The sequence below is a fragment of the Halobacillus sp. 12SKB genome (assembly GCF_052941655.1).
On sequence record NZ_JBRFWR010000001.1, the window covers coordinates 190343 to 305685 of the forward strand.

The following is a 115343-nucleotide window of genomic DNA, read 5'->3' on the forward strand; positions in this document are numbered from 1 at the left end:
CATACCGATTCCTTCATTTACAACTTTGTCTCCTTTGTTATAAGGAACAACGCGGAAGATGAACATAAGGATAATTCCTGCGAGTGCAGCTAGAATAAGGTTCTGCCATACCGCTTGGATCACCAGGGTAACTACGATTGCTACGAGAGTCCAGAAATGATTAAGGTTAAATTTAGACGATTGTACTTTCTCGACATCAACCCCGTCTCCTTCTGTATTCACATCCGGCAAATCACGTTTTTTCCGATACGTAATAAAAATGGCAATCAAAAGACCGACAATCATACCCGAACCTGGAATGATCAAAGATTGAGCGATCGAACCAATGCCAAGATCAATTCCACTGCTGCTCATGGATGATTGGATCGTTTCATGGAAGATGTATCCAAAACCGATCGGCAGCATAACATAAGGAGCTTTCAAACCAAATGTCAACGCTGCAGCAACAGCCCGTCGATCCAATTTCATTTCATCAAATAACTTTAGTAATGGTGGTATTAAAATAGGAATAAAAGCAATGTGTACAGGGATCACATTTTGGGACAAGCTCGCTACAAATGCGATAACAAGTACCATCATCGTACGTTTATCCTTCAAAACTCGAAGCAGATAACCAATCAGAAGTGAAGTGATCCCAGAATAGCTGATCGCTACCGCAAATGCTCCCAACAATATATAACTAAGCGCCACGCTTGCCTGTTCGCCCATACCGCCGACAAGCAGTTCCAATGAACTCACTAATGTCTCCCCGTTCATGAGTCCTGCGGTCAAACCTGCGGCAAGAATAGCGATAATGACATTCACTCGTAATAAGCTTAAGATTGTCATTACCAGGACAGAGACAACAACTGCCCATGCCATAAAACATTCTCCTCTCATTCTTTTCATGCATTAACGATTTATCATGATAAAGCACGAACGTAAAAAAATCAACCCTCAAAAAAATTGAGAGTCAATTTTGACAATCCTCTTATTCCATGTTCTTTTCAAGATCTTCCAACATGGAAATGAGTCGATCAATATCTTCAACAGACGTTTCTTCCGGGTCTAACTTTTCAATACGTCCCATAAATTCCGCCAGGCGCACCTTCAGATCTTCAATCCGTTCTTGTTGTGACATTCCTCTGCACCTCTTTTCTTCACACTTTCACGTTTTAGCCACGTCTATCATAGTACATGTCAACCAGCCTGTCCACATAGAAGAAATCCATCCCCCACTAATGCTATAATGCTTGATAGAACATATAGGAGGACGAATCCATGTCATTAAATGAGTTTAATGCTTACCTGGAAGAAAACCCCATAATAAGACTTTTATTAATTGCAGCGATCCTTTTTGTAGTTGTCCTCATTCTCCGTAAAGTCATTCATACGTTTTTCAAAAAAACGGACTTCATTGAGGAAAGAAAAGAAAACACCCTGGAATCTATGCTCAATTCCATAATCAGTTACACAGCACTCATCGGCTTCATTCTTGTGGTGCTTGATGAATTCACTTCTATCGAAAGATTACTTGCAGGTGCTGGAGTCATCGGTATTATTGTAGGTTTTGGCGCTCAAAGCCTGATCAAAGACTTTTTTGCCGGCCTGTTCCTTTTATATGAAAAGCAGCTTCACAAGGGGGACTTCATTTCAGTCAACAACACCTTCCACGGGACAGTTGAGGACATCGGCCTCCGCTTCTTAAAGGTACGACAGTGGAGTGGGAAGTTACTGACCATCAGCAATGGTCAAATCAACACCATTGAAAACTACAACTTTGAATATATGCGCGTCATCGAAAAAGTGACCACAAGTTTTCATCAAAACCCTAAACAAGCGTTTCAAGTCTTAGAAAAAGCCTGTGAGCGTTTAAATGAGGAATTGCATGAGTACCTGAAGAAAGATTTGACGGATAAGCCTTATGAACCTTTCCAAGTGTATGGCATGTCTTCTTTGAACCATGAACACCGTGGATATGAATATACAGTCGTCGCTGTGGTCAATGACTTAGTCTACTGGACGGCAGCAAAAAAAACGCGCCTGATCCTTGCTGAAGAATTGTTTGATAACAATATCTTCATGGCAGAACAGCGCGTTGAATTGAACTCATCTCGTCCCGAGGACCATCACTTCACTTCAAATGAAAAGCTCACGTGATCCTGGATCGGGATCCATGCCCCGATTCCCTGCCTCGTGACGTTTTTGACGTTCAACGTTTTTTTCGAACCTTTGAGCTGAATGTACACATCACCAAATGTCACTTCCCCTTTTTCATTGACAGCCGGTGCATAAGCATGCAGAATCCCTACTTTGTTCGTGGGTACACCATAGGTATTGTTTTGCTTCGTCCCTTTACCAATAACAGTGTTGAAGGAAAGTGGAAGCTTGGTATTCTTTTGTGCTTCTAGCAGAATAAGCTTCATCATTTGGTCGCTGTGACTGATTCTTGAAGTCAAACCACCCTTGATTTGCTTTTCTTCTTTCTGGACATAGCTCAGCTTTTCTGTCTGCTTACCACCATGGTTGCTGTATTCATTCGTATTGATCTCCTGGTATTCCCAATTGATATTCGTTTCTTTGGATTCGTAAGCAAGCGGCCATCGGCCTAAAAAAATCTCGCCTCTGTAACCAATGGCGAACGGCGATGGTTTCAATGACGTTTCATTCAACATCTCAATCAATTGCGGGTTCGTCACTCGAATATCCGTATCTTCCATCAATTCTTTCGTAATCTCTTCCGCTTCTAACAACTCTTGATCATCTGTCGAATTCGGATACGTGTTGTCTTTAGATATGTTCAGCACATGATTCGGAATCGCACTTTCTTTTTCTGCTTTCTTATTTTCAGCTGATATCGATCCAGCACTGATGAACATGAAGATCCCAATAAATATGATCAGTCCTAACCATTTTCTTTTCACATCATGGGCCACCTTTCTTTTTTTATATTTTGTGAAAAATGGCCCGGACTATACACAAGGAATCACGAAAGCATCTTGTTCATGGCGTGGTTCGCCTTGCCATCGAAAAACTGAATGAAAGGTCCAATCAAGACAATAATAATGACGGTACCGATTCCAATCGGCCCCCCCAGCGCTACCGCAAGGACAAGCGCAAAAACTTCTGTCAACGTTTTTGCTGTTCGCAAACTAAAACCGAATCTTTTCTGCAAAGCAACCATGAATCCATCGATGGGGTTCAAAGAAAACTTCGGCTGTAAGTATAATGAAACGCCAAAGGCAATAATGGCAATTCCACCGACCAGCACCATCAATTGAACCCAGAAAGACACGAGCCTGAACGTATCAAATACAGACAGCATCCAAAAATCAATGAATTGCCCAATGACGAAGATTGTAACCACAGCCAATAAGTCCGGTTTTTCTTTTGCAATAATAGCGTTTGTAAAAATCAGCAGAGCACCGATCATAATGACCCAGCTCCCCACAGTAAAACCGATGGTCTCTGTCAGGCCGACATTCACAGCATCCCAAGCACCAGCTCCGAGATCTGATTTGATCGTTAATGTAATCCCAAGGGAAATGATGATTAGCCCTATCAAATAAAAGAAAGCTTTAACAAAAATATTCCTCATTTCATCTCTCTCCTCTTTCTTGTATGTATCGCCACACAAAGCTGTTGGCATTTCAACATTTATTTCACTATATGGCAGGATTGTGGAAGACTTGATTTCGAGATGTTTGTGTGGATTTAGGCGCTCCGGGAAAAGGTTCGCTTTCCGTGGGCGAGTGATGAGCCTCCTCGAGCTAACGCTCTGCGGGGTCTCATCTACCACGCACTTCCCACAGGACGCAGTCCGAGGAGGCTCACCGCGCTCCCGCGGAAAGCGAGTTATTCCCAGAAGCCCCCATCCACTCAACAAACGTCTCGAAACTGAGTCTTCAAGTATAGGGAGCTTATACGCAATGGAATAAAGCACAAAAAAAGAGCGCTTATCCAAATTTAGGATAAGGCTCTTTCATTTTACTTGCTTAATTGAATGCACTCAAGCGTTTCTTCCACTTCTATACTATTTTGAACCGATTGAACCATAGAACAATTTTTCTGAGAAATATCCAGGTTCTTCAACAACTTATCCTGGTTCAAGTGATACCCTTTTATAACATAGTGAAGATAAATTTTCTCAATACGATTGGCCTCATCAGGATTCCTCTCAACCTCAGCCGTCACTTTAATATCCTCATAGTCCGTCCGTTGTTTATCCAGGATTTTTCGGAAAACCCCGATGCTGCAACCTGCGATAGATGCAACCATAAGCTGATAAGGGCGGAAACCGAACGTCTCATCACCTGAAATGTTCAATTGCCCGTAATCAAATGACGTGCGAACACCGTTTTCTTTTAAGTAAAAGTCCATCATTCATTCACTCCTTTGACAATATGCTGCGCCTTTAGTTTTATAATAACCGTTTTCAGTGAGGAAATAACCTTCTTATGAGAAAGAAAAACTTGTCCCCTGCTATCGCTTTCTTATACGATAAGGAAGTATGAAAAAAAGGGGGCAGTAAACTTATGGTATCCAAACAAACAAGATTCTGGATCTTGATCGGTCTCGTAACCATCTCCGGTTTTTCCCAAGGTATGCTTCTTCCATTGATTGCTGTCATCCTTGAACAGAACGGCATTTCTTCTTCCATCAATGGACTGCATGCGACTGGCCTTTACATAGGGATTTTACTTTCCTCCCCTTTCATGGAAAGACCACTGCAGCGAGTTGGTTACAAACCAATGATTATGGTCGGAGGGGCCCTGGTTATTGTATCTCTTGCCTTATTTCCGTTCTGGCAGGCGCTATGGTTCTGGTTCATTTTAAGAGTCACCGTTGGAATCGGTGACCAAATTCTTCACTTTGGAACACAAACATGGATTACAGCCACAGCTGAAAAACACAACCGTGGCCGAAGTATCGCTTATTACGGCTTATTTTTCAGTGTAGGCTTTACGCTTGGACCGTTAATGACTAACCTGTTGGCTTTCGGTATCTATGTACCTTTCATCATTTCTTCATCCTTAAGTTTAATTGTTTGGTTATTCATGATTTGGGTTAAAAATGAAACACCTGAAAAAGACCATACCACAGCCTATGGAACAAGTTCAATCAAAAGGTTTGCCAAAGCCATCCGACTAGCCTGGGTTGCTTTTTTACCACCTCTGGCCTATGGATTTCTTGAAGCGACCCTGCATGGAATCTTCCCTGTTTATGGGATGAGGATTGGACATGATGTTAACTTAATATCCTTGATTATTCCATGTTTTGCTGCAGCAAGTTTATTTTCTCAAATTCCATTAGGTGCGTTAAGTGATCGGATCGGAAGAAAAAAAGTCATTTTGACTGTTGTAGCAGGGGGAATCATTGCCTTCCTTGCTGCAGCTCTGTTCGAAAGCTCTGTGATCGCTCTTTTCGCCACTTTCGCGCTAGGAGGTTTATTTGTCGGTTCCTTATTCTCATTAGGCATTTCATTCATGACAGACTTGCTCCCGAAAGACCTCCTTCCTGCTGGGAACATTTTATGCGGCATGGCATTTAGTGTCGGGAGTATTCTAGGACCCTTCTTGTCCGGTTTTTTCTTGGACCTTTGGCCGAACCTATCGTTTTTCTACGTCATCGTCACGCTATTGATTATCGTTTTTGCAGCTACTCTTTACAAAAAAGATCCGGGATCACCATCACTCCAGCAGGCTTAATCCTATCCTTGCAGTGGGGTTATTAAACGAAAGATCCCATTTGGAACTCAGTTTAGTGACATTCGTGCGAGTTTTGCAGCTGCGGGTACATGTTCGTTGTGCTCCAACGTCCAGCCTCTTGATCCATATACAGAGCAACAAAGGAGTGGCTATTCTCGAAGTTTGCGTATAAAAAAGCTGCGGACGTTTTGTCCGCAGCTTTTGTTTATTTCGATAGGGCTTGTGTCAGTACATCAAGGTTTTGTTCCATTAAGCTAAAGTAATCTTCATCGTTTTTAACATTATCTTCAGTTAGAACAGACAGATTGTGGAAACGAAGCGCTTCTGCTCCGATTTCATTTTGAATCACTTCTGAAACTTTTGGGGTAATGTTCTGCTCGAAGACGACATACTCAAGATTGTTTGACTCAGCGACTTGAACGATATTTTCAAGGTCTTTCTGAGAAGGCTCATTTGTCGGACTTAGTCCTGATACAGCAATCTGCTCAATGCCATAAGCCTCTTCCCAATAACCATAGGCTGCATGGGAAACAATAATTTTGCTTTTAGCTTTAGCTTCTACACCTTCATGAAACTCATGGTCTAAATCCATCAGTTTAGCTTGTAGTTCTTTGTAGTTTTCTTCATATAGCTCTTTCTGATCTGGATTCATTTCAATCAACTGACTTTTGATTCCTTCTGCCATTTGTGCCGCTCTTACGGGGTCCAACCATACGTGTGGATCCATTTCTCCATGGTCGTGACCTTCATGACTATCTTCTGCATGGGCATGTTCATCTTCTTCATCTGCATGCTCATCTTCACCGTGACTATCTTCTTCATGCGCATGCTCATCTTCTCCATGGCTGTCTTCTTCATGCGCATGCTCATCTTCTCCATGATTATGAACATGTTCTTTCAGGTCAATATCTGCTGCTGCTTCCAGGATTTCAACACCTTCTGGCTGAATAGATTCGGAAATTTTCTTTGCATAGCCTTCTAATCCAGCTCCATTATAAACAAAAAGGTCTGCTTCTGCCATTTTCACCATTTCCTTGGTTGTTGGCTCATAAGTGTGCGCGTCTGAACCCGGAGGCAGAATGGATTGTACGTTTACCGTCTCTCCACCTATTTGTTCAGTAAAAAACTGTAAAGGATAAACCGTTGTATAAACGCTTAGTTCTCCGTTATCATCACTTGCTGTTTCGTTATTCTGCTCGGTTGTCGTCTCTTCATTTCCACAAGCAGTAACCACTAGAATGGTAAGTATAAAAGATAGTAAGATTGCTAGTTTTTTCATTCGTCGACCTCCTCGTCCTTCCAAAAAGATTATATCGTAACCGTTACACTTTGTAAACAGTAACCATTACTTTTTATAACGAATAAAAAAAGATACCCGCGTTCTACACGCAGGTGTCTTTTCAAACTCGTGCACAGATCAATGACATTGCGGACATTTACCATATATTTCGAACTTGTGGTTTTCCACATCATATCCGTTCAAGTTCTCATTTATACTATCCATCGGGCAGAATTCAATCGACTTTGTTTTTCCGCACGTGGTACAAATGAAATGATGATGATGTCCATGCGTATCACAACCTAAACGAAAATGCTTTTCTCCCCCAAGCTCTGTAGCTTCTAAAATATCAACGTCTGTCAGCATATAAAGATTTCGATAGATCGTATCATAACTTACACCAGGAAAATCATTTTGAATTTCCTTTAAAATTTCTTTTGCTGCAATATATTGATCTTGTTTTACAAAGATCTCCAGGATACGCTCCCGTTGCTTCGTTCTCTTATATCCTTTTTCCTTCAGCCTCTGCAAAGCTGTCTCTACGTTCATTATGCTTCACCCTTTATCCATTGTTGAGATCGAACTCGTTTGTAAAGAATCGACATAATTAAAATTAAAATAGCTGTTACTACAATCGTTCCTCCTGGAGGAACACTGAGATGATAGGATGAAATGAGGCCTATCAAGACAGAGGTTTCTCCAAAAGCGATGGATAGACCAATCGTCTGCTTGAAGCTTTTTGCAATACGAATCGCTGAAGCCACTGGTAGGGTCATTAAGGCCGAAACAAGTAAAATTCCAACCACCTGCATAGAGGATGCGATTACTAGTGCGACCATGACGATAAACAACAAATGAATCCACCTTCCATTTACACCAGACACTGACGCATGCTCCTCGTCGAAGGATAGGACGAAAAGTTCCTTATAAAACAAAATAACAATAAGAATAACAATGGAAGTAATCACAAGCACCGTCCACATACTATCACGACTGACGGCTGTTACACTTCCAAATAAATAACTGAATAAATCCGTATTAAATCCGTCTGCAAGAGAAATAAGGATAACACCAACACCGATTCCGCCGGAAAGAATGATAGGAATGGCAAGTTCTTCATAGTGTTTATACACTTTTCGAAGCCGCTCGATCAATATCGCTCCGAACACGGAAAAGGCCATTCCCATATAAATCGGATTCCAGTCATTGACAGAGGTCACTCTCTTTTCAAGCAAAAGACTTGCAGCAATTCCTGTTAGCGTGATGTGGGATAAGGCGTCTGCAATTAAGGACAAGCGCCTAACCACAATGAACACTCCCAATAATGGAGCAACAATCCCGATTAAGATCCCTGTTATAGCGGCGTTTTGTAAAAATTCATACTGAAGAAAGCTATTAATCATTGTGGTTCACCTCATGATGCGTGTGGTTATGGGTCAGCTGCTGAACAGAATGACCATAGAGCTGATTCAGGTCCTCTTCACTGAACTCCTTATATTCCTCTGAAGCTCCATGGAAATGAACCGTTTTATTCATACAAATGACGTGTGAGGCATGGTCTGTAATCGTACCGATATCGTGAGTGACCATCAGGAGGGTAATTCCCTGCTCTTTATTCAGTTTGCCGAGCAAATCGTAGAACTCCGTTACGTGCTTCGCATCTACCCCGACCGTCGGCTCATCAAGGATTAACAAAGAAGGATCACTCACTAAGGCCCTTGCGATAAACACACGCTGCTGCTGTCCTCCGGATAATTCTCCAATGTTGGAATACGCAAATTCCTCCATCTCTACGACTCTCAAAGCTTCTAAGGCTTTCTCTTTATGTTTTTTATTGAAAAACTTAAATGCGCCGATACGGGAGACCAGCCCGGTCTTCACAACTTCGATTACAGTCGCAGGGAAACCAGAATTGAAACTATTCGCTTTCTGTGAAACGAATCCAATTTCCTGCCAATCCTGATAATGCTTTAAGGTTTGACCGAATAAACGAATGGAACCATGATCCGGCTTAACGAGACCCAGCATCAATTTAATCAATGTGGACTTCCCTGAACCATTGGGGCCGACAAGACCGAGGAACTGGCCGGATTGAATGTCCAAGTTTACATCTTTGACGACCCATTCTCTATCATATTTAAAAGATACATTTTCTAACTTTACTATTGTTCGATTTTCCATGGTCAATCCCTCTCGAAATAATAATCATTACGGATTAAATTATAGTTGAAACGTATGTTCAAGTAAAAAAGCCTGCTCGAAACCTATTGACAGATCTTCTAAAATCCGTGTTAATAGAATAGGACAATTCATAACCATTACGATTTAAATACAATTTTCATCATAAAGGAGGATTATACATGAATCAAGACCATTCTTCCACCCATTTTAAATTCGGATACTTTTTACTCATCATCTTTTTCTTTTTGTTTCTCTTCGGAGACACCATTCCTTTTGATACAGCATGGGATGTTCCCTCTGTTTTGCTGGATATGAATACAGTTTTTATTAGCATTGTGCTTGAAGCCATTCCGTTTGTTCTTCTCGGTGTATTCATATCCTCTGTCATTCAAACGTTTTTAAAGGAAGAAACATTAAATCGTTTCATTCCTAAAAACCCTGCTCTTGCCTTGCTTCCTGCTGTTACGATTGGTGCTATATTTCCTGTGTGTGAATGTGCGATTGTACCGATTGTACGTCGACTGATCCAAAAAGGAATGCCTCTACATGTCGGAATCGTTATTCTTGTGTCGGCTCCTGTTTTAAACCCGATTGTTTTCCTTTCTACTTTTTACGCTTTTCAGACGGACTTGACGATGGCTTGGTCAAGAATGGGATTGGCCTTTATTGTTTCCATACTCATCGGTGCTGTGATTTACGCTTATTACGGAAACAGCTGGCAATTAAATAAAAAGATTGCTTCTGTACATAATCATCACCATAACCATCAGGAGCGAAATCGTTTAGCTGAAACATTCCAACATGCGAGTGATGAGTTTTTTGACATGGGAAAGTTTCTCATTCTAGGTGCTCTCTTTGCCAGTATTGTCCAAACCTTCCTTGCAAGAGATTTTCTCATTGAACTTGGTAATGGCATGCTTGCAGGTCCTTTAGTGATGATGACTCTAGCTTATGTACTGTCCCTATGTTCAGAAGCAGACGCTTTTGTCGCTTCCTCTTTCAAAGGACTTTTCTCTACCAGCTCTATTCTTGCTTTTCTCGTTTACGGACCAATGACTGACTTAAAGAATACGATTCTCATGTTCGCTTATTTTAAAAAGAGGTTCGTTCTCGCTTTCATAGGGATTGTAAGTATGACTGTTTACACCATCACGATCTTATTTGATGTCTTCATCTTGTAATGAAAATCTAGATTGGAGGAACGCTTTATGAAACCTGAATCGCACCAATTTCTACGTGCTGTAATCCTCTTTGGATTTGCGCTTTTTATCTTAAAACTATTGTTTAGCGGTGATATACAAAAGTTCATAGCTCCCCGCATGATGCCTTATATCTACTTCACACTCATAGTCATAGGTGTCCTCGGAGCTATCCAGTACTTTAAAACAGGGGATGAAGAAGAGCATGAAAATTGCGGATGCTCCCACGGTCACGATTATCCCAAATCAAAAATGAAATCCCTTTTGATTTACGCCTTATTCATTGCACCTGTTTTGACTGGAATGATGTTTTCCGACCATGTCATGGGCAGTTCTGCTGCTGCGAACAAAGAATTCAAATACGAAATGCGCAGCACGGATTCTGGAATCAGTACCGAAGCTTCACCTGAGGTTGAAGACATTGATCCTATTGAGTCGAACCCAGGAGTCCTTACTCCAAAAAAACGATTTCCAGACATCTATCAAACGATGACTGAATCGGATTTCATCCAATTAACAGAAGACAATTACATCGGAAGCATCTCCTTGATGGAAGACCATATGGCAGAATATACAGGAAAAGAAATAGTCATGAATGGTTTTGTTTTCCGCGAAGACAGCTACCCGGAAGATCGTATTGTAGTTGGACGCTTTGGAATCAGCTGTTGTGTTGCTGATGGAGGTATCTATGGAGTCATGGTGCAAGGAGAAGAACTGAGCACCTACAAAAACGATACATGGGTTGAAGTTAGAGGAGTTCTCAGTATGGTGGAGTATAACGGTTGGGAACTTCCTCTAATCGAACCGAAAGAAATCACCAAAATTGAAACACCTAAAGAACCCTACGTTTATGAAGAATTCGAATTTTCGGGATAAGTGTCAGCCATATCTCTCTTGAGATGTGGTTTTTTTCATACCAGTGTCGCTGGAAACTGTAACAGGTACCTGAGCACATTGCGCGTGGCAGGTTTAAAAATATACGTAAAGATAAAAAACCAGAGCTGTATGAACAGCTCTGGTTTCATCGTTATAGATATCGGTTGTGACGCTTCTCCAAATAATCTTGAAGCGCCGAAAAAATCATAGTAAGCGGCCAATACACAAGGGCTGCTGTGATATACATTGTCATCGAATCGACCGTTCGCCCTGCTGCGATTTGTGCTTTATTCAAGATCTCAGGTACAGAGATCATGGCAGCAAGTGATGTGGCTTTCAGCAAATCGAGAAAGACATTTCCAAGCGGTGGAATGGCGATTCTCGTTGCCTGGGGCATGATGATTCTTCTTATTGTCTGCCAATACGTAAAACCGAGCGCACGGGATGATTCCCATTGACCGTTCGGAACACTGTTCAGAGAAGCTCGATTGATTTCTGCAATATACGCTGCACTGTTTGTTCCGAAACCGATGATCGCCGCTACGGTTGCCGGCATTTTTATTCCTACAACAGGAAGTCCGAAATACAAAACGAATAAATACACGAGGATTGGGGTACCTCGCATAAAAGAAATATAAAATCGGGCCGGCCATCTGAGCCAGAATAAATCCGATCCTCTGGCAAGTGCTAAAAAGAACCCAAGAACGAGCCCGAACAGCATACCACTCAAAGCGACCAGCAGGGTCAGGGGCACACCTTCAAGAATAAAAGGGAGATTCGCCCAGGCCCGCTCTGCGTTAAAAAGCTTTTCGATTTGAATTTCGTTTATTTCGATACCTAACATAAGGATCTCCTTACAGTTCTAGACCTTCGATTTCACGGATATCTGCTTCTGGCTTTTTCGAAGCATCCTTGCCACCGAAGAACTCTTCAGAAAGCTTCGTAAGGGTTCCATCTTCCCGCATCTCTTGTAAAACAGCATCGATTTCCTCTTTCATTTGGGATGCATCATTCGTCATCACGATGGCTGAGTTGGTCGGATGGAATTTCAAGTCCGGATGTAATTGAACTTCAATATTAGGCAGTGCTTTTAATGCAAGGGACTGCAAGTAATAATCATTGATAATGAAATCTGTTCTCCCACTTTCAACATCGCGTAAATAAACATCGTTTGTTACATTCCCGTATGTTTTCGTCTCTGCCCCAAAGTGTTCAGCAATTTGGGAGAACACCGTAGTCGCTCCACCACCATGTTTTTTTCCTTCGAGATCTTCCAATTTCTCAATTCCAGATAAGTCAGACTCACGGACAATCATTGTGGAATAAGAATATTTATATGGTTCACTAAACGTAAACTGTTCCTGCCGAGCTTTCGTTACTTCCATGTCATTGATCACTGCATCAATACGACCACTGTTGATGGCAGAAAGCAGTCCGTCGACTCCATATTCTTCAAATTTCAGTTCAAGCCCGAGGCGGTCCGCCACCTCTCTCATGATTTCCACATCATAACCAGTCATCTCATCAGAGTCTTCTGGATAATAAGAAGCCGGGAAAAGCGTACCGGAAGTACCGACAACAATCTCCCCCTTTTCTTGGATTTCGCTCCATTTACTATCAGAGGCTTCTTCGCTTCCATTGCTATCTGAACTGCTTTCTCCTTCATCACTTGAACCACAAGCAGCGAGGAATCCGGCAAGCATAAGCATAAGTATAAATAAAAGACCTTTGCGCATTCGTTTTTCCACCTTCCATATGTTTTTTGCACCTGTCTAATATAGCAACTTGATACCTGTAATATCAACTGCCTGGATTCTTTTTTACACATTCCATTATTTCTACTTGTATTCTCACCCTTTCGTGATATCATAATAATATATATTAAATTAAAATCATTTTAAATAAATACCTAAATACCCCGTTTTAATTGACTTTCATTCTCAATTAACAAAAGGAGTTGAAAATTGTATGAATCAATCACGAACCTTATCTTCTATGAAGTGGTGGAAATTACCATCGATTTCCACCCTTAAGGAACACGCTGAATTAATCGCTGCCATAAGCAGCGGATTGCTTATCTTACTAGCGTGGTATGGCGAGCACCATTGGGCACCATCGGTCTATATCAGTTTATATTTGACGGCCTTCCTTATAGGTGGTTTCGCTAAAGCAAAAGAAGGTTTAGAAGAAACCGTAAAAGAAAAATCACTCAATGTAGAATTGCTCATGATTCTAGCCGCTATCGGCTCTGCTTCCATTGGATACTGGACAGAAGGAGCCATCCTCATCTTCATCTTCGCTCTAAGCGGAGCTTTGGAAACATATACGATGAACAAAAGCCATAAAGAAATCTCTTCCTTGATGAGTTTGCAACCGGAGGAAGCCTTTCTTATTACAAATTCCGGATATGAATGGGTACCTGTAAAAACGCTCCAGATCGGCGATCAAATATTAATCAAACCGGGGGAGCGTGTCCCTGCAGATGGAAGGATTGTGAAAGGAAGTTCCACATTAAATGAAAGTGCCATTACCGGTGAATCTCTACCAGTTAGCAAAAGTGAAACAGGAGAAGTTTTTGCTGGAACAATGAACGTTGACGGCAGTCTGGTGGTCTCGGTCACCAAACCGTCGAATGAAACGCTTTTTCAAAAAATCATTACCATGGTGCAAAATGCTCAAAGTGAAAAATCCCCTTCACAATTGTTTATTGAAAGGTTCGAAAGTACGTATGTGAAAATCGTATTGGCCGTCGTAGGTCTTATGTTATTCCTCCCCCACTTTCTATTCGGGTGGTCATGGATGGAAACGATTTACCGGGCCATGATTCTACTTGTCGTCGCTTCTCCATGTGCCCTTGTCGCTTCCATCATGCCTGCAACGTTATCGGCTATATCAAAAGGGGCCCGTCATGGGATTTTGTTCAAGGGGGGCGTACACCTTGAACACCTCTCTCACCTAAAAGCGATCGCTTTTGATAAAACGGGGACGCTCACGAAAGGAGAGCCGGAGGTCACTGACTTTCTTCCAATAGAAATGGACATGGAAGCTTCCATTCTTTCTGTCGTTTCTTCCATTGAGAATGAATCCAACCATCCCCTGGCCCAAGCCATCGTAAAGTATGCTCAAAAAAATGACTGCTCCTTTTCTTCGGTCGAAAATGTCAAAGATCATAGTGGTATGGGCGTGAGTGGACAGTATGAAAACGAAGAGTGGAAAGTCGGAAAAGCCGATTTCGTTGGAAAAGAAACAGCAATGGCTTACAAAGATAACTCCGCAGAGCTCCTTGCCTCCGAAGGAAAGACTGTGATTTTTGTGACAAAGAGTGAACAGATCGTCGCCCTCTTCGCCCTGAAAGATACGGTTCGAAAAGAAGCGAAAGAGGCGATTTCAACATTAAGGGCCCATGATATTTACACCATCATGTTGACAGGTGACAATGATCGAACAGCAAAAGCCATTGCTGAAGAAGTGGGAATGGATAACTATATTGCTGAATGTATGCCTGACCAGAAACTCCAGGAAATCAAAACTTTAAAAGAACACTTCTCTCATGTCGCAATGGTCGGTGACGGAATCAATGATGCCCCAGCTCTTGCTGAAGCTGATGTCGGTGTCGCGATGGGAGAAGGTACAGATGTCGCGCTGGAAACGGCTGATGTGGTCTTAATGAAAAATGACCTCCCGAAAATTGGTGAAGCTATTGATGTTTCACGAAAAATGAACAAAATCATCAAACAAAACATTATTTTCTCTATAACCGTAATCATGCTCTTAATTGTAAGCAATTTCCTACAGGTCCTTGACCTTCCTTTAGGTGTCATCGGACATGAAGGGAGTACGATTCTCGTGATATTAAATGGACTCAGACTATTAAAATAAAGAAAATAGGCGGAACCTTGGAAGGTTCCGCCTTTTGATATGTGTGCTATCCCCATGTCTCTTTCGTCCTACGATGATGGCTCATGGCATTGATCTCCCCTCCCAGAATAATGACCACTCCTGAAAGGTATAACCAAATCATAAGCACAATCACTGTACCTAAACTCCCATATGTCGCAGAGAAATTCCCGAGACTACTCACATAAAAAGAAAACAACAGGGAAACTAACTGCCAACCAAATGTCGCAAACACCGCCCCTGGAACGGTATCACGGTATTTTAACCGCTTATTTGGTGCCATGACATACAAAAAAGACAAGACGATGTAAAAGATGATGGATGAAATAACCCACCTCATCCCGTTCCATAACGTCAAAAAGTTCTCAGAAAGTCCGAACACGGAAAACAGTTGGATGCCGATCGTATGACCAAGCACAGGCAGCAGAAAAGCAATCCCGATGACGAAAACCATGGCCACTGTCAGGACAATCGCTATGATGCGCGATACAAAAAACGACCGGTTCTCCCTTACGTTATGAGCACGGTTGAATGCGCGCATAATGGCATTGACCCCATTAGACGCGGCCCAGAGAGTCCCAACTAAACCGATGGATAGTAAACTTCCATTTTCGCTGCTTAGTAAGGACGAAACGTTTTCGGTAATCAAATCGAATGTCTCAGGCGGTGCATAGGTACTGACGAATGCAAGCACTCTTTCCTCGTCAATATGTAAATACCCGAGTAATGTAAGCAGGAATATCATAAAAGGAAACAAAGATAGTAGAAAAAAATACGACAGTTGAGCTGCCATCCCTCCGACATCATCTTCACCGAAGCGAGTAAACAGCTCTTTGCCAAAATTCTTGATGGTCTTCACAATATTCCCTCACCTCTTGTGATCAAGAAGCTTCTTTTGAATCGTCAACAGCTCTCAGCTGCTCTTTCACTTCTTGATTGATTTCCCCTACTTTATTCAGCATACTCTCCGCCTTGTCCAATAATTCCAGAAGATCTTCGACTCCTTTATTCACCTGGGCAGAAAAAGCCTCATAATTCACTCTCACTTTGTGGATCGCTTCTGAAGGCTGCTTCACGAAACTTTGACACTTCGAGCCTGTAGCCCGCGATTTTTCTCCTACATACTGGCGCGTATCTCTGTCCAAAAGAGCAGCGATTCCTCCCACCAAAGCTCCGACAAGTACACCTTTCCAAAGTTTACTCTGTCCCATAAACATCCTCCTCAAAGATTATGATCGTTTTTTATTGTTTCTAAAAGTTTATAACACCCATCATGGACGAGATCATACACATATTCAAAATTACCTGTGAAATACGGGTCAGGCACTTCACTTTCCTTCGAATGAGGAACAAAGTCCAGCAGTTTAGCGACCACTACATCATTTTTCTCTCGAATTCCTTTCAGGTCCTGGATGTTTTTATCATCCATCGCAATTAAGTAATCAAAGTCATCCCAGTCGGATTCCTTCACTTGTCTTGCACTCATGCCCTCATAAGAGATGCTTTTCTCATCAAGGAGGGCACGTGTCCCTTCATGAGGTTCAGCTCCGATATGCCAATGACCGATCCCTGCAGAATCGACGGTTATTTTTTCATCCAATCCTTCTTTTGTCACAAGATCTTTAAAAATAGCTTCTGCCATAGGTGAACGACAAATGTTGCCGAGGCAGACAAATAATACACGAATCATAACTATGTTCCTCCAATGTAGTATTTCTCATCTGTTTATTTTCTATGAAATCGTCGAAAATCCTGCCAAACTAAAACAGTTCACCCAAATATCTTCCCTTTTTATGTCGAAATCAACCTTTATTTTTTAATTTTTGTACGGAAATGACCTTGACATTTGTTTCTAATTTTCGGAATATTTAATATATGGACAAATACTAAATATATGGATAGGGGGAAGATGATGGGTGAAGGTAGTGCACTACACAGTTTTTTAAGTGAATTAAGTGGAATCGTCTGGGGACCGTTCCTCTTGATTTTATTAGTCGGAACAGGGGTTTATTTAACACTTCGTCTCGGGTTTCTTCAATTTAAAACGCTCCCGTACGCTCTAAAACTTGCTTTTAAACCAAGCAAAGAGAAGAAAAAGAATGAAAAGGGGGATATTTCGCATTACCAGGCTCTCACAACAGCTCTTGCGGCAACCATCGGAACAGGAAACATTGCTGGTGTAGCAACGGCTGTTGTCCTAGGGGGGCCAGGCGCCGTTTTCTGGATGTGGGTGACAGCTGTTTTTGGTATGGCGACGAAATATGCCGAAGCTGTACTAGCCGTTAAATACAGAATTGAAGGGAAAAACGGTGAAATGTCCGGCGGACCGATGTATTATTTGTCCCGCGGTTTGAAAACAAAGTGGCTTGGACGCCCTCTTGGTTTCTTATTCGCAATCTTCGGTGCTGTCGCTGCATTCGGAATCGGGAACATGGTACAGTCCAACTCCGTTTCTGATGTAATGGAAGGCACATTCAATGTTTCTCCATGGGTGACGGGTGTTCTGTTGACCCTCTTAGCTGGTTTAGTATTGCTCGGAGGAATTAAAAGTATCGGGAAAGTCACGGCTTTCTTTGTTCCAATCATGGCTATCTTCTATGTCATTGGTGCATTAATCATACTTATCCTCAATTACAATATGGTTATCCCTGCATTTGGCACGATCTTTAATGATGCATTTACAGCGAGCGCTCTTGGTGGCGGTCTACTCGGAACAGTCATTCGTTATGGTGTCGCACGTGGTGTGTTCTCCAATGAAGCAGGTCTCGGCTCTGCGCCGATCGCTGCTGCTGCCGCACGTACGGACTATGCAGGTCGTCAAGCACTCGTTTCGATGACTCAAGTTTTCATTGATACCATTATTGTTTGTACAATGACAGGTCTAACGATCGTCATGGCTGGTCAATATCAAGGCGGCCTGGATGGCGCCGACTTGACTTCTACCTCCTTCCAAATTTTCCTTGGTGATGTAGGAGCATATATTGTAACGATAGGCTTAGTATTCTTTGCCTTCTCTACCATTGTTGGTTGGTCCTACTATGGGGAAAAGTGCTTTGGCTATTTGACGAAACAACGATTCATTGGTGTTTACAAGATTGTATTCGTAGCGTTTGTCCTTGTAGGAGCCGTATCTCAACTTAGCACAGTGTGGGTTTTCGCTGACGTGATGAATGGGTTAATGGCCTTCCCGAACTTGATCGGACTATTACTCCTATCCGGTGTCGTAGCTGCCGAAACGAACAAGTTCCTGAAAGTCGCCAAGAAAGAAAAACAACAAGAACGCGAACAACGACAAGCAGGTTAACCTTTAAAACAACATTCAAAAAGAGCTTACAGCACAAATCCCGCTGTAAGCTCTTTTTTTATGAAAGAAACGCTCCCTTTTCTTGAAGACTCAGTTACGAGATGTTTCCGGGGTTCGTTGCCTGGTTGAGCGTCAGGGGTGACTGGGAAGCAACTCGCTTTCCTGTGGGGGAACGCCGAGCTTCCTCGGACTGCGTCCTGCGGGATCTCGCCTATTTCCTTCTCCCACGGGAGTCTCGCAGCTTCCCAACCACCCCATTCCATGTAAGGGAGAAACGAACCCCTGTACCAAGTTGAATTGTCTCCTACTACCCAACTGTTAGAAGTATAAAGCGCTCTGTATCAGGCTTTCATGTAATCTGGATCGTTTAATATGATCCGCTTCTTTCTATCATACATACTGATTATTGAGGAAGTGGTTTCGAGAATCTTCCATGGCAAGGGGCGGAGGGGAATGGCGAGACTCCTGCGGGAAAAGAGTGCTTGGTGAGACCCCGCAAGGCGTTAGCCTGAGGAGGCTCACCGCGCTCCCGCGGAAAGCGAGTCATTCCCCGCAGCCCCACCCACTCAACAAAAGTCTCGAAATCGAGTCTTCAACAATCCTGCCAGATTCTTTAATAAAGGTGTGGTCACGCTATGGGGGTGATGCAGTCAGGGCCTTCGTTTTTAGCTGAGTTGACGTAGTCGCTGACTTCATAGGCGCGGAGGTCGTCCATTGTCATTTGTTCAACAAAACCTTTGGCATCCGAAGGTGACCATTTCACTGGTTCAATCCACTGATCCTCTTTTCCTTTTGGCAGGATCACAGGCATCCGGTTGTGAATCGGAGCCATGAACTCATTCGCATCCTGAGTGAGAATCGTACAGGTGTAAAGGGACTCTTCTTCCCCTTCCCATTGGTCCCACAAACCGGCAAAAGCAAAAAGTGAACGTTTTCCAGGTTGAATCCTCACAGGTTGTTTTCCTGATTCAGTCTTTTGCCATTCATAAAAGCTATCCGCTACAATTAAGCAGCGTTTTTGGCTCATCAGCCTTTTGTAGCTGGGCTTTTCATGAGCAGTTTCACTTCTTGCGTTTATCATTTTATAGCCGATTTTAGGATCTTTGGACCACGAAGGGACAAGCCCCCACTTCATATAACCTGCCCGTTTTTGTTTTCCATCATGGATGACCGCCAGCACCTTTTGACCTGGTGCGATGTTATATCGTGGTTGATAACCATCGATCGGCCTTTCGATTCCATACTCTTTCAATATTTCCGCTTCTTCAGCTAACAACGTGTACCTTCCGCACATATCATCGCCTCCCAATCGTTTTCTCATGACCACCTCAACCATTGATAAATATAAAAATTCCGGCGTCATTCAAAATCCGAAACGCCGGTCAATTTTGCTTTGATACTGTTTGAATGCCCCTGATTGGTTCATTTTCCTCTTTTCCATCATCATATCAAAGCGAAGCTTTTTCTCTTTCCATTCCTTTTTATAATGAGCGGATAACTTCGGGTCTTTAATCTCAGCTATGAGATCTTCAATTTCTACCATTTCTTTTTTCAGGATCATTTCTTCAGGCAGCATGTTGGCATTCTTTAAAATCCGGTAACTGTTTCTAAGTTCTGGAGGCAGATGAGCGAATTCGTCTTTGGGAAGTGGTTTTCCTTTCCCAGGTAAATTGTCAAAATCACCTTTTTTCATGGATTGTTTAATCTTCTCCTCAACCAAATGTCCATAATCCATCTTTCTGCCTCCTATCTTTTTTTCGTCAAATAGGCTTTCATTGCATCTAATTCACTATTTCCAATTGGTTCGTGGATCATCGTGATATCCCGTTGGTTCTTTGGTTTTTCAAGGTCCTGATAAACTTTTTCTGAAAGGGTGAGTCCAACACGACTGGCTTCTTCAACGGATTGGGAGTAGATGACTTTTTTTAAATTGGAGAAGTACATGGCGGTGAGACACATCGCACAAGGCTCTCCACTCGCATACATCGTACAATCACTTAAATCAATAGTCCCCCGTGCTTGTTGAGCTTTCTTAATGGCTACCATTTCAGCATGAGCACTGACATCGAGGTGGAGATGAAGTTCATTTACACCTTCAGCAATAATTTCTCCGTCACAAACAAGAACAGCTCCGAATGGGTGTCCTCCATCGTTTACATTTTCTAAAGCTAACTGCAAAGCCCTCTCTGAAAAAGGATTCATGATTTCTTCCTCCTCTCATTTTTGTAGACGTTTGTTCAGGGATTGCCTCAAACTACCGGCCAGTGGTTCAACTGCCACAATCCGTCTGATTTCAGTGGCGTTATCTCGATCATGATAGCGCACCTCATTGACATCATTCACTGTCACTTCACCAGGATGAGGCTCAATTAAGGTCATGTAGTCCCCAGGAGTCACGTTCCCCTCCTGTAACACTCTCAAATAGAAACCCGAAAATCCTTTCTCCATGACTCGTGCAGGAAAATCATCAATTCCATGAGTTCGAGCTATAATATAGCATGGCTTTCTGGGCTCAGACACTTGCAGGATGGCTTCTCCTAACTGAAAAATATCCCCGATGCGGATATCACGTTCGTCAATCCCTTCTACCGTCAAGTTTTCACCGAAAGAAGGAAAAGAAAATTCTTGACCGTAATGATTTTCCCAGTGCCTGTAGTGCTGGGCGGGGTAGAGACATACGGCTTTATCGCGGCCGCCATGATTCTTTTTATCTGCTTGTTCATCCCCTTCAAAGTTCAAATAAGTCAAATGGACAGGACCTTTAACGGGGGTTTTCCGGTAGGCACTGTTCAATTCCCCTTTATCCGTTTCATAGGTTTCCGGACGACCGACATTCAAAGATAAGAGTTTATACTTCACTTAAGGTCCCCTCTTTCCATTGCTTGATCCAAGCTGGGAGATAATCATAGCTCCAAGCATCCATCGGATAATCAACAAAAACATCTTCTCCATTTTCATAGAGCGCTTGTATTAACTCATTCATACTGCCGAAATAAAATTGATAGAGAAATTCATAGCTGAACGGTTCTTTTGGCATGTGCTGATCTGCACAAACCTGCGGATCACTATAGTTCAAATAGGTACGACAAGGAATCGGGCGCACTTCATAAGCCATACATAATTGAGTTTCTGGATCCAGCATCGGGCAAGGCAGATTCAACTTTTTATATTCCAGTTTTGTCTCTGGCGCTTCATAATCCATAGCCATGGCTTTCTGTAATTTGTCCTGCTGATCTTCATAATAACTTTCCCAATGGGCATAAATCGCTTTTTTTCGATCTTCAGAAAAGTTCTCAATGGAACGAAACAGCATCTTCGCTTCCATTTTCGTAATGACAATCGGGAAATAGCAGCAAAAAGCACACCCCATAAAACAATTCGGCTTCATGGAGGTATATTCCTCCATACGCTCAATTTCGTGATCGACCTCGGTTAGCAAACGCTGAAAACTACTTAATATCACGGTTTCTGTATCTTGTTCACTATCCAATAATTCATCTACAATCCCGTCAAAAAATGAAGGGTCGATTTCATACGATTGGTTTATTTTTTCACACCGCTTTATGATTTCTTCATGTTTCAAAAAACTCATAGTAAAACTCCTCTGTCTATCGTTAGTCCCATTATACATGGGGGATGACTTATGACACCACTTTCACCCCGACCACGAATTTCCTGTTGTTCAACCCCCAAAAAAATCCTATGATATGAGAAGACATATAAATAGAATCTTTCACCTTTGGAGGTACGTCTACATGTTATCAAATGCAGAAATCGGTATCGATCTTGGTACTGCAAATATACTGATTTATTCAAAATCAAAAGGAATTTTACTTAATGAACCGTCTGTTGTCGCCTACAACACAGAAACGAAAAATGTGGTGGCTGTAGGAAAAGAAGCCAAAGAAATGGTCGGAAAGACACCGAGGAACATCATCCCTGTCCGCCCGTTAAGAGATGGTGTCATCGCTGATTATGATATGACCGCACAAATGTTGAAGGAGCTTTTGAAAAAAGTATCCAAAAAATCCGGCATCTCTATGCGTAAACCGACCGTCGTGATTTGTACGCCTTCAGGCTCAACTTCTGTTGAACGCCGGGCCATTCACAATGCAGTGAAAAGCTATGGGGCCAAAAATGTGCACCTGATTGAAGAACCAATCGCAGCCGCAATCGGTGCTGACCTTCCAGTCGATGAACCCATTGCAAACGTAGTCGTAGATATCGGTGGTGGAACGAGTGAAGTAGCGATCATCTCCTTCGGTGGTGTCGTATCCTGCAAATCCATCCGTACAGGTGGAGACGTCATGGATGAGGAGATCATCCAGCACGTGCGAAAAGCATACAACGTACTAATTGGAGAACGCACAGCCGAGCAAATCAAAATGGAAATCGGCTACGCACTGATTGATCACCCGGAAGTAACGATGGAAGTAAGAGGTCGTGACATGGTCACAGGTCTCCCAAAAACCATTGAACTAAAATCCACGGAAATTCAAGGAGCCCTGAAAGAGTCTCTTGAACAGCTGCTGGAAACGATTCGCGCAACCCTTGAAGACTGCCCACCGGAGCTAAGTGGTGACATCGTAGACCACGGTGTAATCCTTACCGGAGGCGGCTCCTTGCTCAACGGTATGCAGGATTGGCTGTCCAACGAAATTTCCGTACCCGTACACATGGCCCCAAGCCCGCTGGAATCCGTAGCCATCGGAACCGGCCGCAGCCTGAAAATGATTCAGAAACTGCAAAAAGCAAGTAAGTAAGTTAGAAATGCGGAAACGCCTTGGGAGCCCCGACAAGCATAAGACGAGGAGCGCAGTGAGTGGATCCTCCCTCACGGAGGTCATCGACTTATGTCTCGAGGGGCTAGGCGTTGGAGCTGGACAATTTGAAGTGTGGAACCACCCCGGGAGACTCGAAAAGCACAAGACAAGCGGTGCAGTGGAGCGATCTTCCTCCACGGAAGCGATTGTCTTATGTCTCGAGAGTCTGGGTGATGGAACCGTACAATCAGAAGTGTGGAAACGCCTTGGGAGCCCCGACAAGCATAAGACGAGGGGCGCAGTGAGGTGCTCTTCACTCACGGAGGCCATCGACTTATGTCTCGAGAATATACCTTGGTTAAACCTATTCAATAAGAAGACAAAACCTCCGGGGTTCCCGGAGGTTTTGTTATATCATTTCTTACTCTTCCCTCATTAAGAAGATAAATAAAATTAAAATCTCTTTCAAAAGAGAGGATATAGTAGGAACCGTGTCGAAATAACGCATAAAAGTGAAGATTGATTTCAATTTTGAACGAATGTTTCAAAACAACCCACGGAGTGGAAAAAGAAGAAATAGAGGTCTATTTCCCCACTCTTATACTTAAACTAGCAGATCAAATAGTAAGGAGCATATTCTAATGAAACTATCTACTTTACTCAAGTGGTTGACAGGTGGGTGTGAAGCATTCCTGGCAATCCCTATAGCAGGAGGAGCATTCATATTCAGCAATGCCTGGCTGCCACTTTTGTTCATGTTTGTTTTCCACTTGATTACTCTGGTTGTCTCAGCTAAAGACAAGCGCCCCTATGTAGGGAGTGTTCTCGGTATGATCACAAGCGCTATAGGAGCGATTCCTTTTATCGGTTGGGTCATGCACACAGTGACTGCCATCGTTCTTTTGATAAATGCCGGTCGGTCCACAAGCCTGGATAATAAATCCTGATCACCTATTTCACTGAGGGGGAATGGCGATGTTTACAGTCATATGTCTTTTTCGAGTTAAACAAAAAAATTTGGATGAATTCATAGAACTGAGTAGAAAATCCGGTAATCTCTTAAAATCCCATGGCGCTCTCGACCATAATATTTATTTTTCAAATAAGTTGACTGGCAGCCAAGGATCCATGGGACTGTTGAATGTGATAGATGTTGAGGAAGATGAAGAACTCATTCTCGGTCAATCCATTTTCAAAAGTGAAGAGCATTACCATGAAATCATGAAAACAGCAGGGTTTGACGATATCATCCAGTATTTAGACGACCATATTAAAGATGTTGTAGAGGCGACTAGAATTATTACCTCAAGTTTCACAACAGAACGTAGCAAGGAGTTAGAAGCATAATTTCTTCGGAGGTGTTGTAAAAATGAAAATCGTTGTTTTAGGCGCAGGAGCTCTAGGAGCCTATTTTGGAGCACGCTGGCAGGAGGCTGGACACGAGGTCATTAACCTTGTCCGCGAAGGAAGAGCCGAGCAGATTGAAAGGAACGGTTTGAAGCTACATAGCGAAATGGGAGATTACGAAGTTCCAGATCCCGTCATTGCTAGGAGTCCAGAGGAGATTGAAAACCCTGACCTTGTTTTTCTTGCCGTTAAAGGCTACCACCTTCATGGCACATTGGAGTGGCTTAAAGCATTGGTAAATAAAGGGGCAAAAGTTTATCCCGTATTAAATGGCATGGAACACATCAGTATTCTCCAAAAAGAATTAGGAGAAGAAGCTGTTATCGGTGGACTTTCTTACATCATCGCTACCCTTGATGAAGGTGGTCATGTTGTCCATACGAGCCCATTCCATGACCTCGTATTCGGACCGCTCCATACTTCTCAGCAGGCCATCTGTGAAGAACTTGCCCTCGCTTGTAACCAGGCGAATTTGAACGGTACGTTAAGTACGAATATTCTAGAGGACATGTGGAAAAAATACATGTTCATTACCGCATTTTCCGGGATTACAACAGCTGTTAATCAACCCATTGGCGTTGTACGAAGTTATCCTCAAACGTTCCGAATCGCAGAACGAATTCTCACGGAAATGAAGGAACTTGCAAACGCTCACCACATTGACCTGACAGATGAACAAGTGCAGCAGGCATTTGAACGCTTACGCGGATTCGATCATGAAATGACATCATCCATGCATCAAGATCGACGTAAAGGGCTGCCTTTGGAAGTTGAACACCTTCATGGCGGAGCTTTACGCCTGGGCAGCGAAGTGGGATTGAGCATGCCTTATATCGAAACGATCCATGCAATGATCAAACCTTACGAAGAATATCAACAATGACAAAAAAAGGTGTCCCTGAACTCGGGCACCTTTTCTCTATCTATTCTTCATCTGCGTACTCGTCTACTTTCGGCCGCTTCCCTCTTTTCAATTCCCTGATTGATAATCCGAAGTCCATTTGCAAATGAGGATAATCCTTAAAATTCTCCCAGTCGCCTCCCCATTCAAACCCAAGCCCTTTAGCTGCTTCTGCAATTTCAAGCCAATCTGATTTTCCGTTTCCATTTCCATCGTACTCTGTATCCCAAATGATACGGCCATCTTCGTGCTCAAGCGCAAAATCGATAGCAAGACCATAGTTATGATAGGACTCCCCACCCCTCGCATGAGTGACGACTTGCCCATCTGAAGAACGACCTTGTTCATATAGCTTATCCTGCCTCTCCACGGACCGATGACCTTCCGTAATCACGATGTTAATCCCTGCTCTCTTTACCTCTTCGACTAACTGATCTTTGCGCTTTTCTACTGTCGGATGAAGGTTGGTGGGCAACGGGACATCTTTTTTATAAAATACACCTTGAGGAAGTTCCTTTTCTACTTGTGGGACCAACAAGAAAATTAGCAGAGCAACCACGCCAGCAAAAAAGAAAAAGTTCATCAGGTTCTTTAATATGCGCACTTTTGCTTCCCTTCCATTCATTTATTGATTAATTTGAGAATACCACACGAAGCTGATTAGAGAAATAAATTACTTCCTTTTCATAGTTTCCTATAGTATATTGACAGAAACATCCAATTGGGAGGGAACCCTATGAAATCCGTCTACTTATTACTATCAAATACAGGTACGATCACAAACCAAGCCATCAAAGCATTCACCGCAGCTCCCTACAACCACGCCTCTCTCTCCCTGGATAAAAATATGAAACGCCTTTATAGTTTCGGAAGACGTCGACCAACAAACCCTTTCTGGGGCGGATTCGTTCAGGAAGACCTTGTCCAAGGAACATTCAGTTGGTACCCCTATGCAACATGCGCCGTTTACGAATTAAAAATGACAAGAAGAAAATACCAAAAGCTCGAGCGCCTTCTTAAAGCATTCGCTAAAAACTACAAAACTTACTTTTACAATTATTTAGGTCTTTTAGGGGTACCTGCAAACCAGCCTATTCATGTGAAAGCCAGCTATTTTTGCTCCCAATTCGTAGCTGAAGTACTTAAGCGAGCAGGATCCAACCTTTTTCACAAAACAAGCGCCCTTGTCACTCCAGATGATTTCCGGAGCCACCACGAACTTCAACTGATTTATGAGGGTCCTCTTTACGAGTACCCACATCTCTATTCCAAACCCTATTACCATCCAAAGAGATACAGATCTTTCCCATTCCGCAAGTACATGAAGCAGCAGGTAAAGTCGGAGGTGCTCGGTATTCAAGAAGAGAACGGCGAGCTTTACCAGTTCAGGGATGGCTTCATCAAACCTAAGAAAATCCTAATCTCGAAAAAATGGTACAGAATCAGAAAGATCCTGAACCTATAAAAAATCCCCCATCTACAACAATAGCTCCCTATTCTGGAAGACTCAGTTTCGAGACGTTTGTTGAGTGGATGGGGCTGCGGGGAATAGCTCGCTTTCCGCGGGAGCGCGGTGAGCCTCCTCGGACTGCGTCCTGTGGGGTCTCACCCTGCACTTTTTTCCCGCAGGAGTCTCGCCATTCCCCTCCGCCCACTTACCGGAAGAAATTCTCGAAGCTACCTTCCAGCAATAGGAGCTTTTATGGTTGAGAAGCCTATGTCAACGCGGTTTATGCAGGATTCAAAAGAGTTTTAGGCAGGGTCCTATAAGAGGGATTTCGAGAACCTCATTTGGTAAAGGGGCGGAGGGAAACGGTGAGACTCCTGTGGGAAGTGCGTGGTAGATGAGACCCCGCAGAGCGTTAGCTCGAGGAGGCTCATCACTCGCCCACGGAAAGCGAACCTTTTCCCGGAGCCCCTAAATCCACACAAACATCTCGAAATCAAGTCTTCCACAATCCTGCCAGTTAGTTGAAGAATGGTAAGTATAAATAAACCACCCCTTTCCGGAGGAAAAGGGTGGTTATTTATATCGCTTATTCTATTCGAAGGTCCCTTTTATTAAAGGTTCTCCATTTCTGACCATCTCCTTACCTAAAGCGAGGACACGGGAAATCTTGAGTGTTTCTGGGTCCATTATGACGAAGTCGGCATCTTTCCCTTTTTCAAGCTTACCTTTTGTAGGAAGACCCAAAATAGTAGCCGGGTTCAGAGTGATGACCTTCAATGCATCTTCTACGCTCACCTTCTGCTCTAGAACAGACTCTCGAAAAGCTTCATACAAAGAGGCGACCTTTCCTACTTTCAAACCAATCAAGTTGCCTTTATCGTCAAAATCCGGGAGGCTCCCCTGGGCGTCGGAAGTAAAGGTGATTTGTTCAACCGGCACTCCCTGATCTAGCATGCGTTTCAGGGCTTCACTACTTTTTACTTCTCCATCTTCTAAAAATTTCGGGATTGTACTCGTTGTAAAATCAACGAAACCTCCCTTTTTAGCGTATTGGATGCCCGCTTCAAAAAGATCAGAATTACGGTTGATATGTGTCGGGTAAAATTGCGTAATGGGTAAATCAGTCGTCTCAATGACTCTCTCTATAAGTTTTAATTTATCTGGACTATCCCCGACATGCACATTTACAATCCCTTTTTTCCCTGAAAGCATCCCTCCGATCCGCGCTTCGGAAGCGATCTTAGCCATTTCTTCAACGGTAGGCTGAGAAGATCGGTGGTCTGATATGGCGATTTCTCCCGCTCCGATGATCAAGTCAATCAACAGAATGTCGTCCTCTATGTTGCCTGTCAATGTTTTTACAGGGACTTGATAAGAACCAGTATGGCAATAGCAGGTAATCCCCTCCTCCCTCAAAGCGCGTGCTTTCGCTACAAGGTTCGTCATGGTCCGTGTTGTCCCATCCGTGCCAATGACACCGACAAGAGTGGTTACTCCGTTTAAGGTGGCATCCGTCAGAGTCAACTCAGGTGTGCGGGACCGGAAACTTCCTTCCCCGCCGCCACCTGTAATGTGAACATGACCATCGATAAATCCAGGAGCCAGCACCTCCCCCTTGGCTTCTATGACGTTCACCTGATCACCGGACAAGTCTATGTGATCCTGGATATCAGCAATTCTTCCATCAGCAATAAGGACATCTTTTTCTCCCAAAAACTCAGGAGCATATACGGTGGCCTGTTTAATTAGAGTGATCAATTCTTATACCTCCTGTGTTCTCTCATTTAATTGAAATTGACAAGTACAGCGACAACAACAAAGACTGACGCAAGTCCGAAGAGGATCAACTGGAATTTGAAGATGAAACGGAACCAGTTGGACCAGTCCAGCCGTGCTGCACCTAATGTTCCCATAAGCGCCGCTGAAGTAGGTACGATAATGTTTGTCAAACCGTCCCCTAATTGGAAAGCAAGTACAGCTACCTGTCTCGTTACACCTGCGATGTCAGCTAATGGTGCCATCAATGGCATCGTTAGAGCCGCCTGTCCTGACCCTGATACCACAAAGAAGTTGAAGACCGATTGGAATAAAAACATCAGCCATGCAGAGATTACCTCAGGTACACCTTCAAACACTTGGCCTGCTGAATGAAGAACCGTATTCAGCACAGAAGCTGTCGCTGGATCATCTCCTCCTAAAATGATAATGATCCCTTTAGCCATCCCTACGACCAGAGCAGCTGGCAGCAGATCCTTTGCCCCTTGGGCAAACCCTTCTGCGATGTCGTTGACCCTCATACTATTCAATTTAAAAATCACACCAATGATCCCTGCAACCAGACCAATAGTAAAAAACTGACTCGCAATTTCCGGAATATAATAGGCATGTTGAATAACACCCCAGATGATCCAAGCTACCCCTAAGACAACGGTCAATATGACAAGGGCGTGACCAAATTTAAAATTGACTTTCAAATCTTTTTGCTCGAAGTCATCTCTGAAGTATTGATCGGATTTATAGGCCAATGACCGAGTCGGATCCTTTTTCACAGAACTTGCATATCTCCACGTATAGAAAGTACCAATAGCCGTAAAGATCAGCCACATAGTAAATCGGAATGGAGTTCCTGATAGGACCGGCACATCTGATACCCCTTGAGCAATCGCTACTCCAAATGGATTCATCCAGGATGTCGCAAATCCGATTTGTGTGGCTACATAAGTAATCATGATTCCTGTAATGGCATCATATCCAAGCGCAACCACGAGTGGGACAAGAATCATAGCGAATGCGATGGCTTCTTCTCCCATCCCGAAGACAGCGCCCCCCAGTGAAAACAGGAAGAACATAATCGGAATGATGAGCACTTCTTTTCCCTTCGTCCGGTCGATGACGGACAGAATCCCTTCCTCGACGGCCCGGGTTTTCATAATGATTCCAAAGGCTCCACCGATGATTAGTATAAAAGCGACGACACCGACAGCCGAACCCCACTTATCTCCTGAAACTAACCCCTCAAATACATAATTTAACAGACCAGCTCCCCCAAAGGGCTCAAACAAACTTGTCCCCTGCTGAGCACCTTCTTCAGCTACCGAAAAACTATCCGGTATGAGGACAGTTCGCGTTTCTTCTGAACCTGATTTGTCATACGTTACCTCTTTTGTTTCAAATGTCCCCGCAGGTATTAAATAAGTTAATAGAGCTGCGAATAGAACAACGAAAAAGATGATGACATACGTATGAGGCATCTCAAACTTCTTTTTCCGCTTCTTATCCATATGTTTTCCCCCTTTATGATCCTTCCACTAATCTACATGCAAGTTTCATGCCAAAAACATTTTCTGAATATTCCGCCTCAAAAAAGGCTGTTCATCTAAAATAGGTTTTAATTGGGTGTTATAATATAAACCATTAAGAACTAAAAAGAAGGGTGATCGGATGAAAAACCAATTAACCTTGTTAACAGGAACAAAAGAGACGCAAGCGACCCTGCATGAACAATTGGAAGACATTTTAGGAGAATTCATTCATATCGAGAGCTATGCCGTCGATGAATATGTCCCAAAACAAATCAGCGATGATTTAATCATATTTTCCTCTTATTTAATTGAAAAAGAAGCCGCTCCCTTCATCGCCCCCGGATCGCCACGCAAAACGGCTATCCGCACGATTAATTACCAACACATTGAGCGTTTGTTGGAACTCGAAGAAGGAACCACCGTTCTCTGTGTCAATGACACTTTCGAAATGGCAGAAGAAACGATTGATACATTAGAAAAGATGGGTTTAGACCACCTTTCCTTCACCGCTTATTACCCAGGTCAAAAGAAGACGCATGACATCCTTACTGCCATCACTCCGGGCGAGGTAACCCTTGTCCCTCCTTCAGTAGAAAAGATCATTGACATCGGCGTCCGCCTTATCGACATTACAACATTAATTGAAATTCTCGATCACTTCCATTTAAAAGAAGAGCTCGGGGGAATGATTTCGAACCGGTATACAGGAAAGATCATCGAGCTCAGCAAAAAGCTATCGGAAATGAACAAACAAACCGAGCTCTTAAACCAACACCTTCAGCAGGTGGTTGATGGAGTGAATGATGGTGTCATGGCCATTGACTCCGAACAAAAGGTTACCGTATTTAACCCTTTTATTGAAGAATACAGCGGATTATCCCACACGCACGCCATGGGAAAGCCTGTTCATCAATTATTCAAGGATTCTAAGCTTCTCGAATTCATGACCACCCCTCAAGAAGAAGGATTATATTTTTCTTTAAACGGCTACAACCTTATGATCTACCGTGTCCAATGGGAAGAGAGCGACAATGTCATCTTCATTTTCAAAAACACGGATGAAACCATTACGATGGAAAAAGCTGCCCGAAAGCAGTTATTGAAAACGGGCTATATTGCAAAATACTCGTTTAAAGATATCATCGGAAACAGCCCGGCGATTCAAAAAGCGAAAACCATTGGGTATAAACTTGCGAAAACTCCTCTCCCTGTTTTAATACACGGGGAAAGCGGCACCGGAAAAGAACTTTTCGCTCACGCCATCCACCATGAATCCGACCGCCTTTATGAACCTTTTCTTGCGGTGAACTTCAGTGCACTACCAGAAGACTTATTAGAAAGTGAACTGTTCGGGTATGAAGAAGGAGCTTTTACCGGAGCCAAAAAAGGCGGCAAAAAAGGGTTGTTTGAACAAGCGGATGGTGGAACCATTTTCCTTGATGAAATTGGAGATATCAGTTTAAAGCTTCAAGCGCGCTTATTGCGTGTGATTCAGGAGATGGAAATCCGGAAGATCGGAGGAACGAAAACCATCCCGATCAACGTGAGAATCATCGCCGCTACGAACAAAGATTTACTTGAACTGATTGAGCAAGGGAAATTCAGAGAAGACCTTTACCACAGACTTAAAGTGCTGTACGTGTCCGTCCCTCCACTCAGAGAACGAAAAACAGATATCCCTGCACTTGTGGAACAATTTTTACTAGAAAACCACACCCCGAATAAAGCGCTCGGCAGTGGACTAATGGGAGAATTGATGAGCTATGATTGGTTTGGAAACATTCGCGAGTTAAAAAATACAATATCTTATCTCCTTACTGTTTCAGAAGGGGATACCATCTCGATTCATGATCTTCCTGGTGAAGATTTTTTCCAAAGACCAAAGAAGAACACAAAACAGAAATCGACCAGTTTCGTGGATGATCAAATATATAAAGAAGTTTTAAAAATTGTCTTGTCATTGAACGAAGCGCTGATCAATGCAAGCCGCAAAAAAATCTATGAAAAACTCGCTCTGGAACAATCCATTCCTCTATCCGAACAGCAGATTCGCAGAGTATTGACAGAATTAAAGGAACGAGGATTCGTTACCATCAAACGCGGCCGGGCAGGCACACAAATCACAGAATCCGGGGCTAATTACATCCGTCAAAGTTAATGTGTACCGATGAAGAGAATGATATAATGATGTCGAAGCGACAAAATCAGGGAGAGAGACAAGACGATGGAACTACAAAACAGAAAATCTAGTAAAACGATCTACGAATTATTCATGGTCGGTCTTGCAGCCCTATCCGTCGCCACGATTTGGCAGCAAACAGGATATAATAGCGTGATCGTTTGGACAACATGGTCCATCTTCTTCCTTGACTTCCTTTACCGTTTGTATAAAGCCGACAGCAAATGGGGGTTCATAAAAAAACACCCTTTTATCGTCATCGCTGCCATCCCCCTTGATGCGATTTTCCAGTTTGCGAGATTTGCAAGAATTCTTCACCTTTTAAGGTTGAAGTCCATCACAAAGTATTACACGATGCCTTTCATACGTTTTTTAAAAAGGCAGCACCTTTTAACAGTGACTGGCGTTACTTTCGTTCTTGTTTTCCTTTTGATCATTCCCTTACATTTAATGGAGAATGAATTAGACAGCTATGGGGATGCGTGGGTAAGTGCGATCCTTTCCCTTACCTTTTTCGGGAGATCTGGTTTTGAACCAGAAACGATGGGGGGACATATCATCATCGTGATCTTCACCATCCTAGGTGTCATCATTCACGGGCTGGTGATCAGCACGACGTTTGACTACTTAATGCAAACCCCGCTGTTCCAATCCATTAAAAATAAATTCACTGATAAATAAAGCCGCCATCTAATGGACGGCTTTTTTTCATGCCTCTCCCTAGATCAACGTTTAACTCCTTATGGAAAAAGGAATCATAACCGGGACACCCATTTTCTGGAGGTGAAAGAGATGGCTGATCAAAAAAGAAACAAAATATCTGAAAACGACCAAAGCTTTCAAGAAAAACTAAAAAAAGAACAGTTGATTGACGGCATTCCAGATGAAGAAGTAAGAAAAGAAGAACGAGAACAGGATAAAGGAAGAAAATCCAAGCAGGACTCAGTTACCGAGGAAGATTACGACGAGGATCTTCGTCCTTAATAGCGGAAATGAGGTGACACGTTGACACAATTCAAGGCGTATAAAGTCGACCAGACTGATGAAGGTGTACAGGGTTCCGTGCAAAAGCTATCTTTCTCGGACCTCCCTTCCAGTGATGTTTTAATTAAAGTTCATTATTCCAGCATCAACTATAAAGACGGAATGGTTACCCAGCCGGATAACCCCCTCGTCAAAAATTACCCAATCATACCCGGGATTGATTTGGCCGGAGAAGTGGTCCGTTCCTCTGCCGAAAAATTTAAAGAGGGCGATGCTGTGATCGCTACCAGTTATGAAATTGGCGTCAACCATCACGGTGGATTCAGTGAATATGCAAGCATCCCTTGCGAATGGGTCGTCCCTCTTCCCGAAGGGTTGTCGACAGAAGAAGCGATGATTTACGGCACAGCCGGTTTCACCGCGGCTCTTTCCATTCATCGCTTAGAAGAAAACGGGCTGACTTCTGAAGAGGGCCCTGTCCTTGTGACCGGGGCTTCCGGCGGCGTGGGGAGCATAGCGGTGTCTATGCTTGCTAAAAGAGGCTATACCGTTGAAGCAAGTACAGGGAGTCCAGAACATGAAGAATACTTAAAAGACTTAGGCGCTTCTAAAATTCTTTCCCGTGAAGAGGTTTATGACGGAAAGCTACGCGCCATAGCAAGCGGGCGATGGGCTGGAGCCGTCGACCCTGTCGGAGGTGAACAGCTCGCCTCGCTTCTTAGTCAATTAAAATATGGAGGCGCCGCAGCCGTAAGTGGGCTGACCGGGGGTACAAAAGTTCCCACACAGGTTTATCCTTTCATTTTACGGGGTATATCTCTTATTGGAGTTGATTCCGTCAATTGCCCAATGAATGTAAGAAAAAAAGTGTGGCATCGAATGGCTAATGATTTAAAAATTAAAGAAGTGTTCGACCGGATCAAATCTGTTCACACTCTCAAAGAAGTTCCTGAAACACTCGAAGATATTCTACAAGGAAAAACACGCGGTCGGTCGATCGTCAAACTTATGGACTGATGGTAGTTTCCCAAAACGTACACTATTGACATGTATGAATACAGAGTTTATAATGTTTTGATAGTACCTTCTAGAGAAGGTAACTCGGAAAAGAAAAGAGTGATTTGTATGAGACTGGCATTCTGCTACGTTTTGATACAACTTAATCACACTGGATCAGCTTCGGAGCTGTAAGGATGCAATAGAGGTAGGGATTGCGTCGTTTAAGTTGCCAAAAACTACCATGTAGAATTTTGAACCGCGGCACTAACATGGACAAAGTTCCACAAGCCTTGCGATAAAAGCAAGTGGAAAACTTGATATTTTCCGAAAGTATACAAAGCGAGAAGGGCGGCCGCCCTTCTCGCTTTTCCAATTTACATAGGTTTTAAGAGAGGCTTTCATGGTAATATAAGCCTTAGACGCATAAAAGGAGGCTTATGAAATGTCCCGGTACTTAGACCGTATCGAACCCGAAGATGTCCGCTTTCTTATGGACTTATCAGAATTCAAAACCATCGTACTTGATATGCTCGACGATGCTCGTGATTTGGTAAACATACAGATTAACTATGACCTCCTCGATGAGCCCGAAGGAGAGACACTTGTCCGGCCCATGGTCCTTCTCAATGAAATCAGTAACTTCACAGAAGAAGACCGTCATACATTGTTGCAAACGGGGTTTTCCATTGATGGTGAGCCTTTTGATAACGGGGACTATGCCATGGAACAAATCTTCGGTTCAGAATATACCATCCTCGCAGTTACAGAAGATGAAGACGGTGCTTTTTTTACAATTGAAATGCCCTATAGAAACTTTGAAAAACAAAAGAGTCGTATATAATCTTATGTTTTAGATGTATATATAATTAAAGAGCCCATGTTCTGCATGGGCTCTTTCGTCATTGCAAGGAAGCTATTCTTAGGAATGAATGTTTTTCACTCGACCGACTTGACCGTCTTCCAGGCGTACTTTTATTCCATGAGGGTGATTCGGGGACTTAGTGAGGATGTCTTTCACTTTTCCACTGGTCAGTGCCCCTGTTCGTTGGTCTTTCTTCAGGACGATTTCAACTTCTGCCCCTATTTTAATGTCACTTCTTTTTTGTCCATTCATTTTTGGAACCTCCACATTCAGTCTCTTCCGTATTCTATCACAATTCCCTTCGTCGTCACTTATTCAACTAAAGCTCCCTTTTCTTGAAGACTCAGTTTCGAGACGATTATGTGGTTCTAGGGGCTCCGGGAAAAGATTCGCTTTCCATGGGGCGGGCGGTGAGCCTCCTCAGGCTACGCCTTCCGGGGTCTCACCTGTCCCACACGTCCCATAGGAGTCTCACCGTTTCCCTCCGCCCCTTGGCCATGGAAAGGATTCTCGAAACCAACACTAAAAGGTCAGCTCTTATGATTATGGAAGGTGGATTATAGAACTCCTAAACTTATAAGTGAAGTTCCAATTCCCCCCACATAGGCAGGCATAAAGTGCTTTGTATCAAGCATTTACGTTTTCTAAATGTCCATTGAGTAGAGTTTATATGATTCACTTCCCATAACCATACAAGGTGATCTTCCAAGTAGTGGTTTCGAGAATCTACCATGGTAAAGGGGCGGAGGGGAATGGCGAGACTCCTGCGGGAAAAAAGTGCTTGGTGAGACCCCACAGGACGCAGTCCGAGGAGGCTCACCGCGCTCCCGCGGAAAGCGAGCTATTCCCCGCAGCCCCCATACTCTCAACAAAAGTCTCGAAACTGAGTCTTCAAGAAACCTGCCAGTTAGTTTAATAATCCCTTCTCTTTATTAAATTAAACATAAAAAAAGCACTCGCTCTGAGTGCTTTTTTTATGTTTGATTAGCTGCTATAGTCATATTGATTTTGAATTTTACCTTCTTTGGTATGGATAACCGCTGAAGTTCCTTTGTTTTGGGCGATTTCTTTTGCGCGATCAATCGCATCCTGTTTGTTTTCGTACACCTTCGTCGGTTGTTCCGCACCTTCTGCTTTTACTGCCCAACCTTCTTCATGAGAAACTACATGTTCTGCTTGATTTCTACTGTCAGCCACTTTGAATTCCTCCTTGAATAATTATTATATAAGCTATATATCCTGTTACGAAAAGTCGTAAACCTAAGATTCTCCATCCATTGACATTTTTTCCTGAATAGTTCCATCTTTTTTATGAATGATTACTTGTGTTCCTTTGTTTTCAGCAATCTCTTTCGCTCGGTCAATCGCTGCTTGCTTTTGATCAAAAACATCAGACGGTTGTTTCGCATCTTCTGTTTTCACAGCCCATCCATCTTCATGAGCAACGACATGTTGACCTTTTTCCAGGAGCTCAGGGCGGCTCTCTCCCTGCCTTCCTTCTCGGTCCCTTTTCTTCAGGTTTTTATCGCTCATTTGCTTCACACGATTGATTTCTTTTTCACCTGCATTTTCATACCATTCTTTTGCCTGTTCTGTAGCTATAGGAATGGCCTGCCCCTCTTTATACCCTTCGTCAATCATGGCGTTGGCTATATCAATGGCTTTTTTTCTAATTGTTGTTTCCAAGTTTTTGAAAGAGCTTGGGTAATCTTCTGTATCCCACGGCATTTCACACACCCTCCTCATTCATTAATTATCTTTTTTATTCCCTTCTACTAAGCGAAATTAAACCAATCGGGGACCTTGGTCGAATTGAAACAGCATGAAAAATAAGATACGATATTAACGTCGTTAAGTTAGAAAAAATGACATACTTTGATATTTTTCTGCCAAATTTAAACGGTTCGTTCATACATAGCCCATGGACATCCACCCGCTAAAGTGGTTTGGCATCACTACATTATAAGTGCATAGGAGGTATTTTATTGGATATAAGCATTCATCCCCTTGGAGACCAGGCTCTCCTTATTGATTTTGGAGAATCTATAAATGAGGAGACCAATCAACAAGTACGTCAAGCCGCCGCACAACTTGATGAACAAAAGCCCGACTGGATGATTGAATACATTCCGGCTTTTTCTACTCTAACCATTCTATACAACCCCTACTACATCGCTAAACAAATACGTTCACAAGACCTCCTTCCCTATGAATGGGCACGAACGAAGGTTTTAAATCTTATATCTCAATCTTCGTCCTATCGTTCTGAGAAGAGAACTATAGAAATACCTGTGTGTTACGGAGGAGAATGGGGACCAGACCTCTCCTTTGTCGCTTCACACAATAACATGAGCGAAGAGGAAGTCATAGTCACTCATATGAAGGGAAATTACCTTGTGTATATGATAGGGTTTGCGCCTGGTTTTCCTTATATAGGAGGAATGGATAAAAAAATCGCCGCACCTCGTCGTGACGATCCAAGGCTCTCGATCCCCTCAGGCTCTGTTGGCATTGCAGGAGAGCAAACAGGGGTATATCCCATTGAAACGCCAGGGGGATGGCAATTGATTGGCCGAACCCCGCTTAAACTTTTCGAAGCTGACAGAGATCAACCTTCCCTCCTTCAGGCTGGAGACCGCATTCGTTTCACACGTATTGATGAAGCAGAATATAAACAGATTAAGGAGGGGGAACAATGATTTCGGTATTAAAATCAGGATTGATGACAACCATTCAAGATACAGGCCGGTACGGCTATCAAAAAGATGGAGTCATTGTAAGTGGAGCCATGGATCAACAGGCCCACCGAATAGCAAACCTCCTTGTCGGAAATCCTTCCGATGCAGCGACCATGGAAATAACATTGATGGGACCGGTTCTTGAATTTCAAGAAGATGCTTTCATCGCTATCTGTGGAGGAAACCTTACTCCCATGATTGACGGTGAGAGTGTTTCCATGTGGAAACCTTTGTACATTAAAAAAGGAAGCGAGCTCCGCTTTGGACAACCCAAAAAAGGCTTCAGGTGCTATCTATCCATAGCTGGCGGATTTCAGGTACGGAAGGTTATGGGGAGTTCTTCTACATATCTCCGCGCAAACATGGGCGGTTTTAACGGACGAACATTAGAAAAAGGAGACCAACTTCGATTTGGTCTCCCTGATTCTCCTCTTGAACATTCGCAGGAACAACTCAAAACTGTAAAAGAAACTACATCTTTTAACGAAGCTTCCTGGTTCGTCGGTCCTGAATTCACCAATTATACAAAGAGCGACCAGCCGATTCGAGTTATGCCCGGCCGTGAATTTGACTTATTTACAACCCAGAGTAAAGAACAATTTTTCAACGAGCCTTTTCAAATTGATTCGAAGTCAGACCGAATGGGCTATCGTTTAAACGGATCGACCCTGAGTCTTGAGGATAAAAAAGATATCGTTTCAGAAGCCGTTACATTCGGGACCATTCAAGTACCTCCAGACGGAAATCCGATCTTATTATTAGCGGACCACCAGACCACAGGTGGTTATCCAAAAATCGGACAAGTAGCTTCGGTTGATTTACCGAGAATCGCACAAATGCGGCCGGGAGAAAGTATAAGTTTTTCACCTATTACCCATGAAGAAGCTCAACGTATGCTTTTAGAAAAAGAGAAAAACTTGAAACAGCTGCAAAGAGGGATTGAAACGAAACTTCGCTAAGGGGGAGATTCCATGCATATCGTCGACTTGAATTGCGATATGGGAGAAAGTTTTGGCCGCTATACCATCGGCCGCGATGAAGAAATATTGAAATATGTAACATCCGCGAATATCGCATGCGGTTACCACGCCGGGGATCCAACTATAATGAGAAAAACGGTACAGAAGGCGTTAGAGCATAACGTTGGAATCGGTGCCCATCCAGGTCTGCCAGATCTAGCCGGGTTCGGACGACGACCAATGGAGGTTTCTGAAGAGGAAGCATATGACATGGTTGTCTATCAAATAGGAGCCCTCAAAGGGTTTGTGGATACAGAAGGGGGACGTTTACAACACGTCAAGCCCCACGGCGCTCTGTTTAACATGGCTGCGAAAGATCCAAAGTTGTCAACTGCCATTGCCAAGGCTGTTTACGATGTGGATCCAGAACTGGTTCTCTTCGGACTTGCAGGAAGTGAACTTGTGAAAGCGGGTCGCGAACATGGGCTTAAAACAGCTAGTGAAGTATTCTCAGATCGCACCTATCAATCAGATGGATCTCTTACTTCACGAAGAGAACCAAACGCGCTCATCAGTGACCACGAACAAGCGGTCGAACAAGTGATTCGCATGATTAAAGAAAACAAAGTCCGTACCGTGCAGAAGACGGATATCCATATTGATGTTCACACCATTTGTATTCATGGGGATGGGGCAAGCGCTATCGATTTCGCCAACTATATTACAAAAGCATTGAAAGAATCAGAAATCACGCTTCAATCCATCGGTGAATTCATCGAAAAATAAGTAAACAATAGAAATCTCCCATCACAATAAACCTAGCAAAGGAGCTACTCCATGAAAGAACAATCGACAAGAAGTCTCCTGTTAGGAGCCGCGTTCCTGATGGCGACGTCCGCCATCGGTCCTGGTTTTCTAACACAAACGACTCACTTCACTCAGCAACTTGCAGCAAGTTTCGGATTTGTCATCTTAATCTCCATTATTATAGACATCGGCGCCCAGCTAAATATATGGCGAATCATCGCTGTATCTGAGAAACCAGCTCAGGACATCGCCAACAGCCTACTCCCAGGCCTTGGAGTATTTTTATCTGTACTCATCGTTGCCGGTGGATTAGCCTTTAATATTGGAAATATCGCAGGGGCCGGTCTTGGTACCAATGTACTTTTTGGGATCTCTCCTGAGATGGGGGCATTGTTCAGCGGGATTGTAGCTGTCGCCGTCTTTCTCGTCCGAGAAGCGGGTAAAGTCATGGATCGTTTCGCACAAATTGCAGGATTCATCATGATCGCATTGACTATTTTCGTCATGTTCTCCGCCCAACCACCTGTCGGAGAAGCTGTCGCGAAAACATTCGTACCTGATACGATTGATTTTCTCGCCATCATCACACTCGTCGGCGGAACCGTCGGGGGATATATCACCTTCGCCGGCGGCCACCGCCTTTTAGACGCAGGCGTGAAAGGAAAAGAAGCACTCCCACAAGTCACAAAGAGTTCCGTGTCTGCGATTGGAATTGCTTCCGTCATGAGAATCTTCCTTTTCCTTGCTTCCTTAGGTGTTGTAGCCTCAGGTTTCACACTGAACCCTGAAAACCCACCAGCTTCTGTCTTCCAGGCAGCAGCAGGAAATGTCGGATACAAAATCTTCGGTGTCATCATGTGGGCCGCTGCTGTAACGTCTGTAGTCGGAGCCGCCTATACATCCGTTTCATTCATTCGTACATTCAATAAAACGATTAACAAGCACCACAAATGGTTCATTGTCGCGTTTATCGTCATTTCAACGACTGTCTTCGTTTCGGTCGGTGAGCCCGTCAAGGTGTTGATCCTTGTTGGCTCGTTAAATGGTTTGATTCTACCTATTGCGTTGGGTGTCATGTTGATAGCCGCGTATAAACAAAAAATCGTCGGGGATTACAAACACCCGTTATGGTTGACCATCTTCGGAGTCCTTATCGTCATCGCCATGTCCTACATGGGCGGCATGTCACTTATCCAAGGCATTCCAAGACTATTCGGTTAACCCCCAAAGAGCTCAGGCAACCTGAGCTCTTTTTTCATGCACTAAAGCTCCCTATACTTGAAGACTCAGTTTCGAGATGTTTGCGTGTGTTTCGGGGCTCCGGGAAAAGGTTCGTCTTGCTCCATCGTCCAGACACTCGCGTCATAAGCAAAACAGCAAAGGAATGAAAAACACATTCCGTTGCTGTTTTGCTTATGCCAGTCGTGTCTACCAGGTCGATTCCGCATTTGAACACTTTCCATGGGGCGGGCGGTGACCCTCCTCAGGCTACGCCTTCCGGGGTCTCACCTGCCACACGTCCCATAGGAGTCTCACCGTTTCCCTCCGCCCCTTTACTATTAAGTGTCTCGAAACCACTTCTGGATTAAGAAGCTTTCAAGCTTGATGGAAGTGTGGGCGTTAAACTTTTACCCTATGGGTATTTGGATACTGAAAGCTTGTTAGAGGAGACTTTATGCTTATAAAAGCGGGAAAGTGAAAGGCAGTCCCTTTGAGCCAAGGGATTCGTTATACGCATACATCGAAAGGGGTGGTCGGGAAGCTGCGAGACTCCACAGGACGAAGTCCGAGGAGGCTTGCCGTCATCCCCACAGGAAAGCGAGTAGCTTTCCGACCACCCCTGACGCCAAACAAAGCAACGAACCCCGAAAAACATCTCGAAATCAAGTCTTCTACAATCCTGCCATATCCTTTAATTAGGATATGGTGATCTGAAGCACCTTTTTGCTCGAGTTTTTATTGAAGGAAGATTACACTAGAAGAAACTTATACATAAGGAGTGGTTTGATTGAGCAATCTGGAGACTTGGAAGCATGTGGATCAATACTTTATTGACCAGTTAATTCCCGCAGATCCTGTCATGGAGAATGTACTAAAAGCAAACGAAGAAGCAGGACTACCTTCCATTGACGTGTCTGCCACCCAGGGAAAGATGCTTCAGCTTTTTGTGAAAATGAAAGCCGCGAAAAATGTATTGGAAATTGGCACTCTCGGAGGATACAGCACTATCTGGATGGCAAAATCTCTGCCTGAAGATGGTCACGTCACTACACTAGAATTCAACCCGAAGCATGCGGAAGTTGCCTCAAGGAATATGGAAATGGCCGGAGTGCAGGACAAGATAGAAGTGATTGTCGGTCCCGCCCTTGATTCTCTGCCTACTTTAGCAGGACGTGAACCCTTTGATTTTATTTTTATCGATGCAGATAAAAATAATAACCCCCACTATGTCAAAGAAGCTCTTAAGTTATCTAAGTCCGGAACGACGATCTTAGTAGATAATGTCGTTCGGGATGGAAGACTGCTTGACTCAGAAAGCAAAGACAAGAGTATTATAGGTACACGTGAGATGTTTGACTTATTAAACAACCACCCAACCCTTGAATCCACAGCCTTTCAAACGGTGGGAAGCAAAGGGTATGACGGTTTCGTCCTGGCCGTTGTAACATAAAAAACCAAAACTAAGTGTACCTTTTTTTATGATCAGGTGCACTTAGTTTAATTTCATCCACACCGCTGTTCTGTCATCAATATGGAGAGTATGTTTATTCAGGTATTCCGTTAATTCATGAACATAACCTTCCAACCCTACTTCCCGAATTCTCTGGTAAGTTGCTTCAAGGGTAAGTTCAGGATGAAATAAACCATCAGAAATAAGCAGGAGGCTCCGAATCCCTTTTCTATCGATTACTCCTTGATCCAGGTATTCCATCACTTCAGGCATTCCGTTGGCAACCGTATAACCACCTTCCACATTCGCAAGCCGGCGGTTGTACCGAAGCCTATTCATGTGTATATCATAGTAACTTTCAGGTGGAATGTTCTCTCCACCCTTTCTTCCTTCGACACGTTTTTGCTCCGCTCTTTCGCTGATCCCTTTGACAGAGTCAGTTGTGACAACTATAAACTTTCCATCCTCATCCTCTACAAGAATCATAGAATCCCCAAGCTGCACATAATGAATCTGGTCATCCATGACTTTAACAACAGCTACGCATGTAGACCAGCGTTCTTCTCCAAGTTCTGTCTGGACGGCGTACCTTTCCATCTCTTCTTTTAAATGTAGGTTGGCTTCTTCTACGGCTTGCACCAGGCTTTCCCCACTCTTTAACCGCTCCATTTTAGATTTGAAAATTTGCGCGGCAAGATATGCTCCATTATGTCCTGCTTTATCTTCAAAGCAGACGAGGGGAGTTGCCCCATCTAAAACGCCGTAAACACCGGCATGTTCGTTTAGTACCAGCGCATCTTCACATTCCTTTTTTACCGGGCTCTTTTTTTGGATATGTTCCACAACCGTGACGTTCAAGAGATATCCTCCCTTCTCTCCCAATCCTCTTTCAGCATTCCATAAACCACATGATCTGTGTATTCATCATAAAGCCGAGCTGCTTGACGGATGACCCCTTCCTGCTTGAAACCCAACCGTTCCGGTACTGCCCGGCTCTTTTCATTCTCAGATGCAGCTCGAATTTCAATCCGGTTCATACCTAGGGTCTCAAAAGCATAGGCGAACAGAACGCGACAGGAACGTGTCAGCAGTCCCTTCCCTTTGTAATCAGCTCCCATCCAGTAGCCAATGCTTGTAGCTTTGTTTTTCTCATCAATCTCATGAAAATCGACGACACCTGCAATGTTTCCTTGATATAGAATACAAACGGTCAGCCCATTGTTTTCTGCATAACGGCGCAAACTCATCTTTATGTAGTTTCTTGTATCTTCCACTTCTTTTGTAAAATGGATCCACGGCAGCCATGTTTTTATATGATCCCTGGAACGATCTGATAAGCGGTATAGCTCCTCCGCATCACGATGATCGATCATTTTCAGTGATAATTCTTCATCGATTCTTTGTTCAAACAATAGTCTTCTCCCCCTTTTTTTCTGTGGTCATTTGTATTCGACAGAATCCCCTCTTCTTCCTGCAAAAAAAGTACGACAGAACAAGTCTGCCGTACTTTTTGTATATTATGGCTTTAATACCAGCTTTCCTTTTGTCTTTCTAGCCTGCATAACCTCATGTACGTGGGCCGCTTCCTCTAAATCAAACACCCCACCAACGGTCAACTTCAATTCCCCGGACTTTATCATTTTCAATAAGTGATTCAAGCTTTTTTCAAAAAGGACGGGTTTTTTCATGATCTGCGGTAAAAAGAATCCGATCACCGATAAATTGCGATTCATTAGTCCAGAGGGATACATTTGAGCTGGCTCTCCACTGGCCACCCCATAAACAACCACTCTGCCGAATGCTCTCATGCATTTAACGGTCTCGTGGAAAATATCGCCTCCAGCCATTTCCAGAGCCACATCGACGCCCCTTCCATCCGTCGCCTCTAATACTTCTTCACGCCAATTCGGATGCGTGTAATTGATCGCATGATCTGCCCCTAAATCGCGGGCCAGCTTCAACTTTTCTTCCGAGCTTGCTGTAGCAATCACATTTCCTGCACCGAAATGTTTAGCGAGTTGGACGGCGAGGGAACCAACTCCACCAGCCGCTGCATGGACTAGTACGGTTTCCCCTTTTTCCAACCTCCCCATGGTTGTGAGAATATGGTAGGCGGTTAAGCCTTGTAAGGGTAATGCAACAGCCGTTTCATCTGTGACTTCGTTTGGGATGGGAATCAAGGTACTCTCATTCGTCTTCACGTATTCGGCATAGCCCCCTGAACCAATGAGGGTCACGACACGATCTCCCTTAGAGACACGGTTCACCCCTTCGCCAACTTCTTCCACGACACCAGCGACTTCTGCTCCAGGAATAAAAGGAAGTGGTGTAGGTACGACATACGACCCTTCACGCCTTGCTGTGTCCGCATAGTTCACCCCAATAGCATGAACCTTGAGAAGAACTTCCCCTTCGCCAAGTTCTGGACGATCGACATCCACTTTTTCCAATACGGAAGGTCCACCATATTCTTTAAATTGAATTGCTTTCATCGTTTTCCTCCTCATTTCCCAACAAAGTTAGGTTTGCGCTTCTCCTTGAATGCCTGCACACCTTCTTTATGATCTTCCGTTGAAACCATCATGGTCTGCGTGATTCTTTCCTGCTCAAGAATCGTAGCTAAGTCTGAGCGAGCGGCCTGATCCACGATCTTTTTCATCATCCCCATGGCTCTGCCCGGACCTTTGGAAAGAGCAAGAGCATAGTTCATCGCCTCTTCTTCTAAATCAGCGAGCGGAATGACACGATTGACAAGGCCCCATTCGGCAGCTGTCTCAACAGGAATTGGTTCTGCACGGAACAGCAACTCTTTCGTACGATATGGACCCAACAATCTTGATAAAAAGTAATGGCCTCCACCGTCAGCCACAAGGCCGACTTGTGCGAAGCTAAGCACAAATTTGCTTTCTTCCCCTGCCAATATCTGATCACAGGCAAGCGCAAGGTTGAATCCAGCACCTGCCGCGTATCCATGCACCACAGCCACTACTGGCTTGGCTAAATCTTTGATTTTAAGAATCAGTTGATTCAGTTCCCCTACATGATCATACAGGTGTTGCGCATCAGCTGTCCCCATGGATTTCACATCTCCACCCGCTGAAAAAGAGCGTCCAGCCCCTGAAAGAACCACAACTTTCACATCATCATTACGGTCAGCTTCAACTAAGGCCTCCTGTAGACCTATGATCATTTGATCAGAAAAAGCATTCAATGAATCCGGCCTGTTCAGCACACAGGATAGTACCGGGCCCTTCATATCGACAGTTAAGTGATCATTACCTAGTTTCATATTCGTCATCTCCTTTTTTATGATACATAGTGACCTGCAGCAATCAATCGATCGGCAAGCTGACGGTTTCTTTCCACCGACCCTTCCCGTTGGTATTCGTTCAACAGCACAGGAATACGACGTAACGTTTGAACACGTTCCTCCCCTTGTAACAGGGTGGATAAGAGCTGAGTGATCGACCGTTGTACGTTCAATGATGACTGCTCAATTAACGTGTAGGTCATCATTTCTTTTAATGGAAGACTCGGGTCTTTGGCATGTTCCGCTTTTCTTGTCCTTAAGACTGCGGACTCGAGGCGATAAATTTCAATAGCAAGATCGGCAAGCTTCATTAATAGTTCCTGTTCTTCCTGTATGGCTTTTCCATACATCCGATAAGCTGCTCCTGCACAAACAAGGTACAGGTCCTTCATGAGAGCAATGACTTCCTTACGTGGATCCGAATGTTTATATCCACCATTTTTCAGTGAATACTCCGCTTTTTCCATCAGTGATGACGCGTCAAATTCTTCTTTGGCTGCTTTTTGGAAAAAGGCACCTGGGATTAACAGACGATTGATTTCATTAGTTCCTTCAAAGATCCGATTAATTCTTGAGTCACGATACGCTTGTTCAATCGGATATTCTTTGATGAATCCCGCTCCTCCATGCAGCTGCAGCGCTTCATCTACCACTTCGTCCAGCGTTTCTGATCCAGTGACCTTGCAAATAGCAGATTCGAGCTTATGCTCATTCATCGCTTTAGCGGTGGCTAGCCGATCTTCTGAATCATAATGACCATGAAGCGATGCCTCAATATGACCAGCTGTTCGATAAAGCAGAGATTCCGTGCCATAAATTCGCGAGGCCATTGAAGCGAGTTTTTCCTTCGTTGCCGGAAATTCTGCGATGCTTCTTTTAAACTGTCTCCGTTCTTTCACATGGGTAATGGCTAACTGAAAACTGTATTTCGCTGCTCCCAAGGTGGCAAATCCTAAATTAAATCGCCCCAAATTCAGAACGTTGAGAGCGATCAGATGACCTTTACCAATATCCCCGAGCAAGTTCTCAACTGGCACTTCACAATCTTCCATCACTACTGAACAAGTCGAAGAACCTTTAATCCCCATCTTTTGTTCTTCTGGTCCGATTGAAAGTCCAGGGAAATCCCTTTCCACAATAAAAGCGGTAAAATGCTCTCCGTCTACTTTCGCATAGACAATAAACGTATCGGAAAAAGCAGCATTGGTGATATAAATTTTGGTCCCGTTTAATAGATAATGGGTGCCTTTATCATTAAGCACAGCCGTCGTTCTTGCGGATAGAGCATCTGAACCTGCTTCAGGTTCTGTCAGACAATAAGCCCCTATGTAATCTCCTGATGCGAGTTTGGGCAAATACTTTTCTTTTTGCTCCTTTGTACCGAAATAGGTGATCGGCAACGTAGCGATACACGTGTGATTCGAATGGGCAACGCTATAGCCACTCGCATTTCCTAATGCTTCACCGACGATCCCTTTACTGATCTTATCTAAGCCCAGTCCACCGTAGCTTTCAGGAATGCTGTGACCAAGCAGCCCTAAATCTCCGGCATGACGCATTTTTTCAGCTACAAAATCAAAATCCCCACTTTCGATCCGGTGCCGATTCGGGTGAATTTCCCGGGTAATAAATTGTCGAGCCGTGGCAGCCATCATCTTATGCTCATCGGTCCGGTCTTCCGGCGTAAACACTGAGTCCTCTGAAATAGCAGAAATCAAAAACTCTCCACCTCGAATGTTATGCTGAACTGGTTGCATTTTTACCCTCCTTGATTTGTCCGCTTTCACGGTCATATATGAGTATAGAATCAAATAAACCTTCCTCAGCAACAACGTCAATTTCTTGAGGATCAAGCCCGGCGTTGACAAGTAATTTTCCAATCCTGCAGGTTCTTAATAATTCCTTTGCAGCCCCACTCCCTTCGTAAAAACCGAGAGCCGCAACCGCTGCATCGGAGAGTCCCCATTTGCTTTTCTTCTGCATGTAGTAGACTAAACTACCGACACCATAAAAATCTTCGACGGTAAATTCCCCGCTCGATCCTGCACAGACAAGGACGACATCTTCCCCTTTATGGTGTTCTTCCAAATGAGCCGCCATCGCTGGATTGTTGAGGAGTGAAGAAGCATATAGACAAGAGGCCTGCCTTGATTGATGTAAGGCGACCGTTCCGTTTGTCGTCGTCAAAATCAAATGTTTATTCTGGATGATTGACTTCAAGTGAGTTCTTAGTGGTGGTTCAAACCCATCAATCCTTCTCCCTTTATCTTCTCCGGCGATAACGAAAGGATCTTTGAATTGTTCCGCTTTTTTTCGAGCTTCGTCGACACTGAATACAGGGATGACACTGGACGCACCATCTGCGATCGCTGCTGTAATCGTCGATGTGGCAAATAAGACATCAAAGACGACAACCACTTTCCCTTTTAGCTCTTCCGGGCGTATGTCTTCCTTCTTAAAGATAACTTGGACATCCCCCATCCTAGAGACCTGCAGTTTCTTCCGCATGACGGATCAGATGATTGACGAAAACGTGCATCCCTGCGAACCTTGGGTCCTTGGTTTGCCCATTTTTGTACCGATAATAGATCTGCTGTACGATTCCTGCCAGCTTGAAATAGGCGAAGGTCAAATAAAAGTCGATGTCCTCCACATCACGCCCACTCTTTTCAGCGTAGCGGTGAATGAATTCATCTCTTGTATAGAACCCCTCCTGAACAGTGAGAGACGGCTTTCCTAATCCCGTTTTCAGAAGTTCGGGATCATCTTTCTGAATCCAATAGCTCATGGCTGCACCAACATCAGCCATCGGATCACCGACGGTCGTCATTTCCCAATCAAACAAACCTACCATCTGCGAAGGATTATCCTTACTGAACATGGCATTATTCAACTTGTAGTCATAATGAATAATGGCAGCTTCTCTGGATGCAGGAATATGGTCGATCAACCATTTTTTCAAACGCTCCCCGGAAACCACATCATCGGTTCTCGCCCTTTCATAGCGTTTAATCCAACCATTTACTTGTCTTTCCATAAAACCTTCAGGCTTGACCATATCTTTCAAAGAAGTTTCCTGGTAGTCCAGGGAATGAAGTTCTGCCAGCCGGTCGACCATCGTCTCAGACAGTTTCCTCCCTAGATCTTCGGTCGCGTCCACGCCGTCGGGGTAAGTGTAATCAAAAACGAGCCCCTCTCTCCGTTCCATAAGAAAAAAAGGACGGCCAATCAGATTTCCAGATTCATAGAGATAGGGTTTCGGTGCCAAAGGATAGACCGGATGTAAGGATTGAAGAACTCTGAATTCACGTTCCATGTCGTGTGCCTTTGGAGCGACCGGCCCCATGGGAGGACGACGTAAGACAACTTTCCACTCTTCACCCACTGACAGTTCATAGGTCAAGTTGGAATGACCCGCCCCGAACTGCCTGATTTGCATGTCACCCGGAGGAATCTCTAACTTCTCCCTCAAATAACGCTCAAGCTTGTTTACATCGAGCTCCTCCCCTTGGCGGACAGGTCTTGTATCTTCTGCGTAAACCATGAAAAACCTCCTTTACTTTGCTACCATTTGATAGGATGACAAGGATTCTTTCATCTCAGATGTCAATGCAACACTTTGCTGTTGTTCAAAGTCGAATTGCACAATGACCGACAAGCCCTTGGCCACCAGTTCACCCGATTCTTTCTCATACATGTCCTGCTCTAAATGAAAGCTTGAACGTCCAATTTTCACGACATGGCTGCGAATCATCAGCGTCTGATTAAAATACACCTGTTTGATGAAATCACATTTCGTCGAAGCAAGGATGAAGTTCCAATCATCTCCTACAAGCGCCAGATCATTAAAAAACCGGATGCGAGCATCCTCCATATAGACAAAGAAGTTATTGTTGTTCACATGCCCTAATAAATCCGTTTCACAAAACCTTACATTCACTTCCATTTCATGCATCTGTTTTCCTCCTCAACTTTTCACAGGACGATCGTAAGTATAAAAACCTTTCCCTGTTTTGCGGCCGAGCTCTCCTGCTTTCATTTTCTCTTCCAAAGTTTTAGATGGGCGATCTTTTGGATCCCCTGTTTCTTCATACTGTTGCTGCATGACGTAATAGCCGACGTCTATCCCTGATAAATCCATCAGTTCAAAAGGTCCGATGGGATGATTCAGCGCTTTTCTCACTATTTTATCGATATCTTCGAAACCAGCGTATCCACCCTCATACAAGCTCATCGCTTCCTTTTGGATCGCAAATAAAATTCGATTGGCGATAAATCCTGAGATTTCTTTTTGCAAAAGGACCGCTGTACGATTCATCTCTTCACATACCTTCATGGCCACAGAGGCCGTCTCTTCTGACGTATGTTCCCCTTTGACGACTTCCACGCAGTCCATAACAAGTGGTGGAAAGAAAAAGTGCATATTGCACACCTTCTCAGCCCTCGACGTTGCATCAGCAATCAATGAACTGACAATGGTCGAAGAATTGGTGGCAAAAATAGTATGGGATGGAGCACACTCATCCAGTTTTGCAAACACTTCTCTTTTCACATCCAGCTTTTCAATGACAGCTTCAATAACAAGATCTGCATCTGAGACTGCTTCTTCGAGTTCTGTTGTGAAATGAAGGCGGGAAAAGGCTTCTTCACACGTGGCCTGAGAAATTTTTTCTTTTTTCACCCACTTATCCATAATCCCTGCAAGCTTCGCCTCTGCCTTTTCCAATGATTCCTGACTGATGTCCTGGAGCTTTGTTTCATATCCAGCTAATGCACCGAGCATGGCAATCTGATGACCCATGCTGCCTGCTCCGACAACCGCTAGTTTTTCAATAGTCATTGATTTCCTCCTCAATCCCTTTAAAAATCAACCGCATATACAAATCCGTCAAAGTCTTTTCATCCACTTCTCCATCAGGTTCGTACCAAAAATAGCTCCAGTTCGCCATGCCAAGGACAGCATAAGACAACATATCTGCACGCACGTCTTTTTTGAACTCCCCAGCTTCCATCCCTTTTTCCAACACTTTCTGGATGTTTACTTGGAATTGTTGGCGTTTTGGCAGTATGATGGCTGTCTTCTCTTCACTCAGGTGTCTCATCTCTTGAAAAAACACGAGTGCACTGTGACCGTTTGTCCGAATATTACCGATCAACAACTCTACAATTCTATACAGTTTCTCACCGTTGGAAAGACTTCTATTTGTAATGATTTTCTCTTGTCCCTCCAGAAGGTGGTCTATAAAAGATTGGTGAATGTGAACGAGCACATCTTCTTTATTTTTGAAATAGTAATAGAATGTCCCTTTCGTCACACCATTCGCTTCGACGATGTCCTGGATCGAAGTGGCCTGGAATCCTTTTTTACCGAATAATTCTATGATTGTGTCCATCATTTTTTCTTTCATGTCCACCCGTCCTAACTCAGCAAAATCCATTAACAGGAAGCGTGCATACCACCATCGACAACAAGAACGTCCCCGGTGACATAATCCGATGCTCGGCATGCTAAAAATAGAGCGGCTCCTTTCAAGTCCTCCTCAGAACCGAATCTTCCGAGAGGCGTTCGATCAAGTATGAAATCCCCACCGTGCTCAAGAACCCCTTTCGACATTTTTGTCGGGAAGAACCCGGGAGCAAGGGCATTCACCTGAATGTTATGCATGCCCCACTTCACGGCAAGATCCTTTGTAAAAGTGATGACCGCACCTTTACTAGCATTGTAGCCGACCGTCTCCATGAACCTTGGATCCGCTCCACCAAGTCCAGCAACAGAAGCGATATTGATGATTTTTCCTGACTTCTGCTTGACCATATGCTCGCCGACCTTCTGGGACATAAGAAAGGTTCCGGTCACATTAACGTTCATCACCTTTTGGAAAGCTTCCAGTGGCATTTCAAGTGTCGGAGCGCCCCACGTGGCTCCACTATTATTGACCAGAATATCAATCGCACCGAATTTGGCTACTGCTTCATCCACTACACGATCAATATCTTCAGGGTTCGTGACATCACACCCAAGCGCAAGTGTCTCCACACCACATTCATTCTCCAGTCTGATCGCCGCTTGTTCACAAGCCTCTTTTTTACGGGAACAAACGATAATATTCGCCCCTGCTTCCGCAAGACCTTCAGCAATTTGTTCACCAAGCCCACGTCCGCCTCCCGTAACGAGAGCGGTTTTCCCTTTCAAATCAAAAAGATCTCTGACATGCATGGTCTCACTCCTCATATTTGGATAGTTCGAGTTTAGCGATCTGTCTCCGGTGGACCTCATCCGGCCCATCTGCCAGCCTGAGTGTTCTAGAGTTGGCCCATTGAGCAGCCAGCGTGAAATCATCACTGACTCCGGCTCCCCCATGAGCCTGAATCGCCCGGTCAATAACTTTTAATGCCATATTCGGGGCGACCACCTTGATCATGGCGATTTCGGTTTTCGCTTCTTTATTTCCGACAGTGTCCATCATGTACGCAGCTTTCAAAGTAAGCAGGCGCGCCTGTTCAAGTTCAATCCGGGAATCGGCGATCCATTCCCTCACCACTCCCTGCTCTGATAAAGGACGATGGAAAGCCACTCTGTTTTGAACGCGCTTACATAAATCTTCAAGAGCTCGTTCCGCTGCTCCAATCAACCGCATGCAATGATGAATTCTTCCAGGTCCAAGACGACCCTGAGCGATGGCGAACCCTTTACCTTCTCCCCAAATCATGTTTTCCTTCGGGACACGGACATTATGAAAATCAATTTCTGCATGTCCATGAGGGGCATGGTCGTACCCAAACACTGGTAACATCCGTTTAATATGAACCCCCTCTGTATCCAAAGGAACAAGAATCATAGACTGTTGCTCATGACGTTTGGCATCAGGATTCGTTTTCCCCATAAAAATGGCGATTTTACACCTAGGATCTCCTGCTCCTGAAGACCACCATTTCCGACCATTGATTACATAATCATCTCCGTCCCGCAAAATGCTGGACTCAATGTTTGTAGCATCCGAAGAAGCCACATCCGGCTCGGTCATAGAAAAACAGGATCTGATCTCTCCCTTAAGAAGAGGCTCCAACCATTCGTCCTTTTGAGCTTGGCTTCCATATCGTGCAAGTACCTCCATATTTCCTGTATCTGGGGCATTACAATTAAAAACTTCGGGACCAATAAGCGAGCGGCCCATCATCTCACATAGCGGAGCATATTCAAGGTTTGTGAGTCCCGCTCCATATGTATCATCAGGTAAAAATAAATTCCAAAGTCCTTCCCCTTTCGCTTTCGATTTCAGCTCTTCCATGATAGGAGGAACTTCCGAAAAGCGATCTTTTTGTGCATTTAATTGATCTTCATACAACGATTCATTTGGATAAACATGTTCATCCATAAACCGCTGCACCTGTTCAAGGTAGCCTTTAACCTTGTCGGAATAATCAAAGTTCACCCTTTTTCCTCCCTTTTCATAAAACATACCAATCGGTTAGTATGCATCCATTTTATACCTACTATTCTGAAAATTCAACAAAAGTGAATGATTATTCACATTTTAAGTCAAAGCCCTTTTCCTCCAAAAAAGCTCCCTTTTCTTGAAGGCTCAGTTTCGAGATGTTTCAGTGTTCGTTACGGGGGTTGAGCGTCAGGGGTGGTTGGGAAGCCACTCGCTTTCCTGCGGGGATGACGGCAAGCCTCCTCGAGCTCCGCTCTGTGGGGTCTCGCCAGCCAATCCATTCCCGCGGGAGTCTCGCAGCTTCCCAACCACCCCATTCGATGTATGTGAGAAACGACCCCCTTTACCAATTTGGATTGTCTTCCACTAACCTACTGTTATAAGCATAAAGCGCCCTGTTTCAAGCTTCCGGGATTCAAATACCTAGGCATGGGAGTTTTATCCTTATACTCCCATCAAGCTGAATATCTGCATCTTCTAGAAATGGTTTCGAGACACTCATACGGCCAAGGGGCGGAGGGAAACGGTGAGACTCCTGTGGGAAGTGCGTGGTAGATGAGACCCCGCAGAGCGTTAGCTCGAGGAGGCTCATCACTCGCCCACGGAAAGCGAACCTTTTCCCGGAGCCCCTAAATCCACACAAACATCTCGAAATCAAGTCTTCCACAATCCTGCCATTATGCGTAATAAAAAGAAATAAAAAAAGATGCCAGTGTACGCTGGCATCAGACCGTAGGGAAATTTTCCATGGCGTGGTAACCATGAACCTTGAGCTTTTTGAACTCTCAGTACTATAAGGTATGCCCCGCCCCTCTGGTTGCCTTGGCCATCACCTAGTATTTTTACAAACTATGAAGATTCTTAGAATAATAGGCAGCTATACAAGCACTCTCTATGAAAAACCATAGAATGTAGAGAAAAAATAAAGGAGGAAATGTTTTATGAGTTGTAAAGGAAGAGATAACAACTGCGTACGCGATGTTATTAAAGAAATCATCAAAGCTCAAGATGAAGTGGCTGCCTTGATGGATAATGGCTGTTGTGATGTCAGCTGCGAGCGTTCCATCCGTGATCTGCTCTCACCTGCTGAAGAAACACCACGTAACACAACCGTTCCGTTCATTTTGTACTGCAAAGACTGCAAACCTTTCATCGGTAGTGGAGTCATTCGTAAGCAATTAATGTCTAATAGCTCCACTTACCTTGCCTGCTTGAGCTCTCCAGTTTTCAGAGCGAAGAAATTCACGAACGATGGAAAATGCGTCAAGCTAGAGCTTTTGATCCCAGAATCAAATGGAGGAGCACGAACAGCATCATCCTGCAAAAAGAAAGATGTCTGTGACTATTTCCCAGGAAACTCTATTCGTAATCTTCGCGCAACAGGCGTCTGCATTACTGTAGACCTTGACTGCTTCTGCAGTATTACGTGTCTTGAGCCGACGACTCCATTGATGGCGACACGCCAGGAAATGGACGATGCGATGTCTCAATTCGAAGACTAAATAAAAAAACGTGCATGGAACCTTGTTCCTGCACATTTTACATAATAGATACACGGATAGGATAATAAGCGCGTGTGACTTCTCCATCACTATACTCCCACTGGACCCCAATACGGTAAACCTTTTCAGATCCGTCCAATCCATAGACTTCAAAACTCGTCCCTTCCAGAGATTTGGTCGTCACAGAGTTAGTATCCATTTCATCGTAGAAGATCCTGTCTGGGTCTCTTGTAGAAAAACTAAACGCGATTTCTGTACCGCGTTCCAACTTAAACTCTTTTATGTTCCATTCTTCCTCTAATTGAGAAATAGAACGCTCTTCATCGGTGACAGAGCAATTTTTCTTTTGTATGCATACAACTTTTCCCTCTAAAGAATGAGATTCTCCTTTTATTTCTAAAGTGATCTCACGGATATTTTCTCTGTTGAGTGCTTCCTGCTTATTGTTTTCATTTCCAATAAAGAGACTAACGCTCACAATGATCCCTAATAGTGTGATGATTATACTATATCTTTTCATAAAATTAACCTTTCACTACTGGATTTATCCCCCACCATCCGTTTCGTTTTCGGATGGTTACGATCTGTCCGATATGGTAAGCGTTATGCATGAATAGATTCGCCAGCGTCTCCGCCCACATATCAAGCTTTTCTTGACTGCATGATAGGATCTCTTGTCTAAACATCGTCAGGACCATTTGGTAGTCAGCCACTCTGGAATGCCATTGCATATGGCCGTGATTTTGAAACGTATCGTAGTGACGAGGACGTTCCATGACCTCCTCCCCACGGAATCGGCTTAAATACCGTTCGTTGTAAAAATAAAGATGATGCACAATTTCCGCTATGGAATGGGTTTGATCATCCAGTTTTTCAACCGCTTGTGGTTCTTCCAGTTCTCTTACGGCATAATTGAAGCAGACGAACCAGCTGTTTTCATCATGAACGGATTTTAACTGCTCTAATAACACTCCTCTTAGCACCATGTTACCACCTCCTCACTTGGATATTCCCTTTTTTATGAACCTTCAGTCAATCCTGTTGGAAAAGAGTAGTTCTACCATTTATAATAGGATTAACTGATGATTCTCTCAACCCACTTAAATAGAGGCTCATTTGATAGAGAGGGGCTTGCGAATGGAAACGAACCAAGCTTTACATGACTTTCTTTTGCAAAAAGCTGAAGCTTTAACAGAAGAATGGTACAATTCGTTGAATCAACATGACGTGTCAGGGGTGTATGCAGCTACCGATTCTGCAGTCATTAATCATTTAAAAGCTCAGAACTATGAATTTCACAAATATATGCGCCAGCTCTTCATTTTGGATCGTGATGAATTCTTTCAACAGATCAACGGTTGGATTATTAATGTCGGAAGAGATCCGCAGCATTTAAACACACCTACCCATGAAATCATCCGGGAATTCATGCGTGTTCGTGAGCAGTATTTGGATTTCCTGGAAGAGTTTATCCTCCAACAGGAAATGCCCGTGTCCCGAGACTTGGAAAATGAATGGAAACGTTTGTTGATTGAAGTCTTTGATGAAATCATGTTTAAAGTGACAGAAGAAAAATCCAATCAATTGAATAAAAAGATTGATCACCAACGTACGGTGATCAATGAGTTAAGTTCACCACTTATACAGTTATCCAATGAGCGTGCCCTCCTTCCGCTTGTCGGTAATATTGATACCGAGAGGGCCACAGCTATTCTTGAAAACACCTTGAAAAATTGTACAGAAGAGAATGTCGATGTCCTCTATATCGACCTATCTGGTGTATATCTTGTGGATACAATGGTGGCTCAACAAATCTTTCAATTGATTGATAGCTTACAACTGATCGGTGTTTCATCGACCGTTGTCGGAATCCGACCGGAAATTGCCCAGACAGCCGTGCAGCTCGGTGTCGATTTCAGAAATGTCACGACAACTGCGACACTTTCCCAAGCGATGGCCGGCCAATCATTCTAATCAATAGAACCCCCGCATAAGGGGGTTCTATTTTTTATTACTTCAATCATTCTCTTTAAAAAAGGAATGGTATAAGTTTCATCCCCCCAACATTCTTCAAGCCACTGCAAATGTTTTTCCATCATAACAGCCATTTGGCCCACCGCCTGATCATGATGCTCCAAAGAGATCCAGCGATACACGTTCTCCATCTCCTGAACATGAGCAGATGGAAGTGCATGTGGGACAGCTTTCAAACCAAGCTGTGCTCGATCCGGTGCGTATTTTTGTAACAGAACTTTCGCCACATTCACACCTATATCATTAGCGACCTTTACAGCCCAAAGGTCATTCCCACGATCAGCCGCTTTCTTGTATTGCAGGAAAAAGAAAGCAATGTCATCGACTGCATATAAAAAATCCTTTTCAGATAAATAGAGGTTCTGATGAGATTCATGCTTTTCCATACGTTGTTCCGGATCATAGAGAACACGGAAAAAATCTTTATGTACGAGCGTTTCCTCAGTCACTGTAAAAAGGTCGACGTGCAGCAGGTTTTCATAAACAGCAATAATTTGAGGAGCGATAATAAAAATATCATCATAAAATATGATAGACTGGTAGCTCTCGAGATGCTTTTTTCTATTCTTCAAAAAAGCTTCCTTTTCCGCCTCGTCAACCAACACATATAAATCCACATCCGAGTGCTCGTCTTCCTCCCCACGTCCCATCGAACCCTTTAGAAAAACAGCCTTCACGAGGTCATCTTCTTTCAAGCTTTCCGTTATCTTTTCTACTGCTTCTCTCTGTCTCATCCAACCCCTCCTAAAAATAAAGATTACACCATCATATAATAGAATGATTTTTTTGTAAAAGGAGTCAGAACATGTATCGAGAAAAATCACTGGAACTTTTAAAGCTTGAATCTCTTCTTAATAGGATTCCCCCCCATCATCCCCTCAGTGAGGAAATAGCAAATCGTCTCGGCCGCTTGTCTGCCGGGCATTTTGGTGAGTCAACCGCTGATCACTACATGAAGTACTTACCAGGGAGAAGCATGGAGAATGTCAGGCTTCACGATGGGATCCAACCTTTTCAGATAGACACTCTGCTTATTTCCAAGAAATGCTTGGTTATTTTGGAAGTGAAAAACTACAAAGGGGAACTCCATTTCGATCTTGACCAACAGAAACTCATAAGAACAATAGAAGGAAAAAGTGAAATGTTTCAAGATCCCTTTGTGCAGATAGAACTACAGAAATTTCAGTTACAACGCTGGATCAAGAGATCCGGCTTCCCCTCCATCCCCATACACTCTTTCATAGTCATCGCTAACTCCAATGCCTCCCTTACATTTCAAGGAGAAGATCTTAGTAAAAGGAAAAGAGTCATCTTCGTGAAACAACTACCGACTCACCTAACAGCATTCATAAAAAGTTTTAAAGGAGAAAATGTGTGGGCGGATGATCACTTGAATGAATTCTCACCACGGACTAAAGCAGAATATATCCCTTATGATTCGGATGTCATGAAACATTATGGCATTTCAAAAGATGAGCTCAAGTGGGGAGCTCCGTGCCCCTCTTGCCGCTTACTTGGTATGATCCGCCGACGCGATCATTGGCTTTGTGGACGGTGTGGAGCGATATCAAAAGATGCACACTTACAATTGTTAAGAGATCACCAATTGCTGATCGGAGACACGATTACAAATGCAGAATTCAGGAAAATTGCTGGAGTCAAAACAGAATATATTGCAAGAAAGCTTTTGAACGAATGCTGTAGTCCTAATTTTGGACGTAGTAGGAATAGAAAATATATCATTAAGCTGTTATTTTAGAATTCGACTTTGTTATTTGATCATTCGACAAAGAAAATCAAGTATTCGACAGCGCTATTTAAGTATTCGACAACGTTAATTAAGTATTCGACACCACCACCTCTTCAAACACAAAAAAGAAGGGAAACTCCTGAGAGTTTCCCTTCCGCAAAAGCCGCAAAAGAATCTTATCTAATTTGGCCGGTACCCTTCATCAAGAACTTCACTGTCGTCAGTGCAGGAAGTCCCATTGGGCCACGGGCATGCAATTTTTGTGTGGAAATACCGATTTCGGCTCCGAATCCTAGCGCGCCACCGTCTGTGAAACGTGTGGAAGCATTGTGGTAAAGAGCAGCAGCGTCAACAAGTGCGAAGAATGTTTCTGCTGATTCTGCATCTTCGGTCACAATCGCTTCTGAGTGTTTCGTGCCGTACGTTTCGATGTGTGCGATCGCATCGGTTAGATCATCCACAGCTTTGACGGCGATGTCTGTGCTCAAGTATTCGTTTGCCCAGTCTTCTTCGCCGGCAAGGACAGAGCCTGGGATGATATCCAGGATATACTCATCACCGTGTACAGCAATATTGTTTTCTTTCAATGCAGCGATAAGCGCATCTTTATTGTCATTCAACCACTCTTTGTGGACGACAAGTGTTTCTGCAGCGTTACATACCGCCGGGCGGTCTGTTTTCGCGTTAACAAGGATATTGATCGCTTTTTCAACGTCTGCATGCTTATCGACATAGATGTGGCAGTTTCCAACACCTGTTTCAAGTACAGGGACCGTTGCGTTCTCAACAACGGCTTGGATCAACTTGCCGCCACCACGTGGGATGAGTACGTCGATGTGTTCTTTCATTTTGAAAAGTTCATTCGTTGCTGCGCGGTCAGTGGATGCGATGAATTGTACCGCTTCTTTCGGGATCTTCGTTTCTTCTAGACCACGGTGCATCACTTCAACAATCGCCTGGTTGGAGTTAATCGCAGAAGATCCGCCTTTCAGAACAATCGCATTACCGGATTTCAGCGCAAGACCCGTTGCATCAACGGTAACATTCGGGCGTGCTTCATAAATCATACCGATGACACCTAAAGGTACCGTTACTTTTTCAACTTGCAGGCCATTTTCAAGCGTCCAATCTGTCACCACTTGACCTGTAGGATCTTCCAGTTTAGAAACATCGCGTAATCCTTGGGCAAACTCAGCTACACGCTCTTTTGATAGGGAAAGACGGTCCATAAATGCCTCGGTGAAGCCTTTCTCACGACCATTCGCCAAATCTTTCTCATTGGCAGATAGAATCGTCTCATATTCGCGTTCTAGTACATCAGCTAAGTGATTAAGCGCCTGGTTCTTTTCCTCTTCAGAAAGAATCATCAATTTTTTGGAAGCTTTCTTCGCTTCAATTGCTTGTGCTTCAACGTTCACATTAGTTGTTAGTGTCATCAAAGACCTCCTTGATTATTTTAAACACCTACGGGCAGGGCAACGTCTAAATGGCAGACAAAATCTTTACGTTCGATTGCTGCTTGTTCATAAGACTCAAGTTCAGGTTCAGTCAGGCTGATCATTTCTTCCATTTCGTCTGAAGAATAATTGACAACGCCTAGACCGATCTCATCTCCATCAAGATCGTGAATGCGCACAACGGCACCTTTTTCAAAACGTCCTTTCACATGATGAACGTTCATCGGCAGAAGACTCTTCTTCATCTCAACGATCGATTCTTTTGCGCGATGATCGATAATGACTTCACCTTCTGGTCCAGAATTGAAAGCAATCCACTGCTTCTTCTGATCAAGGTTTTCAGAGTCTGTCGTTGTCTCGAAATACGTTCCTGTTGCATCTCCGTACACAGCATCATAAACGATGTTCGGTGTGTTGGCTTTTCCTAAGAAGGAAGAGATACCGGATGCCATGGAAATCTTGAATGCGTCAATCTTGGACTTCATACCGCCTGTGCCGACTGCACTACCTGGATCACCAGCTGCTGCTTCGATTTCCGGGGTGATTTCGTGGACTTTATCAAGTAGTTTCGCGTCGTCATTTTTTCTTGGGTCTGCATCGTAAAGTCCGTCAATATCGGATAGGATGATTAACTGATCAGCATCCACAAGTCCTGCTACTTTTGCAGAAAGTGTATCGTTATCACCGAATTTCAGTCGATCGATTGTAATCGTGTCATTTTCGTTGACGATTGGAATAATGCCACGTTCAAGCAGCACATTGATCGTATTACGTGCATTGTTGTAGCGGTCTTCATCAGAGAAGTCGCTGCGAGTAATGAGAATTTGAGAACCCATATAACCGTGGGATAGGAAAAGATCGGAATAAGATTCCATCAACAATCCTTGGCCAATGGATGCGGCTGCCTGTTTTTCAGGTAAAGAGCTTGGGCGCTCGAGGCAACCTAGTTTGCGATAACCTGCGGCTACCGCTCCTGAGGATACGAGTAAAACTTCGTGGCCGTCGTCTTTCAATTGGACGACTTCATCTACTAATTTTTCTAATTTACGGCGGCTGACTTCTCCGTGCATGCTGGTTAGGGAACTGCTCCCTATTTTAATTACTACCCTTTTTTTATCTTGACTCAACATATCACTCCTGTTTAACATTTTCGCGTCGATGGGTTTCGTTTATTTACTGCCTACAAGTAGTCCTTCAAGTTCTTTGCTTAATTCTTTCGAACGACTGGCTGCTCCTTTAATCGCTTCAGAAATGGCGTAACCTCCACCAGCTTCATTAAGAGCGTTAAGGCCTGCTGCTGTCGTACCGTTCGGAGATGTCACATTTTCACGTAGTTCTGTCGGGCTTTCATCGCGTTCCAGCATCATTTTTGCTGCTCCAAGCAATGTTTGAGCTCCAATTTCGCGAAGAGTTTCACGATCCATGCCTTCTGCACGACCCGTTTCTTCAATGTGTTCCATCAAATAATAGAAGTAAGCTGGTCCGCTTCCCGCTATTCCTGTAAAGACGTCCATTTTATCTTCTTCAATGACGAAAACTTCGCCAATGGATTTCAGTAGTTCCTTTGCGACAAGTACATTGTCCATGTCTGCAAAACGGCCTGGCGTAATCGCTGTCGCAGATTCGCGAAGCATACTTGAGGTATTCGGCATCACACGGATGACTTGCTGACCTTCATTCAATCGTTCTTCCATATAAGATGTTGAGATTCCCGCAAGTACAGAAACAAGTACTTGGTTAGCTGTCAATTTATCTTTTAAATCGGCAAGTACAGCATCAATATCTTTTGGCTTCATTGCCAAAATGAACTGATCGACTTCTGCAAAGTTCAATTCATCTTTTAATACCGTGCGTACGCCGTATTTATAATTGATTTCATTTAAACGTTCTTGATTACTTCTATTGGTCACGATGATGTTCTCAGCTGGAATATTACCGGATTCCACCATGCCTGAAATCATCGCTTCAGCCATAGAGCCTGCACCTAGAAAAGCAATCGTTTGTTTAATCATTTGGGTTAATCTCTCCCGTTCGCATTTTTTGTTCGCTTTATTTAAGACGTTTTTCATCATAACATTGGGCAAATCTTATTCAAGGGGTTTTAGGCAAGTCGGGTCTATATACGCCAATTAGTTAGTGTAAACGGTTTCATGGAGAGGTATTTCCAATTCATCGCTTCTCATCGCAAATAATCTCGTCTCAGACATGTATTTGCGGGTTGAATTTTCAAGAAAAGCCGGAGAAAGCAAAATTGAGGGAATTATCAGACTTTATTTTTACCGTAAGAACATATAAAAAAACCATCTGTTGAGGATTTCAACAGATGGTCATTTTTCATTAATGAAATGATTCAGTTTTGCCAGTTGCTGGTTTAACTCCCCGATCGGAACAAAGCGGGCTTTTCGGAATAGTTCTTTCCCTTCAGAATAGATCAAAACGGCAGGTACCGTCATGACTGAAAACTCTCCCGCCACTTGTGGAATTTTATCAGCGTCCACATGTCTGGACACAATTTCAGGATAGTCGTTCAACAAGTTTTCCACTTGCGGAAGCAAACCATGACAAACCGAACATCCGGGCCTGGATACATAAACAATCGAAAGCGGATGTTCATGAACAAATCCCTGTAGTTCTTCAATGGTGTTTACGGATTCCACTTTTCTCACCTCTGTTCCATTATATCAAGGAATAGATCAAAATGCCTGCACGGAGACTTAATTCAAACGATCAGGGTGAACGTGTTGGTGTTGCTTCGTTTCTACTTCCTTAAATAAATCTTCAGCAGGAGGTTTCGCTGTCGGGATTTGTGCAGCCTGATTTGGATTTAACATCTGTTTTAACGATAGAATTTGTTGGTATATGTCATCCATGTCCTGCTTTGTCGCTGGTCTTTTGTGTTCTTTATACTCGAATCCGACCTGCCCGTTTGGTTCAAGGGTCGCCGACTTAAGATCAGCAATGGACGTAATGTTGCCCTGCCTTAACTTCATCTCTAACTGGTCGACAGTAAAACGTAGTTTCTTCATATTCTTTTCATTTAACTGTCCATTTTCAATTATGGAAACAGACCTGCCTGTGAGGAAACGTTCCATAAAATCGAATTTCACCTGGCTGAATTCCATAACCATCAATGTAAGGACAAGCACTCCCCCTACACCGAACGTCACCCATATATTCTTCCCCGCCACAGGTTGGATCAGTAAAGAACCGATCGCAATCATGATGACCGTTTGTGATAACGTCATCTGTGATATGGATTTCCGACCGGCAATACGAAGAATGATTGTCCCCACAATGATAATGAGAACCGCTTTCCAAATCCAATCCATCATCAATCACCTCTATATCGTATGTTCACCTAAATAAACCAAGATATTCGCAAGGAAAGGATTGCAAAAGGAAATGCTTTCCGCTATAATTTTTTCAAATATAAAATTCCAGGAAAAAGAGAGTAGCTACCAGAAACAGATCAGCGACTCAGGGGTGGTGGAAGCCTGGGCAGGATTTCAGTAGTGAAACGGACTTTTGAGAAGCTTTCCTGAATCATGGAGTAGGGAAAAAGCCGGGGACGCCCCCGTTAACAACGTCGAGTGGCTGTACGACAGCTATAAGAGTGGTACCGCGAGCACAAACCTCGTCTCTTTTTTAGAGGCGGGGTTTTTTATTTTTATGGAGGTGTGGTTTATGGAAAAACAAATCCTTGCCCTGCAAATCGCTCATATCCTGGGGGAGGAGTATCCACGGGATTGGGTGCAGCAACAGATTGAAACACCTAAACAGTCCAGCCACGGCGACCTGGCTTTTCCTTGTTTCCCGCTGGCAAAGACGTTGAAAAAAAGCCCGCATCTGATTGCCGAAGAAGTTTCCAATCAATTGAAACATCCGGTATTCAATGAAGTGCAGACAGTAGGCGGCTACATTAACATTTTTCTTGATCAGGGGTTTGTAGCTGAACACACGTTGAACCAATTTTACCAGGACCCAGCAGCCTATGGGGGGCACGAATTTGGAAAAGGAAAGACTGTCGTCCTTGATATGTCAGCTCCGAATATTGCCAAACCTTTCTCCATGGGCCATTTAAGATCAACGGTCATTGGTAATGCCCTATCCAACCTTGCTCAAAAATGTGGGTATGAAACGGTGAAGATCAATTACATCGGAGACTACGGGACACAGTTCGGAAAACTATTAGCCGCTTATCTCAAATGGGGAAAAGAAGAAAATCTCAAACACAACCCAATTCAAGAATTGACCCGAGTGTATGTAAAGTTCCACCATGCTTCAAAAGAAGACTCCTCCTTTATTGACGAAGGAAGAGAATGGTTCAAGAAATTGGAGAATTACGATGAAGAGGCGGTTGCCTTGTGGAAATGGTTCAAAGCCGTTTCACTGAAAGAGTTTGAGAAAATTTATAATCTTTTAGGCATCACTTTCGACTTGACCCGAGGCGAAGCTTACTACAATGACAAAATGGATACGACCATCGACATGTTGCAGGAAAAAGGGATGTTGGAAGAATCGGAAGGTGCTCAAGTCGTCCGCCTTGATGAGGAAGGATTACCTCCCTGCCTTATTCGAAAAAGTAATGGAACGACCATCTATGCCACGAGAGATTTGACAGCTGCGATTGATCGGAAGCAAACGTATGATTTTGATGAAGCACTTTATGTGGTCGGCCACGAACAAACCCTTCATTTTCAACAGATCAAGCATGTGTTGAAAAAAGCAGATTTTGCCTGGGCGGATCAATTAAAACATATCTCTTTTGGAATGATGCTTCAAGACGGAAAGAAAATGTCTACACGTCAGGGGAAGACCGTTTTACTGGAACAAGCGCTGCAGGAGGCCATTTCCCAAGCTGCGAATAATATTAAAGAAAAGAACCCTGAATTGAAGGACGCGGAAAAGGTCGCGGAACAAGTCGGGGTAGGTGCTGTCATCTTTCACGACCTTAAACACGATCGTCGCAATGATGTGGAATTTTCTTTGGAGGATATGCTTACCTTCGAAGGTCATACAGCTCCATATCTGCAATACACGTATGCGCGTACTGTCTCTTTACTAGAAAAAGGGAACTTTGATCCTAATCATCCTGTAACAGACGTCCACACAGATTCCGCTTGGCCATTAATTAAAACCATTCGCCTTTTCCCGGAGGTGATTGAGAAAGCATACAAAGAATATGACCCATCCAAGCTTGCTAGACACCTCTTAGATGTCGCAGGTCACTTCAACAGTTTTTACGCCCATACAAAAGTGATTGGAAGTGAAGAGGAACAAGGGCTCCTCTCATTGATTTATGCCGTTAACTACCAATTAAGAAATGGTTTGTCCCTTCTCGGGATTCAGGCACCTGAAAATATGTAGCATAGAGAACTTTAGCACTTCCACCTTTCTTCTATTATAATAATAGTAACAAAAGGGAGAGGAGCGCATCCTATGTACCCGATTTATTACGGACTTGCGATCATTGCCTCGGTAGCTGCCTTGATAGGCACGATCGTTATAGCTAAACATGTAAACAAACCTGAGAACACATCGTCACCCGAAGACGACGCCAAGCAGTTGAAAAACGCCGGGAGTGATACAGGAAGCATTCCGTTACTGACGACCATTTACGCCATCACATTTGTCATAACCGCCATTCTCATGTGGATCTTTATTTTTTAACACATGTAAGGAGAAAAGGTGCACCTTTTCTCCTTTTTTGTTTTCACGATGAAGACTTCACAATAATATCCGCCTGTCTTTCAGGCTCGACCATTGCTATGTAGTAATCTTCCGCTTTCCAGTACCGTTCTTTGAATTTATCGATATTCTTTCTCGTTCCCTCACTTTCTCTTAATAACCTTTCTTCTCTTGGACACTGGACATAAACCACAAAATCAAAAAAGCTTCGCCACTCTTCCCTTTGTAAAAATACACCTTCTACAATAACCAACCTACTCTCTTTTACCAGTGCTTTAAAATAAGTCTTCCTTTAACGCTTTGACATCCCATTGCAGAAAATAATATTCGTACCATTGTTCATACCCGGTATTGTATCTCTTCTCTCTTCCCACAACGTAATCATCGATATGATACGTAACGACTGGAAAAGACGATTTCTGGAGTTCCTTTTCTATTTTCTCTGTGAGTGTCGTTTTTCCTGAACGACTCAAACCATCGATTCCTAATACAAATCTTTTCCCTGCATCTAATGAAGGGATTCTTCGAAGGATCTCTCCCACCATCCTCTCCCCCTCCTTTCGTTAGTGTTTATTAACGTATATGGCACGTTTCTTGAAGACTCAGTTTCGAGACTTTTATTGAGTGGGTGGGGCTGCGGGGAATAGCTCGCTTTCCGCGGGAGCGCGGTGAGCCTCCTCGGACTTCGTCCTGTGGGGTCTCACCCTGCACTTTTTTCCCGCAGGAGTCTCGCCATTCCCCTCCGCCCCTTTACCATGGTAGATTCTCGAAACCACTACTTGGAAGATCACCTTGTATGGTTATGGGAAGTGAATCATATAAACTCTACTCAATGGACATTTAGAAAACGTAAATGCTTGATACAAAGCACTTTATGCCTGCCTATGTGGGGGAAATTGGAACTTCACTTATAAGTTTAGGGGTTCTATAATCCACCTTCCATAATCATAAGAGCTGATCTTTTAGTGTTGGTTTCGAGAATCCTTTCCATGGCAAAGGGGCGGAGGGAAACGGTGAGACTCCTATGGGACGTGTGGGACAGGTGAGACCCCGGAAGGCGTAGCCTGAGGAGGCTCACCGCCCGCCCCATGGAAAGCGAATCTTTTCCCGGAGCCCCTAGAACCACATAATCGTCACGAAACTGAGTCTTCAAGAAAAGGGAGCTTTTCTTGAAGTCTTCGTTTCGGAACTTCTATGTAATATTCCTTCTCGTTTCACCATGCAGATTCCCTTTTTCAATGAAAATGCACATAAATTTTTCAACACTGACACATACTCTCGATAAATTCATGTTATCTTTCGAGTAGGTCTATGAATATCTTAATAACAGAATGGTCACTAGCTCATTTGACGTACAATCCCTTTCTTTTGAAAAATTTAAGGAGTTGGCTACTGTGAACCAATCCCATATGTTTCAGAACCTCACCCATAAAAAGATGAAGTTTGAAGAAGTGTTTTCCCATATACTAACGTTCATGAAAAGTGATCCGATCGGGGATTACAAACTCATGATGGGAACCGATTCCCAAGTTCATCCCTCCCACACTCTGTTCATTACCGGCATCGTCATCCAACGAGTTGGTAAAGGGGCCTGGGCCTGTTTCCGCAAAGAAGTGGTCCACAGAGAAATGACTACCCTGCATGAACGTATTTCCTACGAAACTTCGTTAACAGAACAAGTGGCTTCCTTATTTACGGAAGAAAAAAAGAATGATCTCATCGAAGTTGTTCTCCCCTATATCTATAAAGGGGCAACATTTACGATTGAAGGACACATTGATATCGGGAGTGGAGACCGAAACAGGACAAGAGTCTATGTAAATGAAATGATGGCCAGAATCGAGTCTCTCGGGATGGAAGCGAAGATTAAACCGGATTCCATTGTCGCAAGCAGTTACGCCAATCGATATACAAAGTAGCGGGCGGTGATTGTTGATGTATCAAAAGGCCATAACATCTTGTGTGTTAGGAATGATGTCCATCTTTCTTCCTTTTATCGGCATTATCCTTGGATGGATCGGTCTCTCTTTTGCGAATAAAGCTCTCGTTGAACTCTCCACAGACGCCCCAGGATACCGGTTCGCCTTAGGTGGGAAGATATGCAGCGTTGTTGGTCTTTGCCTGCAATCCTGCATCCTTATATTTATCCTTGCCGCCTATTTCTTTTTCATGAACCTGAATCTTTTTATGTAAAATAAAAAAGCGTCCTCTAACAACTAAAGAGGACGCTTTATTCTTACGCATTTATTTTTTTCAATTCTCCTAGTACGTCAGATGGTTCGGCTCGATCTTTGTAGTCCGCCTTCGTATAGTCATACACAATCGTACCATCTGTATCAATAATATAAGTTGCGGAGACAGGCAGGGTCCATGTCTCATCGCCATTATGTTTATCCACGTGCAGCCCTTTATCTTTGTACACATCTACAAGATAATCTGGTAATTGGTACACCAAATTGTATTGATTGGCCACTTCATTTCCAACGTCGCTCAGTACGTGATAGTTGAGTTCATTTTTCTCCTGGGTGGTCAATGACTGATCGGGAGTTTGAGGGCTGACTGCAATTAATTCAGCTCCTTGTCCATGAATCTCATCTAAAATCTGCTGATAGGCTCTCAGTTCCATGTTGCAGTAAGGGCACCAGCCTCCGCGGTAAAAAGTAAGGACGACCGGACCACTTTTCAATTGTTCATACAGTTCGACCGTTTTCCCCTTCGCATCAGGCAAATTAAAGTTTGGCGCTTTCTCTCCTGTAGACAAACCGTCTCCTTCATCCGAAGATTCAAGTTCATCAATCGCCTTCTTCATTTTCCCCTGGATTTCATCAGGAGTTGCTTTCTTGAATTTTTCAATGTAATCATTATAATGCTTTCTCATTTCTGTCTTCATGAAAAAACTCCTTTTTCAGTGGATTCACTTTTCATTATATAGAGTTTCGACACTCGAAGAAACTGATTTGCTTTCTCTCGTCATCCATAAAGCAAGCCCGACAGCTAAGAGTCCTGCTGTTAATTTCCCCAGCAATACTGGAAAAATCATATCCTTTTCCACACTTGCTACGAAGGCGAAATGACTGCCGATGACGAATGCTCCACTCACGGCAAACGCAGCGTTGACCGTTTTTCCTCGTTCATCCATATCTTTCATCGTCGCTAACATAGGTAGGTGATGCGCCGTGGAAGCAATCAATCCTGTTAAAGATGTAGAATTCATGCCTAATCTATCACTCAGTCGTCCGATCCATCTCTCCCCCCGCTGATTAATGAAAGCAACAAGGGGGTAAGCGCCTGCTAATGTAACGGTAATCTTTCCAACGATGACCATCCCTTCAGATAAAGGTGCCATCCCCGGAAGGACAACAAACCCTGTCAATGATTCAATAATTATAAGGGCGAGACCAGTGATAATTATGATTTCAATGGTTTTTCCGAAATAAGAAAATAGCCGGATGGTTACGTTCGTGAACAACCATAAACCTGCCCCAATACAGGCGGAAAGCAAAATAGCTGGTGTTAAATTCCGTAACATCCATACCGCTTCATATCCTGCCACAGCACCACCAACAAAACATCCGATCGGAACCGTAACTAAACCAGCTAAAATTCCTCTTGAAAAGAAAGGGCGATCCTCTTTTTTCACAATCGAAAGCGCAACAGGAATTGTGAAAACAAGCGTTGGTCCCATCATCGTACCGAGGAGGGCCCAGGAAAAGGTAGCGGCCTCCTCTTCTAAGGCTAAGGATTCCGCCAGAGGATAGGCTCCCATGTCAATAGCAAGCATCATGGATGCAAACATCGACGGATCCGCTCCAAACCATAAAAACACGGGGCGGATGGCAGGCGCCAACCACTGGGACAATACAGGTGCAAGGGAGATGATCCCTACCATCGAAAGAGCCAGTGGGCCCATCATCATAAACGCTTCGTAAAACCGCCATCCAAGAGACAGGCGGTGATTAAGGACATAGTAATCAAGTGCTCCCAATACCATGAAGATACACATGACAATCAAGATAGCGTCATTAACCCACAAAAGCCCACCTCCTTCCTTTTTTGAGTCTATGTTTACGGGCACTTCAACATAGGGTAGAAGTTTTTCTATAATGGTTTGCTCACCATTTCCTAATGGATGCTGCCAAAACCTCTCATTATTTTAAAAAAGGAGAATAAGAATGGTACAAGCTCTGTTCATCGTTGCGATTATATTCATTGCAGCAAATCTCGTTTATTTTTTCACAAATAAAACATACAGAAAAAGCTACTTCAGCACAGCCCTTTTCTTTCAATTATTTTTTGTTCTCACAGGTGTATTAATGGGATTTACGATCCTTTACTATCTTCTATCTTTAGATGGAGTCATTCTAGTTACTAGTCTATCATCCCGGGAACCTGTTGACCCAACCTTTTTGGACTTGCTTTACTTCAGTGGGGAAACATTGTTGAGCGTGGGTTATGGGGATATGCTGCCTGTGGGGATGGCCCGATTTTTTGCTTTGCTTGAATCAGGAATCGGCATCCTTCTCCCTACGGCCTATTTCTTAAAAGCGATGGATGCGTCCAGACAAAGAGAAGGTTAAGAAGGTTGACCTATATGAAAAGGACCCTTGTGAAAGGGTCCTTTTCGTTATCCAATGGAGCATGCGGCAGAGCCATGCTTTTGTAAATATTTCTGATGGTGCTCTTCAGCTTCATAAAAAGTTGTTGCTTCTTCAACTTCTGTAACGATCGGGCGTTTGAAAACTCCTTTGCCTTCCCACTCTTTGATTTTTTCTTCAGCAATGTATTTCTGGCTTGCATCCGAATGGAAAATGACAGAACGATATTGGTGACCTACGTCGATTCCCTGTTTGTTGCGGGAAGTCGGGTCGTGAGCTTCAAAGAAGATATTTACAAGTTCTGCATAGGTGATAACCGTTGGATCGTAGTTCACTTTGACAGATTCCGCGTGTCCACTCTTGCCTGCTTTTACTTGTTCGTATGTCGGGTTCTCCAGGTGGCCGCCAATATAACCGACCTTTGTTTCTGTAACCCCTTCGAATTTTTCAAAAAACGCTTCTACTCCCCAAAAACATCCTGCACCAAAAATAGCTGTTGCCATATAACATCTTTCCTTTCCCTTAACGCAACTTCTATCGAGAGCCTTGACGGTTATGGTGCTTACACGAAAAGACCCCTTTTCTTATCCAGTAAGAAAAGGGGTCGCTAATATCCGCACGATCCTCTCATCTCTTAGAATGTTGGTACATTCTACAGGAATTGGCACCGTTCTCGTCAATCCGTAGATTGATTCGATGGTTGCCGGGCATCAAAGGGCCAGTCCCTCCGCCTCTCTGGATAAGAAGTTTCCGTTATTTATTTTTTGTTAGTACCCATAGTACTACGTATTAGTAACGAAGTAAAGGATAATAAATGAAAAAATTCTAGTGAATGCACATTGAGTTCTTCTTTGATTTCATTATATTCAAACCTTAACATGCGCATGCCTGTCTGTAAAAAAATCCGCTCCAGCTCAGCTCTGCCCCGTCGTGTAAACTTCCTCGAACGGCTGGACAATGACAAATCCATCACCTTCAAACTCCATTTGAATGGATTCACCGCTTCCCCTGCCTATAAGTGTCTTGAAGCTGATGTCTGTTTTGAAATTCGGCTCCAAGTGCCCGGACCATGCCACCGTAGCATGCGGGTCTGTAATGACAGGTTCACCAGGACGTACGAGCAGCGTCAACGGTTCATAGTGCGATGTAATAGCCACACGGCCACTCCCGCTGAGGGTTACGTTGAACAAACCACCAGAAACCATACCCGCTACTTTTTTCATTAGTTTTATATCCCAGTCAATGCTTGGTTCAAAGGCAAGAAGATCATTACCATTCACCGTGATTGTTTCATTATCCAGATCAAAAATAGTAATCTTCTTGCCCTGATCAGCAAGGTAAAGCCGCCCGCGACCCGTAGCCTTCATTAAAGAGCTTCCTTCTCCGGTCATCGCTTTTTTAAATAAACGACCGACGCCATGCTCGAGGATCCCTTCTCTTTCAAATTTAATGTTCCCATTATAAGAAATCATCGCTCCTGCTTTAGCCCACACTTGATCGAGGAGGTTTACCTCAAGAATTCTCGGGGTCTCCAGCTCAAAATAATCATTCTCTGATTCATCCTGTTTCGTTTTTCTAATAAATTCATCAATAGAGTAGTCGCTCATTGTATTCCTCCTAATCCTATTCTATGGTTATTTATGCTTCCTCACTGCTTCTATACCACGATGGATCAAAATCGAGTCCTAAAGTTTACGTATCTGTAACTCTATGGAAAGGATAAAAACAGCCTTCGTAATTTTCTATTCAATAAACATAGATAAATCCCTACTATATACTATACACTTTACTTTTCCTCTAGATGCTTTTCAAACCAATCCAGCACCTCAGGAGCATACTCTTTGAAATGCAGCCTCAGGCCATGATCTCCATTTTCATATTCGACATACCGATGGAGGTCATGATTACCTTCCATCAACTTTGCGAACATTCGCGCCTGTTCAACCGGAACTGTCTGATCCCTCTCTCCGTGAAGCATTAAGGTTGGTACATCAATGTCCTTCACCCAGTTAATTGGAGCAAGCTCCCGATACCAGCTCTGGTCTCCCCCTGGTTCTCCCAATAAATGTTCAATTTGTTTTTGAACAGGTTCTGGTTGCGTTACATACAGCTGCTTCAAGTCGGTAATGCCTCCAATTACAGCGACTGCATCAACCTCTATGTCTTGTTGAACGGCTAGGAAACTCATCCATCCGCCACGGGAATATCCGAGCATAACGGTTCGCTCTTCATCCACATGGTCAAGCTCGGTACCCACCTTTTTTAAATCGAGAACATCCCGGACAAAATCTTTCCTTTTAGTTGGCTCAAACTTTTCTTCTGCATTTTCCCTGTAGTGAGTCGCTAGTACAACATACCCCCGCTTTGCCCAATAAGATAGGTTTTTAAGTTCTTGCGCATCTGTCAACGAACTTTCTCCCACTCCTCCACGATTATGAATGAGCAGCGGGAGAGCGCCATCGATATCATCCGGTTCAACCCAAAGCCCCGGAATTTCAGTACCACCGCTGTCATATGAAATGGAATATCCTGTAACACCTGGTACACCAATTTCTACCTCTTCCTTACTCAGGAGAATGTTATCCTCTTTAGCATCAACAAAGAATACAACAGCTCCTATAAAACCAAGAAAAACCAAGAAAGCCCAAAGCAGTTTCTTCACCTAATTTCCCTCCTGAAAAATTGGAATAATATGTATGACCTAGTCATGTAATTTTTTCCTTTTCTTACTTTTACATACGGAAGAGTATGTGAAAGGTTTCATTTCTTGAGGTACTAGGGAAAGAACCTTCTATAGGAGTTGTGATAGACTCGAGATAACTTCACTTGAAAGGGAGAATCTGTATGTATGGCTTAGATGAAAAAAGAAAAGAACTGCTCGAATTTGTAGAAGAAGTTCCAGAGCAAGAAGCATCGGTTAAGCCTGAAGAAGATCGTTGGTCCATCCTTGAAGTTTTAGAACACTTATACTTAATGGAACAATTAATCGTTTATCAGATCAACCAAGCTCTCAAACAGGGAGACACACAACAAGCGACAGAAAAACCGATCCATAAGACCACCAACCGTGATTATAAAGTCGATGCCCCAGAGGCCGTTCGTCCAAAAGGGGAATTCAAGACCTTGCAGGAAGCAAAAGAAGGTTTGAAGAAGACGCGTGAGGCGACTTTATTCCTTATTCACAATAAGGAGGAAGAAACATTACAAAACCGTGCATTCCCTCACCCCGCGTTCGGAGATATGAACTTGGAACAATGGGTAGAGTTTATCGGCTGGCACGAACTTCGCCACCTGGATCAAATGAAAGAAGTAAAAGCCCATCTTCATACGTAACACAAAACACCCCCTGAGTTCATAACTCAGGGGGTTACTTTTACCACTTACTTTTTAAAATCCTCTGGTTTCACTTCCTCACCATTTTTACCGGTGTAGCGAAGTCCCCAGCCTGTCCATGCTGCAATAAACATAACAATCAACAGCAACCAGCCCTGAAAGACGAACGGAAAGACTTCTCCAGGTCCGACAACAGGTAAGAAGTCGTATTGATCGGCTGCCCCCTGAACGGTAGCCCATGCGAGCAGCACCCCACCACTCCAAGGGAAAATGTACCCTAGTGAAGAGGTGACTGTATCAAGGAAGTTGGCTCTTCGATACGGATGAATATTCATTTCTGTTCCTAATTTACGAACAAACGGTGCTGCAGCAATCTCAGCGGCTGTATTGATCGTAATAAACACATTCAAGAAAGCGACAATTCCGAAAATTGAAAGTTCAGCCCTTCGCACCACATTGTTAATTAACTTCAAGAAAAAGTTCTTGATGACATCCATGGTGCCTGCGACATCCAACAGGTAAGCAGCGGCAAGGATGAATAAAATTAAGATCGCCATATTGAAATAGCCACTAATTCCATCAATTAATGCCCCTTCAATCACTGCTTCACCGGCATCGTTCTTATGGATGTACAAGACATCTTTCAAGGAATGACCGGTAAGGAAAATGAACACGGCAGCGGCAAGGATTCCGTAGGATAGCGAGGTCAATAGATGATGACCACTTAAGGCTAAGTATAAAACTAATGCAAATGGAGCTAACATGAGAAGCCCTTCAGGTGAAACTTCACTTTGAAGCTCACTGACCACTTGCTGACTGCCCATTTCTCCACCACCGCCGAAAATTACAAATAAAATAAGAGCTGGTATGGCTGCTGTGATGGAATATTTAAAGCGTGAACGTACAACTCCTGGTACGTCAGCATCCTGAGTTGTTGCAGATACAATCGTCGTGTCTGATACAGGGGCCAGATTATCTCCAAAAACAGCTCCACTTAAAATCGCAGCAAGGAGAATAACAGGATCCGCTCCTAGAATGACTCCAGCCGGATACATCAGAACACCAAAAGTCGCTACTGTGCCATAACCGGTACCGACAGCTGTTGAGAACAATCCTGCTAGAAGAAATGTTATGCCAACAAAGGCTCCCCCTTCCAGTCCCGATTGGAAACCGAACCAAATAAGGCCGTCGACTAATCCACCAGCGGATAACATGTTTGCAAACATCCCTGCCCAAAACCAGGCGATGATGGCAACAACTCCTACAGGTTGGGCCATGCCGGATATTAAGCTTTGTGCATAATCCGACCATTTGGACTTACATAGGAATAAACCGATGGCAATGCCAAGGACCATCCCCAGTACTAACGCTTGTTCGGTCACAAGCCCTGTTACACTTAATACAATTGCCCATATGATGAAAAACACCAAAGGAATGGTAGCAGTAAAGACTCCTCCACGAAACTCCAACCTTCGTATGTCTTTTTCTCCTAAGGCTTCATCAATGACTTGATCTTTTTCATTATCTGCCACAAGATTCCCTCCTCTATCAACGTTAACTTTACAATAGTCTATCATCCCATGTGTATAGATGTAATGTCACGATTTTTTTCATAATTTTTCAAAAGTAGTGTATTATCGAAAAAAAGGAATGTTAGGAGAAAAACCATGCTTGAATTGATCCCTTTTCAAGAAAAAGATTTTCACACACTTTTCGATTGGATTGAATCACCGCGATTCCTAATGCAATGGGGCGGGCCGATGTTCAATTTTCCATTAACCCAGCAGCAGCTAATGGATTACAAAGATGCAGGAGATCGACGTGCTTTCCAGGTGTATGATCCCTCACTGGATGAAATCGTCGGACACCTCTCTATAGGACGGATAGATCTTGATAAAAAACAAGGGCGAATCGGAAAAGTCATCGTTTCTCCCAAATATAGAGGGAAAGGATATGGACGACATATGATACAGCTAATATCCATGTATGCTTTTCAGCACCTTAAGCTGGAAAGAGTGACATTAGGTGTCTTCGACTTCAATAGAGGAGCCATCCGCTGTTATGAGAATGCTGGTTTCACCATAGACTACTACTACAAAAACCATCGTCCATTCGAAGACGAATTATGGAGCCTTTATGAAATGAGTCTCAATAAATATACATAACACCTAAGAGGGGAGAACGCGTGACGTTCTCCCCTCTTACTTTTTCATACTCCCCCCGTTCCTATACACCACAACCAAGAGGAAAGCTCCACCATCCTTTTCATGGAAATAATTCGGTGACCAGGTCATACATTTTCTTCCAAATAACGCACCTAAGATTTTCATTTTGTGTTTTGTGGGGAAAGAATTTAAAATAGTAGAAGTATGTTTATGCATGATTATAAGTTAACGCTTACATGCGTTGTCATTCTTATACTTGCCATATTTTTCTGACGATTAAAACAGGGCAACAGTTGATGGTATCACGGTTCGAAGTGTTTGACTATGCAAATTATTCTGATAACATTATGAAACACATAGGCAATTTTATCTTACTTAAATCGATCTGACAGGAAGGTGAAAGTATGACTACTGTAAAAAACACAAACGATCATACAACTCCCTTACGCCGGGACATCCATGCATTAGGGAAAATGCTAGGGGATATTCTCGTCCACCACGGCGGAGAGGAACTACTAAACAAGGTAGAAACGATCCGACAATTAACGAAAGACTTGAGGAAGAGTCCAGACTCCTCCACATATAATCAACTGAAAAATGAAATACAAAACCTCGAACCACCGATGCGCTCCCAAGTCATCCGCGCATTCTCAATATATTTCCACCTCGTTAATATCGCTGAACAAAATCATCGGATTCGCCGTCGCCGCGAATACCAATTACGCGAAGACCATGGCGCTCAACCATTCTCCCTCGAAAGCGCTGTACAGAACTTGAAAAAAAATGACTTTTCTAAAGGTGCAATTCAAGAGGTCTTGAATAAGCTCTCTCTCGAATTAATTATTACCGCCCACCCTACAGAAGCTACAAAGCGGACTGTACTTGAGATTCAGAAGCGTATTGCAACGATCCTTAAAAAGCTCGACCATCCTCAATTGACAAAGAGCGAACGTGAAAGCTTACAGGACAGTCTGCAAAATGAAGTCACGGTTCTTTGGCAGACAGATGAATTACGTGAACGCAAGCCAACCGTTATGGATGAAGTGCGCAACGGCCTTTATTATTTTGACGAAACCTTATTTGACGTGCTTCCAGATATCCACCAGGAGCTCGAAGCACGTTTGGAAGATCACTATCCAAATGAAGATTGGAACGTCCCGAACTTCCTTCGTTTTGGTTCCTGGATCGGCGGCGACCGAGACGGAAATCCAAACGTAACACCTGAAATCACATGGCAGACGCTCCAAAAACAACGAAAACTTGTTTTGAAAAAATATGATGCAGTACTCGTCGAACTAATGAAACGATTTAGCCATTCGTCCACACAAGTAACCGTCACCGATGAGTTGAAAAACGCAATCGAAAATGAAGAACCAATGCTTCCAAAAGGTAAGAAATGGCGAGTGGACCGCGAAATTTATCGTCGTAAATTTGCCATTATTCTGGAACGCCTTCGCCAGGTAGGTAAGTCTGATATCGGCTACGATTATGCGGATGAGCTTCTCAAGGACTTGCGTCAAATTCGTGACAGTGCCCAAACGCACCAGCCGAACAAACGCGAACTGAAAAAGCTGCGCAAACTGATTCGTCAAGTGGAACTATTCGGCTTCCACCTCGCAACACTCGATATTCGAAATCATAGTGGCGAACATGAATCAGCTGTCTCAGAACTTTTACAAAAAGTTGGAATTGTCGAGGACTACGCTTCCCTCGAAGAGCAGGACAAGCTTGAAATTCTCCAAGATGTATTGAAGGATCCACGTCCGATTTCATTATTGAACGAAGACTATTCTGAAGAGACACAAAAAATGCTGAATGTCTTTCAAATGATCCGTAGAGCTCATAAGGAATTCGGTGAGCGTTCGATTGAAGTCTACTTGATTAGTATGACAGAATCTGCAAGTGATCTTCTTGAAGTCCTAGTATTAGCAAAGGAAGCTGGCATCTACCGTCTGCATGCGGATGGCACAGTGGAAAGCAAATTGAACGTAGCACCACTACTTGAAACCGTCGACGACCTTGTAGCAGGCCCTGACATTTTGAAGACTCTATTCGAAATGGATGTCTACAGCAAACACTTGGACAAGCATGGAAACCATCAGGAAATTATGCTTGGCTACTCTGATGGAAGTAAAGATGGCGGCACACTTACAGCCAACTGGAGACTTTACAAAGCCCAACAGGAAATTCACGATATGGCTCACGAATACAATGTTGGATTGAAGTTCTTCCATGGCCGCGGAGGTTCCCTTGGCCGTGGAGGCGGACCGTTGAACCGAAGCCTGCTTTCCCAGCCAGTAGAGACTCTTGGTGAGGGCGTGAAAATTACCGAACAAGGAGAGGTCCTCTCTTCCCGTTACTTGCTGAGAGATATCGCATACCGAAGCCTTGAGCAAGGAGCCTCTACCCTTCTAGAGGGTGCCATGAATATTTCCAAAGAATCCGAACAAGGCCACCATAGGGAAGAACTATGGGAGCAAGCCCTTGAGGACATTTCTGATGTATCCTTGAAAAAATACCAGTCGCTCGTATTCGGTGATTCCGATTTCCTGACTTACTTCAACGAAGCGACACCGTTACAGGAAATCAGTGAACTTAATATTGGTTCGCGTCCTATGAAGCGTAAAGACAGTTCCAAATTTGAGAACTTAAGAGCCATTCCATGGGTTTTCGCCTGGACACAAAACCGACAGCTCATTCCTGCATGGTACGCAGCAGGTACAGGTCTTACAAGTTATGTTGAAAAGAACGAAGATCACCTAGCCGTTCTCAAGCAAATGTATGAGAACTGGCCGTTCTTCCGCTCTACCATCAACAATTTGCAAATGGCTCTGACAAAAGCCGATATTCAAACAGCGAAAGAATATAAAGCGCTTGTTAATGATCAAGAACTTGGGGAACGTATTTTCCAAAACATTGTGGAAGAATACGACCGCACAAAAGACATCTTGCTGCAAATTACAGGAGATGCCGAACTTCTCGATCACCAGCCAACAATTAAAGAATCCGTACGACTACGTAACCCTTACGTTGATCCATTGAACTTCCTTCAAGTGGAGCTCATCAAGGAATTGCGTCAAGTCGATGATCATGAGGACATCTTGACAGAAGTTCTTCTCACCATCAGCGGAATCGCAGCAGGACTTCGTAACACAGGCTGATCAATATTCATACCAAAACCGAGTATAACCCTTCGAGGTTATACTCGGTTTTTTTATTCAACAATATGGCAGGATTGTGAAAGACTCAGTTTCGAGACTTTTGTTGAGTGGATGGGGGCTGCGGGTAATAACTCCCTTTCCGCGGGAGCACGATGAGCCTCCTCAGGCTGACGCCTTGCGGGGTCTCACCTAGCACTCTTTTCCCGCAGGAGTCTCGCCATTCCCCTCCGCCCCTTTACCATGGAAGATTCTCGAAACCACTTCTGGAAAATCAACTTGTATGGTTGTGAGAATTGGAACCCACATACAGTGTAGAACAACTTCCAAAACCGCGGATCTTTAGTTGAAAAAATCTCTATATCGAACTTTCAGGTTCAGAATGTTGGCTTGACAAGTATATATTCCTGCGCTCCCTTAAGTAGGATAAACAGAAGTCGTTTCGAGATACTTAATTGATAGAGGGGCGGAGGGAAACGGTGAGACTCCTATGGGACGTGTGGGACAGGTGAGACCCCGGAAGGCGTAGCCTGAGGAGGCTCACCGCCCGCCCCATGGAAAGCGAACCTTTTCCCGGAGCCCCCAGAACCACACAATCGTCTCGAAACTGAGTCTTCAACAAACAGGAGCTTTAGCGGAGGAACGCACGCTTGATTTCTTTTAACCATTTGAATCCATATGAATTCCTCATTTATTTTTCAGTTTTGGACAAAGTAAAACAGATATTAAACAAAGTGAGGGATTCATCATGATCAGTATCCTAATTGGACTCGTATTACTTATGCTTTTGGCTTATCTTGGATGGTCCATCATCTGGATTGCGCCACTGGTATCAGGTATTGTGGCAATTTTAAGCGGCATGGATATCCTGCCCGCATACACAGATACCTACATGCAGGGGTTTGTCGACTTTGCGAAAGACTACTTTCCGATTTTCCTTTTCGGTGCGATTTTCGGAAAATTGATGGAAGATACGGGAGCCGCTCAGTCGGTTGCTCATAAGATTTCAAGCGTAATTGGTAAAAAACGTGCCATTCTCGGTATGCTTTTATCGGCAGCTATTCTTACGTATGGCGGAGTTAGTTTGTTTGTTGTGGTCTTTGCAGTGTATCCATTGGCTGTAGCCATGTTCCGTGAGGCGAATGTTTCTAGAAAGTTGATTCCTTCGACGTTCGTACTTGGGGCTTTCACATTTACAATGACGGCACTTCCTGGAACACCTCAAATTCAGAACATCATTCCCATCAACACCTTCAAGACAGACACGATGGCCGCTCCAATTCTAGGGATTGTTGCCGCATTGATCATGGCTGTCGGGGGATATTTTTACTTGAAATTCCGTGAAAAACAGCTGAACAACAAAGATGAAAAATTTACAGAGCCTGAAGGTGACAACCAAGTTAAAAGTGTGAACGAAGAAGAACTTCCAAACTGGATTCTTTCCACCATTCCACTAATAGCTGTGGTCTTGACATTGAACGCCTTCGACATCAGCATTTTAGCTGCATTGCTCATCGGGATCATTTTAATCATGATCTTTAACTGGAAAGATTATAAAGATTTCATCAAAGCAATCAATGGCGGGGCTTCCGGTTCGGTTATGGCTACCATTAACACGAGTGCTGCCGTCGGATTTGGTACTGTTGTTACGGCTTCACCTGGGTTTGATTCTGTTAAGGAATTGATTTTCAGTATCCCACTAAGCCCGTTTTTCTCTGAAGCTTTTGCCGTTAGTCTGCTTGCGATGATTACCGGCTCGGCATCTGGCGGAATGGGCATCGCTCTCGAAGCTCTCGGACAGGAATATTACAATATTGCTGTTGATCAGGGGTTGAGCCTTGAAGCTTTTCACCGTATTACTTCGGTAGCGTCAGGAGCCTCCATACTCCCTCATAACGGTGCTCTATTAACATTGTTCACCGTTACAGGTTTGACCCACAAAGATTCCTACAAGGATGTATTTGTTGTCGGTCTGCTTATTCCGATGATTGCCACCATTGCGATTATCTTCCTCGCTATGATGGGTATTAACTAAGAAAAGCTTCTCTCCTTATGGAGGGAAGCTTTTTTGTGCACCATCAAATGAAAAACACGTCCATAAAAAAGGACGTGTTTTACTTTTTTATTGTACGGTGTACCCTCCATCAATAACCGCTGCTTGTCCTGTGATGCTTTTCGCTTTTTCACTGACAAGAAAAATCGCATAGTCTGCAATTTCCTGCACTTGAAGCAAACGATTTTGTGGTACGAGTGGATAAATAACTTCTTCTAACGCTTTTTCCTTATCGATGTTTCTCGATTTTGCAAGGTCTTCTAACTGGTTTTGTACAAGCGGTGTATCTACATATCCCGGGCAGATGGCGTTTACCGTAACACCGTGGTCCGCACCCTCTAGAGCAGCTACCTTCGTTAACCCGATGACCCCATGCTTCGCACTGTTGTAACCAGCTTTACCAGCGAATCCGATAAGTCCATTGATTGAAGCCATATTTAAGATACGACCATAGCCTTGTTCCTTCATGTGCGGAAACGCGTACTTGATTCCGTAAAACGGACCTTTCAGCATGATATCTAAAATCAATGAATATTTTTCACTAGGGAATTCTTCAATTGGAGCAACATGCTGGATACCTGCATTATTGACTAAAATATCAATTTTGCCGAACTTACTGACGGTTTCTTCAATCGCATTTTTTACATCTTCTTCTTTCGCTACATTGGCAACGACCCCTTCTACTGTATGTCCTTGGGATCGCAGCTGTTCTACTGATTTGTTCAGGGTATCTTCATTGATATCATTAAGCATGACCTTTGCGCCTGCTTTCGCAAATTCTGTGGCGATCTCAAGTCCAATCCCCTGTCCGGAACCAGTAATTAAAGCTGATCTACCTTCAAGCATTCCAACTCCTCCTTTTAATAAGCACTCTTCCTTTAATTTTCCCTTTTCTAAGAAAATAATGTACAAAAAAACTCAGCCTCGTTAGGCTGAGTTTTTAAACCTTAATAAAGTTTTCCTTGACGGTACATAATTGTGGATAATTTTGTTACGGAGTGGATGTAACAATTTTGCCTTAACGGGAACGGATCTCCGAAGAATTGTGGGAGAATCGTATCCATGGTACCTTTCAGCTTATCGAAAAGTCTTTCGAAAACCTGATCCTCCGTCATGAACTGTGCCTCTCTCCCCTGAACCCATTCGTAGTAAGAAACGATGACACCACCTGCATTAGCTAAGATATCAGGGACAATCAATACACCTTTATCGGCAAGATACCGATCCGCTTCTTCCGTAATCGGTCCATTCGCACCTTCTACGATAATCTTCGCTTGAATGTCCTTCATATTATCTTTGTGGATTTGATCTTCCAACGCTGCTAAAATCAGAACATCAACATCCATTTCCAGCAAGGCATCCCGCTCTTTAATCTCTGCCACAAGTTCCTGCTCGTTTAATTCTTCTTCCGTTGAAGGCAGATCTCCATCATTCTCTTTTGCAAATTTAACCAGACCTGGAATGTCCAGACCATCTGAGTTATATAACATCACATTAGCATCGCTCACCGCAACCACACGGTTTTGAAGGTGGTTGCATTGATAGGCTTCAAGCGCAGCTACAGAACCAAGATTACCAAAACCCTGGACTGCCATTTTCAACTTTTCATCAGCATGGTCAAGAGCCGTATGGGCAAAAATATTCTCTGTATCGCCTAACCATTTTCTATGTTCATTGACGAAATCATGCATCATATACCGAAACGTATAGTAGACCCCTTTTCCGGTAGCCTCTCTTCTTCCAAGCGATCCGCCGTTTACAATGCTTTTCCCGGTAAAACTGTTTCGATACGGCTCTCCAGGGTGTATATTTTTAAATTCCCCCATCATCCAATCCATTTCCCGCTCTCCTGTGCCGACATCCGGTGCTGGGATGTCCTTGTCAGGTCCGAGGATATCATTGAAATATTGAACATATTTTTTACAGATCAAGTTGAGTTCTTTTATGCTGTATTCCTTCGGGTTGATGACTACTCCCCCTTTACCTCCCCCAAAAGGAAGTTCATGCAGGGCATTTTTTAAAGTCATCAGTTTCGCTAAATTAGAGACTTCGTCTTCATCAACCGATTCATGAAAACGAATCCCGCCTTTGTACGGACCTACCGTATCACTATGTTGTACACGGAATGACGGAATCCTTACAATCGTTCCATTTTCAGTAGTGATGCGTAGAAAGGATTTGTGGATATGATTCGGAGTCGAAAGCAAGGCGACTAATGAATTGTATGCTTGCTCCCGCGTTTGTGCTTTCAAATCCGGAAGAAAATCTTCATCCTCCATAATGGCTTTTAATGACTCTTCGATAATGGTTTGTTGTCTTTGCATAATCCGATAGCCTCCGTTCTAATGAATTGGTCCTGTGTGGATTTCCTTATCTAAGAGTCCATTCCCCAAACAGAAGCTATAAAACGTTTTCAGCAAAGAAAAAAGCCCCCTGCTCGTGGGGACTTAATCATTAACCTAAGATATTGTAACCCGAATCAACATAAACAATTTCTCCTGTCACTCCGCGTGACAAGTGGCTCATCATGGCCAGCGTCATATCTCCGACTTCTTCCTGCGTCACATTCTTTTTCAGTGGAGCAGTTTCTTCAATTTTGTGTAAAATTTCATTGAAACTTGGGACCCCTTTAGCAGCAAGTGTGCGAACCGCACCAGCCGAAATGGCATTGACTCTGATTTGCTTTTTCCCTAAATCAGAGGCTAAGTAACGGACCGTAGCTTCAAGGGATGCCTTGGCTACCCCCATGACGTTGTAGCCCTCGACCACACGTTCAGCTCCAAGATAGCTCATAGCAATCATCGATCCACCTTCTGTCATATAGGGTTGACTTGCTTTTGCTACCGCAATAAGTGAGTAAGCACTTGTATCCTGCGCAAAAGCGAACCCATCGCGGGAAGTTTCGACGAAATCACCTTTTAAATCCTCCGCATGTGCAAAAGCGATGGAATGACAGACCCCATGAATGACTCCGACTTTCTCACCGATTTCGGCAAAAGCTTGCTGAATACTTTCATCACTGTTCACATCGCATTGAACGATCGCCTTCGCATCCAATCCACCATCAGCAAGCAGCTTCTCGAGTTTTTTATAACTTCTTTCTTTACGATATGTAAAAATAACGTTGGCTCCAGCCTGATAAAGGGATTTAGCTACTCCCCAAGCAAGGCTTCTCTGGTTCGCCACGCCCATGACGACGATGTTTTTATCTTTCATTTGTAAAATATCTTCCATAGTAACCTCCAACATGTGTTTTCTTAGTTATACCTTATTCCAAAGATGCTTGTCTACTCTTCATCAATTTCCACATGAGAAAACCTTCCACCCAGTGTTTCAAATCGCCTTCCTTGCTGAAGCCCTAAAGGTGTATGAAATATGGGACCACCATATACAAATGTGTGAAATTCTCCGTTTTCTCCGCAAGGGTCGATGTCAGGGGACAAGGAATGCAGAAACTTCTGATCATAGAGAGCTCCAGGAATGGTATCATCCATCTTTTTCGTATCAACAGTAGTGACCACAGCCTGAAACCCCTTCTCAATGACCTCATCCGCCACCTTATCTGAACCTATGCCCCATAAAGGATAGACGCCAGCCATTCCATTCTTCCACAGTAATTCGTCACGAAACGCCCGTATATCTTCAAGGAAGAGATCAGCGTAAACCACTTTGCTGATTTTTCTTTCCCTGAAGCCTTGGAACATCTTTTTCATTACCTTGTTATACACCTGATTTGAAGCACTTTCCTGAATAGGGACAATCTCAAGAGGCAGGCCGATTGCCTCCGCCTGTTTCATCAGCAGGTTCTTCCTGACTTCATGGACAGGTAGACGAAAAGACTGCTCAGAGATGGTTGAAAACAGACCTTCGACTTCATAGTTTTCATCATCTATCACCCTTTGCAAAGCTAGGGCTGAATCCTTGCCACCACTCCAAGAGACGATCACTTTTTCAGCCATCTTCCCATCACTTCCTTTTAAGAATGTAAATGCAGGGCCATGTGGATCAGGTTATCACTTCTGCCGTTCTTTCGAATGTAATCTTCAAAACAGCCTTCCTTTTGAAAGCCTAGGGACTTATATAGGTGGATGGCTCGTGCATTGGATTCCAATACATTCAGCCGGATGATATCAATTCCATCCGTTTGCCTGCATCGTGCTGTCAAAGCCGTCACGAGTTTCCGTCCGATCCCCATGTTCCTTACGTCCCTTTTCACACTAACACCAAAAGTGCCCTGATGTCTTGTGGAAGAAAGAGCTCCCACATCAAAGTTTAAAAACCCGACAACATCACCGCCCATTTCGGCGACCAGAAAAAACTCAGGGTCTTCGTATCGGGTGATCCATGCTTTTTCTTTTTCGAGAGAATCATGGAACTCAGAAAGGTGTTTTAATCCATAACCTTCAGATAATATTTCCTTAGCAATCGCCATGGTATGAGCCGCGTCTTCTGGTTTCCCCTGACGGATGAGACATCGTGTCGCGGTCATTTCTTCCCACTCCAATAGGCGCCATCCTCCATGTGAGCAAAAGGAATATCAGTATCTACTTCTCCAACCACATTTTCTTCTTCAAGATCCTCTCCATTTAACCATCGGGAGAAATCAAATTCCACCGGTTTCTGGTCCCCACCTAAAGCAAACCAGGCTTTGTTTTCTTTTGGTAAGTATCCAGACGTATGAATGGTTCCAGCCCAATTGCTGTACAACTTAGAAAACACGCCACGATCGGTATCATTCATTAACCGGAAGGCATCATATGCACTTTTGATACTTTCACGATTCGATTGAATGGCATCTAAACGCTTCATAGAATCTACAAGGTGATTTCGATTTTCCTTTTTCATAATTTCAAAATGGTTCGTACAAACGTCCGCCTCTCTTACCTCTACGCCCCGTGGAGAAGCCTCCACTACATAAGTCACGTTGCTTTTATCGAACACTGTGTAACTGAATGAATGGCGATGAGGGATCTCGCGCAGCATTTGGACAGCTTCCGTTATGTTTGCGCAAGATTCAAGCACAAGACGCCCAATCATACAGCAGATAAATCCATCCCCAGGACGTTTGCGGTGCATAAAGTTATACCCCATCACAAGACCTTTTTCGTTCATTCCATCCATCCGTCCAGTGATACGCTGCGTTGGTCCTATCATGCTGTATCCCTGGTCGGTGGGTTGAAAAAGACTATACCTTCCCTCATATGTCTTCGGCATGTAATCATAATTCCTAATGAAATAGCCGTCTCCGGTCATAATCGAACATCCACTTCGTTTATAGTCGATGCGATATCCACCGAACTCCATCATTACTTTTTCCATCGGCCATTCCAGCGCATCCCTCAATCCCAGAAGCTCATCCCAGACACCCGGGGCAAAACGCGAGATCGCTTCCTTCACTTCCTGTTCTTCTACAACAAAACGAGGCTTCCTCACCCGCCATTGTTTTTCTCTATTCTTTACTGTCCACGAATCTTTCAGCAGTTTCCCTTGATAAAATCCAAAATCATAATGCGTGCCTCTAAATTGCAAAAGATCGCTATGTATTTTTTTCATCATCGTTTCCTTTCTAACCATTTCTGCCTTCAATGTACCAGATTCCACCTCAAAATTGAACTATCCTTTACTGTTATTACACATAATGGCGGCACTGTGTAAGACTTGATTTCGAGATTTTTGTAGGTGTTTAGGGGCTCCAGGAAAAGGTTCGCTCCGCCCCTTTCCCTAATTAGTGTCTCGAAACCCCTTTTTCGAATAAGCAGCCATTTAGCGATGGGAGTATAAGATAAAAACTGCCATGACTAGGTGTTTGATTTCTGAGATTTCGATACAGTACGCTCTATGCTCCTAACAGTGGAATATTGGAAGACAATCCAACTTGGTAAAAGGGTTCGTTTCTCACATAAATCGATTGGGGTGGTTGGAAAGATGCGAGACTCCCGTGGGAGAAGGAGATAGGCGATATCCTGCAGGACGCAGTCCGAGGAAGCTCGGCGCTCCCCTACAGGAAAGTGTTCAAATACGGTATCGCCCTGGTAGACGAGTGGCTTCCCAGTCAACCCTGACTCACAACTTTAGCAACGAACCCCGAAAGAATCTCGAAAGCAAGTATTCCACAATCGGGAGCTTATATGAAAGATTTTGTTAGGAATGTTTACATTTAGACTTTTAAATATTTACGGAGAGGGAATCGAATAATAAGGAAAGATGAGAGAATTTGCTCAATCATTCTAGTTTTTCAGCAGTAATTTTGGTACTCTAAAGGTTGTAACAATCAGAAAGCGTTTTCGAAAAGGGGATTAAGGAAAAGGTGGTGGAACGAAGATGAAAGAAGTCGTTATTTTAGGGGGCGGCTATGGCGGTATGAACACTTTGCACGGGTTGCTCGATCAAATCCCGGAGGATGTACATATCACTGTCGTCGACAGGAATCCTTACCATTCATTAAAAACTGAATTTTACACCATAGCAGCAGGAACGGAGTCTGACCGTCATGCGCGCGTTGATTTTCCGGAACACGAGCAAGTCACTTATGTCTTCGATGAGGTGGAGAAAATTGACACAGAAAATGAAACCATCATCATCAAAGGCGGGGAAAAAAGCCTTCCCTACAATTATTTATTAATTGGTCTTGGCTGTGAAGATAACTACCACGGAATTGAAGGAGCACGAGAATTCACCGAAAGTGTGCAGACATTCTCAAAAGCAAGGAGTGCAGGCTTTGCCATCAACAACCTCGGTGCTTACGGAAAGGTAACCGTAGTCGGAGCTGGCCTAAGCGGGATCGAAGTCGCTTCAGAAGTCCGCGAAAGCAGACCGGATTTGAACATTCGCTTGTTGGACCGAGGGGACACGGTATTGAAGGCCTTCGATTCCAAAATTCAAGATTATGTGGAGAAGTGGTTTAAAGATAATGAGGTGGAAGTGATTCACGGAGCAAATGTAGAGTACGTCGAGAAAGATGGCGTCTGCAACAATGGCGTCTGTTATTTAAACGACGTGACTGTATGGACCGCTGGTGTCCGACCGAACTTCCTTGTGAGAGAGCTTCCTTTTGAAAAGGATGACCAGGAAAAAGTTATAATCAATGATTTTTATCAAGTGCCAACACATCAAAATGTCTACGTTGTAGGTGATTGTGCATCCTCCGAACACTCCCCTAGTGCACAGCTTGCCGGACAGCAAGGAGAAAAGGTAGCCGATGTACTTAATGCCGTGCTAAGAAACCGTGTACCTGAGCGTCCCTCTGAGGTTAAATTAAAAGGTGCCCTCGGCTCTCTTGGAAAAAATGACGGATTTGGCAACATGCTTCAAAAACCGATGACAGGTGTTCTTCCTCGTCTCGCTAAATCAGGGGTTCTCTGGTTAAGCAAACGCCACTAAAAAAGATCGATCACATGAATGTGATCGATCTTTTTGTTAAACGAGTGACTTTTGTAAAAGACCCCCAAGATACTTTGCCAATTCAAGCATCCCATAAGTTCCAGCTTTAGCTTCAGCATCAGAATTGTAGTTTGTATTCGTGTTGACATCATATGTGTAGAAACGACCTTCTTTATCCTGAATAGCTTCAATTCCAGCTACGTCGATATTGTTTTCTGCTAAGAACTTTTCATAATCATCAACGATGGAAGGACGATAATTTTCAAGAACTTCAAACTTCGCTTTTGGTGTTTGGGGTTCTGCGTCCGTCGGGCAATACAATTCTTCAATTGAGCACGCATCTGCAGGGCACAGTTCAAAACCTTCAGAAGTATCGACCTTCACCCCATATACAAATTTTCCGCCTACAAATTCGTGACGAACAATATAAGGCTCTGGTGCTTCAATATATTGTTGAATCAATGTAATCCCGTCAACCGGTTCCTCAAAAGACTCACTGTCCAAGTATTCACGCAACGCTTCCGTAGAATGGAAAAGCTGAACTCCCTGCCCTTTTCCAGCACGATTGTGTTTCGTTATGAACGATTCCATGTCCAATTGCCGCGCAGCATCGAGAATATTCTCTTTCCCTACAGCAGTAATCGTTTTCGGTGTACGAATGTCCGCCTGGTTTAATGCCATATATTGATTAACCTTACTAACTTCAAGCCTTAAAGCGCGGCTGCCATTTACAATGGTGCGGTCATGGCGTTCGAGCCAGGCAAGGACAGCTTCAGTAAACTCTGGTGCATAACGATGATTCCTTGTGTGAGAAGAAGCACTGATACGGTTGTAAAAAATCCCTTCCGGTGGCTCGCTTGTCAAATCAAGCGTCCCTTGATCTAAATGCCAGAGCTCATATGGAAGATTGAGCTCTTCTAAACGCTCCGTTAAATGATCGGTCCATTCATCGTTCTCATGGAGGATATAAATTTTGCTCATCGAACCGACTCCTTTCCATTTCTTCATGTTACATATCATATCATAAAAAACCGATAAGGTTACTAGGAATAAGCTCATTACAAAGAAATACCAACTACCACTAACGGTCCCTTTTCTTGAAGACTCAGTTTCGAGACTTTTATTGAGCGGGTGGGGCTGCGGGGAATAGCTCGCTTTCCGCGGGAGCGCGGTGAGCCTTCTCGGACTGCGTCCTGTGGGTTCTCACCCTGCACTTTTTTCCTCTACGATATCCGGTTCCGGCGCCTAGCGGCTAGTGAGACTTCCCTCGCTTCTGTACGATAAGTCAACATCGAATCACTTCGTTCTCCGTGTTTCCTTTATCTCCGCCAGCTCAGTCCAGTCCATACGCCGCTGATCGAGGCGCCTGCACACTTATATTAGGAGTCTCGCCATTCCCCTCCGCCCACTTGCCGGAAGAAATTCTCGAAGCTACCTTCCAGCAATAGGAGCTTTTATGGTTGAGAAGTCTATGTCAACGCGGTTTATGCAGGATTCAAAAGAGTTTTAGGCAGGGTCCTATAAGAGGGATTTCGAGAACCTCATATGGTAAAGGGGCGGAGGGAAACGGTGAGACTCCTGTGGGAAGTGCGTGGTAGATGAGACCCCGCAGAGCGTTAGCTCGAGGAGGCTCATCACTCGCCCACGGAAAGCGAACCTTTTCCCGGAGCCCCTAAACCCACACAAACATCTCGAAATCAAGTCTTCCACAATCCTGCCATTATCTTTAATAAGATGGAAAAGAATAAAAGCCGCTTGGCCTGGGGCTAAGCGACTTTTAGATTATCCTGCTTTTGAAGTAATGATGGTATCTTCTTTTCTCACTTTCTGCTTAATTACCTGCCATACAAACCATGTGGCAACAACAAGCCAGATGACCGATCCTAAGATCATAGAAGTGGAATACTCCATACCAAATCCTTCAGGGGCGTAGAAGATATAGGAGCTTACTATAGCCGTCATGAACAGGGCGGGAACACTGCAGATCCAGTGGAACTTGTGATTTTTCAACAAATACATAGCTCCTGTCCAAAGCATCACTGTAGCAACGACCTGGTTGGACCAACCCACATATCTCCAAAGAAAACTGTAATCCATTTGTGTTAATAAGAACGTTGGAATCGCAACCGGAACCGCGAATAGCAACGGTGTCCATTTTCCTTCGAAGTTCTTTTTACTGACCTGACGAGCAAAATCCACAAGCATCATACGTGAAGAGCGTAACGCGGTATCTCCCGTAGTGATTGGCAGGATAATGACACCAAGAACGGCAAGAATCCCACCCAGCGTACCAAGTGTGGTACTGCTGATTTCATTAACGACTCCAGCTGGTCCTCCCTCTGCTAGTGCCGTTTGCAGACCTCCTGTATTACCGAAGAAAGTCATACCGGCAGCTGCCCAGATTAAGGCAATAATTCCTTCAGCAATCATGGCACCATAGAACACTTTTCTTCCTTCACTCTCTTTTTTCAACGTTCGAGCGAGAATTGGACTTTGCGTACTGTGGAACCCTGATATAGCTCCGCATGAAATTGTCACCATCAGCATCGGCCAGATAGGCAGTTCATCCGGATGAAGATTGCTAACCGTCAAATTAGGAATCGGGTGATCAAAGAAGAACATCCCTACCCCTATAGAGACCGCCATAAAAATTAAGATGGCCCCGAAAATCGGGTACACTTTTCCAATAATTTTGTTGATCGGTAGAAGAGTAGCAATAAGAAAATATGAAAAAATGATTAAGACAGATGTGAAAAAACCTAGCGGCGTGATCTCAGCCATTAATTGAGCAGGCCCCGCAGTAAAGGCTGCGGCTACTAAAATCATAAGACCAATAGATAAAAGATTAATCACCGACCTGGCAGGACGGCCTAAGTATTTCCCTACGAGTGTCGGGTATTGGGCTCCGTCATGACGAAGAGAAAGCATCCCTGAAAAGTAATCATGAACAGCTCCAGCAAAAATGGAGCCAATTACGATCCAGATAAATGCCACGGGACCGTATAACGCTCCCATCACAGCTCCGAATATCGGTCCGAGCCCAGCGATATTTAATAGCTGGATAAGACTCGCTTTCCACCAGCTCATCGGCACATAGTCAAAACCATCGTTCTTTTCATATGCAGGTGTATTTTTTTGATCATTGATCCCGAAAATTCGTTCAACCACCTTTGCATAAAAAAGATATCCGACGACAAGTAAAACAATAGATGCGATAAATGTGATCATCGCTGAGCCTCCTTTCAAATTTGAATGTAAGAAGTATTCTAGCGATGATTTTGTCGAATCACAACCCATTTTCTGAATATTTATATTTTTATCTTTTTTTTCTTAAAAATAAAGCGTTCCCAAGAATATGCCCTTTGGTATTCACCCTCCACCCCATTCAGAAGAAGAGAGAATGTAAAAAAATTGAACATAAAAAACCTCCTGCAAAATTCGCAGAAGGTTCATGTTTGTTATGTAACCTGCCACCCTATAGAAATGGTTAAGTTTCCCGCAGTCGTTGCGATTGCTAGGGTAGCATTAATTTTACAATATCATAGCGGCTGTAAGGATTCAATCACTTATCGCCCTATGTACTTTTTCATCTCATTTAATTAGAACATTGGTATTGTCTTTGTTCACTAAAACGATTCAATAGATCGTCTAATTCTTGTGAAATCCTTAATAATTCTTCATCTTTCGGATTATTGTTGTAAATTTCATACATGCGCGCTCTCAATTCTTCTATTTGTTGTTCTAACCGTACTTTATAAGGCATAATTTCATCTCCTTCACTCGTACCATACCCTAAATAAACTACTCTAAACTATTATTTTAAAATAATTTATAGAAATAACATTCCACTCTGTTTCTTAACTACTCTACACGTATTATATCGGACAAAAATATCTCAAAATAAGTCTTTTTCTCCGTTTCCTAGTAGTTTTACAGGGATTTTTTAGATGTGTTGGCGATATTTCCCGGGTAATGAATCTATTTCTCTATGATTAAAATCGTGATAGGATGTATAAAAACCTACATAAAGGAGTGTCAGTCATGTTTGAAGCTGTTTCGACAAACCAAGCACCAAGTGCTATCGGTCCATATTCTCAGGCCACAGACCTCGGACACATCGTTTTTATTTCAGGGCAGATCCCTCTAGATCCCGAGACGATGGAATTTGTCTCTAACGAAATTGAAGAACAAACACACCGAGTGATGAAAAACATTCGTGCGATACTTGAGGAAGTGGGCCTCTCTTTCAGAAATGTTGTTAAAATGAATATCTACTTAGATTCCATGGATGATTTTTCCTTAGTTAATGAAGTGTATGCCAGCTATTTGACTGAGCCGTATCCTGCTCGCGCAGCTGTAGAAGTTAGTAAACTGCCTAAAGGAGCAAAAGTGGAAATAGAAGCCATCGCTGCGCGAAGTTAAACCTTCATTAATAATATTCGAAAATCACAATGTTTTTCTGTCCACTTTTTTCCAAAAGAAGCAGAGCTGAAAAAGCTCTGCTTTTTTTGTTCCTTCTCATTAATCCTCGTCTTTAATATCCGGATCCTCTGGGAGAGGTTCACTCAAATATTCTTGAATCATTTTTCGGTAGTTTTCCATCTGTTCCAAATGATTGTGGAATTGATTTTTATTGATCAAATACTGTCGTCCATCATAAATGGCCTTAATTTTACGATTCAAGATCAAATGCCGGAGGTAGTCTTCAGATAGCTCAAGATATTCTGCGGTTTCTTCAACTGTTAAGTACATGATCTGTCACCTTTCTTTCCCTTGCATTATATCATTTCTTTTTTTACGGAAAGTTTCTTTTTTTATCAATGTGGGAAATACATTAAAAACTATACTAACGAAATGTGAGGGATAACTGTGGCTTCTACGATGACAGCAAACAAAAACAAACGTTCAGAAGCAAGTGAAGAAATCAAACCATGGGTGCGGAGGTTCGGAAGACTGGGTTTCATGGCCAAGGGGATTGTTTATGCTCTTATTGGTGTGTTGACTTTGATGGCTGCTCTTGGAGTCGGTGGGAAAACAACCGGTACGTCAGGGATGTTCCGCTCTCTTGCCGGTGTCGCTTTTGGAGAAATATTACTCTGGGTCATTGGGATCGGCTTGATCGGATATATATCCTGGCTTGCAATTAAAGCCATCATGGACCCTAACAATGAAGGAACGGATGCAAAAGGATTAATTACTCGAATCGGTTACATTGTAGGTGCAGTTATTTATGGTTCCCTGGCTTTCAATGCTATTAAAATCGCCCTCCATGCTGGTTCCAGCAGTGGGAATTCAGAACAGACGCTTTCAGCTAAACTTTTGTCACAGCCTTTCGGTCAATGGCTTGTCGGGATTGTCGGAGCTGTTACGATCGGGTACGGTATTTATGAAATATATCAAGGAAGCACAGGCCGCTTCATGAAGAAGATGAATACGGCAGAGATGGACCGCCATAAAAGGAATGTAGCTGAAAAATCCGGTAAATTTGGACTATCAGCAAGAGGCATAGTACTCGGACTTATCGGTTTCTTTTTCATTCAAACCGCCTTGACCGCAAATCCTGATGAGGCCAAAGGTTTGGATGGAGCACTCTCTGAAATCGCCCAGCAGCCTTATGGACAAATATTACTGGCTATTGCGGCCATTGGTTTGATCTTATATGGTGTTTACCAGATGGTACGCGGACGTTACGCGCGTATGAATTTCGGAAAAAAATAAACCCCATTGAAAAAAGCCTTTCCTCAGTGAGGAAAGGCTTTCGATTTTTGTCGCGAATATACCGACGACCACATTCGTCGTTTAGCTTTATAAAAAGCATGTACTTCGTCTTACACAAACAGCTCATCGCTCAATTAATATACCATGGTTCTTCTTCAAATGCAACAAAGCGTTTGATTGTCTCCTTGTGCTATACTAGGGCTACAATAAACACCTCAGGAGGAGCTTATGCTTACATTTGAAGAAAAACTGAACATCATTGAAGAATTTCCTGAACTTGAAAAGAAAGAGATTTCTCTTGGTAGAGTGAATTTTCACTATGAAGAAAGCGTGTATGATAAAAAAATTGTCGTGTACCGACTCCACCCGAATGGCAACGGATTTGTTTATGCAGGTGAAATGGATGATTATGCTGTGGACGATAAAGGGATGGTCAATATTAAAGAGATCAGCGCTGATGAACTCCGCACGTTAATCCGGAAAGCGATCGAATCTTTGTCCCTTTCCCCTGCCGAAAAAAATCCAGTTATGGAGGAATGGCTGAACGACAACGATCAAGCCCTTGTTCTTATGCGAGAAGAAGATGGATTTCATGTGTATGCAGAAGAACAACTGGAAGGTACGTTCAATTCCTACGAAGAAGCCGTCAACTTCCTTGAGCAAGAAGGATTCAGCCGCCTGTAATGAACTCAGAGCCGTACCATACGGCTCTTTTTTGTATGGCGCATTACTGTCACGCCCCTCCTATTCTGCATAAAGTATTGAAAAAAGGTGGCGTTTTTCATGTACACGTATCCCTATTCATACAGGCAGCAACAGCCCTCAACTACTTCGAATATCCTCTCCTATGCCAAAGGGGATGTAAATGGTGACTTCATTCAAGACCAAGTTTTTCTCGTCGGCGAGAAAGCACCGGATAGTCCGTATATCACGAACATTACTCTGGTCATTCAGGATGGACAAACGAATCTTTTTTACAGTATTCCTTTAAAAACGAACATGGGATATCAACCGCGCCTTTTCCTTGGAGACTTCACAGGAGACGGCGTTGATGACATCTTGATCAGCATGGATTCTGGCGGAAGTGGCGGATACGGATACTACTATTTGTATTCATTTTCAAACAACCAGGCACGGGTCCTCTTCGACTATGAAACGTTCGATGAAGCATATGAATATGAAGTTCATTATCACAACCAATATAAAGTTGAAGTCCTAAACAAAACGCTCGGACTTTCTTTTATCATCGACCTCAGTAACAGGGGATCAGAATACCTATCTGATATTTACAATGAAGACGGAACATTAAAAACACCTCTGCAGGGTTCCGTTTCTGGTTTGAACACTCTTTATCCTATCGATTTTGACGGAGATGGTATTTATGAATTGTTCGCCTTTCAACGGATCATCGGTCAGTATAATGCGGATGGATTAGGACTAGTTCAAACCCCTTTGACATGGAAGGGCAATGGTTTTTTCCCTTTCTTTGATAATCAATATGTGGCTGTCCTCGGGATGGATACAGAAGCTTAAACCGATAGATATTTAAACCTGGCCTACTCATAAGGGTACCAGGCACTTTGATCCTTCCCCCTGTACCTGGTACTACATTCAATCGTTTTGGTACCGGGTACATAATGATGTTCCTTGGTACCCCTGTAACTACAGTAAATTAAGATGAAAACTTCCCATAAATCGTTATACTAGGATAAAATGGGGTATAAGAAAAACTAACATAAATGGAAGGAGAACGATATGGAACGATTAAATGAACGTTTAGCCCAATATTTTAATGAAAACCAAACTGCTTTAGTAAACGAATTACTCCCAAAAACCTTGGACAAGCTTCAAATCAACTATACAGATCAGGATCTGAATTATCATTTTGAAATGCTTCGTCTACTTCTTGACCGTGTAGCTAAAAGCCTATTACAGCACCCTGATGAAACGAATGCAGCTGCCATCGGCTATGACACCGAAAATTACCTCTATTCTAAAGGAGTCCTTCTAAAACAGACCGTGGATGTGTTGAGTGTCTTCCGTCTTTCTCTCATGAAGCATATGCGGAATTCAAACTTGATTCAGGAGGCCGAAATCGAAGAAGGTTTCGTTGTGGCGGAAGAAGTGGTCACTGCTTTTGACGCAGCGATTCGAGCGACGACAGACAGTTATAACAAAACAAAAGAAAGAGAACATGAAGAAATGGAAAAGCATTTGAACGCTGTTTCCACCCCTGTCGTTCTCATCGACGAATTTCAAGCCGTCCTTCCATTGGTTGGGGAATTTTCAACGGAACGCTTCGATGTAGTCAAAGATCACACGCTACATAAAGTCAAAGAGCACGGTTTGCGGTTATTATTCATCGACTTTTCAGGAATCGCTACATTCAATGAAGTCTTCATCAATGACCTGTTCAATTTAACAAAAACCATTAAGTTGCTGGGTACAAGAACAGTGCTTACCGGCATTCGTACAGAGATGGCCATTGCAGCGATCCAGTCTGAAATGAATTTTGAGGAACTGGAAACCTTCAACGATCTCAAACAGGCCCTGATCACAATTAATGATAACGAGTAAGGAGTTGAACCGATGATTCGTGTAGCTTTATTAAGCAAGTGGCACGTGCATGCCGTTGATTATGCACGTGAAGCTTCTGAACATCCCGCTATTCACATTTCAAAAGTCTGGGATGAAGATATAGAGCGAGGTAATATGTGGGCGGAGGAACTTGGTGTACCTTTCGATGACGACCTCGAGCGCGTGCTTTCAGACCCGGAAATCGATGGAGTCATCGTCACCAGCCCAACAAGCATCCATAAAGAAATCATCCTGGCCGCTGCCCATCATGGAAAACATATTTACACAGAGAAAGTTCTCTCTTTTAGTAAAGAGGACGATGAAGAAATTTTCTCTAGCATAAAGAAGGCTGGCGTGAATTTTATGATCTCTTTACCTAGATTGACTTCTGACTATTACCTGTATGCCCAAAGGGTTATCGATGACGGGTCGCTTGGAACTGTAAATATGATTCGCTGCCGTGTGGCGCATAATGGAGCTGTTCCCAATGAAAGTCACCCGAATGGTTGGCTCCCTGACCGTTTTTTTAATAGGGACCAATGTGGTGGTGGGACATTAATTGATCTCGGCGCCCATCCGATTTATTTAGCCAATCGCCTTGCCGGAAGACCGACGGCCGTATCCGCTCGTCTTCAATCACTCATGGGCCGGGGTGTAGATGACCACTCTGTTGCCACCGTAGAGTATGAAGCTGGTGTTCTTGCGGTATTGGAATCGAGTTTTGTATCATCCGGAAGCCCCTTTCAGCTTGAGATTTACGGGACAGAGGGGACACTTATGGTTGAAGGAAGCGAAGTGAGGATCAAAAGCAGCACCCTTGGGATGAATGAATGGACGTATCCGGACCTCCCAGCACCCATCCACTCCCCTATGCAGCAATGGGTCGAAGAAATCCTCAATCAAGAGGAACCGACCATTAAGAAAGATGATGCCCTTCAATTAACTGCCGTCAACGAAGCAGCCACTCTTTCACACAAATATAACAAAAGAATCACCATTGAATAAAAAACGCCTGTCCATCATTTTCGTAATGGACAGGCGTCATTTAAGCTCTTTTTTCAATGTTACTAATCGTCTTGACTTACCTCGAAACCATTCTTCTGTAATTTCTCCTGTTGGTACAAATCCGTTCTTTTCAAAAAATCGCAAGCTTCCCTGGTTATCCTCATACACTTCCGCAAAAACTTTCTCCATGCCAAAAAGACCGAGGATCTCTGCAAGAAATAAATGAAGAGCCTCTGTTCCAACACCACAGTTCCTCTTTTCAGCGATCACCATACCGATAAAATTTTTGTTTGGTGTTCGGAATAATTCCACTTTACCAATTAGACGGCCATCTAAAACCACAGCTTTCATATATAAATTCGGTTTTTCACCGTTGAAGTAGGATTCATAAGCTTTAAAAAATTGGTCATATGTACGCGGAACATCCACACCTGTTTGCACCTGTAATTTTTCATCCATTTCCCACTTATGCAACACTTCAATGTGACTCCGGTTGATGTCTTTAATGGAAACTTCCATAAATCAATCTCCTCTTTAGAATAAGCCTGTTTCATAAATTCAGTACCAGACGGAACGCCTGGTACTGTGAATATTCCCTATTCTTTTATTTTAAATCCATTAATTTCTAATCGTAAATTTGGGAAAGCGAAATGCGATAGCCAGAACTCCTGAGAGAGCCAGCAGGAGCGGATAAAAACAGAAAGGGACAATACTGACAGGCGAAATGCTTGCCACCCCTGCCACTGACAGAATTTGTGCACCATACGGAAGCAAGCCCTGTACAGAACTGGAGAAGATATCCAATAAGCTTGCTGACCTTTTGGAATCGATCTCAAACCGTTCTGAAATTTGTTTAGCCAAAGGACCAGCTGTCATGATGGAGATCGTATTATTGGCCGTAGATACGTTCACGGCGCTTACCAATCCTGCGATACTGAATTCTCCACCTCGGTTCGATTGAGCACCTCGACTTATTTTGCGAAGAAGAAAATCAATGCCACCATTTTGACGAATCAATTCAACAAGTCCCCCCAGCAGAATGACCAGCAAGGCCAATTCCTGCATGCCTGCAAATCCATCTCCTAAGAGAGTCACAAATTCCATGCCAGAAAAATCCCCCATAACGAGGCCGATGATCCCCGCAAAGGCGATACCTCCCATAAGAACGTAGATGACATTGATCCCCATGATTGCAAAAATTAGAACACCAAGATACGGCAACACTTTTAAAATGTTAAATGGATGGTCATCCTGAAGCGTGGAGGCTGCATCCGTAGTCAATACACCAAAAATAACAGCCGTCACAATCGCAGCCGGAAGAACGATAAAGAAGTTCGCTTTGAACTTGTCCTTCATTTCTGTTCCTTGTGTACGGACGGCGGCAATCGTCGTATCAGATATAATGGAAAGGTTGTCGCCAAACATCGCTCCACTGACAATTGCTCCCATCGTCAGTGCGACTGCAATATCGGTCTGCTCTGCAATGCCCATTCCCACGGGAGCTAAAGCAACAATTGTTCCTACAGATGTACCCATAGAGATGGAAATGAAACAAGCAATGATAAACAACCCAACGATGAGCAAGTTGCCCGGCAATATACTCAAACCTAAGTTGACGGTTGAATCAACAGCTCCCATCCCTTCTGCGACAGTAGAAAAGGCACCGGCCAATAAGAAGATGATTACCATCAAAATAATATTGGAATGACCTCCGCCTTCTGTCAGCTGTTGTAATTTCGTTTGAAAAGCTGTTTTTCTATTCATGAAAAGGGCAACGAGAATAGCGGCAAACACAGCCACCAATACAGGCATTTTATAAAAATCACCGGTCAGTATTCCAGAGCCGATGAACAACAGAATGAATACCCCGAACGGAATCAATGCCCATCCGTTCCCTTTGTTCAAATCTTTCGTTTCCATATTAATCCTCCTTAGTCAGGATGCGCTTATAAGCTCTAAATAAAGCAAAATGACCTTGATTAGCTCTTACATACTCTACAACACTCGAAGATGAGATATCAAGTTCTAAGAAGTTTTCTCAGCCTATAAAATGAATGACGTTCAACCGGACCATGGAAACTTTTTCATCATTCGCTTCCGATCATCCACCTCGTTATCTGTTCCTGCGTTCTCCATTCTAAAAAAAGACAACACCCTATCTAAAAGAACCGGCGATGTAAAACCCCCACAAAAATTAAAGGAGGGGCGAAACCTATGCATGTAATGACCTCCCCTATTGTAAATAAATGAGGCGTAGCTGAATAATCAGCTACGCCTTTTTTTCTTCCTTATATAGGAGAAATTCCGATTTCACTTTCATATGAAACCAAAGCCTCTTCAAACATCTTCAATCCCTCATTAATTTGTTCTTCTGTAACGGTTAATGGCGGGATCATCCGTATGATTTCAGTTTTATTGCCACCAAAATAAAACAAGACTCCACGTTCAAGTGCTTGATCCAAGATTTTAAAAAGGGCTTCACTATCGGGTTTTTTCGTTACAGGATCAACGACTTCAATACCTATCATCAAACCAATTGAACGAACATTCCCTATTACAGGGTGTTCTTCCTGCAACTTTCTTAACTTATGATTCGCATAAGCGCCCTGTTTTTTAGCATTCTCAAGCAGGCTCTCCTCTTCCATTACATCCAGAACGGCATTAGCCGCTGAACAAGCGATCGGATTCCCACCGAAAGTCGTAGCATGACTTCCAAGTGGCCATTGCTGCATCAACTCTTTGGAAGCTACCGTAGCACTCAAAGGCATGCCATTCGCAATTCCTTTAGCAATGGCCATGATATCCGGAACCACGTCGAACGTATGAGCAGCAAACCATTCGCCTGTTCTCCCAAACCCGGTCTGGACTTCGTCAAAAATTAGTAAAACACCATACTCATCACATAGTTCCCTAAGCTTTTTCAACCATGCTTTGGGAGGCACAACATAGCCCCCTTCCCCGAGGACAGGTTCTACAATAACCGCAGCGACCTCATCAGGAGTTACTTGATGGTCAAACAGCCGCTGAAAGTCTTTCTCTAATTGACGGACCGTGTACTCTTCCGGATCTTCCCCATTCGGGCAATCTTCTGTTCTTGCAAAAGGAATGTGATAAGAGCCTTGGGGATGCAGATACTGACGATATTTACTCTTTGAACTTGTTACACTTAAAGCTCCCATTGATCTTCCGTGGAAGCCCCCAATGAAAGAAACAATGTACGGTCTCTTCGTTACATGTTTCGCTAACTTAATCGCTCCTTCTACCGCTTCTGTTCCGCTATTTCCAAAAAAGAAACAGTCCAGGTTTCCAGGCATAATTTCAGCAAGGCGATCCGCCAGCTTTAAAATAGATTCATAGATAATGACGCCTGACGGTCCATGAGCAAGACTGTCGGCTCCCTCCTTGATTGCTTCCACTACCTTCGGATGACGGTGACCGACATTTGTCGTGGCGATTCCAGACGTAAAATCTAAATACTTCCTCCCGTCTACGCCATAATAGTAACAACCTTCTTCTTTCACTACTGGCAAATTCGGATGATCTTTAGCCATACTTGGAGCGAGTCTCTCTGACATCCGTTCTAATCGATGCGTCCATTGCTGTGTCATAATGTTCCTCCTGATGTTAAATGCAAATTACATGGTGTTTTTTAATTCCTTAATAGGAATGTTTTTTTAAAACTTTGTTTTACGGTTTAGACATTTTCTTCATTCCTGAGAAAATTGTTAAAAGAATAATAGATGAGCAAGCAGTGCTGCGATTGGTAGTGTAATGACCGTACGCTGCAGGAAAATCACAAAAAGCTCGAAGAAGTTGATTGGAATTTTTGATTTAATCAATAGAATGCCGATTTCTGACATGTAAATGAGCTGAGTTAATGACATGACTCCAATAATGAAACGAGTCAATTCTGATTCAATTCCGCTTCCAACCACAGCGGGTAGGAACATATCTGCAAATCCTACAATCATCGCCGGTGCGGCCTCTGCTGCTTCTGGGATCTGCAACAGATTCAAAAACGGAATGAACGGGTAGGAAAGCCATGTGAATACTGGTGTGAATTCTGCAATCACAAGGGCAATGGTTCCAAGAGCCATCACGAGTGGAATTAAACCGAACCAAATGTCCGCTACATTAAAGATCCCTTTTCTCACTATTGATCCAGCACTTTTCACTTGATCGGCTTTGGCCACCGCCTGGTCCAGACCGAATTTGAGTGTGGATGTACCTTCTGGGACAATTTCATCAATCTGTTTTCCGACAGGCTCGTGGTAGGTTTCTTTTTTCAAGGAAAGCGGCGGAATTCTTGGACAAACGACTGCAGCTACGATTCCACAAATCACAACGGTGAAATAAAAGGGAACAAACATATGATCAATGGATAAAAACTTAGCAATTACAAGACTGAACGCAATCGATGCAATAGAAAAGTTACTCGCCACGACTGCCGCTTCACGTTTGGAATAGTAACCATTTTCATACTGCTGGGTGGTCAACAGCACACCTACCGTCCCACTCCCCATCCATGAAGCCATTGCATCCACAGATGAACGACCGGGCAGCTTGAACAATGGATGCATCACTTTTCTTACAACCGTTCCAATCAAGTCCATCAATCCGAACTCCAGCAACAGCGGCATAAATAAACTTGCAAATAGAAACCAAACCATAAGAACAGGAATTAAATCATAGAGGACAACGCCCCCTGTTAGTTCAGAACCGATATAAGAGGGTCCTGCTTCGAGAAGCGTCAGAATAGCAAACGCTGCTCCAAGAAAACGCAATACAATCCAAAACGGACCAACATCAAAAACATTCGCTATGAATGGATGATTCCTTATTTTACTGCTCACACCTTTGACCCCGACACTCCCTACAGCTGAGAGCGAGATAACGATGGTCATGAACAAAGGTATCCAGGGACCAATGGCCGCTTGAAGCCCATCTGCCATCAAACCAAGTCCGATCGTCACCCGTCCATCAACAGAGATAGGAACGAGGAATAATAAGACCCCGACCAAAGATGGTAGAAGAAATTTCATCCATTGCTTCATTGTATAGGATGTGGATGTTTGAATACTGCTTACTTTTGATTGTTGAATAGCCATGATTCGTCCTCCTCCGTCATTTTTATGCATAATTAAGTATAAATACACAATTCATGATAGTTAGTAACTATACATTTTCATGCATGAAAATTCAATAGGTTTTAGGAAGTTTTTTAAGACGGTTTATTCAGGTGAAGAGAAAGGAATAAAGAAGATAATGAGATTGCTAGTATAGGAGGCGTTACATAATGACGGTAAAAGTGCCAAAAGACAAGACAATCGACAATACACTCGCTATTTTTAAAGACGGGTACAACTTCATACCTAAACGGGTTCAAAATCACCATTTGGATGTTTATGAAACGAGGGTTTTAGGGGAGAAGGTGGCTCTCCTCAGCGGCATCGAAGGAGCAGAACTGTTTTACGACACCAGTCGTATGAACCGGAAAAATGCTCTCCCCAAGAGAGTCTTGAAAACTTTATTCGGTGAAGATGCCATTCAGACGATGGATGGGGATGCACACACTCATCGCAAATTGCTGTTCATGTCCCTGATGACTCCAGAGGCTCTGCAGGAACTGTATGAAATCACGACGAAAAACTGGGCACGTTTCGCAAAAAAATGGAGCAGCATGAAACAAGTGACACTGTACGACGAGTCCCGTGAACTATTGTGCCGGACGGCGTGCGAATGGGCCGGCATTCCATTAGAAGAAAAAGAGGTCAAGAAAAGAACCAGAGATTTAAGTAATATGATCGATGGATTCAGTGCGGTCGGTCCGAAACACATCGAAAGCCGGAGAGCACGCAAACGGTCAGAAGAGTGGATAGAAGGTCTCATCTTGCAAGTCCGACAAGGTAACCTTCATGCAGAAAAAGGAAAAGCCATATACGAAATGGCTATGCATGAAGATTTGGAAGGTCAACCGTTAGACGCACGAATGGCAGCCATTGAAGTTCTGAATGTCATCCGTCCACTAGTAGCCATTTCTAAGTTCATCGCATTCGGCGGCGTTGCCCTTCATGAACATCCAGAAACTCAGACACGCGTCGCTTTGGATGATGAATATTTATTCCAGTTTGCACAGGAAGTACGTCGTTACTTCCCTTTCGTTCCTTTTCTAGGAGCAAGAGTCGACCATGATTTCACCTGGCAGCAATACCCCTTCAAAAAAGATCAGCTTGTCCTGATCGACATTTACGGAATCAACCATGACCCTAAAGTGTGGGAGAACCCAGATCAATTCAACCCTGAGAGATTCATAGATTGGGACGGCGGATTGTTCGATTTAGTACCTCAAGGCGGAGGTGGATATTATAAAGGACACCGTTGTCCAGGAGAATGGCCGACCATTGAAGTTTTGCAAGCCAGTTTCCGTTACATGACTAAACACTTGGGGTATGATGTACCGAAACAAGATTACAGCTACAGTTTAAAAAAGATCCCAGCGCTTCCGAAAAGCGGCTTTATTATAAGCAACGTCCACTTCAAAAATTGACGATTCTATACTGAAAAACGTCCAGGAAAAATCCTGGACGTTTTTTCTATTCAAGGATGATAGAGCCGGTAAAAATCATACCCATGCTTCAGCAACACTTTGATTACGGAATACGTAGGAACAGCGATGATCATCCCTACCACTCCATACAACGGAGCTGCCACCACAAGTAACAGAATAACTGTTAACGGATGGATATCCAGGCGTTCCCCAAAGATCAAGGGGGCAATCAAATTACCCTCTAATTGTTGGACAACAATAAATATGATGATCACATAAATAGCCATCGAAGGCTCCTGCATGAGAGCAACCACAATTGCCGGAATCGCACCAATAACCGGCCCGACAAAAGGAATCACACAGGTCAACATGACGAATATCCCCAGTATTAGAGCGTAATCAAGCCCGATGATAATATAACCGATATATGTCAAAACACCATCCACAGCAGCGATTGTCGCTTGTCCGATAATATAAGAAGAAACCGTATAATCTAAATCTTTGAGCACCTTTTCCCCGCGTGGTTTATGCTTATCAGGCAAAGCCCTTTTTAAGAAAGGAATCAGTTTGTGGCCATCTTTCAAGAAGAAGAACAAAACAAACGGAACGATGATTAAGACAGTAGTCGCTCCCGCAATGGTAGAAAAAACACTCATCATATGTTCCCCGATCTGCTGAGTCAAACCACCGAAATATTCGGTGACTCGCTGCTTAATGGAAACAACGGACACCATCCCCATGTCATTTTGCTCGAGCTTTTGCCCCGCCTCTTCTGCTGTCTGTTTTATTTTTTCAGGTAACTCCGATATATCCGTAATCTGTTTTTTTATGGTACCTGCTAAAAAACGGATACCTCCATAAATGAGAGCACCGATCACTGCAAAAACAGCCAGGATGGCAACAGGCAGAGGGAAGAATTTTGACCTTGCCATAAAGTGCACGACAGGGCGCAAGATATAAAAAAGAAACCCAGCAATTAGCATCGGATAAAATAAGGTTCCGAAGATTGTCTTCACTGGATTCAACAGCTCTAGTTTTTCTAAGAAATAATAAAGAATAAGTATAAGTATAGCTGCCGTGGTGTACTTAAAGAATGAGTGTTTCATCCACATGTTCCTTCACCGTCCTTTTACCCCAATAATTCACTAAATGGACGGATTGTAAACTAAAGATCAAACGCCAGCACTAAATTTCCCTATCTTTATTTCAGCCCCTATATGATGAAGACTGAAATTCGAGATCTTTGAGGAGTGGTTCTCCTCCTGTCAAGAGTCACCCCCCTACGTTTTCACTTCCTATGTAAAAGAGACCTGAATAGCGTCAAGTCTCCTTAAGAATCATGTTGTATGATGTATCGTAATCCTGCATACGTATTTTTAAATGTTTTCAAACCTTTACCAAAGTATTGGAATGAAAGAGCCAGCTTTGGTGTAATTCCTACCACAAGGCATTCAGTCCCTACTAATTGGAGTGACTGATTCAGTTGCTTCAAGTGTCTGCTGAACTGGTCATTGAATTTATGGATTCCACTCAAGTCAATCAAGGCATATAGAATGTCACCTTCTGTACATTTTTTCAGTAGAGAAGAGATCAGGTGATCCACTCTTTTTTCATCCAAATCACCAATAAGCGGAACAGCCACTGCATGGTCCCACACTTTTAAGATAGGGATGGAAAGCGATTCAATAAGGTGATCCTTTCGTTCCTCTTCTTCGGCCTTTGTCGTTACATCCATTAACATGATGGTATAGTAACTTGTCTCTCCCTCTGTATTTTTCATCGGGGTAATCACGGTATCTGCGACGAACCTATTCTTTACGTTGATCCTCACTTGATACTTCTTATCCAATCTTCCCTTAAGATCTCGACGTTCTAACGGATTAGCATGAAGCTTGTCCATATTCTCTCCGATTAATTCATCCGCGCTTTTGTATCCGAGTAACGGAGCAATTTCTGTGAAAAGATTTTTGGCCTCATCATTCATCCACACCAGATCATAATTGAGGTCTGCAAGCAAGATGCTTTCTCCTATGCTATTAAGCGCATCTGTCATTGTTAGATCTGAAGTCATTAAAGCCATCCATGCTCCCACCTTATCCATTTTTTTCTTTTATTATAATATTTTTCCCTGCCTATAGGTAGAGGTGAAAAAAGTCGAATGTGTTCATGTTATGAAACTTAACAATAATATTATTTAATGTTAGATTTTCTAACATATTAAGTGACATATCGGAATTTTTCCGCTATTCTATATTCATCAGATAAGAATTGGAGGAGATCATGATCCTTTTTCCATCCCGACGATGCATGGTACCTAAGAAGCAAAAATTTCACACTTACGGGAGTGAACCTTAATGAAAAACCATCTGAGGACCGCCGTTGAAAGTATGAAAGAACATTACATTCAAAAACTTATTGATGCAGGGATGTATCAAGCCTCTGATGAAATGCTCCGGTCGTTGACATTAACGGAGCTCGAAGCTCTCGCTTCAAGGGTCGATCGACCATAAGGAGGCGCAACATCGAGGAGGAGAAGTGATGTCATCTTACAAGCACAAAAAAGTCATTTCAATTGGTACGGTCAATGAACTCACAGGACTTTCCCTCAGACAAATACGTTATTATGAGGAGCGTGAATTGATTTATCCAGAACGTACCAAGAGAGGAACACGCAAGTATTCTTTTTCTGATGTTGAAACCCTCTTGCAAATCGCTGACAAACGAGAGGAAGGTGTACAAACCTACGAAATCCGTAAAGATTTACAGTCTTCCAACAAAGGGAAGGTGATGGAACGAATGCTTCGCGGGCAACTGAATGCCCACTTTCGAATGAACAAATGAATAGACTTACAGGCAGCCCGGACACCCCTAGGTCCAGGGCTTTTTTTTTTGCACACTTTGAATATCTCGACATAAAATATCTTGACTTCAAAATAAATAGAGCGTATAGTTTTATTTAGAATTCAAACTATTTTATTTCAAAGGAGAATATAAAATGACTCATTTAACGTTGGATCAGGTTCACAGCAGCTTGAACTTCCAAATCAAACATATGATGGTTTCAAAAGCGAAAGGTGAATTCGAAACTTTCGACGTAGCATTTTCCGGTGATCTGAATAATCTACCTTCTGCACAAGTGACTGTTACCATTCCGGTAACTTCTATTAATACAGGCAACGAACAGCGCGACGGTCACCTCCGTTCCGGGGACTTTTTCGAAGCCGATCAATACCCGAATCTTGTATTCCGCAGTACTTCCATCAAGAAGATAACGGATGATGAATTTGAAGTAACCGGTGACTTCACCATTAAAGAAGTGACTCATCAGGAAACCTTCACGGTTGAATATAACGGGACTTCCAAGAGCCCAATGGATGGCAGCACGATTGCAGGTTTCGATGTGAGCGGAAAAATCGATCGTGAAGCTTATGGCTTAACCTATAATGCGGCTCTTGAAACTGGCGGTGTGCTGCTGGGGAAAGAAGTTAAGTTTGAAGGGAACTTTGAGTTTGTTGTAGGAGAATAAATCTTCACGATTAAAAAATGCCGAGTTTATTTTTATAGACTCGGCTTTTTTAATAGATTTTCATTCTCTATTTCCAGCCTTGGTAGGCGTTAAGTCACTTTCACTTTGGGTTAGGGCACTTTCACAAACCTCTCACCCCCCCTCCTTCAAACATAAAAAAACCGCCCATGAAGCTGGACGGTTACATCTCAAAATATAAAGAATAATGGAGGCGGCAGCCTTCATTAAATCCATGCTGACACTCAGGACATCGGGGGGAATTCATATACTCATGAATGGTCAGCTCATGGCTGCAGCTTCCACATAGGATCGCACGCTCCCCCCATTTGCGCTTCGGCCATCGACTCGGTTCATGGTCTGCTTGTTCCTGATGGCAGGAATAACACGCATAATATTCCCCGCAGCAGTGAAAACGGATGGCAATGACATCGACCTCACTGTGATAGTGTCGACAGCGCGTCTGGTTATCTACCTGATTTCCTTTTACTAGAGGTCTCTTCCCCATTTCACTCTCCCCTTCATATCTAGCTTTCTACCCCTCATATATACCGATCTTTATGATAGAAAGCATGACCTATATCCCTAGATTATAACACGAGCAATTACCAAAAAAAGGTGTACCAGGTCATCCAGAATATGGATGAAAATCACTCATCCTTATAAAAAGGATGGAAGATGAATAGGAGGAGCAGCAGGATGGTTACACTCATTACGCCTGTCCATTGGTAGTTTTCCCACAGGGTGCCGATGGCTGTGCTTCCGATGGCTACGCCTAAGTAATAGCTGATCAAGTAGAACCCTGATGCTCCACTTTTATGGTGAGTGGCGGATTTGCTGACAAGGGCAGCGGCCATGGAGTGAGCGACAAAGAATCCCATGCAGATGAGAGACAATCCCACGAGTACAAACGTACCAGATGGAAGTGCAGTTAGGGCCGCGCCGACGATAAGGATGGTCACACCATTAAACATCACTTTTTTCAAACCAATCACATCAGAAACTCGGCCGGCAAGTGGAGGCGCGAGGACTCCGAAGACATAAGCAAAATATGTGAAGGCGATCCATTTTAGGGACCAGTTGAATGGGTCCCCTTGTAAATGAAATGGGATATAAGTCCAAATCGCCGTGAAGACGATTTGAAGCAGAACCCCCATCATGAACAAGACGAGCATCGAACGGCTCTTCAAGTGGACAAGCATCCCCTTCAGATCATCACTGATGGCCTGATCTGTTTTTTCGAAGAAGCGCTCTTTTGGAAAAAGGACTAAAAATAGAAAAGCTGAAAGCAATCCGAATGCAGCAAATATATATAACGTCGACTGCCAGTCAAACAAATCCGTCACGTACCCACCAACGACCCTTCCTCCCATTCCTCCGAGAGCATTGCTGGATATGTATAAGGTCATAGCCAGACCCAAGTGTTTATGAGCTACCTCTGCCCCTAAATATCCCATCGCCGCCGCAGGGATCCCAGCTAAAAAGAACCCCTGGATAAATCTCACCACAACCATCCACCCAAATGTAGGAGTGAACGGCAAAAGGATAAGGGTTCCTGCTGTGATAAACAAGGAGACTTTCATGACAGTCGCGCGGCCATATCGATCAGCAGAAAAACCGAGAATGAATAGACCAACGACCATGGCGATGACACAAGCGGACATGAGTAAACTGGATTCCGTTGCCGACACTTGGAATTGGTCTGTAAACACAGGGAGCAATGGCTGAAAAACATATAATGTTGAGAATATGGATAAGGAAGCCAACATTAAGGCAATGGTGACGCGCCAAAATTCACTTTGTCCTGGTGTATAGGGTTGTCTGTTTTTTTGTACGGCTTCCATATCGATCATCCTCTGTTATGAGTTAAAACGGTCCGGAAATGTTGTTAAATCGATCCCCCAAACAAATGGCAGGTAGAAATAAATCGCGATGGTGATCAAAATGACGGCTGCAATATTCAGCCACAGTCCGGCTTTAGCCATGTCTGGAATTCTCAAATAGCCACTACCGAAAACGACGGCGTTCGGAGGTGTGGCCACGGGCAACATAAACGCACAGCTTGCCGCTACACCCGCTGCAATCATCAAGCTGTATGGGTGAACCGAGATAGCGCTGGCCAGTGAGGCCATAATCGGAAACATCATCGTAGCTGTAGCTGTGTTTGATGTAATTTCCGTTAAGAAGATGACGAGTGCTGCAACGATAACAACAATCAAAATCAGACTGACGCCCTCTAAAATCGTTAGCTGTGTACCAATCCATTCCGCAAGCCCCGTTTCCTGAAATCCTGCGGCAATAGCCAGGCCTGCCCCAAATAGAAGCAGGATTCCCCACGGCAGCCCTTTCGCTGTGTCCCAATCCAGGAGGTAATCCCCTTTCTTGTTCTTGGAAGGAATAAGAAAAAGGAGGACAGCTGCGCTCATCGCGATCATCGTATCGTTGATATTTTCATTGATGTTTACGAGTAAAAATGACCTGGAAATCCACGCCACTGCTGTCACAGCGAACACGGTCATGACGATTTTTTCTTCTACACTCATGACCCCGAGCGCACGCCTCTCTTCCCCGATGACTTTTCTACCACCAGGCAGTTCTTTAATTTTCATTGGGAAGGCAATTTTCACTAAATAGAACCATGCGAGTGCTAAAAATAGAATCGTCAACGGAACACCGAACGCCATCCAGCCAGCAAAGCTGATCTCTATTCCATAGGTTTGTTCAACAACAGCTTTAAAAATCGTGTTGGGAGGCGTTCCAATCAGAGTCGCCAATCCACCAATAGAAGCACTATAGGCGACCCCGAGCATGACAGCTTTTCCGAAATTGAAATTGTCGTGATCGACCGTTTCCCCCTTTTTCTTCAACTGCTCAGAAGCCTGGTAGATGACCGCCATACCGATCGGAACCATCATCATGGCCGTGGCCGTATTGGAAATCCACATTGACAATGTCCCCGTCGCAACCATAAAACCAAGTACGATTTGTTCTGTGCTTGTCCCTACGGATGCGATGATGAACAAGGCCATCCGCTTATGCAGGTTCCACTTTTGCATCGCAAGGGCAATGAGGAAACCACCCATAAACAGGAATATCGTATTATCGCCATAGGAAGAAGCCGTCGTCCCGCCGTCCAGTCCTCCGGTGAGAGGAAAAAGAATCAACGGCAGAAGGGATGTCGCAGGAATCGGAATTGCCTCTGTGATCCACCATGTGGCAATCCAGATGGTACTGGCTAAAACTGCGACAGCACTTTGGGATAATCCATCCGCTTCTAAAAACAAAAGTGTAAGCGCAAACAAAATTGGCCCTAGAAAAAGTCCTACTTTTTGACGCGTATCAAAAGATGGGCCAGGGTCGCGCCCTTCCTCCTTTTGGTTCGTCTGGGTCACCGTCGAAGATCCACCGCCATTTCCTGTTACTGTAAACCTCAATAAATCCTTCGCCTCGTAGTGCATCGTCCAAAGGCGACTCCACACGCCACTTAACATTGATTGTGCACCCATGCTTATTCCCTCACTTTCCATTAGTCAAATATGTATGAATATTTCCAAATTTTATCATAAAATGACCACTCTTGTAATAATTCTGCCTCCACTTAAGACAGAGGACTCAACAACTGACGATAACTGGAAAAAATATACACACCAGGTCATCCATAATATGGATGACCTGGTGTGTAAAATTATTCCAAACGATTTACTACTTCTTATAAAGCAGATAGTGTTTTCTTACTTTGTTGAAGTCTTTGAGCTCATCTTCCCAACGATCTTTCATGTCTTCAACGGATTCGCCGTTTTCGATCGCATCGCGGATCCATCCATTCCCGACTAAAAGATCGAAGAAGGAAACGCCTGCTGAGTTTTCTGCACGGAACTCGAAGTCTTCCGGATACATGTCATGAATCGTCTTCACGAGATAGACACCGGTTTCTACAGCATTGAACTCTTCACGATCGATGACATGGACCTGCACACCATGGGTCAATTCCCCTGCATGTTTCGAGAAGGATGGTGTAAAGGATGCCGCTCTGAACCTTACCCCCGGTAAGTTGTAGGCGTTCATTTCTGCAGCTAGATCCGTACTATTAATGAAAGGGGCACCAATCAATTCGAAAGGTCGTGTCGTGCCGCGACCTTCAGAAACATTCGTCCCTTCGATCAAGGCCGCTCCCGGATAAACGAAAGCTGTATCCACAGTCGGCATATTCGGTGAAGGAGCGACAAATTCAAGGCCTGTCTCATCATAGTCCATGCTCCGCTTCCACCCCTGCATTTCTACAACCGTCAAATCTGCACCAATCTCAAACTCGTTATTGAAAAGCTTCGCAAGCTCCCCAACTGTCATGCCATGACGAAGCGGGATCGGGTAGTTTCCGACGAAGGACTTGTATTCTTCATTCAATACAGGCCCTTCCACTTGTTCTCCACCCAGCGGATTCGGACGATCAAGCACGATGAATGGAATGTCATTTTCCTGAGCTGCTTCCATCGCGTAAGCCATTGTGTAGATGTACGTGTAAAAACGTGTGCCTACGTCCTGGATATCAAACAATAGCACATCAATGTCTTCCAACATTTCCGGAGTTGGTTTGCGTGTCTTACCATATAGACTGTAGACAGGAACTCCTGTCTTTTCATCAATATAAAAATCCACATACTCTCCAGCCTGAGCGCTTCCTCTGACCCCATGTTCAGGGCCATATAATGCCGTAAGGTTGACATCCTCATCGTTGTGTAACAGATCAACGATGCTGTTTAAGTTTTGATCAACACCGGTCGGATTTGTAATCAGTCCCACATTCTTGCCTTCAATCAGCTCTTTTTCTTCATCCAAAAGGACTTCCACCCCCAGCTTGAAAGGTTCCCCTTTTTTATGATGTCCTTTGTGTTTCCCAGGGTTGCCATTATGATCCGCGAAAACGACTGAGAACGTCGACCAGGTCATGATTAAAACGAGCCCAAGCATCAACCACTTTTTCAAAATAACCCTCTCCCTTTTGTTTATGATGAAGAAGGGCCCGAAGCCCCTCTTCTTAAAAAAGTTGTATCCTAGTAACTCAGTCCCGTACCATATTCAAACAATACGCCACCTTCGGCTCCTGGAATCGTCACAGGCAGTTGGCCGGTCGGATTGTTTGTACCGAAAATGGTAGCGGCCGTTGCTTCGAAGCTTGCGTCTCTGAATCCGTACTGTGCGATATAAGCATCCACTTCTGGATAAGCCATAATATCATAAGGGTTTCGAATGCCAACACCAATCACTTCTGCATCGGTATTCGCCATTACATCCTGCATCAATTGCATTTGTGGATGGGCTGCCGAACGCGTGTACACATTGTACGTGTATGTTCCGAAGATGACTTTGTCCGCTTCAGCTACCATCTGTTCTTGCTCGGCCGTTAATTCACGTTCACCCGTTCTGATCATGGTCGTAGTTGAATGGTGGTCAGATACAGCATCTGCAAGGTCACCAATAAACGAGTTACCTATAACCACAACCTCTTCATCACCTGAGGCTTCTAAAGGAAGGACCCCCTCATTTTTCACAAGTGTAATGGAACGTTCAGCCGCTTCTTTTTCCACAGCTTTATGTGCTTCTGATCCGACGACTTCTTCCGCTTCTGTGATTTTCTCATCAAGCGGTTGTGGTGTTTCTTCTTTAATGATGCCGCGGTTCAATTTCAATGTAAGGATCCGTTCGACAGAGTCTTCAACCGTAGCCATTGGAATTTCCCCAGATTCTACAGCTTCATAGACACCTGTAGCAACTTCTTCGAGACCTACAGGCATGAGCGCAATGTCTGTTCCAGCATTGATTGCACGAATAACGGCATCGACAGGTCCAAAGTGGTCGGCGATGGCTTTCATATTCAAAGCGTCCGTAACGACGACTCCTTCATAACTCATCTCATCACGCATCAATCCTGTCAGTACTTTTTCAGAAAGAGTGGCTGGAAGGGCAATTTCAGACCCATCCTTCTGAGAAATCACTTTCGTATCATCGATTTTCGGAAACGTAATATGGGCGGTCATAACCGCATCAATACCTGCATCCATCGCCTTCTGGAAAGGATACAGTTCAACTTCCTTCAGACGCTCCAGCTCATATGGGACTTCAGGTAGTCCAAGGTGGGAGTCTGTCGCCGTATCCCCATGCCCCGGGAAGTGTTTTGCCGTTGCCGCAACCCCATGTTGCTGCAGCCCTTTCGTATACGCCACACCCATGTTTCCGACAAGTTCCGGATCTTCTCCGAAAGAACGAACGCCGATGACAGGGTTGTCAGGATTATTGTTCACATCCATGACAGGGGCAAAGTTCATGTTGATCCCAAGAGAGGATAGTTCAGCCCCGATCACAGATCCTACGTCTTCAGCGATTTCTTCCGAACGCGTGGCACCTAAGGCCATGTTTCCAGGCATGTCCGTCCCCGATTGAAGACGTGTCACAATCCCGCCTTCCTGGTCAATGGTCATAAGAAGGCCGTATTTTTCGGAGGCTGCTTGATACTCAGAAACAAGCTTCGCTGTTTGTTCTGTTGTTACAACGTTTTCCCGGAATAAAATGACTCCGCCAAGATGATATTTCTGTACCATCTCTTCAATTTCAGGAAGCATTTCCGTCACATTTTCGCCTTCCCATTTCCTAAAATCAGGCATGAGCATCTGACCGATTTTTTCCTCCATTGTCATATTGGAAAGAGCATGTTGGACGAGGTCGTAACGATCACCATCCTGCTTTTTGATGGTCGGTTTAAATTCCGGCTTTCCTTTTTTGAAGTGGTCCGGTTTAAAATCAAGGGCAATCCGATCTTTAAAATCACCGTTCGATACCGTCACCCATGCTCGTCCAGGTTTTCCTGTAAATGTGACCGTACCGTCATCTTCGACAGTAGCAACGTTTGAATTCTTCGATTTCCAAACGAGTCCTTCACTCACTTTAGTGAAATGTCCATCTTCATACACATTCAGTGCGGAAAGAGTAAACTCATTCCCTTCCATCGCTACATCTGCCTGTGGTACATTCTCAAAGATAATTAAATCCGATAATCCGTTACCTTCATCCGCCTCCACCTTTGTACCCATTAACCATGATGGCAGCATCATGCCAATGGTCAGTGTGAAGATCAACATCCATTTGCCCGCCAATCTCATTCGCCATTCCTCCTTGATTTATCTATTTGTAAAAGGTTCCTTCCTATCCAAAAAGACCCTTTTGCAAAACATTTTCGAAAAACAAAGCCCTTCATAATGTCGGTCCAGGAGAAATATTTTTGCAAACGTTTACATTTTGTAATAAAAGCGTAACGGATATAGATATAGTCGTCTATACCACTTAAGGCCCTAATCATTCTATTCACCTCCATTTCCCAAAGCTTTCCTACTATTTCAATAGACTCATTTTAAAATAATATATCAGTTTTTAAAAATTTTAGTGTAAAAAAAATACACATGAAAAGGCACCTGAATCAGGTGCCTTCCCCTCTTAAGAAGCGCTCTTAAACACCGCTTTTCTTTTTTCAACTGTGAACTTCGGATAACGGAAAGCGATCGCTAAAAGACCGGCTCCAGCTGTGAGTATGGGATAAATGCAAAACGGAACAATCGCGACAGGAGATATACTCGCCACACCCGCAACAGCAAGAATCTGCCCGCCATAAGGAATGA

117 protein-coding genes, 1 pseudogene, 1 riboswitch and 1 other annotated feature (2 of these 120 running past the window's edge) are annotated in these 115343 nt (G+C 43.6%); of the genes and pseudogenes, 43 read left to right on the top strand and 75 right to left on the bottom strand.

All coding sequences use genetic code 11. From position 1 onward, the window contains the following. Both ACQ4XT_RS00970 and ACQ4XT_RS00975 read right to left on the bottom strand, forming a co-directional pair. Positions 1 to 861, bottom strand: partial view of a Na+/H+ antiporter family protein gene (locus tag ACQ4XT_RS00970; RefSeq protein WP_446852105.1) — the 5' portion only. The gene continues 447 nt to the left of window position 1, outside the view; 861 of the gene's 1308 nt are visible here — the first part of the coding sequence; the start codon lies at positions 859 to 861; the stop codon falls past the left edge of the window. Positions 862 to 970: 109 nt separating this feature from the next. Beyond that, positions 971 to 1120 carry an SE1561 family protein gene (locus tag ACQ4XT_RS00975; RefSeq protein WP_394219689.1) on the bottom strand — a complete coding sequence of 50 codons (150 nt, stop codon included), beginning with the start codon at positions 1118 to 1120 and terminating at the stop codon, positions 971 to 973. A gap of 140 nt (positions 1121 to 1260) precedes the next feature. On the opposite strand from ACQ4XT_RS00975, the gene ACQ4XT_RS00980 reads away from it, so the two are divergent. Next, on the top strand, positions 1261 to 2139 hold the full coding sequence (locus ACQ4XT_RS00980; RefSeq protein ID WP_446852106.1) for a mechanosensitive ion channel family protein: 879 nt from the start codon (positions 1261 to 1263) through the stop codon (positions 2137 to 2139). Here ACQ4XT_RS00980 and ACQ4XT_RS00985 read toward each other — a convergent pair. From ACQ4XT_RS00985 to ACQ4XT_RS00995, 3 genes are all read right to left on the bottom strand, one after another. After that, a complete protein-coding gene (locus ACQ4XT_RS00985) occupies positions 2109 to 2903 on the bottom strand; it encodes a YfkD famly protein (protein ID WP_089651702.1) in 795 nt (264 codons plus the stop codon). The two genes, ACQ4XT_RS00980 and ACQ4XT_RS00985, sit on opposite strands and share 31 nt — an antisense overlap. Before the next feature lie 62 nt (positions 2904 to 2965). After that, entirely contained in the window at positions 2966 to 3577 is a 612-nt protein-coding gene (locus ACQ4XT_RS00990; RefSeq protein ID WP_446852107.1) for a YczE/YyaS/YitT family protein, read from the bottom strand. A 389-nt stretch (positions 3578 to 3966) separates the two neighbouring features. After that, complete coding sequence (locus ACQ4XT_RS00995) at positions 3967 to 4359, bottom strand: OsmC family protein (protein ID WP_446852108.1); 393 nt, start codon at positions 4357 to 4359, stop codon at positions 3967 to 3969. Positions 4360 to 4514: 155 nt separating this feature from the next. Here ACQ4XT_RS00995 and ACQ4XT_RS01000 point away from each other — a divergent pair, with 155 nt between their 5' ends. Beyond that, on the top strand, positions 4515 to 5687 hold the full coding sequence (locus ACQ4XT_RS01000; protein ID WP_446852109.1) for an MFS transporter: 1173 nt from the start codon (positions 4515 to 4517) through the stop codon (positions 5685 to 5687). A gap of 205 nt (positions 5688 to 5892) precedes the next feature. Here the strand turns inward: ACQ4XT_RS01000 and ACQ4XT_RS01005 are convergent, their stop codons facing one another. The 4 genes from ACQ4XT_RS01005 to ACQ4XT_RS01020 all read right to left on the bottom strand — a co-directional run bounded on the left by ACQ4XT_RS01005 (position 5893) and on the right by ACQ4XT_RS01020 (position 9147). Further along, positions 5893 to 6966 carry a metal ABC transporter solute-binding protein, Zn/Mn family gene (locus ACQ4XT_RS01005; protein WP_446852110.1) on the bottom strand — a complete coding sequence of 358 codons (1074 nt, stop codon included), beginning with the start codon at positions 6964 to 6966 and terminating at the stop codon, positions 5893 to 5895. A 138-nt stretch (positions 6967 to 7104) separates the two neighbouring features. Then, positions 7105 to 7515 (bottom strand): Fur family transcriptional regulator, encoded by a 411-nt coding sequence (locus tag ACQ4XT_RS01010; RefSeq protein ID WP_446852111.1) that lies wholly within the window; start codon positions 7513 to 7515, stop codon positions 7105 to 7107. Then, a complete protein-coding gene (locus tag ACQ4XT_RS01015) occupies positions 7515 to 8369 on the bottom strand; it encodes a metal ABC transporter permease (protein WP_446852112.1) in 855 nt (284 codons plus the stop codon). Before ACQ4XT_RS01015 ends, ACQ4XT_RS01010 begins: the two co-directional genes overlap by 1 nt. Beyond that, positions 8362 to 9147, bottom strand: a complete 786-nt coding sequence (locus tag ACQ4XT_RS01020) for a metal ABC transporter ATP-binding protein (protein ID WP_446852113.1) — start codon at positions 9145 to 9147, stop codon at positions 8362 to 8364. The genes ACQ4XT_RS01015 and ACQ4XT_RS01020 overlap by 8 nt, the downstream gene beginning before the upstream one ends. Before the next feature lie 179 nt (positions 9148 to 9326). Between ACQ4XT_RS01020 and ACQ4XT_RS01025 the strand changes: the two genes are divergently transcribed. Together ACQ4XT_RS01025 and ACQ4XT_RS01030 are read left to right on the top strand one after the other, a co-directional pair. Then, a complete protein-coding gene (locus ACQ4XT_RS01025) occupies positions 9327 to 10328 on the top strand; it encodes a permease (protein WP_446852114.1) in 1002 nt (333 codons plus the stop codon). A gap of 27 nt (positions 10329 to 10355) precedes the next feature. Further along, positions 10356 to 11222 (top strand): TIGR03943 family putative permease subunit, encoded by an 867-nt coding sequence (locus ACQ4XT_RS01030; protein WP_446852115.1) that lies wholly within the window; start codon positions 10356 to 10358, stop codon positions 11220 to 11222. Positions 11223 to 11373: 151 nt separating this feature from the next. On the opposite strand, the gene ACQ4XT_RS01035 is transcribed toward ACQ4XT_RS01030, so the two are convergent. Next, a complete protein-coding gene (locus ACQ4XT_RS01035) occupies positions 11374 to 12066 on the bottom strand; it encodes an amino acid ABC transporter permease (RefSeq protein WP_446852116.1) in 693 nt (230 codons plus the stop codon). Between the two features lie 10 nt (positions 12067 to 12076). Further along, a complete protein-coding gene (locus tag ACQ4XT_RS01040; protein WP_446852117.1) occupies positions 12077 to 12958 on the bottom strand; it encodes a transporter substrate-binding domain-containing protein in 882 nt (293 codons plus the stop codon). Between the two features lie 232 nt (positions 12959 to 13190). On the opposite strand from ACQ4XT_RS01040, the gene ACQ4XT_RS01045 reads away from it, so the two are divergent. Further along, positions 13191 to 15101, top strand: a complete 1911-nt coding sequence (locus tag ACQ4XT_RS01045; protein WP_446852118.1) for a heavy metal translocating P-type ATPase — start codon at positions 13191 to 13193, stop codon at positions 15099 to 15101. Between the two features lie 46 nt (positions 15102 to 15147). Here ACQ4XT_RS01045 and ACQ4XT_RS01050 read toward each other — a convergent pair whose 3' ends face one another. From ACQ4XT_RS01050 to ACQ4XT_RS01060, 3 genes are read right to left on the bottom strand one after another with little or no spacing between them, the layout of a single operon-like run. Next, positions 15148 to 15978, bottom strand: a complete 831-nt coding sequence (locus tag ACQ4XT_RS01050; protein ID WP_446852119.1) for a YihY/virulence factor BrkB family protein — start codon at positions 15976 to 15978, stop codon at positions 15148 to 15150. A gap of 22 nt (positions 15979 to 16000) precedes the next feature. Further along, a complete protein-coding gene (locus tag ACQ4XT_RS01055; protein ID WP_446852120.1) occupies positions 16001 to 16330 on the bottom strand; it encodes a YtxH domain-containing protein in 330 nt (109 codons plus the stop codon). Between the two features lie 11 nt (positions 16331 to 16341). Then, on the bottom strand, positions 16342 to 16809 hold the full coding sequence (locus ACQ4XT_RS01060) for a low molecular weight protein-tyrosine-phosphatase (protein WP_446852121.1): 468 nt from the start codon (positions 16807 to 16809) through the stop codon (positions 16342 to 16344). A 222-nt stretch (positions 16810 to 17031) separates the two neighbouring features. Between ACQ4XT_RS01060 and ACQ4XT_RS01065 the strand changes: the two genes are divergently transcribed. Beyond that, positions 17032 to 18423, top strand: coding sequence for an alanine/glycine:cation symporter family protein (locus ACQ4XT_RS01065; RefSeq protein ID WP_255574623.1), 1392 nt, complete (start codon positions 17032 to 17034; stop codon positions 18421 to 18423). A gap of 628 nt (positions 18424 to 19051) precedes the next feature. Here the strand turns inward: ACQ4XT_RS01065 and ACQ4XT_RS01070 are convergent. The 5 genes from ACQ4XT_RS01070 to ACQ4XT_RS01090 form a co-directional block, all read right to left on the bottom strand. Further along, positions 19052 to 19717: an SOS response-associated peptidase gene (locus ACQ4XT_RS01070; protein WP_446855537.1), complete on the bottom strand. Its 666-nt coding sequence runs from the start codon at positions 19715 to 19717 to the stop codon at positions 19052 to 19054. Positions 19718 to 19786: 69 nt separating this feature from the next. After that, positions 19787 to 20158, bottom strand: a complete 372-nt coding sequence (locus ACQ4XT_RS01075) for a DnaJ family domain-containing protein (protein ID WP_446852122.1) — start codon at positions 20156 to 20158, stop codon at positions 19787 to 19789. An 11-nt stretch (positions 20159 to 20169) separates the two neighbouring features. Next, positions 20170 to 20625 (bottom strand): nucleoside deaminase, encoded by a 456-nt coding sequence (locus tag ACQ4XT_RS01080; RefSeq protein WP_446852123.1) that lies wholly within the window; start codon positions 20623 to 20625, stop codon positions 20170 to 20172. Between the two features lie 15 nt (positions 20626 to 20640). After that, positions 20641 to 21282 (bottom strand): MOSC domain-containing protein, encoded by a 642-nt coding sequence (locus ACQ4XT_RS01085; RefSeq protein ID WP_446852124.1) that lies wholly within the window; start codon positions 21280 to 21282, stop codon positions 20641 to 20643. Continuing rightward, positions 21272 to 22015: a YkgJ family cysteine cluster protein gene (locus ACQ4XT_RS01090; RefSeq protein WP_446852125.1), complete on the bottom strand. Its 744-nt coding sequence runs from the start codon at positions 22013 to 22015 to the stop codon at positions 21272 to 21274. The genes ACQ4XT_RS01085 and ACQ4XT_RS01090 overlap by 11 nt, the downstream gene beginning before the upstream one ends. A 163-nt stretch (positions 22016 to 22178) precedes the next feature. Between ACQ4XT_RS01090 and mreBH the strand changes: the two genes are divergently transcribed. The 4 genes from mreBH (at position 22179) to ACQ4XT_RS01110 (ending at position 25476) form a co-directional block, all read left to right on the top strand. Beyond that, a complete protein-coding gene (mreBH, locus tag ACQ4XT_RS01095; RefSeq protein WP_446852126.1) occupies positions 22179 to 23186 on the top strand; it encodes a rod-share determining protein MreBH in 1008 nt (335 codons plus the stop codon). 641 nt (positions 23187 to 23827) lie between these two features. Then, positions 23828 to 24133 carry a hypothetical protein gene (locus tag ACQ4XT_RS01100; protein WP_446852127.1) on the top strand — a complete coding sequence of 102 codons (306 nt, stop codon included), beginning with the start codon at positions 23828 to 23830 and terminating at the stop codon, positions 24131 to 24133. Positions 24134 to 24161: 28 nt separating this feature from the next. Beyond that, positions 24162 to 24533 carry a DUF1428 family protein gene (locus ACQ4XT_RS01105; RefSeq protein ID WP_446852128.1) on the top strand — a complete coding sequence of 124 codons (372 nt, stop codon included), beginning with the start codon at positions 24162 to 24164 and terminating at the stop codon, positions 24531 to 24533. Between the two features lie 22 nt (positions 24534 to 24555). After that, on the top strand, positions 24556 to 25476 hold the full coding sequence (locus ACQ4XT_RS01110; RefSeq protein WP_446852129.1) for a ketopantoate reductase family protein: 921 nt from the start codon (positions 24556 to 24558) through the stop codon (positions 25474 to 25476). A 40-nt stretch (positions 25477 to 25516) separates the two neighbouring features. Here the strand turns inward: ACQ4XT_RS01110 and ACQ4XT_RS01115 are convergent, their stop codons facing one another. Continuing rightward, the gene (locus ACQ4XT_RS01115) at positions 25517 to 26077 is read right to left on the bottom strand and encodes a M15 family metallopeptidase (RefSeq protein ID WP_446852130.1); all 561 of its coding nucleotides are present in this window, start codon (positions 26075 to 26077) and stop codon (positions 25517 to 25519) included. Between the two features lie 153 nt (positions 26078 to 26230). Between ACQ4XT_RS01115 and ACQ4XT_RS01120 the strand changes: the two genes are divergently transcribed. Next, complete coding sequence (locus tag ACQ4XT_RS01120) at positions 26231 to 26959, top strand: hypothetical protein (protein ID WP_446852131.1); 729 nt, start codon at positions 26231 to 26233, stop codon at positions 26957 to 26959. Between the two features lie 576 nt (positions 26960 to 27535). Here the strand turns inward: ACQ4XT_RS01120 and iadA are convergent. Continuing rightward, positions 27536 to 28702: a beta-aspartyl-peptidase gene (iadA, locus tag ACQ4XT_RS01125; protein WP_446852132.1), complete on the bottom strand. Its 1167-nt coding sequence runs from the start codon at positions 28700 to 28702 to the stop codon at positions 27536 to 27538. A 26-nt stretch (positions 28703 to 28728) separates the two neighbouring features. Next, positions 28729 to 30225, bottom strand: coding sequence for a putative basic amino acid antiporter YfcC (gene yfcC / locus ACQ4XT_RS01130; RefSeq protein ID WP_446852133.1), 1497 nt, complete (start codon positions 30223 to 30225; stop codon positions 28729 to 28731). A gap of 160 nt (positions 30226 to 30385) precedes the next feature. On the opposite strand from yfcC, the gene ACQ4XT_RS01135 reads away from it, so the two are divergent. From ACQ4XT_RS01135 to ACQ4XT_RS01155, 5 genes are all read left to right on the top strand, one after another. Further along, a complete protein-coding gene (locus ACQ4XT_RS01135) occupies positions 30386 to 32404 on the top strand; it encodes a sigma-54 interaction domain-containing protein (protein WP_446852134.1) in 2019 nt (672 codons plus the stop codon). 66 nt (positions 32405 to 32470) lie between these two features. Next, entirely contained in the window at positions 32471 to 33106 is a 636-nt protein-coding gene (locus tag ACQ4XT_RS01140) for a hypothetical protein (RefSeq protein WP_446852135.1), read from the top strand. A gap of 111 nt (positions 33107 to 33217) precedes the next feature. After that, positions 33218 to 33409: a hypothetical protein gene (locus ACQ4XT_RS01145; protein ID WP_446852136.1), complete on the top strand. Its 192-nt coding sequence runs from the start codon at positions 33218 to 33220 to the stop codon at positions 33407 to 33409. Positions 33410 to 33430: 21 nt separating this feature from the next. Then, entirely contained in the window at positions 33431 to 34426 is a 996-nt protein-coding gene (locus ACQ4XT_RS01150; protein ID WP_446852137.1) for an acrylyl-CoA reductase family protein, read from the top strand. A gap of 424 nt (positions 34427 to 34850) precedes the next feature. Further along, a complete protein-coding gene (locus ACQ4XT_RS01155) occupies positions 34851 to 35249 on the top strand; it encodes a hypothetical protein (RefSeq protein ID WP_446852138.1) in 399 nt (132 codons plus the stop codon). Positions 35250 to 35327: 78 nt separating this feature from the next. Here ACQ4XT_RS01155 and ACQ4XT_RS01160 read toward each other — a convergent pair whose 3' ends face one another. The 3 genes from ACQ4XT_RS01160 to ACQ4XT_RS01170 all read right to left on the bottom strand — a co-directional run bounded on the left by ACQ4XT_RS01160 (position 35328) and on the right by ACQ4XT_RS01170 (position 36998). Continuing rightward, complete coding sequence (locus ACQ4XT_RS01160) at positions 35328 to 35522, bottom strand: YwbE family protein (protein WP_146815384.1); 195 nt, start codon at positions 35520 to 35522, stop codon at positions 35328 to 35330. A 732-nt stretch (positions 35523 to 36254) separates the two neighbouring features. After that, positions 36255 to 36467 carry a DUF2188 domain-containing protein gene (locus ACQ4XT_RS01165; RefSeq protein WP_446852139.1) on the bottom strand — a complete coding sequence of 71 codons (213 nt, stop codon included), beginning with the start codon at positions 36465 to 36467 and terminating at the stop codon, positions 36255 to 36257. Positions 36468 to 36530: 63 nt separating this feature from the next. Next, the gene (locus tag ACQ4XT_RS01170) at positions 36531 to 36998 is read right to left on the bottom strand and encodes a DUF2188 domain-containing protein (RefSeq protein WP_446852140.1); all 468 of its coding nucleotides are present in this window, start codon (positions 36996 to 36998) and stop codon (positions 36531 to 36533) included. Between the two features lie 257 nt (positions 36999 to 37255). Between ACQ4XT_RS01170 and pxpB the strand changes: the two genes are divergently transcribed. From pxpB to ACQ4XT_RS01195, 5 genes are all read left to right on the top strand, one after another. Next, positions 37256 to 37969 (top strand): 5-oxoprolinase subunit PxpB, encoded by a 714-nt coding sequence (gene pxpB, locus ACQ4XT_RS01175; protein WP_446852141.1) that lies wholly within the window; start codon positions 37256 to 37258, stop codon positions 37967 to 37969. Beyond that, positions 37966 to 38967, top strand: coding sequence for a 5-oxoprolinase subunit C family protein (locus ACQ4XT_RS01180; protein WP_446852142.1), 1002 nt, complete (start codon positions 37966 to 37968; stop codon positions 38965 to 38967). The genes pxpB and ACQ4XT_RS01180 overlap by 4 nt, the downstream gene beginning before the upstream one ends. Before the next feature lie 12 nt (positions 38968 to 38979). After that, the gene (locus ACQ4XT_RS01185; RefSeq protein WP_446852143.1) at positions 38980 to 39753 is read left to right on the top strand and encodes a LamB/YcsF family protein; all 774 of its coding nucleotides are present in this window, start codon (positions 38980 to 38982) and stop codon (positions 39751 to 39753) included. Positions 39754 to 39804: 51 nt separating this feature from the next. After that, positions 39805 to 40995, top strand: coding sequence for an NRAMP family divalent metal transporter (locus ACQ4XT_RS01190; RefSeq protein ID WP_446852144.1), 1191 nt, complete (start codon positions 39805 to 39807; stop codon positions 40993 to 40995). A gap of 787 nt (positions 40996 to 41782) precedes the next feature. Continuing rightward, positions 41783 to 42445 carry an O-methyltransferase gene (locus ACQ4XT_RS01195; RefSeq protein WP_446852145.1) on the top strand — a complete coding sequence of 221 codons (663 nt, stop codon included), beginning with the start codon at positions 41783 to 41785 and terminating at the stop codon, positions 42443 to 42445. A 42-nt stretch (positions 42446 to 42487) separates the two neighbouring features. On the opposite strand, the gene ACQ4XT_RS01200 is transcribed toward ACQ4XT_RS01195, so the two are convergent. The 12 genes from ACQ4XT_RS01200 to ACQ4XT_RS01255 all read right to left on the bottom strand — a co-directional run bounded on the left by ACQ4XT_RS01200 (position 42488) and on the right by ACQ4XT_RS01255 (position 53188). After that, positions 42488 to 43303 carry a protein phosphatase 2C domain-containing protein gene (locus tag ACQ4XT_RS01200; protein ID WP_446852146.1) on the bottom strand — a complete coding sequence of 272 codons (816 nt, stop codon included), beginning with the start codon at positions 43301 to 43303 and terminating at the stop codon, positions 42488 to 42490. Next, complete coding sequence (locus ACQ4XT_RS01205; protein ID WP_446852147.1) at positions 43300 to 43857, bottom strand: GNAT family N-acetyltransferase; 558 nt, start codon at positions 43855 to 43857, stop codon at positions 43300 to 43302. Before ACQ4XT_RS01205 ends, ACQ4XT_RS01200 begins: the two co-directional genes overlap by 4 nt. 105 nt (positions 43858 to 43962) lie before the next feature. Beyond that, entirely contained in the window at positions 43963 to 44937 is a 975-nt protein-coding gene (locus ACQ4XT_RS01210; protein ID WP_394219370.1) for a quinone oxidoreductase family protein, read from the bottom strand. A gap of 11 nt (positions 44938 to 44948) precedes the next feature. Further along, entirely contained in the window at positions 44949 to 45734 is a 786-nt protein-coding gene (locus ACQ4XT_RS01215) for an enoyl-CoA hydratase/isomerase family protein (RefSeq protein ID WP_446852148.1), read from the bottom strand. Between the two features lie 17 nt (positions 45735 to 45751). Continuing rightward, positions 45752 to 47512, bottom strand: coding sequence for an acyl-CoA dehydrogenase FadE (locus ACQ4XT_RS01220; protein ID WP_446852149.1), 1761 nt, complete (start codon positions 47510 to 47512; stop codon positions 45752 to 45754). Beyond that, positions 47493 to 48236: a 2-phosphosulfolactate phosphatase gene (locus ACQ4XT_RS01225; RefSeq protein ID WP_446852150.1), complete on the bottom strand. Its 744-nt coding sequence runs from the start codon at positions 48234 to 48236 to the stop codon at positions 47493 to 47495. The genes ACQ4XT_RS01220 and ACQ4XT_RS01225 overlap by 20 nt, the downstream gene beginning before the upstream one ends. A 1-nt stretch (position 48237) precedes the next feature. Next, positions 48238 to 49299, bottom strand: a complete 1062-nt coding sequence (locus tag ACQ4XT_RS01230; RefSeq protein WP_446852151.1) for a phosphotransferase family protein — start codon at positions 49297 to 49299, stop codon at positions 48238 to 48240. A 12-nt stretch (positions 49300 to 49311) separates the two neighbouring features. Beyond that, complete coding sequence (locus ACQ4XT_RS01235) at positions 49312 to 49710, bottom strand: acyl-CoA thioesterase (RefSeq protein WP_446852152.1); 399 nt, start codon at positions 49708 to 49710, stop codon at positions 49312 to 49314. Positions 49711 to 49722: 12 nt separating this feature from the next. Further along, positions 49723 to 50595 (bottom strand): 3-hydroxyacyl-CoA dehydrogenase family protein, encoded by an 873-nt coding sequence (locus ACQ4XT_RS01240; protein ID WP_446852153.1) that lies wholly within the window; start codon positions 50593 to 50595, stop codon positions 49723 to 49725. Further along, a complete protein-coding gene (locus ACQ4XT_RS01245; RefSeq protein ID WP_446852154.1) occupies positions 50585 to 51163 on the bottom strand; it encodes a TetR/AcrR family transcriptional regulator in 579 nt (192 codons plus the stop codon). The genes ACQ4XT_RS01240 and ACQ4XT_RS01245 overlap by 11 nt, the downstream gene beginning before the upstream one ends. 29 nt (positions 51164 to 51192) lie before the next feature. Next, positions 51193 to 51972 carry an SDR family oxidoreductase gene (locus tag ACQ4XT_RS01250; RefSeq protein ID WP_446852155.1) on the bottom strand — a complete coding sequence of 260 codons (780 nt, stop codon included), beginning with the start codon at positions 51970 to 51972 and terminating at the stop codon, positions 51193 to 51195. 4 nt (positions 51973 to 51976) lie between these two features. Then, on the bottom strand, positions 51977 to 53188 hold the full coding sequence (locus ACQ4XT_RS01255; protein ID WP_446852156.1) for an acyl-CoA dehydrogenase: 1212 nt from the start codon (positions 53186 to 53188) through the stop codon (positions 51977 to 51979). A 944-nt stretch (positions 53189 to 54132) separates the two neighbouring features. Here ACQ4XT_RS01255 and ACQ4XT_RS01260 point away from each other — a divergent pair. Then, positions 54133 to 54693: a CotY/CotZ family spore coat protein gene (locus ACQ4XT_RS01260; RefSeq protein ID WP_446852157.1), complete on the top strand. Its 561-nt coding sequence runs from the start codon at positions 54133 to 54135 to the stop codon at positions 54691 to 54693. A gap of 37 nt (positions 54694 to 54730) precedes the next feature. On the opposite strand, the gene ACQ4XT_RS01265 is transcribed toward ACQ4XT_RS01260, so the two are convergent. Both ACQ4XT_RS01265 and ACQ4XT_RS01270 read right to left on the bottom strand, forming a co-directional pair. Beyond that, a complete protein-coding gene (locus ACQ4XT_RS01265) occupies positions 54731 to 55213 on the bottom strand; it encodes a hypothetical protein (protein ID WP_446852158.1) in 483 nt (160 codons plus the stop codon). A gap of 4 nt (positions 55214 to 55217) precedes the next feature. After that, entirely contained in the window at positions 55218 to 55679 is a 462-nt protein-coding gene (locus tag ACQ4XT_RS01270) for a DinB family protein (RefSeq protein WP_446852159.1), read from the bottom strand. A 151-nt stretch (positions 55680 to 55830) separates the two neighbouring features. Here ACQ4XT_RS01270 and ACQ4XT_RS01275 point away from each other — a divergent pair, with 151 nt between their 5' ends. Then, positions 55831 to 56667 (top strand): STAS domain-containing protein, encoded by an 837-nt coding sequence (locus ACQ4XT_RS01275; protein WP_446852160.1) that lies wholly within the window; start codon positions 55831 to 55833, stop codon positions 56665 to 56667. On the opposite strand, the gene ACQ4XT_RS01280 is transcribed toward ACQ4XT_RS01275, so the two are convergent. After that, positions 56664 to 57461 carry a nucleotidyltransferase domain-containing protein gene (locus ACQ4XT_RS01280; protein WP_446852161.1) on the bottom strand — a complete coding sequence of 266 codons (798 nt, stop codon included), beginning with the start codon at positions 57459 to 57461 and terminating at the stop codon, positions 56664 to 56666. The genes ACQ4XT_RS01275 and ACQ4XT_RS01280 overlap by 4 nt on opposite strands. Positions 57462 to 57532: 71 nt before the next feature. Here ACQ4XT_RS01280 and ACQ4XT_RS01285 point away from each other — a divergent pair, with 71 nt between their 5' ends. Then, positions 57533 to 58486, top strand: coding sequence for a nuclease-related domain-containing protein (locus ACQ4XT_RS01285; RefSeq protein WP_446852162.1), 954 nt, complete (start codon positions 57533 to 57535; stop codon positions 58484 to 58486). A 167-nt stretch (positions 58487 to 58653) separates the two neighbouring features. On the opposite strand, the gene ACQ4XT_RS01290 is transcribed toward ACQ4XT_RS01285, so the two are convergent. The 5 genes from ACQ4XT_RS01290 to ACQ4XT_RS01310 form a co-directional block, all read right to left on the bottom strand. Then, positions 58654 to 59913 (bottom strand): glutamate-5-semialdehyde dehydrogenase, encoded by a 1260-nt coding sequence (locus tag ACQ4XT_RS01290; RefSeq protein WP_446852163.1) that lies wholly within the window; start codon positions 59911 to 59913, stop codon positions 58654 to 58656. Positions 59914 to 59933: 20 nt separating this feature from the next. Next, positions 59934 to 61064, bottom strand: coding sequence for a glutamate 5-kinase (gene proB, locus ACQ4XT_RS01295; RefSeq protein WP_446852164.1), 1131 nt, complete (start codon positions 61062 to 61064; stop codon positions 59934 to 59936). Positions 61065 to 61103: 39 nt separating this feature from the next. Further along, positions 61104 to 61946, bottom strand: a complete 843-nt coding sequence (proC, locus tag ACQ4XT_RS01300; RefSeq protein WP_446852165.1) for a pyrroline-5-carboxylate reductase — start codon at positions 61944 to 61946, stop codon at positions 61104 to 61106. Positions 61947 to 62261: 315 nt separating this feature from the next. Continuing rightward, positions 62262 to 62591 carry a thioredoxin family protein gene (locus ACQ4XT_RS01305; protein ID WP_446852166.1) on the bottom strand — a complete coding sequence of 110 codons (330 nt, stop codon included), beginning with the start codon at positions 62589 to 62591 and terminating at the stop codon, positions 62262 to 62264. Positions 62592 to 62648: 57 nt separating this feature from the next. Further along, a complete protein-coding gene (locus ACQ4XT_RS01310; protein WP_446852167.1) occupies positions 62649 to 63269 on the bottom strand; it encodes a DUF421 domain-containing protein in 621 nt (206 codons plus the stop codon). Between the two features lie 95 nt (positions 63270 to 63364). After that, positions 63365 to 63579, top strand: a binding site (T-box leader). Positions 63580 to 63618: 39 nt separating this feature from the next. Here ACQ4XT_RS01310 and argS point away from each other — a divergent pair. Both argS and ACQ4XT_RS01320 read left to right on the top strand, forming a co-directional pair. Beyond that, positions 63619 to 65301, top strand: coding sequence for an arginine--tRNA ligase (gene argS / locus ACQ4XT_RS01315; RefSeq protein ID WP_446852168.1), 1683 nt, complete (start codon positions 63619 to 63621; stop codon positions 65299 to 65301). A 72-nt stretch (positions 65302 to 65373) separates the two neighbouring features. Then, positions 65374 to 65604, top strand: a complete 231-nt coding sequence (locus ACQ4XT_RS01320; RefSeq protein ID WP_220585740.1) for a hypothetical protein — start codon at positions 65374 to 65376, stop codon at positions 65602 to 65604. 43 nt (positions 65605 to 65647) lie between these two features. On the opposite strand, the pseudogene ACQ4XT_RS01325 reads toward ACQ4XT_RS01320, so the two are convergent. Then, a pseudogene (locus tag ACQ4XT_RS01325) lies at positions 65648 to 66167 on the bottom strand (AAA family ATPase). Between the two features lie 864 nt (positions 66168 to 67031). On the opposite strand from ACQ4XT_RS01325, the gene ACQ4XT_RS01330 reads away from it, so the two are divergent. Beyond that, positions 67032 to 67541, top strand: coding sequence for a ribonuclease H-like YkuK family protein (locus ACQ4XT_RS01330; RefSeq protein ID WP_446855539.1), 510 nt, complete (start codon positions 67032 to 67034; stop codon positions 67539 to 67541). Positions 67542 to 67707: 166 nt separating this feature from the next. Here the strand turns inward: ACQ4XT_RS01330 and ACQ4XT_RS01335 are convergent, their stop codons facing one another. From ACQ4XT_RS01335 to eutH, 3 genes are read right to left on the bottom strand one after another with little or no spacing between them, the layout of a single operon-like run. After that, positions 67708 to 67866, bottom strand: coding sequence for a hypothetical protein (locus ACQ4XT_RS01335; RefSeq protein WP_446852169.1), 159 nt, complete (start codon positions 67864 to 67866; stop codon positions 67708 to 67710). After that, positions 67859 to 68512, bottom strand: a complete 654-nt coding sequence (locus ACQ4XT_RS01340) for a peroxiredoxin-like family protein (protein WP_446852170.1) — start codon at positions 68510 to 68512, stop codon at positions 67859 to 67861. Before ACQ4XT_RS01340 ends, ACQ4XT_RS01335 begins: the two co-directional genes overlap by 8 nt. A gap of 24 nt (positions 68513 to 68536) precedes the next feature. After that, the gene (gene eutH / locus ACQ4XT_RS01345) at positions 68537 to 69655 is read right to left on the bottom strand and encodes an ethanolamine utilization protein EutH (protein WP_446852171.1); all 1119 of its coding nucleotides are present in this window, start codon (positions 69653 to 69655) and stop codon (positions 68537 to 68539) included. A 139-nt stretch (positions 69656 to 69794) separates the two neighbouring features. On the opposite strand from eutH, the gene ACQ4XT_RS01350 reads away from it, so the two are divergent. Further along, on the top strand, positions 69795 to 70199 hold the full coding sequence (locus ACQ4XT_RS01350) for an ion channel (protein ID WP_446852172.1): 405 nt from the start codon (positions 69795 to 69797) through the stop codon (positions 70197 to 70199). A gap of 47 nt (positions 70200 to 70246) precedes the next feature. On the opposite strand, the gene msrA is transcribed toward ACQ4XT_RS01350, so the two are convergent. The 3 genes from msrA to ACQ4XT_RS01365 form a co-directional block, all read right to left on the bottom strand. Further along, entirely contained in the window at positions 70247 to 70720 is a 474-nt protein-coding gene (gene msrA / locus ACQ4XT_RS01355) for a peptide-methionine (S)-S-oxide reductase MsrA (protein WP_160914180.1), read from the bottom strand. A gap of 121 nt (positions 70721 to 70841) precedes the next feature. Continuing rightward, positions 70842 to 70963: riboswitch (SAM riboswitch) on the bottom strand. A 168-nt stretch (positions 70964 to 71131) separates the two neighbouring features. Next, positions 71132 to 71824, bottom strand: a complete 693-nt coding sequence (locus tag ACQ4XT_RS01360) for an AIM24 family protein (protein WP_226594024.1) — start codon at positions 71822 to 71824, stop codon at positions 71132 to 71134. 179 nt (positions 71825 to 72003) lie between these two features. Beyond that, positions 72004 to 72879 (bottom strand): alpha/beta hydrolase family protein, encoded by an 876-nt coding sequence (locus ACQ4XT_RS01365; RefSeq protein ID WP_446852173.1) that lies wholly within the window; start codon positions 72877 to 72879, stop codon positions 72004 to 72006. A 182-nt stretch (positions 72880 to 73061) separates the two neighbouring features. Here ACQ4XT_RS01365 and ACQ4XT_RS01370 point away from each other — a divergent pair, with 182 nt between their 5' ends. After that, a complete protein-coding gene (locus ACQ4XT_RS01370; protein WP_446852174.1) occupies positions 73062 to 73550 on the top strand; it encodes a DinB family protein in 489 nt (162 codons plus the stop codon). A gap of 47 nt (positions 73551 to 73597) precedes the next feature. On the opposite strand, the gene ACQ4XT_RS01375 is transcribed toward ACQ4XT_RS01370, so the two are convergent. Further along, on the bottom strand, positions 73598 to 75082 hold the full coding sequence (locus ACQ4XT_RS01375) for a Na+/H+ antiporter NhaC family protein (protein WP_446852175.1): 1485 nt from the start codon (positions 75080 to 75082) through the stop codon (positions 73598 to 73600). Positions 75083 to 75217: 135 nt separating this feature from the next. On the opposite strand from ACQ4XT_RS01375, the gene ACQ4XT_RS01380 reads away from it, so the two are divergent. The 3 genes from ACQ4XT_RS01380 (at position 75218) to ACQ4XT_RS01390 (ending at position 80908) form a co-directional block, all read left to right on the top strand. Then, on the top strand, positions 75218 to 75715 hold the full coding sequence (locus ACQ4XT_RS01380; RefSeq protein WP_446852176.1) for a GNAT family N-acetyltransferase: 498 nt from the start codon (positions 75218 to 75220) through the stop codon (positions 75713 to 75715). A 404-nt stretch (positions 75716 to 76119) separates the two neighbouring features. Further along, on the top strand, positions 76120 to 78876 hold the full coding sequence (gene ppc / locus ACQ4XT_RS01385; protein ID WP_446852177.1) for a phosphoenolpyruvate carboxylase: 2757 nt from the start codon (positions 76120 to 76122) through the stop codon (positions 78874 to 78876). Positions 78877 to 79621: 745 nt separating this feature from the next. Next, the gene (locus ACQ4XT_RS01390; protein ID WP_220585752.1) at positions 79622 to 80908 is read left to right on the top strand and encodes a GntP family permease; all 1287 of its coding nucleotides are present in this window, start codon (positions 79622 to 79624) and stop codon (positions 80906 to 80908) included. 87 nt (positions 80909 to 80995) lie between these two features. Here the strand turns inward: ACQ4XT_RS01390 and ACQ4XT_RS01395 are convergent, their stop codons facing one another. From ACQ4XT_RS01395 to ACQ4XT_RS01420, 6 genes are all read right to left on the bottom strand, one after another. Further along, positions 80996 to 81772 (bottom strand): 3-hydroxybutyrate dehydrogenase, encoded by a 777-nt coding sequence (locus tag ACQ4XT_RS01395; RefSeq protein ID WP_446852178.1) that lies wholly within the window; start codon positions 81770 to 81772, stop codon positions 80996 to 80998. 101 nt (positions 81773 to 81873) lie between these two features. Next, the gene (locus ACQ4XT_RS01400; protein ID WP_446852179.1) at positions 81874 to 83250 is read right to left on the bottom strand and encodes a Glu/Leu/Phe/Val family dehydrogenase; all 1377 of its coding nucleotides are present in this window, start codon (positions 83248 to 83250) and stop codon (positions 81874 to 81876) included. Positions 83251 to 83380: 130 nt separating this feature from the next. Continuing rightward, positions 83381 to 84160 (bottom strand): enoyl-ACP reductase FabI, encoded by a 780-nt coding sequence (gene fabI, locus ACQ4XT_RS01405; protein ID WP_446852180.1) that lies wholly within the window; start codon positions 84158 to 84160, stop codon positions 83381 to 83383. Between the two features lie 53 nt (positions 84161 to 84213). Beyond that, positions 84214 to 84885 carry a Dph6-related ATP pyrophosphatase gene (locus tag ACQ4XT_RS01410; protein WP_446852181.1) on the bottom strand — a complete coding sequence of 224 codons (672 nt, stop codon included), beginning with the start codon at positions 84883 to 84885 and terminating at the stop codon, positions 84214 to 84216. A gap of 17 nt (positions 84886 to 84902) precedes the next feature. After that, entirely contained in the window at positions 84903 to 85430 is a 528-nt protein-coding gene (locus ACQ4XT_RS01415) for a GNAT family N-acetyltransferase (protein ID WP_446852182.1), read from the bottom strand. Further along, entirely contained in the window at positions 85412 to 86479 is a 1068-nt protein-coding gene (locus ACQ4XT_RS01420) for a C45 family autoproteolytic acyltransferase/hydrolase (protein ID WP_446855541.1), read from the bottom strand. Before ACQ4XT_RS01420 ends, ACQ4XT_RS01415 begins: the two co-directional genes overlap by 19 nt. Before the next feature lie 768 nt (positions 86480 to 87247). Between ACQ4XT_RS01420 and ACQ4XT_RS01425 the strand changes: the two genes are divergently transcribed. Next, on the top strand, positions 87248 to 88306 hold the full coding sequence (locus ACQ4XT_RS01425) for an NAD(P)/FAD-dependent oxidoreductase (protein WP_446852183.1): 1059 nt from the start codon (positions 87248 to 87250) through the stop codon (positions 88304 to 88306). A 36-nt stretch (positions 88307 to 88342) separates the two neighbouring features. Here the strand turns inward: ACQ4XT_RS01425 and ACQ4XT_RS01430 are convergent, their stop codons facing one another. The 3 genes from ACQ4XT_RS01430 to ACQ4XT_RS01440 form a co-directional block, all read right to left on the bottom strand. Continuing rightward, the gene (locus tag ACQ4XT_RS01430) at positions 88343 to 89287 is read right to left on the bottom strand and encodes an ATP-grasp domain-containing protein (RefSeq protein ID WP_446852184.1); all 945 of its coding nucleotides are present in this window, start codon (positions 89285 to 89287) and stop codon (positions 88343 to 88345) included. 801 nt (positions 89288 to 90088) lie between these two features. After that, positions 90089 to 91534 (bottom strand): carbon starvation CstA family protein, encoded by a 1446-nt coding sequence (locus ACQ4XT_RS01435; RefSeq protein ID WP_446852185.1) that lies wholly within the window; start codon positions 91532 to 91534, stop codon positions 90089 to 90091. Positions 91535 to 91901: 367 nt separating this feature from the next. Then, a complete protein-coding gene (locus ACQ4XT_RS01440; protein ID WP_446852186.1) occupies positions 91902 to 92069 on the bottom strand; it encodes an aspartyl-phosphate phosphatase Spo0E family protein in 168 nt (55 codons plus the stop codon). A gap of 278 nt (positions 92070 to 92347) precedes the next feature. Between ACQ4XT_RS01440 and ACQ4XT_RS01445 the strand changes: the two genes are divergently transcribed. Then, positions 92348 to 92728, top strand: a complete 381-nt coding sequence (locus tag ACQ4XT_RS01445) for a RidA family protein (protein ID WP_446852187.1) — start codon at positions 92348 to 92350, stop codon at positions 92726 to 92728. Between the two features lie 99 nt (positions 92729 to 92827). Here ACQ4XT_RS01445 and ACQ4XT_RS01450 read toward each other — a convergent pair whose 3' ends face one another. Then, positions 92828 to 93058, bottom strand: a complete 231-nt coding sequence (locus ACQ4XT_RS01450; RefSeq protein ID WP_446852188.1) for an excisionase family DNA-binding protein — start codon at positions 93056 to 93058, stop codon at positions 92828 to 92830. 117 nt (positions 93059 to 93175) lie between these two features. On the opposite strand from ACQ4XT_RS01450, the gene ACQ4XT_RS01455 reads away from it, so the two are divergent. The 5 genes from ACQ4XT_RS01455 to ACQ4XT_RS01475 all read left to right on the top strand — a co-directional run bounded on the left by ACQ4XT_RS01455 (position 93176) and on the right by ACQ4XT_RS01475 (position 97606). Further along, on the top strand, positions 93176 to 94024 hold the full coding sequence (locus tag ACQ4XT_RS01455) for a DUF1206 domain-containing protein (protein ID WP_446852189.1): 849 nt from the start codon (positions 93176 to 93178) through the stop codon (positions 94022 to 94024). Positions 94025 to 94252: 228 nt separating this feature from the next. Then, on the top strand, positions 94253 to 94708 hold the full coding sequence (locus tag ACQ4XT_RS01460; protein WP_446852190.1) for a hypothetical protein: 456 nt from the start codon (positions 94253 to 94255) through the stop codon (positions 94706 to 94708). A gap of 99 nt (positions 94709 to 94807) precedes the next feature. Then, positions 94808 to 95557 carry a YybI family spore inner coat protein gene (locus ACQ4XT_RS01465; protein ID WP_446852191.1) on the top strand — a complete coding sequence of 250 codons (750 nt, stop codon included), beginning with the start codon at positions 94808 to 94810 and terminating at the stop codon, positions 95555 to 95557. Between the two features lie 222 nt (positions 95558 to 95779). After that, positions 95780 to 96601 carry an STAS domain-containing protein gene (locus ACQ4XT_RS01470; RefSeq protein ID WP_446852192.1) on the top strand — a complete coding sequence of 274 codons (822 nt, stop codon included), beginning with the start codon at positions 95780 to 95782 and terminating at the stop codon, positions 96599 to 96601. A gap of 12 nt (positions 96602 to 96613) precedes the next feature. After that, positions 96614 to 97606, top strand: coding sequence for a Gfo/Idh/MocA family protein (locus ACQ4XT_RS01475; RefSeq protein ID WP_446852193.1), 993 nt, complete (start codon positions 96614 to 96616; stop codon positions 97604 to 97606). Positions 97607 to 97642: 36 nt separating this feature from the next. Here the strand turns inward: ACQ4XT_RS01475 and ACQ4XT_RS01480 are convergent, their stop codons facing one another. The 4 genes from ACQ4XT_RS01480 to ACQ4XT_RS01495 form a co-directional block, all read right to left on the bottom strand. Further along, positions 97643 to 98125 carry a GNAT family N-acetyltransferase gene (locus tag ACQ4XT_RS01480; protein ID WP_446852194.1) on the bottom strand — a complete coding sequence of 161 codons (483 nt, stop codon included), beginning with the start codon at positions 98123 to 98125 and terminating at the stop codon, positions 97643 to 97645. A 99-nt stretch (positions 98126 to 98224) separates the two neighbouring features. Beyond that, positions 98225 to 99526, bottom strand: coding sequence for a Na+/H+ antiporter NhaC family protein (locus ACQ4XT_RS01485; protein WP_446852195.1), 1302 nt, complete (start codon positions 99524 to 99526; stop codon positions 98225 to 98227). A gap of 368 nt (positions 99527 to 99894) precedes the next feature. Then, on the bottom strand, positions 99895 to 101214 hold the full coding sequence (locus tag ACQ4XT_RS01490; RefSeq protein ID WP_446852196.1) for an aspartate aminotransferase family protein: 1320 nt from the start codon (positions 101212 to 101214) through the stop codon (positions 99895 to 99897). 117 nt (positions 101215 to 101331) lie between these two features. Then, positions 101332 to 102714, bottom strand: a complete 1383-nt coding sequence (locus ACQ4XT_RS01495) for a YjiH family protein (RefSeq protein WP_446852197.1) — start codon at positions 102712 to 102714, stop codon at positions 101332 to 101334. 188 nt (positions 102715 to 102902) lie between these two features. Here ACQ4XT_RS01495 and cypC point away from each other — a divergent pair, with 188 nt between their 5' ends. Then, a complete protein-coding gene (cypC, locus tag ACQ4XT_RS01500) occupies positions 102903 to 104153 on the top strand; it encodes a CYP152 family fatty-acid peroxygenase CypC (protein ID WP_446852198.1) in 1251 nt (416 codons plus the stop codon). Positions 104154 to 104203: 50 nt separating this feature from the next. Here the strand turns inward: cypC and ACQ4XT_RS01505 are convergent, their stop codons facing one another. Next, entirely contained in the window at positions 104204 to 105265 is a 1062-nt protein-coding gene (locus ACQ4XT_RS01505) for an AI-2E family transporter (protein ID WP_446852199.1), read from the bottom strand. Positions 105266 to 105483: 218 nt separating this feature from the next. Beyond that, the gene (locus ACQ4XT_RS01510) at positions 105484 to 106233 is read right to left on the bottom strand and encodes an STAS domain-containing protein (RefSeq protein ID WP_446852200.1); all 750 of its coding nucleotides are present in this window, start codon (positions 106231 to 106233) and stop codon (positions 105484 to 105486) included. Positions 106234 to 106507: 274 nt separating this feature from the next. Between ACQ4XT_RS01510 and ACQ4XT_RS01515 the strand changes: the two genes are divergently transcribed. The 3 genes from ACQ4XT_RS01515 (at position 106508) to ACQ4XT_RS01525 (ending at position 107679) form a co-directional block, all read left to right on the top strand. After that, a complete protein-coding gene (locus ACQ4XT_RS01515) occupies positions 106508 to 106663 on the top strand; it encodes a Fur-regulated basic protein FbpA (RefSeq protein WP_446852201.1) in 156 nt (51 codons plus the stop codon). Positions 106664 to 106691: 28 nt separating this feature from the next. Further along, on the top strand, positions 106692 to 106994 hold the full coding sequence (locus ACQ4XT_RS01520; protein ID WP_146815517.1) for a MerR family transcriptional regulator: 303 nt from the start codon (positions 106692 to 106694) through the stop codon (positions 106992 to 106994). Positions 106995 to 107148: 154 nt separating this feature from the next. Continuing rightward, positions 107149 to 107679 (top strand): YceI family protein, encoded by a 531-nt coding sequence (locus ACQ4XT_RS01525; RefSeq protein ID WP_446852202.1) that lies wholly within the window; start codon positions 107149 to 107151, stop codon positions 107677 to 107679. A 181-nt stretch (positions 107680 to 107860) separates the two neighbouring features. On the opposite strand, the gene ACQ4XT_RS01530 is transcribed toward ACQ4XT_RS01525, so the two are convergent. From ACQ4XT_RS01530 to ACQ4XT_RS01555, 6 genes are all read right to left on the bottom strand, one after another. Beyond that, positions 107861 to 108184 (bottom strand): CHY zinc finger protein, encoded by a 324-nt coding sequence (locus ACQ4XT_RS01530; protein ID WP_446852203.1) that lies wholly within the window; start codon positions 108182 to 108184, stop codon positions 107861 to 107863. A 142-nt stretch (positions 108185 to 108326) separates the two neighbouring features. Beyond that, positions 108327 to 109520 (bottom strand): MFS transporter, encoded by a 1194-nt coding sequence (locus ACQ4XT_RS01535; protein ID WP_446852204.1) that lies wholly within the window; start codon positions 109518 to 109520, stop codon positions 108327 to 108329. A gap of 15 nt (positions 109521 to 109535) precedes the next feature. Then, positions 109536 to 111167 carry an SLC13 family permease gene (locus ACQ4XT_RS01540; protein WP_446855543.1) on the bottom strand — a complete coding sequence of 544 codons (1632 nt, stop codon included), beginning with the start codon at positions 111165 to 111167 and terminating at the stop codon, positions 109536 to 109538. 211 nt (positions 111168 to 111378) lie between these two features. After that, positions 111379 to 112659, bottom strand: coding sequence for an exo-beta-N-acetylmuramidase NamZ family protein (locus tag ACQ4XT_RS01545; RefSeq protein WP_446852205.1), 1281 nt, complete (start codon positions 112657 to 112659; stop codon positions 111379 to 111381). 68 nt (positions 112660 to 112727) lie between these two features. Continuing rightward, the gene (locus ACQ4XT_RS01550) at positions 112728 to 114830 is read right to left on the bottom strand and encodes a glycoside hydrolase family 3 protein (RefSeq protein ID WP_446852206.1); all 2103 of its coding nucleotides are present in this window, start codon (positions 114828 to 114830) and stop codon (positions 112728 to 112730) included. 331 nt (positions 114831 to 115161) lie between these two features. Next, positions 115162 to 115343, bottom strand: partial view of a Na+/H+ antiporter NhaC family protein gene (locus ACQ4XT_RS01555; RefSeq protein ID WP_446852207.1) — the 3' end only. The gene runs 1138 nt beyond the window's last position; only the last 182 of its 1320 coding nucleotides appear in the window; its start codon lies beyond the right edge, outside the window; it ends in the stop codon at positions 115162 to 115164.

Excerpts from the sequence above, each read along its gene's own strand:
- ACQ4XT_RS00995 (WP_446852108.1), bottom strand. The coding sequence starts at position 4,359 with ATGGACTTTTACTTAAAAGAAAACGGTGTTCGCACGTCATTTGATTAC.
- ACQ4XT_RS01055 (WP_446852120.1), bottom strand. The coding sequence starts at position 16,330 with ATGGGACAGAGTAAACTTTGGAAAGGTGTACTTGTCGGAGCTTTGGTG.
- ACQ4XT_RS01470 (WP_446852192.1), top strand. The coding sequence starts at position 95,780 with ATGGAACGATTAAATGAACGTTTAGCCCAATATTTTAATGAAAACCAA.
- ACQ4XT_RS01400 (WP_446852179.1), bottom strand. The coding sequence starts at position 83,250 with ATGCAAAGACAACAAACCATTATCGAAGAGTCATTAAAAGCCATTATG.
- ACQ4XT_RS01465 (WP_446852191.1), top strand. The coding sequence starts at position 94,808 with ATGTACACGTATCCCTATTCATACAGGCAGCAACAGCCCTCAACTACT.
- ACQ4XT_RS00975 (WP_394219689.1), bottom strand. The coding sequence starts at position 1,120 with ATGTCACAACAAGAACGGATTGAAGATCTGAAGGTGCGCCTGGCGGAA.
- ACQ4XT_RS01190 (WP_446852144.1), top strand. The coding sequence starts at position 39,805 with ATGAAAGAACAATCGACAAGAAGTCTCCTGTTAGGAGCCGCGTTCCTG.
- ACQ4XT_RS01510 (WP_446852200.1), bottom strand. The coding sequence starts at position 106,233 with ATGGCTTTAATGACTTCAGATCTAACAATGACAGATGCGCTTAATAGC.
- ACQ4XT_RS01265 (WP_446852158.1), bottom strand. The coding sequence starts at position 55,213 with ATGAAAAGATATAGTATAATCATCACACTATTAGGGATCATTGTGAGC.
- ACQ4XT_RS01475 (WP_446852193.1), top strand. The coding sequence starts at position 96,614 with ATGATTCGTGTAGCTTTATTAAGCAAGTGGCACGTGCATGCCGTTGAT.
- ACQ4XT_RS01330 (WP_446855539.1), top strand. The coding sequence starts at position 67,032 with ATGTTTCAGAACCTCACCCATAAAAAGATGAAGTTTGAAGAAGTGTTT.
- ACQ4XT_RS01105 (WP_446852128.1), top strand. The coding sequence starts at position 24,162 with ATGTTTACAGTCATATGTCTTTTTCGAGTTAAACAAAAAAATTTGGAT.
- ACQ4XT_RS01020 (WP_446852113.1), bottom strand. The coding sequence starts at position 9,147 with ATGGAAAATCGAACAATAGTAAAGTTAGAAAATGTATCTTTTAAATAT.
- ACQ4XT_RS01075 (WP_446852122.1), bottom strand. The coding sequence starts at position 20,158 with ATGGATTATGGACATTTGGTTGAGGAGAAGATTAAACAATCCATGAAA.
- ACQ4XT_RS01380 (WP_446852176.1), top strand. The coding sequence starts at position 75,218 with ATGCTTGAATTGATCCCTTTTCAAGAAAAAGATTTTCACACACTTTTC.
- ACQ4XT_RS01520 (WP_146815517.1), top strand. The coding sequence starts at position 106,692 with ATGTCATCTTACAAGCACAAAAAAGTCATTTCAATTGGTACGGTCAAT.
- ACQ4XT_RS01080 (WP_446852123.1), bottom strand. The coding sequence starts at position 20,625 with ATGAATCCTTTTTCAGAGAGGGCTTTGCAGTTAGCTTTAGAAAATGTA.
- ACQ4XT_RS01495 (WP_446852197.1), bottom strand. The coding sequence starts at position 102,714 with ATGGCTATTCAACAATCAAAAGTAAGCAGTATTCAAACATCCACATCC.
- ACQ4XT_RS01550 (WP_446852206.1), bottom strand. The coding sequence starts at position 114,830 with ATGAGATTGGCGGGCAAATGGATGTTGATCTTCACACTGACCATTGGC.
- ACQ4XT_RS01230 (WP_446852151.1), bottom strand. The coding sequence starts at position 49,299 with ATGGTTTACGCAGAAGATACAAGACCTGTCCGCCAAGGGGAGGAGCTC.
- ACQ4XT_RS01420 (WP_446855541.1), bottom strand. The coding sequence starts at position 86,479 with ATGAAAAAAATACATAGCGATCTTTTGCAATTTAGAGGCACGCATTAT.
- ACQ4XT_RS01435 (WP_446852185.1), bottom strand. The coding sequence starts at position 91,534 with ATGATCACATTTATCGCATCTATTGTTTTACTTGTCGTCGGATATCTT.
- ACQ4XT_RS01260 (WP_446852157.1), top strand. The coding sequence starts at position 54,133 with ATGAGTTGTAAAGGAAGAGATAACAACTGCGTACGCGATGTTATTAAA.
- ACQ4XT_RS01410 (WP_446852181.1), bottom strand. The coding sequence starts at position 84,885 with ATGGCTGAAAAAGTGATCGTCTCTTGGAGTGGTGGCAAGGATTCAGCC.
- ACQ4XT_RS01135 (WP_446852134.1), top strand. The coding sequence starts at position 30,386 with ATGAAAAACCAATTAACCTTGTTAACAGGAACAAAAGAGACGCAAGCG.
- ACQ4XT_RS01160 (WP_146815384.1), bottom strand. The coding sequence starts at position 35,522 with ATGAATGGACAAAAAAGAAGTGACATTAAAATAGGGGCAGAAGTTGAA.
- ACQ4XT_RS01240 (WP_446852153.1), bottom strand. The coding sequence starts at position 50,595 with ATGACTATTGAAAAACTAGCGGTTGTCGGAGCAGGCAGCATGGGTCAT.
- ACQ4XT_RS01155 (WP_446852138.1), top strand. The coding sequence starts at position 34,851 with ATGTCCCGGTACTTAGACCGTATCGAACCCGAAGATGTCCGCTTTCTT.
- ACQ4XT_RS01110 (WP_446852129.1), top strand. The coding sequence starts at position 24,556 with ATGAAAATCGTTGTTTTAGGCGCAGGAGCTCTAGGAGCCTATTTTGGA.
- ACQ4XT_RS01450 (WP_446852188.1), bottom strand. The coding sequence starts at position 93,058 with ATGTACTTAACAGTTGAAGAAACCGCAGAATATCTTGAGCTATCTGAA.
- ACQ4XT_RS01485 (WP_446852195.1), bottom strand. The coding sequence starts at position 99,526 with ATGGAAACGAAAGATTTGAACAAAGGGAACGGATGGGCATTGATTCCG.
- ACQ4XT_RS01290 (WP_446852163.1), bottom strand. The coding sequence starts at position 59,913 with ATGACACTAACAACTAATGTGAACGTTGAAGCACAAGCAATTGAAGCG.
- proC (WP_446852165.1), bottom strand. The coding sequence starts at position 61,946 with ATGATTAAACAAACGATTGCTTTTCTAGGTGCAGGCTCTATGGCTGAA.
- ACQ4XT_RS01525 (WP_446852202.1), top strand. The coding sequence starts at position 107,149 with ATGACTCATTTAACGTTGGATCAGGTTCACAGCAGCTTGAACTTCCAA.
- ACQ4XT_RS01535 (WP_446852204.1), bottom strand. The coding sequence starts at position 109,520 with ATGGAAGCCGTACAAAAAAACAGACAACCCTATACACCAGGACAAAGT.
- ACQ4XT_RS01390 (WP_220585752.1), top strand. The coding sequence starts at position 79,622 with ATGATCAGTATCCTAATTGGACTCGTATTACTTATGCTTTTGGCTTAT.
- ACQ4XT_RS01360 (WP_226594024.1), bottom strand. The coding sequence starts at position 71,824 with ATGAGCGACTACTCTATTGATGAATTTATTAGAAAAACGAAACAGGAT.
- ACQ4XT_RS01025 (WP_446852114.1), top strand. The coding sequence starts at position 9,327 with ATGAATCAAGACCATTCTTCCACCCATTTTAAATTCGGATACTTTTTA.
- ACQ4XT_RS01065 (WP_255574623.1), top strand. The coding sequence starts at position 17,032 with ATGGGTGAAGGTAGTGCACTACACAGTTTTTTAAGTGAATTAAGTGGA.
- proB (WP_446852164.1), bottom strand. The coding sequence starts at position 61,064 with ATGTTGAGTCAAGATAAAAAAAGGGTAGTAATTAAAATAGGGAGCAGT.
- ACQ4XT_RS01180 (WP_446852142.1), top strand. The coding sequence starts at position 37,966 with ATGATTTCGGTATTAAAATCAGGATTGATGACAACCATTCAAGATACA.
- yfcC (WP_446852133.1), bottom strand. The coding sequence starts at position 30,225 with ATGGATAAGAAGCGGAAAAAGAAGTTTGAGATGCCTCATACGTATGTC.
- cypC (WP_446852198.1), top strand. The coding sequence starts at position 102,903 with ATGACGGTAAAAGTGCCAAAAGACAAGACAATCGACAATACACTCGCT.
- ACQ4XT_RS00980 (WP_446852106.1), top strand. The coding sequence starts at position 1,261 with ATGTCATTAAATGAGTTTAATGCTTACCTGGAAGAAAACCCCATAATA.
- ACQ4XT_RS01235 (WP_446852152.1), bottom strand. The coding sequence starts at position 49,710 with ATGCATGAAATGGAAGTGAATGTAAGGTTTTGTGAAACGGATTTATTA.
- ACQ4XT_RS01505 (WP_446852199.1), bottom strand. The coding sequence starts at position 105,265 with ATGTGGATGAAACACTCATTCTTTAAGTACACCACGGCAGCTATACTT.
- ACQ4XT_RS01060 (WP_446852121.1), bottom strand. The coding sequence starts at position 16,809 with ATGATTCGTGTATTATTTGTCTGCCTCGGCAACATTTGTCGTTCACCT.
- ACQ4XT_RS01090 (WP_446852125.1), bottom strand. The coding sequence starts at position 22,015 with ATGAGTTTTTTGAAACATGAAGAAATCATAAAGCGGTGTGAAAAAATA.
- ACQ4XT_RS01440 (WP_446852186.1), bottom strand. The coding sequence starts at position 92,069 with ATGCCTTATAAAGTACGGTTAGAACAACAAATAGAAGAATTGAGAGCG.
- ACQ4XT_RS01145 (WP_446852136.1), top strand. The coding sequence starts at position 33,218 with ATGGCTGATCAAAAAAGAAACAAAATATCTGAAAACGACCAAAGCTTT.
- ACQ4XT_RS01035 (WP_446852116.1), bottom strand. The coding sequence starts at position 12,066 with ATGTTAGGTATCGAAATAAACGAAATTCAAATCGAAAAGCTTTTTAAC.
- ACQ4XT_RS01215 (WP_446852148.1), bottom strand. The coding sequence starts at position 45,734 with ATGAAACTAGGTAATGATCACTTAACTGTCGATATGAAGGGCCCGGTA.
- ACQ4XT_RS01460 (WP_446852190.1), top strand. The coding sequence starts at position 94,253 with ATGCTTACATTTGAAGAAAAACTGAACATCATTGAAGAATTTCCTGAA.
- ACQ4XT_RS01000 (WP_446852109.1), top strand. The coding sequence starts at position 4,515 with ATGGTATCCAAACAAACAAGATTCTGGATCTTGATCGGTCTCGTAACC.
- ACQ4XT_RS01185 (WP_446852143.1), top strand. The coding sequence starts at position 38,980 with ATGCATATCGTCGACTTGAATTGCGATATGGGAGAAAGTTTTGGCCGC.
- ACQ4XT_RS01540 (WP_446855543.1), bottom strand. The coding sequence starts at position 111,167 with ATGTTAAGTGGCGTGTGGAGTCGCCTTTGGACGATGCACTACGAGGCG.
- ACQ4XT_RS01530 (WP_446852203.1), bottom strand. The coding sequence starts at position 108,184 with ATGGGGAAGAGACCTCTAGTAAAAGGAAATCAGGTAGATAACCAGACG.
- ACQ4XT_RS01370 (WP_446852174.1), top strand. The coding sequence starts at position 73,062 with ATGTATGGCTTAGATGAAAAAAGAAAAGAACTGCTCGAATTTGTAGAA.
- ACQ4XT_RS01030 (WP_446852115.1), top strand. The coding sequence starts at position 10,356 with ATGAAACCTGAATCGCACCAATTTCTACGTGCTGTAATCCTCTTTGGA.
- ACQ4XT_RS00990 (WP_446852107.1), bottom strand. The coding sequence starts at position 3,577 with ATGAGGAATATTTTTGTTAAAGCTTTCTTTTATTTGATAGGGCTAATC.
- ACQ4XT_RS01220 (WP_446852149.1), bottom strand. The coding sequence starts at position 47,512 with ATGCAACCAGTTCAGCATAACATTCGAGGTGGAGAGTTTTTGATTTCT.
- ACQ4XT_RS01115 (WP_446852130.1), bottom strand. The coding sequence starts at position 26,077 with ATGAACTTTTTCTTTTTTGCTGGCGTGGTTGCTCTGCTAATTTTCTTG.
- ACQ4XT_RS01100 (WP_446852127.1), top strand. The coding sequence starts at position 23,828 with ATGAAACTATCTACTTTACTCAAGTGGTTGACAGGTGGGTGTGAAGCA.
- ACQ4XT_RS01490 (WP_446852196.1), bottom strand. The coding sequence starts at position 101,214 with ATGACACAGCAATGGACGCATCGATTAGAACGGATGTCAGAGAGACTC.
- ACQ4XT_RS01515 (WP_446852201.1), top strand. The coding sequence starts at position 106,508 with ATGAAAAACCATCTGAGGACCGCCGTTGAAAGTATGAAAGAACATTAC.
- ACQ4XT_RS01245 (WP_446852154.1), bottom strand. The coding sequence starts at position 51,163 with ATGAAAGAAAAAATGATGGACACAATCATAGAATTATTCGGTAAAAAA.
- ACQ4XT_RS01395 (WP_446852178.1), bottom strand. The coding sequence starts at position 81,772 with ATGCTTGAAGGTAGATCAGCTTTAATTACTGGTTCCGGACAGGGGATT.
- ACQ4XT_RS01040 (WP_446852117.1), bottom strand. The coding sequence starts at position 12,958 with ATGCGCAAAGGTCTTTTATTTATACTTATGCTTATGCTTGCCGGATTC.
- ACQ4XT_RS01010 (WP_446852111.1), bottom strand. The coding sequence starts at position 7,515 with ATGAACGTAGAGACAGCTTTGCAGAGGCTGAAGGAAAAAGGATATAAG.
- ACQ4XT_RS01425 (WP_446852183.1), top strand. The coding sequence starts at position 87,248 with ATGAAAGAAGTCGTTATTTTAGGGGGCGGCTATGGCGGTATGAACACT.
- mreBH (WP_446852126.1), top strand. The coding sequence starts at position 22,179 with ATGTTATCAAATGCAGAAATCGGTATCGATCTTGGTACTGCAAATATA.
- ACQ4XT_RS01275 (WP_446852160.1), top strand. The coding sequence starts at position 55,831 with ATGGAAACGAACCAAGCTTTACATGACTTTCTTTTGCAAAAAGCTGAA.
- ACQ4XT_RS01270 (WP_446852159.1), bottom strand. The coding sequence starts at position 55,679 with ATGGTGCTAAGAGGAGTGTTATTAGAGCAGTTAAAATCCGTTCATGAT.
- ACQ4XT_RS01210 (WP_394219370.1), bottom strand. The coding sequence starts at position 44,937 with ATGAAAGCAATTCAATTTAAAGAATATGGTGGACCTTCCGTATTGGAA.
- ppc (WP_446852177.1), top strand. The coding sequence starts at position 76,120 with ATGACTACTGTAAAAAACACAAACGATCATACAACTCCCTTACGCCGG.
- ACQ4XT_RS01005 (WP_446852110.1), bottom strand. The coding sequence starts at position 6,966 with ATGAAAAAACTAGCAATCTTACTATCTTTTATACTTACCATTCTAGTG.
- msrA (WP_160914180.1), bottom strand. The coding sequence starts at position 70,720 with ATGGCAACAGCTATTTTTGGTGCAGGATGTTTTTGGGGAGTAGAAGCG.
- ACQ4XT_RS01280 (WP_446852161.1), bottom strand. The coding sequence starts at position 57,461 with ATGAGACAGAGAGAAGCAGTAGAAAAGATAACGGAAAGCTTGAAAGAA.
- ACQ4XT_RS01225 (WP_446852150.1), bottom strand. The coding sequence starts at position 48,236 with ATGGGGGATGTCCAAGTTATCTTTAAGAAGGAAGACATACGCCCGGAA.
- ACQ4XT_RS01120 (WP_446852131.1), top strand. The coding sequence starts at position 26,231 with ATGAAATCCGTCTACTTATTACTATCAAATACAGGTACGATCACAAAC.
- ACQ4XT_RS01430 (WP_446852184.1), bottom strand. The coding sequence starts at position 89,287 with ATGAGCAAAATTTATATCCTCCATGAGAACGATGAATGGACCGATCAT.
- ACQ4XT_RS01070 (WP_446855537.1), bottom strand. The coding sequence starts at position 19,717 with ATGTGCGGAAGGTACACGTTGTTAGCTGAAGAAGCGGAAATATTGAAA.
- ACQ4XT_RS01320 (WP_220585740.1), top strand. The coding sequence starts at position 65,374 with ATGTACCCGATTTATTACGGACTTGCGATCATTGCCTCGGTAGCTGCC.
- argS (WP_446852168.1), top strand. The coding sequence starts at position 63,619 with ATGGAAAAACAAATCCTTGCCCTGCAAATCGCTCATATCCTGGGGGAG.
- fabI (WP_446852180.1), bottom strand. The coding sequence starts at position 84,160 with ATGGAAGATATTTTACAAATGAAAGATAAAAACATCGTCGTCATGGGC.
- ACQ4XT_RS01015 (WP_446852112.1), bottom strand. The coding sequence starts at position 8,369 with ATGATTAATAGCTTTCTTCAGTATGAATTTTTACAAAACGCCGCTATA.
- ACQ4XT_RS01140 (WP_446852135.1), top strand. The coding sequence starts at position 32,471 with ATGGAACTACAAAACAGAAAATCTAGTAAAACGATCTACGAATTATTC.
- ACQ4XT_RS01045 (WP_446852118.1), top strand. The coding sequence starts at position 13,191 with ATGAATCAATCACGAACCTTATCTTCTATGAAGTGGTGGAAATTACCA.
- ACQ4XT_RS01350 (WP_446852172.1), top strand. The coding sequence starts at position 69,795 with ATGGTACAAGCTCTGTTCATCGTTGCGATTATATTCATTGCAGCAAAT.
- ACQ4XT_RS01170 (WP_446852140.1), bottom strand. The coding sequence starts at position 36,998 with ATGCCGTGGGATACAGAAGATTACCCAAGCTCTTTCAAAAACTTGGAA.
- ACQ4XT_RS01250 (WP_446852155.1), bottom strand. The coding sequence starts at position 51,972 with ATGCATGTCAGAGATCTTTTTGATTTGAAAGGGAAAACCGCTCTCGTT.
- ACQ4XT_RS01480 (WP_446852194.1), bottom strand. The coding sequence starts at position 98,125 with ATGGAAGTTTCCATTAAAGACATCAACCGGAGTCACATTGAAGTGTTG.
- ACQ4XT_RS01285 (WP_446852162.1), top strand. The coding sequence starts at position 57,533 with ATGTATCGAGAAAAATCACTGGAACTTTTAAAGCTTGAATCTCTTCTT.
- ACQ4XT_RS01335 (WP_446852169.1), bottom strand. The coding sequence starts at position 67,866 with ATGCGTAAGAATAAAGCGTCCTCTTTAGTTGTTAGAGGACGCTTTTTT.
- ACQ4XT_RS01340 (WP_446852170.1), bottom strand. The coding sequence starts at position 68,512 with ATGAAGACAGAAATGAGAAAGCATTATAATGATTACATTGAAAAATTC.
- ACQ4XT_RS01445 (WP_446852187.1), top strand. The coding sequence starts at position 92,348 with ATGTTTGAAGCTGTTTCGACAAACCAAGCACCAAGTGCTATCGGTCCA.